Genomic DNA, 110,811 nt, shown 5'->3' with positions numbered 1-110,811 from the left:
AACGACATTCGCGTCGCCCTTCGGTCGCCCGCGTCATTACACCCGGTGGTCGCAGCGCTCGGCGTCGCCCTCGCGAGCGGATCGGTGAGACCGATCCTCCGCCCTCTCGGTGATCTGAACGCTCGCGTTCAGCAAAACACGGTCCCGCGAAATATTCCCCGTTCGATCGCCGAGTCGTCACCGACGACGAGACTGGTCGTGACGCTCGCACCCGTGATCCGAGGGATGACAGGGTCTTCCACCGCCGATCAGAGGAGCCGGCCGAGGAGGTACGGGAGGAAAGCGACGAGCCCCGCGACCGCTCCCGCGAGGATCTCGTTGCGGCCGGTGTCGCGGTTGGGGTATCCCGCGATCATGTCGCCACCGAGTGAGACTGCAGACGGACACGACCGACTCGCCCGGCGGTGCGGAATCGGCCCTACCGATCGCTCGCTCGTGACGGTCTCCGACCAGGGGTTGGAAACCCCGTCCGATTCAGTATACCGCTCGATGCCGGGACGAACCGACACCGATTTAGCTACGTTCTATACGAACTCGCAATCTTCTGAATTTCTCACGGAGCCAAGTATATTTAGCTATCTACCGACACGGTACGGATATGATTACACCTCGATCGACGGACGATCGGAATCGCTTGGAGGGGCATCACGGATGGGACTAGATGGCCGAGACGTTCGCATTCTCCGCTCGATCGCGGAGAACGACTCCACCAGCCCCGAACGCATACAGGAGGAGACGGACATCCCCAAATCGACCGTCCACTACCGGATCAAGAACATGAAGGACCGGGGAGTGATCAAAAACGACCTGTTCGAGATCGATTTCGAAAAGGCCGGACTCGGTCTCACGGTCATCTCCGAAGTCCTCGCCGAGTTCGGAGAGGGGTATCAGGAGGAGGTCGGAAAGGAGTTGGCCGCCATCGAGGGGGTAAACGAGGTGTACTTTATGATGGGCGATACGGACTTCATCGTTATCTCACGGCTTCCGTCTCGCGACATGATCGAGACGCTCGTCGAGGAGTTCGAGGCCATCGACGGTATCCAACGGACGAGTTCGAAGTTCGTGATCAGTTCGATCAAAGCCGACGAGAGCGTGGGGATGTTACGCGACTACAGCGAGGAGACCATACTGAACTCGCACGGGCTCGACGAGACCGGCGACGACATAGAGTGACCGACGCTGCGGAAGCTCGTCAGTCGCGGTCCGCGAGGACGTCACGGATCGATTCGGTGATGATGTCCAGTCCGATCTCCGCTTGGCGTTGCGTCAACACGAGCGGCGGAAGCAGCCGAAGGACGCTCTTGTGGCGGCCGGCGTACCACACGAGAACGCCCCTGTGGTAACACTCGCGTTGGATCGATTCGACGAGCGACTTCGAGGGGTCACCATCCACTGCAAATTCGACGCCGGTGAACTGGCCTTTTCCGCGGATGTCGACGATTTCGGGGACGTCCTCGGCGAGCTCACGGAATCGCGACCGGATGTAGGCCCCGACCTCGGTCGCGTGATCGAGGAGGTCGTGCGATTCGATGTACTCTATCGCGCGCGTTCCGCCGACGAACGCGGGGACGTTCCCGCGGAAGGTGCCGACGTGACCGCCCGGGCCCCACGTGTCGTACTCCTCGTGATACATCATCGCGCCGATGGGGAGCCCGGAGCCGCCGATCCCCTTCGCCATCGTCATCGCGTCCGGCGTCACGTCCCAGTGGTCGGCCGCGAACCACTCGCCGGTGCGTCCGAACCCGGTCTGGATCTCGTCGAACACGAGTAGCGCGTCGTTGTCGTCCGCGATGTCGCGGAGTCCTTTCAGGAACCCCTCCGGCGGGACGACCACGCCGCCCTCGCCCTGGATCGGCTCGACCCAGATCCCGGCGGGCGACTCGTGGCCCCCGTACGGGCCCTCGAACTTCCGTTGGACCGCGTCCAGCGCACGGGCACAGGTACCCGCCTGACAACAGTTCTCCGCGGGACAGAACGACTCGACGTCACCGGTCGGGCCCGGTTCGCTCGGGTCGGGGAACGGGACGTGGACGGCGTCGGCCAACAGCGGGCCGTACCCCTGCTTGTACGCCTTGCCGGCGGTGAGGCTGAGCGCACCGGCCGTCGTCCCGTGGTACGACCCCTCGAAGGCGAGCGTGCCGTGGCGGCCGGTGTTGTGTTTGGCGAGCTTGATCGACCCCTCGATCGCGTCGCTGCCGCTCGGTCCGCCGAAGATGACCTTACTGTTCCCGCCGAGACCGTCAGGGGCGATGTCGTTGAGCCGTTCGATGAACTCGATCCGCGCCTCGGTGGGGAAGTCCACCGTGTGAGCGACCTTATCGAGCTGCTCGTGGACGCCCTCGAGCACGTACGGGTTGGAGTGACCGACGTTCAACACGCCGATTCCGGCGAAGAAGTCGAGGAAGGTGTTCCCGTCGACGTCCCTGATGGTCGCGCCTTTGGCCTCCTCGATCGCGATCGGTATGCGTCGCGGATAGGCGACGGCGTTGCTATCGATCTCTCGTTGCTGTTCGATCAACTGCCCTGTTCGTGGTCCGGGAACCGTCTCCACATCCGGCTCCATCGAGAAGTGGATCTCGTCGATCGACGGGCTTGGTACCATGCCACATGAATTCGGTGATGGGAATAAATAATTAATGGCTGTTCAGGTTCAACCACGAGAGACCATCCAAATACTACCTATCCGGTTTAATTTGGACCCTGTTCAACGCAATCAAATATCTCGAACCCAACACTTATTACAGGAAGTTTGAGTATAGCTTGTGTAGCTATGACACGCAAACACAAGGATCGGCGGACGTTTCTGAAAAGCGTCGGCGGTACGGCGACCGCAGTCGGCCTCGCAGGCTGTGCCGGGCTTGGAGGCGGTTCAGGCCGTGACTACTTCAAACTCGGCGCGGTGACCTCGCTCTCAGGGGATCTCCGGTTCGGTGGCGAAGTCACTCAGCGCGGATACGACCTCTGGGCGGACACGATAAACGAGGAACAAGGCGGCATCGAGATCGGTGGAGAGACGTACGAGGTGCAGATAGAGTACGCCGACGCGCAGTCGAACCCTTCGACGGGGGCGGACGCGGCGTCTGAGATGATCAACGACGGCGCCGACGCGATCCTCGGCCCGTACTCGAGCAACGTCACTCTCGCCGTCTGTCCGATCATGGACCAGAACTCGATGCCCCACATCACCGGGAGCGCCGAGTCACCACAGATCTGGCAGGAGGGGTACGAGTACAGCTTCGGGACGATCCCGACGGTGAGCATCATCGGGAACGAAGCGGCCTCCGCACTGCTCAACCTCGAGCCGCAGCCCGACTCCGTCTACATCACGGCCGTCAACGAACCCTTCTCGGTCGCGACCGGCGATTCGATGCAGGCCGCCGCCGAGGAGGCCGGAATCACGGTCGAGAACTACGAGCAGTTCCCGCGCGACACCGACTACACCAACGTCGTGAGCGCGGCCCAGAACGCCGACCCGGACCTCCACCTCCACGGGGGACACATCGGGAGCCACGTCAACCTCGTCAACGCGGCCGAACAGCTCGGCTACAACCCCGACGGGTTCCTGATGCATTACGGCGTCAACACCGGCTCGTACAAGGACGGCGCGGGCGCCCAGGCGCCGTACACCTTCGGCGCGACCGTCTGGATCCCGGGCGTCGACCGGGAAGGGGGCGTCCTCTTCGACTCCCCGCAGGCGTACGCGGACGCCTCCCAGTCCGCGTACGACACCGCACCGGACTACACGCAGGCCGGATCGACGGCCGCAGGGATCGTCTTCCAAGAGGCGTTCAAGGAGCTCGGCGCGGCGCCGCCGCTCTCCCAGGACGACAAGGACGAGCTGATCGGGATCCTCGAGGAGATCGAGGTGAACACCTTCTACGGTGACGTCGCCTTCGAGACGGGAGGCGAATACCACCACAACAACATCAACACTCAGCCCCTCCTCATCCAGCTCGGCGAGGACGGCTCGCCGACGATCGTCGGCCCCGAGGAATCCGCGACCGGCGAGGCCAACTATCCCGTCCCCGCGTGGGACGAGCGGTAACCACCGAGTAAATGGTCGATATCGGCCTGTTCACACAGATCGTCATCAACGGCCTCCTGCTCGGGGGGATTTACGTCACGATCGGCGTCGGATTCTCGTTAGCGTTCGGCGTCCTCGAAGTCGTCGACTTCGCGGTCGGCGAGTACGTGATGGTCGGCGCGTTCATGGGGGCGGTGCTCGCCCCCCTGTTCGGCGCCGAGGGGATATTCGCCATCCCGATCGTGCTCGTCGTCTTCTTCGCGCTCGGCGCGCTGATCCAGCCGCTGATCCACCACGTGACGACGGGCGACAGACCCCACCCGCTGTTGATGGGGCTCGTGTTCACCTTCGGGCTCGCGACGTTCCTCCGCGGGTCGGTGCTCACGATCTTCGGCCCGAACAATCGGGACGTCCCGTCTTCGCTGTTAACCGGCGGGGTGGCGGTTCCCGGAGTCGGCACGTTCCCGGTCGTCCGTACGGTGACGGCGGTGTTCGGCGTCACTGCCTTGGTCGTGTTCATGTACTACCTGTATCGAACGCGGGGGGGAATGGCGATCCGCGCGATCGCCGAGGACCGGACGAACGCGCGGCTGATGGGGATCAACATCAACCGCTACCAGTCGATCGCCTACGGCGCGTACGCCGCGCTGACCGGCAGCGCGGGCGTGTTCATCGGCATGACGTTCACGGCGAACCCCGGAATGGGGTTACAGTACACCGCGTTCGCGTTCTTCATGGTTGTGCTCGCCGGCATGGGTTACCTCCCGGGAGTCATCCTCGCCGGAATCGTCCTCGGGCTCACCCAGTCGTTCACGGCGGTGTACATCAGCGGGAACCTGGTGTTGCTCGTGCTGTTCGCGATCATCTACCTCGTCCTGCTGGTCTCGCCGGCGGGGATCCTCGGTAAGGGAGAGTGGGCCACATGACCGACGACGTTCCCTTCCTCGACCGGATCCCCGGAGCTCGCCGCCACTGGTACGTCGCGCTCGGCGTCCTGCTGATCGTGTGGCCGATCGCGTTCGGGAACTTTTGGGCCCGGATCGGAGTGGGTGCGCTGATGTGGATCGGCCTCGCGCAGTCGTGGAACATGATCGGCGGCTACGCCGGCTACCTGGACTTCGGCCACGGGGCCTACTTCGGGATCGGCGCCTTCGCGGCCGGGATCGCGATGGTGCAGTTCGGCTTCCCGTTCCTCGTCGGCTTCGCGCTCGCGCTCGTCGCCTCGGCGGCGATCTCGTACCTCGTCGCCGTGCCGACGCTCCGGCTCACCGGAGCGTACTTCGCGATCGCGACGTGGGCGTTCGCCGAGTCGATGAAGCAGGCGGCGCTCGTGACCGGGATCACCGGCGGGACATTCGGGTTGAGCCTGCCTCGCTCGCCGGACACGCTCATTGGGATCGCGGTCCCGTTCGAGATCGGCGAGACGTTCTTCTACTACGCGATGCTCCTGTTGTGTCTGGCCACGATGGCGCTCACCTACTACCTGTTCGAACGTCACGAGTTCGGCTACCGGGTGAAGGCGCTGCGGGACGACCAGGACGCCGCCGAGTCGCTCGGCATCGACACCACCCGGGTGAAACGGCAGGTGTACGTGCTCTCGTGTGTCGTCGCGGCCGTCTTCGGATCGGTTCACGCGTGGTACATCGTCTACATCCACCCGAACGACGTCCTCGCGCCGATCATCACCGATCGGATGGTGATCATGGCGCTTCTGGGCGGACTGGGCACGCTCACCGGGCCGGTCGCCGGCGGCCTGCTCGTGTTCCTGTTGGAGCGGCTCTCGTCGGTGTTCCTCGGATCGACCACGTTCTACCTACCGCTCATCGGCACGCTGATCATGGTCACCGTCCTGTTCGCGCCGAGCGGCATCATCGGGATCCTCCGCGGGGAGGTCGACCGCGACGACGTGCGCAAGAACGTGAGAGAACTCGGGGAGAAGTTCGACCTACTATGACCGACGACATACTCCGAACGACCGACCTGACGAAGCGATTCGGTGCGCTGACCGCCAACGATAAGATCTCGGTCTCGGTCGAGCGCGGCGAGATCCGCGGCATCATCGGCCCGAACGGCTCCGGAAAAACGACGTTCTTCAACACAGTCACGGGCTTTTACAAGCCCGACGGCGGGAGAGTCCACTTCGACGGCGAGGAGGTCACCGGCTGGGAACCCCATCGGCTCGCCCGCCGGGGACTCGGACGTACCTTCCAGATAGTCTCTCCGTTCAAGAACATGACCGTGCGACAGAACATGCTCGCGGTCCAGACCGACGACGGCCGCTCGCGCGAGGAGAAACGCGACCGCGCCGGGGAGATCATGGAGTTCCTCGAGATCGATCACATCGCCGACAACGAGGCCCGCGGCATGTCCGGCGGGCAACAGAAACTGCTGGAACTCGGACGGGTGCTGATGCTCGACCCGGAGCTCGTGATGCTGGACGAGCCAGCTGCGGGCGTCAACCCGGCGCTCGAGTCACGCATCATGGATCACATCCACGAGCTGAACGACGACGGGACGACGTTCGTCGTCATCGAACACGACATGCACGTGATGAAGACGCTCGCGGACACGGTGTCCGTGTTCGACTCCGGGAGCCACATCGCACAGGGCGACTTCGAGGAGGTCTCTCAGGACGACGCCGTCCGAGAGGCGTACCTCGGTGGAACGACCGCGGAGGACGACGAGGTGCCGATATGAGCGACCGGGCCGACGTGCCGACGCTCTCGGCCACTGGCGTCGAAGCGGGCTACGATCGGCATCAGGTGCTCCACGGGATCACCTTCGAGAGCCGCGACGGCGTGACGTGTATCTTCGGGCCGAACGGCTCCGGCAAATCGACGTTCCTGAAGACGCTGAACGGCATCGTTCCGGTGTGGGACGGCACGATCACCTACGGCGATGTCGACCTCACCGAGACGAAACCCGAGGACATCGTCACGCACGGAATCGCGACGCTCCCGCAGGGCGGCGGGATCTTCGGCAGCCTCTCAGTGAAAGAGAACCTGCTGGTCGGAGCGTTCACGGTCGACGACGACGCGGTGATCGAGGAGCGAATGGACGAGGTGATCGAGGTGTTCCCGGCGTTAGAAGACAAACTCGGTCAGAAGGCGCGAGACCTCTCAGGCGGCCAACAGATGATGGTGAGTCTGGGTCGCGCGATGATGACCGGGGCCGACACCTTCCTGCTCGACGAGCCGTCGGCCGGGCTCGCACCGCGGCTCGTCGACGACGCGTTCGGGCTCATCGAGCGGCTCGTCGACCGGGGTGCACAGGTCGTGTTGATCGAACAGAACGTGCGGGCCGCGCTCCGGTTGGCCGACTACGTGTACATCCTTGCGGAGGGGGAAGTGCAGTTCGACGGCCCGCCCGAGGACCTCTCCGAGGAAGACGAGCTGATGGAGCTGTACCTCGGATTGTAGGCTCCTCACCTCTTTCTTCGAAAAGGGTATCGGCCGGATTACGGAGATCGATCGCCCGCGGAACTCATCCAGATGCCCCGCCCGTCTGCGACTCGCACTCTTGTGGACCGACAGCGGCCACCCTCACATCGATCATCTGCACGGACGAGTCGGATACTCTCCCCGACCTGCATCTCCGGCTGGGTTGCGGTCTGTGACGTCTGGCGCGGTGACGATCGCGCTCGATGGCAGGGCAATCGGTTGGGTGGTGAAGTATTGAGAGCGTATCGCACACGCGAGGAGAGGCTCACAGCTTCAGCCGTGGCAGGACGTCACTCCCAGACTTGTTCGTACTTCCCAGAGAGCAGACGCCGGTTAGCAACGGCCAACTCGCTGACCCCCACCCACGTCGGTGGTGTGTTTCCGGCCTCCCTCGCCGGGAAGTTCACTATCCTTGGTGACTGAGACCACTCCCATGTCCACTTCACTCAATCGGGTCCGAGCGGGTCTCGTGGTGAGTCTCCGATGACACGACGGGCGGTCCGACGGGAGAGGATTCGCAACCGTCGCAGTCGGTGCAGCTGGAACCGGGGACACTCACAGAGGCGGGACGAACGACGTCGTCCCGCCGATTCACCTCTCGACTACGTTCGAGTGGGCCAGTGGGGAGGACGCCAATGAACACGACTATTCGCGCGAGAGCGATCCGACGCGGGCGACCCTCGAAGCGTAGTTAGCTCGCCCCGAAGGCGGCGAGCACGGGTTGGCGTTCGCTTCCGGAATGGCGGCGACATCGACGACGATGCTGTCGCTGGTCCCTCCGGGAGGCCACGTCATCTCCTCGGACACCGTCTATAACGGAACCGAAACGCTGCTCACGGACCACCTGGCCGGACATCTCGGCGTCGACACCGATTTCGTTGACGCCCGTGACCCCGGGAACGTCGCCGATGCCGTCACCGCGGACACCGACCTGATCTGGGCGGAATCACCGTCGAATCCCTTGATTCGGTTGTGCGATATCGGAACGATAGCCGATGTCGCCGATGACCACGATACCCCGTTCGGCGTGGACAGCACCTTTGCGAGTCCCTACTATCAATCCCCGCTCGAACTGGGTGCCGACGTCGTCGTTCACAGCACCACGAAGAACCTCAACGGACACTCCGACTCTATCGGCGGTGCCGTTATCACCGACGACAAGAACGTGTTTGAGCGATTAGCGTTCGCACAGCGGGTCGGACTCGGGAACATGCTTTCGCCGTTCGACTACCACCTCGTTGCGCGGGGCATCAAGACGCTACCCGCACGGATGGAACACCACGAGAAGGACGCGATGGCAGTCGCGCGGTTCCTCGAACGCCACGAGCGAGTCGCTCGCGTTCGCTATCCGGGTCTCGAAAGCCACCCGCAACACGATCTCGCGAGCGAGCAGATGCCGGGGTACAGCGGAATGTTATCCTTCGAGTTCGACGGGACGCTCATCGAACTCGAGGCGTTCGTCGAGGGACTGGAGGTGTTCACGCCCGGGGCCAGTCTCGGTGGCACCGAAAGCGTCGTTGAGGTTCCGTCGCTGATGCTCCCCGACGAGTTCTGTCGCAGCGAGGCTTCAGCGGAGATCACCGAGACGTTGGTCCGGATGTCCGTCGGCCTCGAAGACGCCGACGACCTCCGCGAGGACCTTCGGACGGCCCTCCGGTAAGATCACACTCCTCGGCAGCACGGGTGCGTTTGTTTTTCGAGTCCGAGTCGACGCGATCGGCGACGGGGAAACCGGTCAGTCGACGATCGGCTCGGCCAGGTCTAGCGCCGCGTTCGCAAGCACGTTCGACGATCGGTAGCAGTCCGGCCAGCTAGTGAACTCGTCTTCCGTGTGGCTCTTGCCGCCCTCACTGACCGAGAAAACCATCGCGGCGCCGCAGACGGCGGCGGCGTGGGTAGCGTCGTGACCGGCACCGCTGACCATCCGGCGGCCATCGTAGCCGAGGTGGTCGACGGCGTCCGCAACGGCCTCGACCGGCCGGTCGGGGAAGTCGACCGTGGGCGAGGCCATCGTGTGCTCGATCTCGTACTCGATGCCCTCGCGGTCGGCCGCCGCGGCCACCTCCGCCTCCATCCGCGCGACGCCCTCGTCGAGGACGGCCTCGTCCGGGTCGCGGATGTCGGTCGTGAGCGTCACCGTCTCGGGGACGGTATTGACCGAGTTAGGCTGGACGGTCAGCGACCCGACCGTCGCGACGGTTCGGTCGCCGAGCGTCCCCGGCAGGCGCCGGATCGCAGTGACGATGTCGGAGGCCGCAACGAGTGCGTCCTCCCGGTAGTTCATCGGCGTCGTCCCGGTGTGATTGGCCTGCCCGTGGAGCGTGATGTCCGCCCACCGGAGGCCGACGATGCCGGTGACGATCCCCACGTCGGCCCCGGTTTCCTCCAGAAACGGTCCCTGTTCGGGATGGAGTTCGAGATACGCGTGGTACGGCTCGCGCGGCTCGGCCGGCTCGTCTCCGTGGTAACCGATGCGTTCGAGTTCGTCGAGCAGACGAGTACCGTCGGCGTCGGTCTTCTCGTACTCGGCCTCGATGTCGTGAGCGCCTGCCCAGACGCCGCTGCCCTGCATCGCGGGCGGGAACCGGGACCCCTCCTCGTTGGTCCAGTTGACCACCTCGACCGGTCGGCGAGTCTCGATCGCCCGGTCGTTCAGCGTGCGGACGAACTCCAGGGCCGCCACGACGCCGAGTGCACCGTCGTAGATACCGCCGTACGGCTGGGAGTCGAGGTGCGAACCCACGAGCAGCGGTTCGGCGTCGGGATCGGCACCTTCCCGACGGGCGAAGGTGTTGCCGAAGGCGTCGACGCGGACGTCCAGCCCGGCGTCCGCAGCACGGTCGACGAACCAGTCACGCACCTCGCGGTCGGTGTCGGAGAGCGCGAGGCGGTGGAGCCCGCCGCCCTCCGTTCCGCCGATCTCCGCCTGGTCTTCCATCGTCTCGACGAGTCGATCGCGGTCGATGTCGATACGCATGGCCGACCCACGCGCGGCGAGCAACTAAACGTCCCGGTGGACGGCAGTCACTCTGCCGACGGGACCGTCCGATCGCGGAGCGTCTCTATTTCGCTTTCGAGCCCCTCGGCCGACGGCGTCCCGACAAACCGCGAATCGACGCGCCCGTCGAGAGTGAACAGCATCGTCGGCGCTGCATTCGCGTCGAACTCCCGGTCTAGGAGTCGAGGGCAGTCCGGACCGTACACCGCGAGCAAGAGCAGGTCGCCCGGTGGGTCGGCGCCGAACAGGTCGTCGAAGTCTGCCTTGATCGTCTCGCAGGGCGGGCAGTCCTCGCGCCAGGCGTAGACGACACAGCGGTCGTGAAGCCGGACGAGCCGCACGAGGTCCTCGCCGTCGACGGGGAGGAAGGCCGCCGGTGCGCCGTCCGAGCGAGGCATACCGGTTTCGAGCTGTCCGATCACGACCGTGAGCGTGAGCGCCTGCGCCGCCGAGAGGTCGGCGGCCCGATTTCGGAGCGCGACGTACCGCGCGAGGAAGTCGAGATCCGAGACGTCCGCCGCCGCGAACGTATCCGCGACATCGGGGTCGTCGGTCAGCTCCGCGACGGCCGCGGACCGCTCGTCGGCGTCGCGGTCGGTCAGCGTCCGCCGGTGGCGGTCGACCGCCGCCCGGAACGATTCGGTCGGGCGTAACTCGTCATCACCGGCCGCCTCGAATACGTCGCGCTCGATGAGTCGGTCGACGGCGTCGATCGCAGACATACCGTTATCTGCCATCTCGAATATATAAAGGATCCCCCGTCAGGCCGGAAGCACCGACGTGACGGCGGCCGCCGTCGCGAGGAGGTCGGCGTCGTGGAACGCCGGACCAACCAATTGGAGGCCGACCGGCAGCCCCGAGGCGGTACCGTTCGGCACCGTTACCGCGGGGAGCCGGGTGACGTTCGCCGCCCGCGTGTTGCGCGCGTAATCGTATGCCCAGTCGTCGGCGCCGTCGACCGGCGGCGCCACGTCCGGCATCGTCGGCAGGAGGAGGGCGTCGACGTCGTCGAGTGCCGCCTCGAACGCCTCGCGGAGCCGCTCTCTGGCGGTCTGGGCGCGGACGTACGGCCGGCCGTCGTGGGCCTCGACGACCCGCGCGCCGGCGAGCAGCTTGCTCGTGTAGAAATCGCTCAGCTCGCCGCTGGCCGCGGCGCGGGCGCGGGCGAAGCCGGTCTGGAGCGTCTCGTCGACGCCGCCGCGGCGGTACGGAGCGGCGCCGTCTCGCCAGTGGGTGGCGAGCTCGACGAAACTCAGAGCGTTCTTGATCGGACGGGCGTCGTGGAAGGTGTCGACTGAGACCGACCGGACCGTCACGCCCGCGTCGTCGAGGACGTCGACGGCGGCCTCGGTGCGCCTCTCGACGCGGTCCGCGACGCCCTCGCCCGTCCCCTCGTCGAGAACGCCGATCCGGAGATCCGAGGGATCGGATGACGAGGCGACCGCGTCGCGGTAGCCCCCGACGCGGTACCCCGACCGCCCGGCCGCAGCCAGGCTCGCCGGGTCGGTGTCGTCGGCGCCCGCCATCGCCCCGAGAAGTGCCGCCGCGTCGGCGACGGTATCGGTGAGCGTCCCGACGTGGTCTTGGGTGTAGGTGTTCTCGATGACACCGGTCAGCGGCACGAGCCCGTAGGTCGGCTTGTAGCCGACGACGCCACAGAACGACGCGGGGATGCGCACGGAGCCACCGGTGTCGGTACCGAGCGCGGCGTCGACGCTACCGGCCGCGACCGCCGCCGCGCTCCCCCCGGAGGAGCCGCCGGCCGTCCGTTCGTCGTCGTGGGGGTTGGTGATCGGCGCCCCGTGGCCGGTCGTTCCGCGGGCGCTCCCCGCGAACTCGTCGCAGGCGGTCTTGGCGGTGATCGACGCGCCGGCCGCGCGAAGCCGGTCGACGACGGTCGCGTCGCGGGAGGGGACGAACCCCCGCATAGTCGCCGAGCCACAGCGCATCGGGACGCCGGCGACGGCGATCACGTCTTTCACTCCGACGCGAGTGCCGTCGAGAGACCCCTTCGATGACGGGGGTACCGAGCAGCCGACCGCGACCGCACCGTGGGGATTCTCGGCCGGGTCCGTCCAGGTTCGCGCGCCGGGATCGGCGCCCGTTGGCGCCGGCGCGTCGCCGCCGACGGGTATCTCCTCGAGCGCGTCGAGATCCGCGAGCATCGCGTTGACCGTCTCGGTGATGCTGGCCGCGCGATCATCGTCAACGTCGATCTCGAAGCGGTCACCGAGCGCCACCAGTTCGTCCACGGTGAGTCTTCGCATAGCTACGCCTCAAGGGGTCGCTGTAAGTTAGTACCGGTGTGCCGTCGTTCCGCCCGTCGCACGCTAGGGGACGGTACGGCAGTCCCCGATAATGGCGGACCAGCGTCACGTCAAAAAACCGGAGGAGTCCTACGGATCGAGACCCAGTTCTTCGATGCAGGGGAAGTCCTCGGCCGAAGGCACCTCGCCTTGTGGCCACAGCGGGTCGAGGTCGGCGTCCGGCGGGTAGTGGAGGTTGTCGTTACCGTCCCAGCCCCAGCCGGCGTCTTCGAGCATCTGCCGGGCCACGTCCGGGCTGCCCTGTGGCGACTCGGCCCACCCGGACAGCATGTCCTCGGGCGGGTACATCGGGTGGTTCTTCGAGATGTACGTCGGGTACATCTCGGGTTCGACCTCGCCGGCCAGCGCCACGCCGATCATCTGCTGGCGGTTCATCGAGGCGTCGACCGCCTTGCGGAACTCGGGGAACTTACACGGCGCGGTGTGACAGACGTACTGGAGGTTGTAAGACGTGTGCGTGGCCGCGAACTCCGCTTGGGCGTTGTCGATCTCGTTGTTGACGCGCTCCGCGTTCGGCGGCGATATCTCCGGTGTGATCATACACTCGCCGGCCTCGAGGGCGGTGATCATCGTCTCCTCGTTACGGTAGGCCTCGAAGATGATCGGCTGGCTTGCCTCGTAGGTCGGGTGGCCGTCGTGCGGTTCTGTGACTACCCGCGTCCCGCGCTGGAGTTCGGTCACCTCGAGCGGTCCCGAAGAGACGATAGGCATCTCGAACTGGGCGCCACCCGGGTTCTCGACCGCACCCGCCTCCTCGAAGGACTGCTTGTGGAGGATACCCCACCGCATCAGCGTCGTGCGAGCGAAGGGGATGTATGGCTCCGTGAAGGTGAAACGGACCGTCTGCTCGTCGGGCGTTTCGATAGCGTCGTAGGGAACCGGTGCCGCCCCCGGGTACGCACCGGCCTCGCCGCCGCGCTGGATCTGCTCGAAGGTGAACTTCACGTCCTCGGATGTGACCGGGTCGCCGTTGGTGAACGTCGCGTCGTCGAACAGTTCGACGACGATCTCCTGAGAGTTGACGACGTCGACCGAGCCGAGCAGCTCCGTGAGCTCGAAGTTCTCGTTGTACTTGTGGATCGGAGAGTGGATCATGTGCTGCCACATCGCCTCCGGCATCGAGGCGGAGTGGGTCAGCCAGTTCGACGTCTCGGTGGCGATCGGGTTGATCGCCACCACCATGTCATCGCCGTCCGTGGTCTGGGACTTGAACGCCCACTCGGCGTTCGAGCGGGCGATACCGCCGTTGCCGACGCCACCCATGTCGACCATGTCCGTGCGGTAGGCGCCGATGTTGGCGACCGGAGCGAGGTTGCCGATGGCACAGTCCTCTGACAGGCGGGCGATGGCCTCGTGCATCCCCTCTTGTCGTTCCTCCGGTGTCTCGGCGGTCGTCTGTTCGAGGAGCAGCTCGGTGAACTCGCAGTCGGCGTAGTTGGAGTAGTTGCTCTGTCCGTTGGCGCCGGCCCAGTCCAAGCGCATGTTGTTCAGGAGCTCCTGCGGGTCGAGACGATCGGCTGCGGGCACCCACCACGTAAAAGAGATGTTGTTGTCACGGTTCTCGTCGTTGGCCATCTGGGAGAGCTGTGTCGTGATGCTCACCGGGACGACCTCCATCCCGACGCCGAGTTCCTCGACGCTGCTCGAGATGATCGGCGCCATCTGCTCCTGTGTGGTCGTGAATCCGCCGTAGTCCGACCAGTACTCCATCTGCAGCGTCGAGACTCGTTCGCCGAGGTCGCCACCGGAGCCGCCACCGCTGCCCGACTGATCTCCACAGCCGGCGAGTCCGGTCGCGCCTGCAACCCCGATCGCCTTCAATACCGAGCGGCGGTCCACGCCGCTGCCACTCGATTCATTCTCGCATGACATACACTCACAAGCAAACGCGACCGGTATAACTCTATCGCCGATGCGAGTGGGGTTGTTAATATGAGATATATATTATACTTATTCTGCGGCCAAAAAATAGCGTGGGCGGGTGCGTCACCCCTCGACGCGGATGCGCGGATCGATCACGCCGTACAGCAGGTCGATCAGGAAGTTCGAGGTGATGACGAAGGCCGCGACGAGGAAGAACACGAACTGGACTGTCGGGTAGTCGCGGCCGAGCACCGCTTCGACGAGCGTGAATCCGATCCCCGGCCAGTTGAAGACGGTCTCGATCAGCACGAGACCGCCGAGCGCCCTGGCCAGCGAGACCGGGTAGATGGTGATCACCGGGAGGCTGGCGTGCTTGGCGACGTGGCCGAGCCGCTTCCGGAGCGGCAGGCCGGTCAGGCGGTGGTACTCGGTGTAGTCCTGCTCCATCACCTCGACGACGCTCGTCCGCATGATCAGCGAGGGGATGAACAGATACCGGCAGACGACGGCCACGAATGGCAGGACGTAGTGGATACCGAAGTCGGGTGTGACGTACGGCCCCCACCACGTCCCCGCGTCGCTACCGCCCGCCGACAGCATCCCCGACGTCGGGAAGATGTTGAGCCAGCTCGCAAAGACGACGATCAGGACGATGGAGATGAAGAAGGCCGGGAACGATCCCGCACCGATGACCGGGATGAGACCGAGTTTCTCGAGGCGGCTGCCCCGCTTGCTCCCGGCGATGGTCCCGATCAGCGCCCCGAGGATGTAGGTGAACGTCATCGCGGGCGCGACGAGAATGAACGTGTTGAAGATCCGCATCTTGACGAACTCCCAGACGGGGATGCGGTAGACCGGCGATTCGCCGAGGTCGCCCTGCGCGAGGTTGGTAATGTACCGCCAGTACTGGACGTGGAGGGGTTGGTCGAGTCCCCACTTGGCACGCAGCGCCGCGAGCGCCTGCTCGTTGGCGCCCGCCACCGCCATCTGGGCGGTGAAGTCGCCGGGCATCGACCGGAACATCACGAACAGGGCGGTGAGCACCAGCCACAGCGTGAAGACGGTCTGGATGCTGCGGACGGCGACGTAGCGTTTCATCGACGACACGGGACGCTCACCTCCGGACGCGAACCGGCGTCGTCGTGGGTCGTTCGGCCGGGTCGTGCGCTCCGTGATCGGTGGTCGTCGAGTACGACCGCCCGGTGTCGGGGTCGGGAGTCAGTCTGTCGTGATTGCATGATCTTCCGTGTGCCGTTGGTCGTGGTCGTAGTACTGGTGGCAGGCGACGTGCCAGCCGGACTCGTCCTCGATGGAGTCGGGAGTGAGCTCACAGACGCTCTCGAAGCGCTCGCGTAAGCGGTCGATGGCGGCGTCCGGCTTGCCGGCCGCGATGTCGTCGAGCGCCGCGTCGACCGTCGCCGCGTTCTCGTCAGACAGCTCGGCCGAGAAGTGCTCGTCGTCGATAGCGGCGGTTAACGCGTCCGTATCGCCCGGGTCGTCGAGGCTCTCCCGGATGCGGTCGAGGGGGAGTTCGTCTCGTTCGAGCGCCTCGCGAAACGCCATCACCTCCCGGTACGCCGACTGATCGATGTCGAGCCCGTCGGGAGGGATCACTTCCGGACATCGGTCGCGGAACCGGCAACCCTCCCCCAGATCGATCGGGTCGCGCGGCGCGCCGGACATCTCCGTCCGCGGCCGGCCGTAGTGGGGATCTGGCACCGGAATCGCGGAGACGAGCGCCTTCGTGTATGGGTGTTTGGGATCGCCGAGGAGTCTGTCGGTGGCCGCCGACTCGACGATCCGCCCCAGATACATCACGTTCACCACCTCCGAGATGTACGACACCGTCGAGAGGTCGTGTGAGATGTAGATCATCGACGCGTCGTAGTCGTCGATGAGCCCCTTCAGCATCCGCAGGACTGACGCCTGTGTCGACACGTCGAGCATCGACACCGGTTCGTCCGCGAGGATGATGTCGGGTTCGAGCACCAGCGCACGGCCGATGGCGACGCGCTGTTTCTCGCCGCCGCTCAGGTTCATCGGCTTGCGGCGCAGGTACTTCTCCGGCGGTCGGAGTTCGACGTCCTCGAGCACCTCTCGGACCCGCTCGTCCCGGTTACCGATTCCGTGAATCTCCAGCGGCTCCTTCAGCGACTCTTCGACGGTCATCTTCGGGTCCAGCGAGTTGAACGGATCCTGGAAGATCACCTGAACGTTGCTCCGGTACTCCTTCCAGTCGCTCTTGTCGAACGACGACATCGGCGTTCCCTTGTACACCACGTCGCCGCCGGTGATGTCGTGGAGACCGATAAGCGTCAACAGCAGCGTCGTCTTGCCACAGCCGCTCTCGCCGATGACGGCGATGGAGTCGTTCCGTTCAAGCGTGAACGAGACGCCGTCGACGGCCTGAATCTTCGACGGCTCCTGTCGCATGAGGACGTCGAAGATGTTCGTGTTCTCCTCGAAGTGCTTCTCCAGTCGGTTGATTTCCAGCAGTGGTGGTTCGGTCGTCATCTCAGTCGTCCCCCTGTTCCGGCGCCGCCGGATCGGCCGTGCCGTGTTCCTCGTACAGTTCGTACGCCTCGTCGGAGCGGAAACACGACGCGGCGTGGGTGGCGTCGTCGTCGCCGACGGATTCGAGCGGCGGAGCGCTCTTCCGACACTCCTCGACTGCCCACGGACAGCGATCGGCGAAGCTACACGCCGATACCTCGCCGATCAGTTCGGGCGGGTAGCCCTCGATCACCTCCAGTTCCCGGTCCGGCTCGCGGATGTCCGGGAACGCCTCCTTGAACATGAAGGCGTAGGGGTGTCGGGGGTTGTCGTGGACCGACTCCGCCGACCCCCGCTCGGCGATCTGACTCGCGTGCATGATCGCCACGCTGTCGCACGACTCGAAGATGACGCTGATGTCGTGGGTGATGAGCAGGAGGCTCGTCGAGGCGTCGTCTTTCATCCGATCGAGATATTTGAAGATCTGGTCCTGCATGATCACGTCTAGCGCCGTCGTCGGCTCGTCGGCGATGACGAGGCTGGGCTCCAGAAACAGCGCGAGCGCGATGATCGCACGCTGTTGCATCCCGCCGGAGAACTGGTGGGGATAATCGTCGATCCGGCTCTGCTGGAGTCCGACCACGTCGAACATCTCCTTGAGCTTCTCGCGGATCTCCTCGTTGGAGAGGTCGGTGTGGACTTGGCCGATCTCCAAGGCCTGTTCGCTCACCCGCTGAAGCGGATCGAGGCTGTTCATCGAGCTCTGAGGGATCCAAGAGATCTCCTTCCACCGGAGCTTCTCGTTGAGCTGTGCGTCGCTGAAGTCCTGGATCTCCTCGCCGCGATACCGGACCGTCCCGCCGTCGACGAAGCCGTTGTCGTCGAGCCCGCCGATGATCGCCTTGGCGGTCGTGCTCTTACCGGAGCCGGACTCGCCGGCGAGGCCGAAGAACTCGCCCTCGTCGATGCTGAAGGACGCATCGGACACCGCGGTGATGTCGCCGCCGTCCGTCTCGTACCGGATCGTGAGGTTCTCGACCTCGAGTAGTGTGTCGGACATGATTACGCGGCTACCGTGTCGGCCTCGATCGACTCTCCGTCGGCCGTGATGAGATCCTCGTATCCCCGTCCGAACATGAACGTCGAGAGCACCGTGATACCGATCAGGAGCCCCGGTGTCAGCGACCACCACCACGCCTCGGACATGTACCCGGAGTTGAACGCGTTCCGGATCATGACCCCCCACGACGGGGTGAACGGCGACGCGACGCCGAGGAAGGTGAGGCTGGCCTGGAGCATGATGGCGTAGCCGACGCCAAGCGCCAGGAAGAAGATGGCCATCGGTGCCACGTTCGGGAGGATGTGTTTGATGATGATCCGACGCCTGCTCGCGCCCGTCGCCTTGGCGACCTTGATGAACGGGTACTGCTTGATCTGTAGGGTCTGGGCGCGGATCACCCGAGCCCCGCCCCGCCACAGGATCAAGCCGATGACGAGAATCGAGGACAGGAATCCGACCCCGAGAAATGTGATCATCACGATGCCAAAGGGGATGAGCGGCACGCCGTACGCGAAGTCGGTGAAACGCATCAGGATCGTTTCGGTACGCCCGCCGACGTAGCCGGCGGTGATTCCGATTGTGGTCCCGATGGTGAGGATCAGCCCGCCACCGAGAACTCCCGTGATCACGGTCGGACGGGCGCCGACCAGAAGCCGCGAGAGCACGTCGTAGCCCGCAAATGTCGTCCCGAGGGGGTGCGCCAGCGAGGGCGGCTCGGCGCTCAGCACCTCGCCGCTCTGGCTGTAGTGTGTCACCTCGATACCGTAGGGGGCGATCATCGGCCCGACGACGCCGAGGATCGTGATCCCGACGAGTATCCAGAAGTACGCGGCGGTCGTCCGATCGCTGAGCATCAGCCGCAATCCATCGACGAAGTTGCGGACGATGTGGTTGTCCGTTAGTGCGTCCACCAGTCCGGAGCTGGTAGACGAGAGCAAGTCACGCATTGACATACCAGCCCTAATTCGAAGGGTGGTCAAAAGTGTTGTCCTTAGTTCGGTCCCATCAATTAGGATGGTTTTCAGTCACTCGATGGCGGTGGGATGTCCGGCCCTCAGTTCAGATATATGATGGGTCTGTAAGTGGCGATGCGGGCGTCGGAACCGACCCTCGACACGGACCGGAACGTTTTGTTCGCGGCCGCCGTGGCGGTCTCCATGGTGTACGATACTATCGGTGCGTCGCCGGTCGCGTGGGCGGGGAAGCCGTATCCGGCGGTCCGTGACGCGGCCGAGCGAGACGGCTCGGTGGCGGTCGTTCCAGTCGGGAGCCTCGAACAGCACGGCCACCACCTACCGACGGCAACGGATACCATCCTTGCGGACGCGGTTGCCACGACAGCCGCCGAACGCGCCGCCGACGCGATGCCGGTGCTCGTCACGCCGCCGATATGGACCGGCCACTCCCCACACCACACGCCATTCGGCGGCACGGTGAGCCTCGACGGTGGGGACCTGCTCGACCTGCTGGAGCGCGTGGCGGAGACGGTGCTCGCCGAGGGCTTCGACGGACTCCTGCTCCTCAACGGGCACGGCGGCAACGGCGCACTCGTTTCGAGCGCGACGAGTGCGATCGGCGCCTCTCACCGGACGGCGGAGGTACTGGGGGTCACGTACTTCGATCTGGGCGCCGACCGAATCGGCGAGATACGGGACAGCGACCGCGGCGGCGCCGGCCACGCGGGCGAGGTTGAGACGTCGATGCTCGCTCACCTCCGTCCGGACCTCGTCGACTTGGACGCTGCCGAGGGGACGCCGTGGGAGTCGCCCTACGACCGGACCCGAGACGACCTCTCGCATCCGGGGCCGCTCTCGGCCTACGCCGACTTCGACGCGTACAGCGAGACGGGTGCGGTCGGCACGCCGGAGCTGGCGACCGCCGAAAAGGGTGAACGGTTCTTCGAGGTGTTCGTCGACGAGGTCGGCGACGTGCTCGAACGGCTCCACGAGCGGGCGGGGTGAGGGCGACGACGGCCGTTCGCGAAACCGCGTTGCCGACCGGTGCCAACCGGCCGGTACGGAAGCGAGCGACAGGCACGCCGACCGCGACTGACGGCTGATCCGGGAGGAGGCGTGGTCGGGGTCGACTCATGTCACCACGAGAACGGTCAGAGACCCGACGAAGCACGTTCTCTGTCTTCCTCCGGCGTCATAGCGGTCCCGAGACGCCGCTTCGCCGGCGCCACAACATATTAATTGAATGAAGGAGAACACCGCTGAATAGTGATTCACGACGCACCGCTGGCCACGACGATAGACGACCTGCGTCGAGACCGGGTCAGCGTCGACGAGTATCTCGATACCGTCGAGTCCCGAGTCGACGCGGTCGAACCCAATATCGAATCGCTCGTCCCTGAGGAGGATCGGTGGAGTCGACTCCGGGCGGCTGCAGCAGACCTCCAATCCCGGTTCCCGGAGCCCTCGACCCGACCGCCACTGTACGGTGTTCCCATCGGTGTGAAGGATATCTTCCACGTCGACGGACTGCCGACTCGGGCGGGGTCGGACGTCCCGCCCGAGGCGTTGGCCGGCGAGGAGTCGACGGCAGTGCGGACCCTCCGCGAGGCGGGAGCGCTGATTCTCGGCAAGACGGTCACGGCCGAGTTCGCTTACTTCGAACCCGGTCCCACCCGAAACCCGCACGATCCGGCCCATACTCCCGGCGGGTCGTCGAGCGGATCGGCGGCGGCCGTCGCAGCCGGGCTCTGTCCGTTCGCGTTCGGCACGCAGACTATCGGATCGGTGACCCGCCCGGCGGCGTTCTGTGGTATCGTCGGGGTGAAGCCGAGTTTCGGGCGGATTTCCACCGATGGCGTGATTCCCTGTACGCCCTCGGTTGACCATATCGGGTTCTTCACGCAGGACACCGCGGGCGCTGCGGTCGGCGCGGCACTGCTCTGTGACGAGTGGCGACCGCTGCCAGCACCGCGTGACCGCCCGACGCTCGGCGTCCCCGAGGGACCCTACCTTCGGCAGGCGAGCGATCTCGGACTGAAATCTTTCGAGGAACACGTTTCGCGGCTCGAACGCGCGGGATACGACGTTGAGCGGATCGACGCATTCGAGGACATCGACGGCATTAATTCCCGGCACAATCGCCTCGTTGCCGCAGAATTCGCACTCACTCACGAGGAGTGGTACGGGGAGTATCCGGGGGGGTACGCTGACACCTCGGTCGAACTCCTCCGAGAGGGACGTGAGGTGTCGACCGCCGATGTCGCCGCCGCCCGTCGGAGTCGCCGCCGACTCCGTGCGGCGCTACACGACCGGATGCACGATGCAGGGATCGACCTCTGGATCTCGCCGTCGGCTCCCGGCCCGGCCCCTGAGGGAATCGATGCCACAGGCGACCCCGTCATGAACCTTCCGTGGACGCACGCCGGACTGCCGACCGTCGGCCTGCCGGCTGGGACGACCGACGACGGTTTACCGCTCGGCCTCCAGTGTGCCGCGCCGTTCGGCGACGACGAGAGCCTGCTCGCGTGGGCACACGATATCGCCGACAGCCTATAGACGATCTCCACTAGAACGGCGGTACACCCCGACAGCCGGGGTCGGCGTGGCCGCCAAAACGGCCGCGGGACGAGCGATTTACTGAGGGAGGTAGAGACCACACTGCTCGGACCCTTCGATACTTATCACGCGGGGTCTGATCCCGAAGAACTTCGCCCCTTTCGGCCCGGGTTCGTTCAACCGGTCGAACACGCTCCGATGCCCGGCCGGAACTCCTCGGCGAGCCACACCGTGGGCCCGGCGCTCTTCCCGGATGAGTATGGCCGAGGAGTCACTAGATCAGACAACGCTGGGGTGAGCGATCACTCATTGGGATCCGTTGATGATCTCGTGGTTTTCACTGTGACGCAGGGGAATCGCTGTGAGATGGCTCTGTGCCACGTGCGAGAACGTCCCGGACACTACTCCGGGGCGGCTCAATCAGAAACTGAGGTCTACCTAACTTCAAATCATGGGGGCGTGCTAACCGGGCTCAAACCACAGGTAGAATCGGCTTTGGGTTACTTCAGGTCGTCTAGTCTCGGAGCTACTCGACCCCATTGATGTTCAGTGCCATTTCGAACCCATGCTCTTCTCGAAGTGCCACTCGACTCCAATCACTAACGTGAATGCCGGTTCGGTTCTTCGCAAATCGACAGACGGCGGCGACCGCCGTCACGGAGCGTGACGAAATCACCCCTCGAAATGAACCCAAATACTGCCGATCGCTACGCTGTCTGGTGGTTTGCTATGTATCCACGGGAAGAGGTTGTGTGACGGGCGCGACGGGATTTGAACCCGCGGCATCTTGGTCCGGAACCAAGTGCTCTGTCCGCTGAGCTACGCGCCCTCACGACCGGATATCCGCGGCGCGCGTTTAACGCTTCTGACTCGGGGTGTCGGTATCGCTCGACTGCGGCAGCCTGTCTTCCTCGAGTCCGCACCGACACCGTCTCCGCCCCGTGGTCTCCGGATGCCACTGTCGATTATCTCGGTTGATATTCACAGCGTGGAGATTTATACCCGTCCGTCCGTAGCGTGGACAGAACCATCGTGACCCTCCGTCCCAGCGATCGACCGTCCGCCCCGCGGAGCGGCTCCGCTCGTGACGGCGAGCGACGGCTCCCGGCGGAGCGCCGGTCGACCACCGACGGGGGGTCGAAATCCGATTCGACGGCCGACGTCGCTCCCGAGGCGGCGGATCGCGCGGCCGCGGTCGACCGCGGCTCGGACCGCTTCGTCGCGGCGGTCGCCGTCGACGGCGAGGTGCTGTTCGCGGGCCCGTCGGTGCCCGCGGTGCTCGGCGTCGAGCGCGGGGCCCTCCTCGGCGACGACCTGCTGGAGCACGTCCACCCGAACGACCGCGATCCCGTCTCCGACGCGCTCTCCGCGGTCGCGACCCACCGGACCGTCACCCACCGGCTCCGTCACGCGAGCGGCGGCTTCGTCTGGGTCGAGTCCGTCGTGGACGAGGAGCTCGCGCCGGAGTTCGGAGGCCGCGTCGTCACCGCGCGCCGCGTCGACGTCGATCGCGCCTTCCCGGAGCGGTTCCGTCAGTTCCTGGAGTACGGCACCGACCTCGTCACCGTCGTCGACGCGGACGGGCGGGTCCGATACGAGAGCCCGTCCGTCGAGGAGGTGCTCGGCTACGAGCAGGGGTCGACGGTCGGCCGGTCGCCGCTCGGGTACGTCCACCCGGACGACCGCGAGCGCGTGACGGAGCGGTTCTACCGCGCCCTCGACGACCCGGAGGCGGCGCCGACCCTGGAGTACCGGTACCGCACCGCCGACGGCGACTGGGTCTGGCTGGAGTCGCGGACGCGCTCGCTGCCCGACGACGCCGCGGTCGGGACGCTCCTCATCAACTCCCGGGACGTGAGCGAGCGCAAGGCGCGCGAGCGCCGGCTCACCGACCGCAACGAGCGGCTCGACCGGTTCGCCGGCATCGTCTCGCACGACCTCCGGAACCCCCTGTCCGTGATCCGCGGGTCGATGGAGATGGCGCGGCTGAAGGGGGACACCGCCCCGCTGGAGCGGGGCGAGCGCGCGGTCGACCGGATCGACCAGCTCGTCTCCGAGCTGCTGACGCTCGCCCGGCAGGGGTCGGGGATCGACGAGCCGACGGAGTTCGACCTCGCGGGGGTCGTCCGCGAGGCGTGGGCGACCGCCGGGAGCGACGACGCGACCCTCGTCGTCGGCGGCGACGCCCGGGTCCGAGGCGACCGCGGACGCCTGCGGCAGGCGTTCGAGAACCTCTTCCGCAACGCGGTCGAACACGCCTGCGAGGCCGAGGCCGACCTCGCGGTCGTCGTGAGCACGACCGACGAGGGGGTCGTCGTCGCCGACGACGGTCCCGGAATCGACCCCGACCACCGCGCGGACGTCTTCGACCCCGGATTCACGACCAGCGCCGACGGGACGGGGTACGGCCTCGACATCGTCCGCGAGGTCGTCGAGTCCCACGGCTGGTCGATCGGGCTCCGCCCGGACGCGAGCGCGCTCGATCTCCCGCCTCGCGTGTCGCGGCCGAACGGCGCCTGCTTCGTCGTCGAGGCGCCCGATCCCGACGCCGTCGCGGCGGCGGAGCCGTGGATCGACGGCTGACCGCCTCCGGAGCGTTCGGGGCGCACCCGCGCCGCACCGCCGCCCCGTCGCGTTTATTCCTCCCGCCTCCTAACCCCGCCCGTGACCCCCGTCGACGCCGCGATCCGCCGGGTCGAGCGCGCGGACCTGCTCGGAGTGGTGCGGATCGAGCGGGCGTGCTTCTCGGACCCGTGGCCGTACGACGCCTTCGAGCGGCTGCTCGACGAGCCCGCGTTCCTCGTCGCCGAGCGCACCGGCGGGGTCGTCGGCTACGTCGTCGCGGACGCCACGCCGAACCACGGCCGCGACATCGGCCACGTCAAGGACCTCGCGGTCCACCCGGACGCGCGGGGGGAGGGGATCGGCCGCGGGCTGCTCCGGTCGGCGCTCGCCCGGCTCCGTGGCGTCGGCGTCGCGGTCGTGCGCCTGGAGGTCCGCGAGAGCAACGCGGTCGCCCGGTCGCTGTACGCGGACGAGGGGTTCGAGCCGGTCCGTCGCGTCACCAACTACTACCGGGACGGGGAGGACGCGATCGTGCTCGTCGTCGACCTCGCCGAGTGGGCGTCGGCGGACTGAGCGCCCGGCGGCGGACTGACCGCTCGGTGACGGTCGCTCCGCCGCGAGGGGCCGCTTTTGACTGCCGCTCCGGTTTTGATCGGGGTTCCGCTTTTGACAACTCTTAGTGCTCGGGGCGCAAACCGTACGGTATGAGTTCGGTTCCCGAGCGAGCGGAGATCGACGAGGCGTACAAGTGGGACCTCCAGGGCGTCTACGAGGACGACGAGACGTGGGAGGCGGCCTACGAGACGGTCGCCGACCGGATCGACGAGCTGCGCGACTACGAGGGGCGCGTCGCCGAGGACGCCGCGACCCTGCTGGAGCTGCTCGAGCTCCGCGAGGAGATCTTCCGGGAGATCCAGCAGGTGACGACGTACGCCCGGCTCCGCAGCGCCGAGGACACGCGGAACCAGGAGTACCAGGCGATGTCGGCGCGGGCGTCCTCGCTCAGCTCCGAGGCGTCGAGCGCGGTCTCGTATCTCGAGCCCGAGCTGCAGTCGCTCAGCCAGTCGGCGGTCGCGGAGTTCCTCGAGCGCGAGCCCGCGCTGGAGACGTACGAGCACTACCTCGACGACGTGTTGCGGATGAAAGAACACACGCGCTCGGCGGAGGTCGAGGAAGTGCTCGCCGACCTCTCGGAGGTCACCGACGCCCCGGCCGAGATATACTCGATGCTGACGAACGCCGACATGACCTACGGCGTCGTCGAGGACCCCGACGGCGAGGAGGTGGAGATCACGCAGTCGAACTTCACGAAGCTCCAGACGAACCCGGACCGCGACTTCCGCCGGCGCGTCCACGAGACGTTCTACGAGCAGTGGGCGGACGTCCGCAACACGGTCGGCACCTCGCTCGAGAAGGCGGTCCGCGAGCACGCGACGAGCGCCGAGATCCGCGGCTACGACAGCGCCCGCGCGGCCGCGCTCGACGGCTCGAACGTCCCCGTCGAGGTGTACGACACCCTCGTCGACACCGTCGACGATAACCTCGACGTGCTCCACCTCCATGCCGAGCTGAAGCAGCGGGCCCTCGGCGTCGACCAACTCGAGAGCCACGACCTCTACATGTCGCTGACGGGCGACCAGGGTCCCGACGTCGAGTACGACCAGGCCCGCGAGTGGGTGATCGAGGCGGTCGCGCCGCTCGGCGAGGCGTACCAGGAGCGGATGGCCGAGGGGCTCGACTCGCGCTGGGTCGACGTGTACGAGAACCGCGGGAAGCGCTCCGGCGCGTTCTCCTCCGGGACCTACGACACCCAGCCGTACATCATGATGAACTACCAGGACGACATCGCCTCGATGTTCACGCTGGCCCACGAGCTCGGTCACTCGATGCACTCCGAGCTCGCGGGCGACGCCCAGCCGTGGCACGACGCGAGCTACGAGATCTTCGTCGCGGAGATCGCCTCCACGGTCAACGAGACGCTGCTCACCCATCACCTGCTCGACACCGTCGAGGACGACGAGCTGCGGACGCACGTGCTCGACGAGTACCTCGAGCGCTTCCGCTCCACCCTCTTCCGGCAGACCATGTTCGCGACGTTCGAGCAGCGGATCCACGAGCGCGTGGAGGCCGGCGACGCGCTCACCCCCGACGCCTTCGACGAGATCTACGCCGACCTGAAGGGCGACTACTACGCGCCCGCCGAACTCACGGGCGGCGTCGAGCGCGAGTGGGAGCGCATCCCCCACTTCTACTACAACTTCTACGTCTACCAGTACGCGACCGGCATCTCCGCGGCCGCCGCGATCGTCGAGCGCGTCCTCGACGAGGGCGAGCCCGCCGCCGCCGACTACCGCGAGATGCTGGAGGCCGGCGGCTCCGACTACCCCTTGAACGTCGTCGAACTCGCCGGCATCGACATGGCGTCGCCGGCCCCGATCGAGGCCGCCGTCGGGATCTACGACGACTACCTCGACGAGATCGCGACGCTGCTCGACCTGGAGTAACTCCCCGCGCGGTCGACACGGCGGAACGCGGCGAGCGGGGTCGACGCTACAGGGACTTCGTCATACAGGCGGCCGAGGCGGGGCAAAGCTCGTCGAACTCCGTCGTTCGCCGGATCGCCTCCGGTGCGGCGTCCCGGTCGATCTCCGCGTACTCCCGGTCGGCGAAGAAGTCGGCCGCGGTCGTGGTCAGCAGATACAGCGCGTCGACGCCGCCGGACGCGGCCCTCGCTTCCACCGCCGCGCAGAGCGCCGTTCCGTACCCTCGGCCGCGTTCGTCCTCCTCGACGACGACCGACCGGAGGAGGCCGTCGCTCCCGTAGCGCTCGACGCCCGCGACGCCGACGCGCTCGTCCCCGTCGTAGCCGACGTAGAAGCAGTCGGGCTTCGACCGCACGTCCCGCGACGGCAACCCGTTCGCCTCGAGTCGCTCCTCGACGTACGAGAGGTCGGCCGCGTCCGCTCGGCGGAGGCGTACCGATGCTCCGTCCATAGCTCGGATCACGGGCCGAACCCCCTAATAGTCTCACCAGGACGCGGCTCGGACGAGAGCGATCGGGGGTGAAAGCGACCGCAGCCGCTCGCCGCGCTGGGCTCCGATGACCGCTTCCCGGCACCGATTTACCGCTCCCCCGCGACGTACCGAGTAATCATGGACGAACGCGTACGCGAGCACGCCGCGGTGCTCGTCGACTGGAGCGCGCGGGTCGAGGCCGGGGACGACGTCGTCGTCAGCGTCGCCGAGGACGCCCACGAACTGGGCGTCGCCGTCGCCGAGGCGCTCGGCGAGCGCGGGGCGACCGTCACGACGCTGTACGGTTCCGATGAATTCTCACGGGCCTATTTAAAAGGCGCCGAGGCGGGAGCCGACGGCTCCGACGCGGTCCCCGACTTCGACGACGACCCGGCGGTCGACCGCGCGATCTTCGAGGCCGCCGACGCCTACCTCCGGATCGGGGGCGGCCGCAACACCACCGCGACCGCCGACGTGGCGAGGGAGACGCGACAGGCGTACGCGAAGGCGCGGAAGGGCGTCCGGGAGGCCCGGATGGACACCGACTGGGTCTCGACGGTCCACCCCACCCGGAGCCTCGCCCAGCAGGCGGGCATGGCGTACGAGGAGTACCAAGACTTCGTCTACGACGCCGTGCTCCGCGACTGGGAGGCGCTCGCCGCCGAGATGTCGGAGATGAAGGCCGTCCTCGACGCGGGCGAGGAGGTCCGGATCGTCACCGAGCGCGACGACGCGCCCGACACCGACGTGACGATGTCGATCGCGGGCCGCACCGCGGTCAACTCCGCCGCCTCCGTGGCGTACGACTCGCACAACCTCCCGAGCGGCGAGGTGTTCACCGCCCCGTACGACACCGAGGGGGAGGCGTTCTTCGACGTGCCGATGACGATCGACGCGACCCGCGTCCGGGACGTGCACCTCGTCTTCGAGGAGGGCGAGGTCGTCGACTTCTCGGCCGGGGCCGGCGAGGACGCGCTCGCCGGCGTGCTCGACACCGACCCGGGCGCCCGGCGACTCGGCGAGCTCGGGATCGGGATGAACCGCGGGATCGACCGGTTCACCGACTCGATCCTCTTCGACGAGAAGATGGGCGACACGGTCCACATGGCGGTCGGCCGCGCCTACGACGCCTGCCTCCCCGAGGGCGAGTCGGGCAACGACAGCGCGGTCCACGTCGACATGATAAGCGACGTGAGCGAGCGCTCTCGGATGGAGGTCGACGGCGAGGTCGTCCAGCGGGACGGGACATTCCGGTGGGAGGAGGGGTTCGAGGACTGAGCGATCGAACCCGCCGGCGGCGATCCGGTATTTAAACAAACGCGGCAGTGCGGCGGCGCGCGCCTGCGAGCGGCCGCCCCCGGCGGTCGCGAGTCAGCGCGTGCGAGGGAGTCGCGAACGAAGTGAGCGACAGCGAGGCGCTTCGCGCCTCTGGCAGCCGGCGGCAAAGCCGCCGGCGACGAGGCTGGGGAGGCGTGAGGTGTGGTTGCGGTGCTGTGGGGGGATACAAAGGGGCAGCCGCGAGGACGAAGCACGGCGCAGTAAGCACCGCAGCGAGCAACGCGAGCGAGGAGCGCAACAAGCCGCGCGAGTCGTCGCGGCTGGGGCTTTGGAGGTCTTCACTGTCGATCCAGCGTCACTCATTTATAAACGAGCGGCTGGGGCTTTGGAGGTGTTCTCCGCTACAGCGACTGCAACGACGTATAAACGCCCGACGGAAGCCCCGAGATCGAGTCCTTATTTCCGTAAAGCGTCGAGATCGAACTCGAAGGCGGCCACCGGGACCTCCAGGTCGTGTTCGACGAGGACCGCGGGGTGCACCTCGCCGATCACGCCGACCCGCTCGCCGTCGATCTCGACCGCGGCGGTCCGGCCGTCGATGAACGACGGGTGCTCGGTGCGGGGCGTCGCCAGCTCCGCGCCGAAGTCGTCGCACACCGCCTGCAGGCGGCCCTTCGCGGCCTCGTAGGAGGCGTCGCGCCGGGCGACCGCGCCGGCGACGCGGCGGCGCTCGGCGACGTTCGTGTTCTCGGCGTCGTCGCGCTCGGCGACGAAGCCGACCTCCGCGACGTCCTGCGGGTACGCGTTGTGGGTGTTCCGCTCTAACAGCATGACGAGCGAGGGGAGCGCCCAGGTGCGGAGCTGGGTGTACTCCTCGCTGTACGGCTCCGTGATCTCGACGGGGTCGCCGCCGCCGAGGACGGCGGTCCCCGGCTCCACGTTCATCCGGTCGTAGTTCTCGGTGCCGCTCGTCATGTGGAAGTTGAGCAGGTCCTCGAAGCCGAGCCCGACGAGGCTCGTCCGGACCGCGTCCTCCAGCCGGGAGCGCTCGTGGCGCCCGCCGACGGTCCCCACGTCGGGGTAGCGCGGCTCCAGCTCGTCGAAGCCGTACGCCCGGCCCACGTCGTCGACCAGGTCGAGGGGATGGAGCACGTCGACGCGGTACGGCGGGATCTCCACCTCGTAGGTGACGTCGCCGTCGAGCGTGTAGGAGGCGTCGAGGCCGGCGCGCTCGAAGCAGTCGACGACCTCCTCCGGCTCGAACTCGACGCCGAGCAGCGTCTCGATCCGATCGTGGGTGACGGACTTCTCGTCGGTGTCGAAGTTCGGCCGAACGAGCTCGGCGCCGTACTCGTCGGGGGCGGCCGCGCCGTCGGCGTAGTTCACTTCGACCTCCTCGACCGTCGCGCCGCGGGCGGAGAGGGCGTAACAGACGATGTTGCACATCCGGTCGATCGTCCACTGGTCGGTGCCGGTGAGCTCGACGAGCAGCTCGCGCGAGCCCGCCGTCACCTCGGTCCGCTTCCCGTTGATGACGGGCGGGAACGAGAAGAGGCCGAGCTCGTCGTAGATGGCGGGGTAGCGGTCGAGACCTTCGACGAGGTCCGCGTACTTCTGCCCCGTGTCGTGCTCCTCGAGCACCGCGGCGGGGGTCAGCTCGTCGTTCGCGTCCAGCGGGACAAACGTGTCGCCCTCGGGCTCGACACCGCGGTAGGTGATCGACGGCTCCGCGCCCTCCTGCAGGGGCGCGCCCTTCACCATCGCGAGGTCGTGGATCCCGATCGCGCCCTTCGCGCGACCGCGCCCCATCGTCGCGTGGAGCTTCTCCTGGAGCTGGATCAGCGAGTCGAGTGCGCTCTCGTCGAGGTCGACGCCCCGGATCACGGCCCCCGTCACGTAGGGGCGCTCGTCCGGCACGGACTCGTCGACCTCGATCGTCCACTCGGGGTCGTTCGTCTCGGGGACGTAGACGCCGCGGTCGTCGCCGTAGTGGTAGCGCAGCGAGCGCGCGACCCCCTCGACGGAGAGGCGGTCGAGCCGGTCGGGCGCGAACTCGAACTGGAGGAGGCCGTCGTCGGTCTCCCCTTCGAACTCTAAGCCGAGCCCGAACAGGTCCTCCTTGAACTCCGCGTCTGTCGTGTCGGTACGGCCGGTGAGTCCCCGCAGCTCGTCGGTGTCGATGTCGACGACGGGCATCAGTAGCTCACCTCCGCGTCCCGCAGGAACTCGATGTCGGCCAGCGTGCCGTGGAGGTCGCGGATGTCCTCCGCGCCCGTCGTCAACATCGCGAGCCGTTCGAGGGCGAGCCCCCACGCCATCACGTCGCAGTCGACGCCGAGCGGGCCGGTGACCTCCTCGCGGAAGACGCCGGAGTTCCCGATCTCGATCTCCTCGCCGGTTTCGGGATGTTCGCCGAACAGCTCGAAGGAGGGTTCCGTATACGGGTTATAGTGGGGTTTGAACCGGATGTCAGTGATTCCGAACTGCCGGTAGAACTCCTCGAAGGTGCCCATCAGGTCGCGCACCGAGAGGTCCTCGGCCATCACCCACCCCTCGATCTGGAAGAACTCGAGGAGGTGCGTCGGGTCGAGCGTGTCGTTGCGGTACACCTTCTCCACGGAGAAGTAGCGCTGCGGGGGCTCGAGCTCCGCGCCGGCGATCCCCGAGAGGTACCGCATCGACAGCGAGGTGGTGTGGCCCCGGAGGGCGACCTCGTGGGCGAACTCCTCGGACCACGGCGAGTGGTAGCCGTCGCCGTCCTCGCCCCACCCCTCCCGGTGGGCCGACTCGACCCGCCGGATCAGCTCCTCCGGAATCTCGTCCATCGGGTCGACGTCCAGCGCGAACCGGTCCCAGTGGGTCCGCGCGGGGTGGTCCTGGGGCATGAACAGGCAGTCGTTGATCCAGAAGTCGCTGTCGGCGTGGGGGCCCTCCATCTCCTGGAACCCCATGCCGACGAGGACGTCCTTCACGCGGTCGGCGGTCCGGCGGAGCACGTGTTTCCGCCCGCCTCGCGTCGTCGGGGCGTCAGCCTCCACGTTGTACTCGGAGAACTCCACGTCGCGCCACTCGCCGCTGGCGAGCAGCTCCGGCGTGAGCTCCGAGACGGTCTCGGTCGCCTCCACGCCCGTCATCAGCGCGTCGACGCCCTCCTCGGTGAGCGTCACGGACCGAGTCACCGACTCGCCGCGCTCGACGAGCCCGCGGGAGTCCAGCTGGTCGAGCACCGCCTCGTCGACCGCGGGGTCGTCGCCGCCGGCGAGAGCCGCGAGCGCGGCCGCTTCCGGGTCGGCGTCGGGGTCGGCGTCGGGGTCGACCCGGAGTTCCCCCGAGTCGATCGAGCCGAACCCCTTCCGCGCGAAGTTCGAGAGCGCGATGTCGACCTCGGGGCCGTCGAGGTCGGCCTCGCCGATGACCCGTCCCATCGAGACCGGCGCCTCGTCGGCGTCGAGCGCGAGCCCGGCCCCGTAGAGCCGCGTCTCGGGAAGCTCGTCCTCGACGTAGTGCCGTCCCTCGTCGGTGAGATCCAAGGTCTCGGCGGCGCGTTCGGCAACCGAGAGCAGCCCCTCGTCGCGGAGGTCGAAGGCGGCGCCGACGACCGTCTCGGACTTCAGTCCCGCCTCCGCCGCGATCTCGTCTATCGTCCGTTCGTCCGTCGCGCTCGCGGCCTCGAGGACCGCGAGCTGTCGTTCCGGGAGTCGCATTCGAGTTGTATCCATACGCGTGTGGCTGGTTGGTAACGGTTCCGGCACGTCGCCGGCAGCGGTTCCGGCACGTCGCACTCGCGGGACGGCACGGGGCGGCTTCGTCTCCCGCGTGACCGTCCCGACCGCCGAACCGTGCGCGGTTTCGCCGCCCGATCGCGGGGCAGGTCCGCCGCGCGCCGGTCAGTTAAAAAAGAACCCGAACGCGTCGCCGTCGGCTCTCCGGGCGATACCCGCCGTGGCGCGTTCGAGTGCCATGCGATCCCCTGACGCACGCGAGACGTTAACCGTTTCGCTCCGGTCGGCCGATCCGTCGATCCGTTTGAATTATCGTTTCTGATTAACGACGGCGAGAGTTTATATACTCGTTCGGCGACGAGAGGGTATGAGCAGTGTTCCGACAAGCGCTTCCGACGCCGCCTCGCTTCCCGGACCGGTCCGGGTCGCCCACGGCTGCGACGACCGACCGGCGAGCCGCGCTGTCGTCGAGGCGGTCGCCGACCTCGCCGGGGTCGCCCCCGACGGGCTCGCCGACGAGGCCGACATCGTCCTGTACGACCACGTCGACCTCGACGCGCTCGACGCGCTCGTCGAGCACCGCGCGGACGGCGGGGTCTCCCTCTCGTTTTCCGTCGCCGAGTACGACGTCCGGGTCGACGACGACGAGGCCGTCGCGCGAGTTACCGAGTAGGAACCGTTGAGCGTTTCGCCCACTCAGCTCTCCTCTTCCGCCCGTTCTCGGAGCGCCGCGATCCGATCGCCGAGCGGCGGCTGCACCTCGAACCACGTCGACCAGTCGCCCGTCTCGGGCTCGACCCCCCGAATCGCGGCGACGCGCTCGAAGGCGTCGGCGACGCGCCCCGCGCCGACGGCGTCCGCGGCGCGGTCGTCGGCCGCGTACTGCACCCGCCGGCCGACCCAGAACGCGGCGACCCCCACGGCGACGAGCGACGCGAAGCCGGCCTGAAACGGCACCGCCGCCGTCACGATCGCCGCCAGCACCGCGAGCACCGCCGCGATCGCGACCGCGCGGAACTCGCCGTAGTACGTCTCGACGCGCCCCGCCTCGGCCGCGAGCAGGCCGAGCGCGACGTCCTCGTCGAGGTCGTCGAGCACGCTCTCCGTGACGAACAGGACCCGCCTACCGGGCGGGCCGCGGACGCCGACTTCGACCCGGCCGATCCCCGGCTCGTCCGCGTCGGTCGCCGCCTCGTCGGCTGTCTCCTCGGCGCCGGTCTCGATCGCGACCCGTTCCACGTCGAGGCCGGCGGTCTCGCGCAGCGAGGCGAGCCGCCCCCGCTCCTCTGCCGTCGGCTCCCGCAGGTCGCGGAAGCGGTCGGCCGCGTACAAGGGTCCGACTTCGACCGCGAGGAAGGCGACGACGGCGACGCCGACGAGGAACGCGACCGTGAGCATGGCTCCCCGTCCGCCCCCGATCGGGTAAAACGACCCGATGTTCGGTGAACCCCGGCCTCGTCAGCGAGGGACTCGCCCCGCGAGCTCCTCTATCGCCCGCGCGGCGTCGCTGTCGGGCGCGACGTCGACGACCGGCCGCTCCGCGGTGACGGAGCGTCCGACTCGCGGATCCGCGGGGACGACCGCCGCGGGCGCGCCCAGCGCGTCGGCGATCGCTTCGGTCGGAGGCTCCTCGGTTACCCGGTTGACGGCGCAGCCGACGAGCCCGGCGTCGAGTTCGCGGGCGAGCTCTCGCGTCCGGATCGCGTCGGCCAGCGCGAACGCCCGCGGCGAGACGACCAGCAGACACGCGTCCGCGACAGCGAGCGGGACGCCGGCGTCCGCCCGTCGCCCGGCCGGACAGTCGAGGACGACGACGCCGCGCTCGCGCTCGATCGCGGCCACCGCGTCTCCCAGTTCCGACAAGTCGCAGGCGCGGGCGCCGGCGAGCGTCCGCCCGCAGGGGACGACGTCGACCCGGCCGGACCGCACCGTCTCCGTCGGGTCGGCGCGCCCGGCGAGCACGTCGTGGAGGTCCGGACCGCGGCCGCCCGGGAGGTCGGCCATGCCGAGATCCGCGTCGACGACGACCGCGTCGAGCGCGGCGGCGACGTTGTACGCGAGGGTGGTCTTTCCGACGCCGCCCTTCCCCCCGGCGACGGCGAGGATCACGCGAGCCGCTCCAGCGCGTCGATCGGGACGTCCGTCGCGTCCGCGCGCTCCGCCAGCGACGCCGCGCGCTCGCTCACCGCTCGGAGGCGCTCCGCGTCGGCGTCGAGCCGGTCGGCGAGGTCGGAGAGCGCGTCGACGCCGCCCGCGTCCGCGACTATCCCGGTCGCCGTGTCCACGTCGGCGTCGGTCAGTCGCTCAGCCCGCTCGAGTCGGGCTTCGACCGCGGCGAACCGGTCGTCGACCGAGCCGGGGACCGATCGCTCCGATTCGCCGGCGCCGCTCCCGGTGTCGTCGCTCCCGATGCCGTCGCTCCCGGCGTCGTCGCGTTCGCCGTCGGAACCGCGAGCGTCTCCGACCGGGGCGGTGTCCTCGGGGCGACCGTCGGCCTCGCGATCCCCGTCGACGGCTGCCCGCGGCGGCCGGTGATCGGCGAGCTCGCGGAGCGCGTCGGCCGGCGTCGGGTGGACGCCTCCGCCGGCGCCGGCGCCGGCGAGACCGGCGGTTCCCCGGGCGGACCCGTTCGGCTCGACCGACTCGACGTCGACGATCTCGACCGGGGGATCGACGGGTGGCGCCGGAACCGCGAAGCCGAATCCGCGTCGCTCGCTCGGGCCGACCCGCAGCGTCACCCCGGTCGCGTCCCACCCGTCCGCCGGGACGCCGCCGCGTCGCGGCGGTAGCACCGGCGCCTCGAACCGACTCTCGACCCGCACGCGTCGCGGGACGGCCTCGTCGTTGCGCACCCGACAGCGCACCAGCGACGCGTCGCCCGCCCGGTCGACGGTCCACGAGAGATCCATACGCCGGCTGCCGCGGTATCGCTGATAAACCTCCGTCCGACGCCGACCCCGATCACGGGTCGGGCGCGGCGTCCGGACGGACGACGGCCGCGTCGAGTACCTCTTCCGGCGACCTCTCCCCGCGCTCGTCGAGCCAGCGAGCGGCCTCGACGCCGAGCGCGACCGACGCGTCCAGATCGGCGATCCGAACCGCCGCGAGCGACGCGGCGAGTCGCGGTCCCTCGTACGCCGACGGCGCCGACCCTGCCTGCGTCGGAGCGCCGCCCGGGATCGAGCCCAGAGCGTCGCGAAACGCCGGATACGCCTCGGTCGCGAGCTCGCGGCGCGCCTCCCGTCGGCGGTTCCGGAGCCGGTCTTCGAGTTCGAGCCGTCGCTCCCGCTCGTCGCGGGCGCGGGCGGCCCGCTCGCGGGCCCGCTCGAGCGCCTGTTCGGCCGCGATCCGTTCCGTCTGCGCGCTCGAGAGCGCCGCCGCGGCGGACTCGAGGTCGCCGAGCGCCTCGTCGGTCTCCGCCTCGACGGCCCGCCGCGCCCGAACGTCGCCGCGGAGCGCCGCGACGCGCTCTTTCAGGCGCTCCTCCTCGCCGCTCGCTTCCGCGACCCGGCGACGGGCCGCGGCGAGGTCGACCGATTCGAACTCGATCGCCGCGATCTCGTCGCGGAGCCGACCGAGCTCGTCACGCACCGACGACTCGCGTCCGCGCGACCGGGCCGCCGCCGCGATCTCCCGCCGGAGGCTGGTCCCGGTCGGCACCCGGCCGAGGACCTCCTCGGGCGCGGGGACCGGTCGCGCTTTCACGTCCGGCACTCCCGTCTCCGACGCCCCGGTCACAGCTCCTCGCCCTTCAGTCGCTCCGGGTCGGGATGGTCCGTCCCGGCGGCGAACGCGGCGTACGGCGTCGCCGTCGCGTCCCGGTCCGCGTACGCGCTCGCGGCCTCACGGACCGACTCGTCGAGCGCGGCGAACTCGTTGAACGGCTCCGTCCGCTCGATCTGGACGTCGCCGCCGTGCGACTCCCGGAGCCGCACGGCGAGGAACGCGGCGTACTCCGTCGCCTCGAGCAGCGCCGCCCGCCCGAACCGCCGGACGACCGACTCCTCGTGGCGCCGACACAGGTTCCGGAGGCCGGTGCGGGCCGCCTCCGAATACGTCACGATCAGCAGCACGGACGCGGCTGATCGAGGGTCGAACTTATCGGTTCCGAACTACTCCGGATCGACTACTCGTTCGACCTCGAAGTCGGGGACTGCGTCGTTTTCGAGGTCTGTCAGATCGTCGAACTCGTTCGCGTCGATTCCGGAAAGCGCGAGCACGCGTTCGCGGGCGGCCGGCGCCGAGGGCGCCACGACGATCCGCCCGTCGACAGGGTCGTCGCCGACCGCGCGGAACACGTCGTCGTCGCCGTCGAACTCCGTGGCGTACGTCCGGAGCACCGCCGCCACCCGCCGCTCCGTGTCGGCGAGGTCGGCGTCGCCGTTCTCGAACGCGCGCAGGGCGTCCTCGACGTTCCGTATCGCGGAGATGCGGTCCATCTACGTCGTCCGCAGGTGTCCCTGCTTCGGCTCGTACACCTCGCCCTTCGTGCGGAGCTTCTCGATCTCCTGTTCGGCCTTCCCGGGGTCCATCCCGATCTCGCCGGCGCGGTCGAGCACCTCCTCGACGGGCGCGCCCTCCTGATACTCCTCCTCGATGTCCGCGATGAGTCCCTTGATGTTCTTGATGCGGTCGCGCTGGCTCTTGGAGGTGCCCGTCTCGACGACGTCGGCGTCGAACTGCCCCGTCTCGGGGTCGACGCCGATGTCCTTCAGACAGGACTCGACGATGTCGGTGGCGCGATCGGCGTCCTCCCGCTCGACGGTGTCCGAGAGCCGGAGCCGCGCGCTCGCCTCCGCGAGCCGCACCATCGCCTCCAGCTTCCGCGCGGTGACGGGGACCGGCGCGTCCTCGTCGGCGCCCTTCGAGCGCAGGTCGACGTAGAACTCCTCGATCAGCTCCTTCGCCTCCTCCGTCATCGTCGGGTAACAGGAGCGCTTCGCGTGGGCGATGTACTTTCGGAGCAGCTCGGCGTCGATCTCCGGTGCGACCTCCTGGGTCACCTCCGCCACCTGGTCCGAGGTGAACTCCGAGCTCGCAAGCTCGGTCCGCTGGGTGTTGAGCTCGCCGGCGTAGTTCGTCTTGATGATGTGTTTCGCCAGCCGGGAGTCGTGTTCCGGGTCCGGGCTGTCCGTCACCGTGAAGATCAGGTCGAACCGCGAGATGAGCGCGGGTTCGAGGTCGATCTGCTCGCCGATCGGCTCGTACTGATCGAATCGCCCGTACTTCGGGTTCGCCGCGCCGAGGAGGGAACACCGCGCCTTCAACGTCGCGTTGATCCCCGCCTTCGAGACGGAGATCTTCTGCTGTTCGAGCCCTTCGTGCATCGCGGAGCGGTCGCTCGAATCCATTTTATCCAGCTCGTCGACAGCGGCGATCCCCTTGTCCGCAAGGACGAGCGCACCGGCTTCGAGCGACCACTGCTGGCCGTCGCCGAAATCGTCCCTCACAGCCGCGGCCGTGTTGTGTGTCACGATCCCGTTTCCGAGGAAATTGTGGGTGTCCGGAACTGTGAGGTCGAATACCTCCTTTTCGCCGGTGTTCTCGGCGTCGACGACTTCGTCCCAGACGAGATCGGCGTCGACAACCTCCTCGACATCACCACCGATCGCACCGAGCTCGAGACTGTTCACGATGGCTTTCGCCCGGGAACGGCTTGGATCCTGTCCCTTTACGAAATTCTGGCGATACGCTGCGGATCCCCCGTCTGCCCGTGCAAGTGCGTTTCCCACCGGAAGCCGTTCACCACGCCGAGGCACGTCGCGAACGATCCTGCTGAGAGCCTGTGATTTCGTGATCGACCGAAACCCGACCTGGTCGGCGAACGCGTCGAGTTCCTTCCCGTAAATAGCGAGGTGCGTTTGGATCGAGGTCGATTCGATTTCGTGTCCGTCTGCTCGTGTGTAGGTCCCGCGGCGGTCTCGCTCACGGGTCCGTGAACGGACGCCGTACGTCTCCAACATCAGTTGGACCTGCTCTGAGAGTTCGCCGCAGACGGTCGAGAACTGGACACTCGATCCACCGTCGTCACGTCCACAAACTGCTCCGTCGGCATCGAACAGGCCCCGGAGGAATGCGTTAGCGTGTTCTGCCGTTGTGAGCCTCGAATCGAGCCGAATGTCGTCTTTCGGCGATTCGACACCGACGTTGGCGAAGAAGCGGGCGACGGTCGCGCTGTGAAGACGAATGCAGGGGACGCGCTCATCCTGGTACTCGATCTGGACGGACTTTCCGAATTTGGCTTCAATGATATTGGCGGCCTGTTTCAGTAGGTCCTCGTCGGAGTTCGAGATCCGGACGTGACCGCGATTGCCCCCACGACGTGACACCATCACGTCGCCGTCACCGAAGACGAGTCCGATCAGATACATGAGATCCGCGTCGAACTCCTCGGGAATCGTCACGCCGCTTCCGTGCCGAAGCATCGCCCGTTCGATACTGATGTCGTCGATATCCACGTCGAGCGCATCGAGAACCGTGTCGAGTTTTTCGCGCGGAATGTGACGATTTGAGAGCGTGTCGTAGATGAAGTCCTCAGAAAGATCGAGTTCGGCCGCCGCATCACGGAGCGTTCCGAACTCCTCGCAGAGACGAGTGCGAAGGTGTTCGACCGACTCGTCGGTCGGTTTTAGCTTTTCGCCCGTGAACTCAACGTACTCACGAACTGGCGGCGATGACCGGTCGATCTCGGTGTATCGTGGAACTGCAACGTGGTCGCCAACGCCGACCTCCGTGATCTCGCGCCACTCGATGCCGTGTTCGTCACAGACGAGAACCGGTGTGTTGACCGAGGCTTCGAGATCCTTTCCGTGTGCCGTCTCGATCCACCGACAGGGTTTCTCGGGCATTCGCCACACGTGAGAACTCTCCGCGAGGTCGATCGAGCCGTCGGCACGGTCGAACGTGTACAGCTCGTGCGCCGACTCTGCGGCCGTTTCACTTTCGACTGGATCGGGATGCTGTTCCGTCGCGATCTCCCGAATCGAGACGAATCCGTCGTTCGTGTGAATCTTCGTGTCACCGGCCACGCAGAGACCTGCAGCGGATGATCCTTTTCCTGAGGTATAAACTGATCTTGGAGCAATATTCTCGACATAACTGATCATCTGACTCTTCCCTGTACCCGGGTCGCCAATAAGTAGCATATGCAGGTCTCCCCGGATCCGCGACCCGTCGGGGAGGTGTTTGGTGACGCCGGAGAACAGCTGGAGGATCATCGCGAGCTTCTCCTCCTCGTAGCCGTAGATAGCGGGCGCGATGGAGCCGACCATCGCCTCGTAGATGTCGTCGCGGTTGGAGAGCTCGATGATCTCGCGTTTGTCCTCTTCGGTGATGTCCATGTCCTCGAACTCCTCGTCCTCGATGGAGATGGAGACGCCGTCCATGTAGAGGTCGAAGATGGCGGACTTCTCGTTGCCCTGCTCGACCTGCTCGATGTGGAGGACGCCGACGCAGGTGACGTGGTCGCCGGGGCTCACCTTGCCGGTGATGTCGTCGACGATGTCGACGTCGAGCGACTGGGGTGTCTCGCCGCCGCGGAGCCCCTCGGGCGACTCCTGGATCCGGAGCTTCTGGGAGTCGATGAACTCCGACTGGTCGAAGTTGACGCGGAACGGGCCCTGTCGCTCGCAGCCCTGGCACTCGTGGGGCTCCTGGAAGCCACCGTCGCTCTGCGGGATGTACGTCATCGTGCCGCAGCGCTGGCACTCGAAGGCCGCCTCGATCACCTTCGGGCGGACGTCGGTCGCCTTGCGGACGATCCCCTTGACGGAGACGAGCTTGCCGATGTGGTCGTCGTGGACGCGGATGCCGCGGATGTCGATGCTCTCGGGGAGGTTCTCGATCCGGACGTGCGCGCGGCCGAGGCTGACGTCGGCGGGGAGGTCGTAGAGCCGCAGCGCCTCCTCGGCGTACTCGCGCATCTGGTCCGGCTTCGTGCGGAAGTCCTCGGCGAGGTCGCGGTCGAACTGAAACAGATCGTCGTAGTCGACGTACAGGGAGCGCTGTTCGTTGGGGTATCGCTGCGCGAGGGTGCCGATCTCCTCGCGGTAGTAGTTGCGGTAGAACTGAATGAACCGCTCCGTGAGGTCCTGATTCCCGGCCTGAGCCATTACGAAACCCCTTCGTCGCCATCACGTATGAACCTCATGTTCGGAGTGGAGGTGGATCGCGACGGGGCTCGTTCGGTCCCGGGATCCGTTCTCGCTACGCCTTCGTCACGAACGTCGCGTCGGCCGAGGTGCGCCCCTCGTTGAACGAGAGCACCTTCGCGCGGATCACGTCGCCCTCGGAGAGGCCGCTCGGGATGTCCTCGGCGAAGACGACGAACCCCTCGACCTTGCCGACGGCGACCTCCCCGCCCGAGTGGTGATCGGTGAGCTCGGTGACGCCGAACTCGTACGTCTCGCCGATCTCGACCGGCGGCTCGCGCTCCTGCGCGGCCTCGTGAGCGCGCTTCGACTCCCGCGCCTCGCCCGAGGGCCCCCGCAGGCGACGGAACAGGCCCAACAGGACGAGCAGGGCGATCACGGCCGCGGCTCCGACGACGATCGGGTCCGACGGTATCATACCGGCCGGTCGACCCGCGGTCACGTAAACGCTCGGGGTCCGGGTCCGGTGACCGCGCTCGGTTCGACGTTCCCGCCCGCCAGCGCTCGACGACGGCGTCCGTCCGACCGTCGCGCGCTCGCCGCCCACATGAGAAACGCCTTTGCGCTGGAGCCCCCCGACTCGACGTGATGCGAACACCGCTCGATCGCCGTCGACTCGTCCGCGAGCGTGGTGCGGCGTGAAGGTCGCGGACGCGGTGCCGGAGTTCGCCGACGCGTTCGGCTTCGAGGAGTTCAATCGGATGCAACGCGAGGCGCTCCCGGGTATCTGGGAGACGGACCACAACGTCGTCGCCTCCGCGCCGACGGCATCCGGGAAGACCGCACTCGCCGAGCTCGCGATCTGTAAGACGCTCTCTGAGGGCGGCACCGCCCTCTTTATCGCCCCCCTCCGCGCGCTCACCAACGAGAAGGAGAGCGAGTGGGAGCGCTTCGAGGAGCTCGGCTACTCCGTCTACGTCGTCTCCGGCGAGCGCGACCTCAACCCCCGCCGCGCCGAGCGCGCGGACGTGCTCGTGACGACCCCCGAGAAGGCCGACAGCGCGACCCGCAAACACGACTCCGCGCGCTACTCGTTCGTCACCGACGTCGACTGCGTCGTCATCGACGAGGTCCACCTGCTCGACAGCGAGAAGCGCGGCGCGGTGCTCGAAGTGACCGTCTCGCGGCTCCGCCGCCTGCAGGACCCCCGCGTCGTCGCGCTCTCGGCGACCATGCCGAACGTCGGGGACGTCGCCGAGTGGCTCGACGCGCCCGCGGACACGACCTACGAGTTCGGCGACGAGTACCGCCCCGTCGACCTCGAGACGGGCGTGAAGACGTACTCGCACGGCTCGAACGCCTTCGCCGACAAGTACCGGCGGCTCTACCGCGCGCTCGACCTGGCCGAGCCGCACGTCCGCGAGGACGGGCAGGCGCTCGTGTTCGTCTCCTCGCGGCAGGACACGGTGCAGGCCGCCAAGAAGGCGCGCGACGAGATCACCGACCGCGACATCCCGATCGACTCCCGGGGCGACTACGACTTCCACAACGAGGCCAAGGAGCTCACTAACGACACGCTCCGGCAATCGGTCACCGACGGCGTCGGCTTCCACCACGCCGGGCTCGGGAAGGCCGATCGCGACCGGGTCGAGGAGTGGTTCAAGCAGGGGAAGATCAAGCTGCTCTTCTCGACGTCGACGCTCGCGTGGGGGGTGAATCTCCCCGCGCGCTGCGTCGTCATCCGCGACACGAAGTACCACGACCCGCTGGAGGGCGAGACGGACATCTCGCCGCTCGACGTGCTCCAGATGCTCGGTCGCGCCGGGCGCCCCGGCTACGACGACGTGGGGTACGGCTGGGTGGTCTGCGACCGCGCGGACGCCGACAAGTACCGCGAGCTGTTGCGCGAAGGCAAGGAGATCGAGTCGCGGCTCGCCGCCGAACTCGAGTCGCACCTCAACGCGGAGATCGCGATGGGGACGATCCGCGGGCTCGAGGACGTGATGGCGTGGTTGGAGACCACCTTCTACTACGTCCGCGCGGCGTCGAAGCCCGACGAGTACGACTTCGGCACCCTCCGCGACCGCGTGCGCGACACCCTCGACTCGCTCGTCGACGACGGCTTCGTCGCGGCCGACGACGACCTCGCGATCGAGCCCACCGGGCTCGGCCGGCTCGCCTCCAAGTACTACCTCCGTCTGGACACGGCCCGTCGCTTCCAGCGGCTCGCGGACCGCGAGACGCTGACCGTCGACCGGATCTTAGAGACCGTCGCGTCGGCCGGCGAGTTCGACTCCGTCTCCGCGCGGTCGGCCGAGGCGGACGCGATAGACCGGATCCTCGACGGCCGCGACACCGACCTCGAGGACGGACACCGGAAGGTGTTCGCCATTCTGCTCGCCGGGATGGCCGATTCGATCCCCTCGGACCTGCGCTCGGACGCGTGGGTGATCCGGCAGAACGCGCTCCGCCTGTTGGCCGCGCTCTCCGAGTTCCTCGACCGGTTCGCCGGCCCGCGCGCCGCGAACCTCGCGTGCCGCGTCGAGGCGCGCGTCGAGCACGGCGTCTCCCGCGAGGCGGTCGCGCTCACCGCGATCGACGGGGTCGGCTCCGGCCGCGCGGAGCGGCTCGCGGACGCCGGACTCACCTCACCCGCGGCGGTCGTCGACGCCGGCGCGGGCGCGCTGGAGAACGCCGGCATGAGCGGCTCCGTCGCCGAGCGGATCGTCGACGCCGCGCGCGACTGCCCCCGGATCGACGTCGACTGGGGAGACTTCCCCGAGGCCGTCGCCGTCGGCGAAAACGAGATGTGCGAGGTCGCGGTCTCGACCGTCTCCGGGCGCGCCCGCACGGGGATCCGGGTCACCGTCAACGACGTGGAGATGACGGCGACGACGACGTACCTCGACGGCGAGACGACGGTCCCGGTCGGCGTCTTCGGCCCCCCCGACGCCGACGAGCTGGAGTTCGTGGTCGAGGTCGTCTTCCCCGACCTGCCGCTGATGCCGGTCCGAGCGGCGCGGACGGTTCGGGTGACGTAGGTCACTCCTCGCGCTCCCGCTTCGTGACGTCCACGTGGCATCCGTCGAGGACGTCTCGACCGAGGAGCACGGGGTAGGTCATGTGGTTCCGGTTCTCGATACTCGCCGTCACGGTCTGCCAGCGGTTCCCGATCTTCAGGTCGATCTCGACGAGCGGCCGCTTCTGCCGCCCGGCTCGCGACCCGGATTTCACGTGGACCGTGCCGACGATCGGACCCGCGCCGATCTCCGCGGCGACGTCGAAGTCGATGCTCGTTCGCCCGGCGCCGGTGTCAGATTTGGCGACCACGTCGACCGCTCGCTGGCCCGCACTCACCGTCACGCGTTCGGTGTAGCCGATCGTCGTCCGCGCCTCCGGCTCCGGATCGAGCGACGGCTTACACTCCGGGACCGAGTCGTCCAGGACCGCCGCGAGGGACGTGACGCGGTCGGAGTCGACGCCGCCGCCCCCTCGCTCGATCGCGAGGGCGGCGATGTACGGTGCGGGGCTGATCCCAGTCGCCTCGAACAGACCTTTGAACCCCGCCGTCACGTTCACTTCGAGGACGTACCACGCGCCGTCGCGACACAGCAGGTCCACGCCGGCGTAGTCGAGGTCGAGCACGTCCGCCGCCTCCCGTGAGAGCCGCGCCGCTTCCTCGGGGAGGTCGGCGGTGAAATCCTCGACTTCGCCGCCGACGGCGACGTTCGTGCGCCACTCGTCCGACGGCGCGTACCGTTTCATCGCGGCGACGACGCGGTCGCCGACGACGTATGCGCGGACGTCGAACGGTCGCTCCGTGCCGGTGTCGATGAACTCCTGGAGGAACGCCCGCCGGCGAGCGATGTGCGGCGCGACGACGTCGTCCGCGCCGACGACCGCCATCCGGTCCCCGTTCGTCCCGATCGCGGACTTGTGGACCGCTTTCTCGCTCGTGAGAGGGTTGCCCTCGTTGATCGTCCGGTGGCTGAACGCGATGTACGCGTCCGGAACACGGATGCCGGCGGCGGTGAGCGTCGCCGCGACGCCGTACTTATGCAGGGCTCGGACGACGACGGCCGGCGGGTTCAACACGGGACGCGAAGCGGTGTAGCCCGTCGCGATCCCGATGTCGTCGAGTGGCTGGACGGCCTTCGTCATCAGCAGTCGGTTCGCGACGACGTCCACGTCGGGGTCGAACCGGAGGTCTCCGGCCTCGATCCACGACCTGGTGTTCTCCTCGCGGAGCCAGACCGGGTCGTGTCCCAACGCCTGAACGGCGTTGCAGATCGCCTTCGTCTCTTTGCTGTTGTGGAAGCTCAACACTCCGACCCGGACGGGAGGCGCTGACTCCGCTGTTTCCGACGGGCCCGCACCAGAGGCCTCGCTCATGTGTGAGATTACGGAAACGATCTTGTTAAGTTAATCACACAATTCCCCCGTCCGAGGAACGCGGACCGGTCGCTCGCGGCCCGCCCTCGTCGCCCGCCGCTTAAATCGGAAAACGAGGCAACCCCGCGGCATGCCCGAACGACTCCGCGTGTTCGCCGGCGACTGTCGAGTGACCGAACGCGGCGACCGCTCCCGGACCCACCGGGGGCGCGTCGTCGTCCTGATCAAGCCGGACGACACCACGCTCGTCCACGACGCCGACGGCTACCAGCCGGTCGCGTGGCTCACCCGTCCCGACTCGGTCGTCGTCGAGGGCGACGGCGACGGATTCTCCGTCACCGCCCGCGAGGGGACTCGACGGCTCCGGATCGTCGCCGAGGAGGCGACCGCGGGCCGCGCCCTCCCGGTCACGGAGGCCGGAATCCCGGTCGGCACCTGCCCCGAGGACGGCGGGCCGCTCGTGCGCTCGCGCGGCGACGTGGTCTGTCTCGACTGCGAGGAGCGGTGGGGGCTCCCGGCGGGCGCGAGCGTCACCGACGGGGTCTGTGACGACTGCGGGGTGCCGAAGATCCGGGTCGAGCGCGGCGAGCCGTTCCACCTCTGTCTCGATCCCTCGTGCGACCCGATGGAGGCGGCCGTCAGCGACCGGTTCGACCGCGTCTGGGACTGTCCCGACTGCGACGGCGAACTCACCGTCAACTCCGCGCCCGGCCGCGTCTACCTCGGCTGCGAGCGCTACCCCGACTGCGAAACGACGTTCTCGATCCCCTCGGGCGTCGTCGTCGACGAGTGCGACTGCGGGCTTCCGGTGTTCGAGACGGCCACGGGGCGCGACTGCCTCGACGGGGGCTGCGAGCACCGGGGGCACGCGGCGGGCGGGGCGACGGGCGAGTCGACTCCGGAGAAAGAGTGAGGCCGCCTACTCCGCGAGCTGCTCGCGTCCCGGCGCGATGAGCCGGTCGAGGTACTCGGCGAGCGCGCCCTTCGCGTCGGCGGGGTGGAGCTCGCCGGACTCCAGGTCGGCCTCCAGCGCGTCGTAGTCGTCGTACGCCAAATCGCCGCCGTACTCCTCAGGTCGCTCGACGCGGACCGTCTCGAACCGAGGGAACACGTGGTACTCGAACACTTGCAGGACGGGGTTCTCCCGCGACTCGCCGTCGTCGGTCGGCTCCGGGTCGACGGTCGGGGGACAGTACGCGTCGTTCACCTTCGACTCGATGTCCTCGCGGGAGTCCTCCATCGAGATAGTGACGCCCGTACTGGAGGACATCTTCCCGCGGCCGGTGCCCAGATCGGCGATGAGCGGGGTGTGGAGGCTCGTCGGCGGCTCGCGGTCGATGCTCGGCAGCACGTCGCGCGCGAGCATGTGGACCTTGCGCTGCTCCATCCCGCCGACCGCGAGGTCGACGCCGAGGTACGGGATGTCGAGCGCCTGCATCAGCGGGTACACCGCCTGCGACACCTTCACGGAGTCGCCGGAGGTGATCTCGGCCATCGCGCGCTCGGCCCGCGCGAGCGTCGTCTCCAGTTCGAGGGCGTGCAGGTCGAGCGTGTAGTCGTCGTCGAGCTGGAAGTCGGAGCCGAGCACGAACTGCGTGTTCGACTCGTCGAGCCCGTACGCGATGAACTGGTCGCGCATGCGCTCGGCGGTGTGGCGGATCTCCTCGAACGACCCCTTGTCGTTGAGGTAGGCGTGCACGTCGGCGAGCAGCACCGTCACCTCGAACCCGGCCTCCTGGAGGTCGATGAGCTTGTTCGCGGTGAGCATGTGCCCGATGTGGAGGACCCCCGAGGGCTCGTAGCCGACGTACGCCCGCTTCCCGTCGGGGTCGTCGGCCAGCGCCTCGATCTCCTCCTCGGTGACCACCTCGGCCGCGTTCCGGGTGATCCGCTCGTAGGCGTCCATACTCCCGACTGTGCGGTTGTCGGACATATGACTTCTGGAAGCGTGCGGGCGCGTGGCGAACGGGAATCTGGCGGTTCTCGGCGGAAGGCCCTCCGTCCCGCCGGCTCTACTCCTCGGTCTCGGGCAGCGTCCGCCCCGCCCGGTGCTCCGAGATGATCCGGTCGAGGTGCTCCTGTTTCTCGGCCTTTCGCCGCCGCTCCGCCCGCTTCTCCCAGTCGTCGATCGCGGCCTCCAGCTTCTCCTCGTCCGCGACCGCCAGCTCGTCGACCTCGCGGACGGGCACCGCGTCGGCCGGGACGACCGGCACGTCGTGGTCGAACAGGACCTGGTCGGCGACGTCCGAGAGGTTCCCGTCGCGGATCACCGCGCGCGGCTCGGTCTCGGCCAGCCGCTCGGCTGTCCGGCGCCCCGCGCCGGAGGCGTCTCGGAGGTAGACGACGTCGCCGGCGACGAGCCCGTACGCCTCGTCGGCGGCCTCCAGCGCGTCGAGCGTGAACTGCTCGACCGCCTTCACGCTGACGAACCCCCGGTCCGCGGCGACGTCGTCGAAGTTGGAGTGGTCGAGCCGCCACAGCTCCTTCAGCGTCTCCACCTTCCCCTCCAGCTCCGCGACGGTCTCTCGCGCCTCGTCGCGCTCGCGCTCCAGCCGGTCGGTCTCGCGTTCGAGTCGGGAGACGGCCCGTCGGCTGCGCGCCTCGATCCGCTCCTCGCGTCTCGCCTTCTCCAGCTCCCCCTCCAGCTCCGCGATCCGCTCGTCGCGCTCGGCGAGGTCGCCCTCCAGCGAGTCGGCGTGCGACTCCAGCCGCTCGACGCGCTCGCGGAGCCGGCGGATCGTCTCCTCCTCCTCGGTGCGTTCGGGCTCGGTGGGGTCCGACTCGTCGGCGTCAGCGTCGCCGTCCCCACCGCCGCTCCCGTCGTCCTCGCTCAGGTCCGCGATGACCGACTCCACCGAGGCGTCGCCGGCGACGACGCCCGCGATCACCGCCTCGCGGTCGAGCCGCGGCGGGGTCTTCGCCGCGATCCGGTCGAACTGGTCCTCGTGGTCGTCGTAGGCGTACAGCGCGGCCGCCAGCGCGTCGCGCTCGTGGTCGTTGTCGTACCCCGCCTCGCGGGTCCGGTGGAGCTTCTCGTCGACGGGGAGGTCCGTGGTCGGTCGCCACCCGGCGGCGTCGAACGAGCGCCGGAACTTCTCGACGGTCTCCGGCATCGGCTCCACGTCGGCGGCGACGATGATCGGGCGGCCCTGCTCGACGATCCACTCGGTCACGTCCGCGGTGTCGGCGGTCCGCGAGGAGTACAGCGCGTGGACGGTGCCGTCGAGCCCGACGACGGCCGCCGCGGTCGTCGTCCCCGGGTCGATGCCGACGATCACCCGATCGCGCCGCTTCACGAGCGGCTCGTACTCGATCCCGTCGCGGCGCTCGCGCTCGACCTCGACGCGCACGTCGCCGGCCCGCGAGTTCGACACCGGGATCTCCTCGGGGCGACCCTCCACGGTGAACGTCGCGTTCGCGTAGCCGCCGTACTTCTCGGTCACGTCGCGCTCGAAGTCGAGGTTCGCGTCCTCGAGCTTCGACTGGACCTGCCGCGTCCGCTTCCGGACGTTGCCGTGGATCCGGCGCGTGTAGCGGTCCTGGCTCCAGCCGCCCTTCCCGGTCGAGCGCCCGCGGGACACCTTCACTCGCGTCTCGTCGGTGAAGGCGGTCACCTCGTGGCCGACGTTGGCGGCGGCCAGCCGGGCCGACGCCTCCGCCTCCTTCATCGGCTCCTTCCCGTACGGAATCCCGTGACGGGAGGCGACCCGCGAGAGCGGTTCCGGTCGCTCCGCGCCGGTCACCTGCACGAGCCGGGTGCCGTCGGGCAGCGACCGCAGGAACCCCACCAGTTCGCCTTTGTCCGCCGCCAGCTCGTAGGCGTTGTCGGTGGCGACGTACAGCGGCTCGCGGTCGTCGATCAGCCGGCAGAGCTTCCGGAACGACACCACGTCTCGGGTCACCCGCGCCATCGGGCCGTCGGCGTCGGGCGCGTCCGGGTCGTCCTCGTCGACGGGGTCCAAGATTACGAGGGCGTAGGAGGGGTCGTCGCCGCGGACGTCGCCGCTGTGCACGTCGACGCCGAACACCGGCCGGTCGCGGGCGCGGATGGTCCGGGTTGTCACGCCTCAGAATAGGCCGTTCGCGCGTATATACCCCACGCCGGGTGCGGGGGTTTCGTCGCGCGATCCGGCCCAGTCGCTCCGTCGGTGTCATCTTTTCCGACGTACCTCGTCCAGAACACACGGGCACCGAACGCGCACGCCGATCCCCGAGGACCCCGCCGGTTCGCTCGGGTGTTACGATAGCCCTGCGAGACAGGGGGGCTCGCGTCGATCGACACGAGACGACGGCATTCGGAGGAGTCAGCGTGTTTCCATCGCGATATACAGCAGAAGTACGGCGATCAGATACAGCGTCATCCCGCCGACGACGCCAACCGTCAGGACGTTCGACGGGTCGAAGGTAGCCCAGACACGAATCACGCCGATCAGCACCAACGCGAAGCCGAGTATCTGACTTTGGACCAGTATTCGTGCGCTACTCCAGCGCGGATCGAGTACGACCGCGCCGTTGACGACCCCGAAAAGCGCGAACCACCCCGCCAAGATTCGCGCCGTGAAAGGGGAGACGGTCCACGGCCACGCCCCGATCATGGGTTCCGGGGCGACGAACAGGCTGACGGCACTGACGGTGAGAAGGGCTCCGAGCCCGCCGCCGAGCACTCTCACCGCTTGCGGGAGCTGAGGCTCACCACCCGTCAGTTCCCCGGAATCGGTCCGCCGATTAAGCGCCCAAATCGCTGGAATGAGGACAGGAGTGACCGCGTAGAGGCCGACCCAGAGGTCGAACGTGAAGTGGCCGTGGTTGAAGTTCTCCCAGTGGAGGACGGTAGCGATGGCCATCAACCAGGTGAACGTCCCGATCCCCAGGAAGACCGGCGCGACCGTGTGCCACTCGTCGGCGGTGGACACTCGATAAAAGAAATACACGCCCGCTCCGTAGCCCGCGCCCATGGTGATCGGAGTCATTTCGGGCCTGATGGTCCACGCGAAGTACGTCGCGGTCTGATCGGGAACTCCGTAGAGGACCAGAAACGCCGCGGCTAAAAACGGGATGATGAAGCGCGCGACCCATCGGGTAATCGGAAGGATCCGCCCGTCGCGGGTAGCGGTACCCGTCCATCTTCGAAGAATCGGATTCAATTCGGTCACCGTTTCCACTTCTACTGCTTCCCTATGCAGCGTGCGAGCGTATCTCGGCGTTACCGGCGCCGTTTTCGCTGACTCTCGTCTCGATCGGCACCGCTCCCTCTGCGGCTCCTCACCCGTGTCCGATCGCGCCTCCCTCGGTCCCGCTGGCGGTCGTCCGTTCGGTGATCTCGCGTTCGGTGATCTCGCCGTCGCGGTGGTGTTTCGTCCCGGCGGTCCCTTCGATCGCCCCGGCGGTCCCTCCGATCGTCCCGGCGGTCCCTTCGATCGCCCCGGCGGTCCCTCCGATCGTCCCGTCGATCCCGGCCCCTTCGATCCTCCCGGCGGTCCCGGTCCCGCTGATCGTCTCGTCGATCCCGGTTACCAAACACCAAGGAACCGACGCCTTTTCCGATTTTTTTGACTGTCCGGAACGGATTGGGTATTATCATTGATGTAACCTGTCTCGTTCGACGTCTCAGCTGATTTCTACGACGGCACTTCCTCGAAGCGAATTGGATGGCAAAATACTTAATCATTATTAATGATGTATCTTATATCGTTTCTGCTACTTCAGAGACACCGTGACGATCACTGTGCACGCGAACGATTGATTCACCACTCCTTCCGCGACTGAAGCGCGCTCCTCGCTGGACGAGCGGTCCGTATTCGGTGAGACGATTTTTCGACGTGCTTCAGTCGATCAATAACCGTTCCCCCGCTGACCGCACCCGAGACGGACCGTTTCGCTTCCCAGGCGTTTCAGCGGGGCTCTCGCTCAGTACAGGTCGTCGAGGTCCCCCTCGACGTGCCAGTGCTCCTCGGCCGGGAACTCGCCGCTCTCGACGGCCTCTCGGTACGCCGCGACCGCGTCGAGCATCTCGCCGCGCACGTCGCCGAACTGCCGGGAGAAGGGGGGCGACCAGTCGCCGAGTCCGACCGCGTCGTTGATCACGAGCACCTGTCCGTCGCAGTCGGGCCCCGCGCCGATACCGATGGTGGGGACGTCCAGCGCCTCCGTGACGGCCCCCGCGAGGTTCGCGGGGACGTGTTCCAACACGAGCGCGAACGCGCCGGCCTCGGCGTGGGCGCCCGCGAGCTCGACGATCTCCTCGGCCGCGTCCTGGTCGGTCCCCTGCCGCGTGTACCCGCCGAGTCGGTTGACGTGCTGGGGGGTCAAGCCGAGGTGCACCATGACGGGGATCCCGACGTCGGTCATGCGCCGCGTCATCTCGACGGTGTGGGGGCCGCTCTCGATCTTCACCGCGTCGGCGTCGGCCTCCTTCAGCAGTCGGCCGGCGTTGCGCACGGACTCGGCCTCGTCGACGCCGAACGAGAGGAACGGCATGTCGGCGACGACGAGGGCGTCCTCCGTCGCGCGGGCGACCGCCGCGGTCCGGCTCGCGACCTCGTCGAGCGTGACGGGGAGCGTGGAGTCGTAGCCGAGGACGGCGTTGCCCATGCTGTCGCCGACGAGGATCACGTCGATCCCGGCCTCGTCGACGACCGCCGCGGTGGGGGCGTCGTACGCGGTCAGCATCGTGATCGGCGCCTCGCGGTCCCGGAGTCCCCGCGTCGTGGTCATACCCGAACTCACCCGTGCGACCGCTTAAAATCGCCGGGATCCGGAACTCCGAGGCGGGGCGCCGGCGGGAACGTCGCCCGCGACGGCACCGCGCCCTGACCGCCCCGCCCCGCGACCGCCACCGATTTGCCCCTCGGCGTCCGAGACGCAGGCGTGCAACCTGTCGAGCGGGCCGAGTTCGAGGGGATCGACTACGGCTGGGTGATGCAGACGACGTTCGTGCTCACGATCCTCGTCGGCGCCCCGGTCGTCGCGGTCCTCTCCGCGTTCGTCACGCTCGACTCGTGGGGGGCCCGCGCCGCCTTCGCGGTCCGCGTCGGCGCGCCGATCTGGTTTACCACCGCCGTCGTCGTCGCGCTCTACGCGCGCCGCACCGACGCCGGCGACGGCGGGGTAGAGAAAGACGGCGAGGCGGAGAACGACGGGAGCGGCGAGGGCGACGACGCCGGCGACGACAACGATGACGACGCCAACCCGGTCGACGACGCCGACCCGGTCGACGACGCCGAACCGGACGAGAGCGACCGCGCGGGCGACGCCGAGAGCTAGATCAGGTCCGCCGCCCACGCGTACGCGACGCCGGCGCGCTCCGCCGCCTCCGCGTCGCGCGCCGAGTCCCCGACGAACAGCGCGTCCTCGGGCGTCGCGCCGAGGCGCTCGACCGCCGCGAGCAGCGACTCCGGCTCCGGCTTGTGCGTCTCGACGGTGTCGCGGCCGACGATCGCGTCCGCGTCGAGCGCGTCGCCGAGCCCGTGGGTCGCCACGGCGATCCGACACGCCTCCTCGCAGTTGAGCGAGCAGACGCCGGCCGGCGGCGTGCTCGGTCGGTCCCCGGCCCCCTCGATCAGCCGTCTCCCGAGGGGGAGCAGCGTCGAGTCGCGCGCGCCGGCCCGCTCGTGGAGCGCGATCGCTTCCTCGACCGGGTCGCCGATCCCGTACCCCTCGGCCGCCTCCAGCAGGCCCCAGAGCTCTTCGGTCGGCGGTTTGACCGCGTGTTCCGCGTACACGTCGAGCACCGACTCCGCGGCCGCGCCCCAGTCGACCGCGAGCTCGACGAGGGTGCCGTCGAGGTCGTAGACGACGGCGTCGTAGCCCGCGAGACCGGTCGGTCCGCCGTCTGTCGTCACGCGTTCGCCGGTCGCCCGCCGGTCGCCCGCCGCTCGCCGCTCACCCGTCACTCTCCCAACACCCCCCGCGCGATGATCGTCTTCTGGATCTCTGTGGTCCCTTCGTATATCTCCGTGATCTTCGCGTCGCGGTAGAGGCGCTCCACGTCGAAGTCGGTCGTGTAGCCGTAGCCGCCGTGGATCTGGACCGCCTCGTTGGTCACCGACATCGCCGCCTCGCTGGCGCGGTACTTCGCCTTGGAGGCCGCGACGCGGTTGTCCTCGCCCGCCTCGGCCTGCCGGCACGCCTCGCGCACGAGCAGGCGGGCCGCGGAGACGTCCGTCGCCATCTCCGCGAGCTTGTGGCGGATCGTCTGGATCTCGGCGATCGGCTCGCCGAACTGCTCGCGCTCCGTCGCGTACGATTTCGCCTCGTCGAGCGCGGCCCGCGCGACCCCGACCGCCTGCGCCGCGATCCCGATCCGGCCGCCGGTCAGCGTCCGGAACGCGGCCGAGAGCCCCTTCCCCTCCTCGGTGAGCCGGTTCTCCGCCGGGATCCGGCAGTCGTCGAAGCTGATTCCGGTCGTGTCGGAGGCACGGAGACCGAGCTTCTCCTCCCTCTTCCCGACCTCGAACCCCTCGGCGTCGGCCGGGACGAGGAACTGCGTGATCGACCCGCGGTCGGCGTCTCCCGTCGCCGCCCCCGGCTCTCCGGCGCCCTCGTCGTCGTCGACCTTCGCGAAGACGATGGCCACGCCGCCCCGCTCCCCGTTCGTGATCCACTGCTTCTCGCCGTTGAGGACGTACTCGTCGGTCTCGGTGTCGTACTCGGCCGTCGTCGACATCTCCGCCGGATTCGACCCCGCGTGCGGCTCGGAGAGGCAGAACATCCCGACGGGGCGACCCTCGGCCGCCATCTCCGGGAGCCAGCGCTCCCGCTGGGCCTCGCTGCCGAACTCGGCGATACAGGAGGTGGCGAGGCAGTGGACGGACAGCGCGGTCGCGACCGCGAGGTGGCCGTACGCCAGCTCCTCGTTGACGACCGCGTACGTCGTCTCGTCGGCGTCGAAGCCGCCGTACGCCTCGGGGACCGTCAGCCCGGTCAGCCCGAGCTCCGCGAGCCCGTCCCAGGCCTCTTCCGGGAACGTCTCGGTCTCGTCGGCCTCGCCGGCCCCGGGTCGGAGCTCCTCGACCGCGAACTCCCGGACGAGATCCCGGATCGCCTCCTGTTCGTCGGTGAGCGACGAGCCGACGCGTGCGCCAGTCATGACGCTCGGTTCGGTCTCACGCGGAAAAAAGGTGAGCGATCGGGGTGGGAGAGGCGGGATCGCGGTGAACCCCCGCGCGGGCCGCAATCCGCCCCCTACTCCCCCCTACTCCCAGAGCGGGTACAGCTCGTCGCGCGGCGGCTCCTCGATCCGGTCGCCGTCGAGGAGGACGGTTCCCGCCTCACCGTCGCGGTCGCGGTCGCCCGCCGCCCGCACCTCGCCGATCTCGCCGACGGCGATCCCGGCGGCGTCCAGCGCGTCGGCCGCCTCGGCGACGCGCTCGGGAGGCACCGCCGCCAGCAGCGCGCCGGAGCCGAACGTCGCCAGCGGGTCGACGCCGACCGCCGCGCAGCAGGCCTCCGTTTCGGGTCGAACCGGGACCCGGTCGCGCTCGACCGCGAGGACCGTCTCGCTCGCGCTCGCGGCCTCGACGAGGGCGGTGAGCAGGCCGCCCTCGGTCGGGTCGTGCATGGCGGTCGCGGCGTCGCGCGCGGCGGCCGCGTCCGGGACGACGCTCACGTCGCCGAGGAACGCGGCGGCGGAGTCGAGCGTCGCGGTCGACACGCCGGCCTCGGCGCACCGCTCGCGGAAGTCCGTCGCGAGGATCGCGGTCGCCTCGATCCCGGCCCCCTTCGTGAGGAGGAGCCGGTCGCCCGGCGCGGCGCCGCCGCTCGACACGAAGCGGTCTGTGGTCCCGAGCGCGGTCATCGAGCAGAGCGGGCGCTCCAGCGACGGCAACACCTCCGTGTGGCCGCCGACGACCGCGACCCCGAGGTCGCGGGCGGTCGCGTCAACCTGCTCCGCGACGGTCCGGAGCCGGTCCGGGTCGTCGTCGGGCAGGAAGAGCGTGTGCGTGAGCCACCGCGGGTCCGCGCCGCTCGCGGCCACGTCGTTGCAGGCGACGTGGACCGCCAGCTCGCCCACGGCGTCCGCCGCCAGCGACAGCGGGTCGGCGGCGACGACGAGCGTCGACTCCGCGCCGGACAGGTCGATCGCGGCCGCGTCCTCCCCGTAGGCGGGCCCCGTCTCGACCGCGACGTCGTCGGCCCCGGTCGCCGCGAGGACCGCCGCGAGCGCCTCGGGTCCGAGCTTCCCCGTCATCTGCTGCGTAGCCACCTGACGACGTCGTCGGGGTCAGCGTCGAGCCCGCCGCCCTGCGCGAACGTCGGGCCGCCGCCCCCGCCGCCGCCGAACTCGTCGGTGACCGCGTCCACGACCGCGCCGGCGTCGAGGCCCGCGCCGTCCGAGCCCTCACCGGCGGCCCCGTCCCCGACCGCGACGACCACGAACGGCGCGCTCCCCGCGCCGACCGCCGCGACCGCGTCGGGGGCGTCGTCGCCCGCGTCGCCGTCGGCGAGGAGGGCCTCCGCCGGCCCCCGCAGGTCGTTCGGGTCGGCGCCGTCGACCGCGCCGACCGCCCACGTCGCCCCGTCGACCTCGGTCGTCGGGAACTCGCCGAGTCGGGCGGTCAGCAGGTCGGCGCGGGCGTCCCGGAGCTCCCCCTCCAGCCGGTCGACCTCGTCGCGGAGGCGGTCGACGGCGTCGGGGAGGTCGCCGACCCGCGCGTCGAGGCGCGTCGCGGCGTTGAGCGCGGACGCGTGGACCGCGGCGTCGTGGTCGATCGCGGTCGGCCCGACCGCGAATTCGACGCGGGTCACCCCCTCGCCGGGGTTCGACCGGTCGAGCACCGATATCGGCCCGATCTCGCTCGTGTTCCGGACGTGGGTGCCGCCGCAGGCCGCGACGTCCCACGCGGAGGCGGCGTCGGACTCCCGGTCCCCTTCGCCCCCTCCGTCCGCGCCGTTCCCGCCGACGGTCACGACGCGGACCGCCTCGCCGCCGCTCATCGCGCCTTCCTCGGTCTTGGTGTTGAAGGCGATCCCCGGTACCGCTCGGGCCTCCTCGTCCGGGAGCGCCTCCCACGAGACGGGTAGCGAGTCCCACACGGCGCGGTTGGCGAGCCGCTCCAGCTCGACGAGGTCCGCGTCGTCGATCGGGTCGGCCGTCGTCAGGTCGACGCGGACCTTCTCCGCGGAGATGTCGAAGCCGGCGTAGCCCAGCTCCTCGCAGGTCCGGCGCGCGGCGCCGTAGAGCACGTGTGAGGCGGTGTGCGCCCGGGCGCAGTACGTCCGGAACGCGTCGTCGACGATCGCCGAGACCGTCTCGCCGACCGCGAGCGACTCCGGGGGCTCCTCGCCCAGGACGTGGACGACCCGGCCGTCGCGCTCGGTCACGTCGTCGACGAGGACCCCGTCGATCGTCCCCCTGTCGGCCGGCTGGCCGCCGGACTCGGCGTAGAAGAACGTCTCGCTCAGGACGACCTCGCGGCCGTCGACCGACTCCACCGTCGCCTCGAACTCCCTGACCTCGGGCTCCGCCGGCGCGCGTGACGCGGTCATGGACGAGCCGTGGTCGCGGTCGGATAAATAGATGTTCGCCTCGGCGTTCGTGTATAAACCAGACGTGGTGGCGCGCGCCTCCGAGCGGCCGCCTCCGGCGGCCGCGAGGTGCTCGTGCGAGGTCGCCGGCGCTACGCGCCGGCTGCCAGAGAATCTTCGATTCTCGCTGGAGGCGGCGGGCCGGCGCGGCGTCGCCCGCGCCGGGCCGTCCGCCGAGGCTGGGGAGGCGTGAGGCTGCGGTGCTGTGTGGGGTGGGATTCAAAGGGGCAGCCACGAAGACGAAGCCTGACGACGCAAGGACCGCAAGGAACGAGCAGCGCGAGCGACTGAGGACCGCAGCGAGTCACGCGAGTCTTCGTGGCTGGGGCTTTGGAGGAGTTCACCGTCGACTTCTGTGTAGATTTTTATAAGCGCTCGACCCGATCTTCGGAGACGTTCTCCGCGACAGCGACGAGACGCGAGCGGACGGACAACACTTTCGAGCCACTTTTCCAGACGGCAAAAGAACCGTCGCGGTTCCCCCACGACCGATTCGCGCGATCTCAGTCCGACAGCTCGAACGCGACCTCGACCTCGGCCTGGTACTCCCGCGTCGGCGCGTTCTTGATCTCCACGCCGAACTCCTCTACCTCCGCCCAGTAGACGTTCTCCAGCGTGTCTTCGGCGCGGTCGATCGCCTGGTCGGCGGCGTCGTCGAAGCTCTTCTCGCTCGTCCCGATCAGCGTGATCTTTTTAAACACCATGTCACGTGCTACTTGCACGCACGGTTATATAAAAACAGGTGGAGTTCGGGGACGCCGTCAGGGGCTGCCGGGCGCGCCTTCCATCACGGCGAAGTCCTCGCCGTCGGCCTCGATGCCGATGACCGCCCAGTCGTACGGGGGCTTCTTCGAGACGAGGCGGTCGCGCAGGTCGCCGGCCCGGTTGCGCCACGTGACGAAACACCGGAGCCGCGGCGTCTCGCCGCCGTCCGTCAGATACGGGTCCAGGTCGTCGTCGTCCATGCAAAGCACCGTCACGAGCACGCGTCGCCATTTCCGCTCCGCGATGAACTCCTGTCCGCCCTCGGAGACGGTGTATCCGAGTTCGCGAAAGACGTCTCTGGCCTCCGTCGTCGGTGGGATGCTCGCAGTGGCCATCTACCTCGTCGTTCGCCAGCATCTGTGATAAAGTTTCTCACGATTCCGCGGATCCGGTTACGTGTCGTTCAACGCGGCCGCTCACGGCGTTTTTCGTCGAATCCGTCCGACCGCTTGCGCCCGGTTACTGCCGTCCGGCCGCTCGCGCTCGCTCACTCGTGGGCGGCGTCCCACTCGTCGGGCTTCCGGATGTTGCCGCACTCCGTACACTGGATCCGGCCCATCGTGTCCATCGCGGTGTCGAACGACTCGCAGTTCCCGCAGCGGAACCCCCATCGGGACGACCCGGCGGCGTCGGCGAAGACGACGTAGAAGGGTCCCTCGGCGCCCTTCTCGATCATCGTCCGGTCGGTGTACACCCGCTCGCCGTCGGCCGTCGTCGACGCGTCGAGACTCATACCCGTCCGTATCCGACGGAGCCGCTTAAAAGCGCGAGTCGACGGCGGGCGGTCCTCCCGGGAGCGGCGCTACGTCCGGAACGACTCGCCGCAGCCGCACTCGGAGACGACGTTCGGGTTCTCGACCTCGAAGCCGGCCGCCTGCAGGCCGTGCTCGTAGTCGAGCTTGCTCCCGCCGATGTAGTTCCGGCTCGCGGGGTCGACGAACACGCGCAGCCCGTGGTGTTCGACGACGAGGTCGTCCTCCTCCGGTTCCGTGTCGAACCGCATCCCGTACGAGAGGCCCGCGCAGCCGCCCTGCTGGACGAACAGCCGGAGTCCGGCCTCCTCCGTGTCGAGGTCCTCTCCCTCCAGCAGGGAGAGCGCCTCCTCCGCGGCGTCGGGGGTCACCTCGATCGCCGGGTCGCTCCCAGCCTCGACCGTTTCGGTGCTCATGCGAACCCCTTCCGCTCGCACGGTGAAAACCCTGCCGGCGGATCCCCGCTCGGCGTTGCCGCCGACGGTTACGTTCCCGGAGCGTCTCGCCGCCGCCGCCGGGACGACACGGTTTTGACTCGGTAGCGAGTGAACACGGGTATGACGGATTCGTCGCTCCGCGTCGGGCTGTTAGTCGACGGGGAACCCACGACCGAGCAGCGCGCCGCCGCAGAGTGGATCGGCGCCCGCGACGGCGCGGCCGTCGAGGTCGTCCCGTTCGACGCGCTCGACGCGGGCGAGGCGGTCGCCCCGCCGGCGACGCCGGACCCGGGGGACCCGGGGAACGCGGACGGTTCGCGATCGCTCGGCGAGTCGTACCCGGGTGCCGGCGTCGGCGACGGCGCCGGACGGTTCGACGTCCTCTGGTGGCACCGCGACCGCCCGCTCGGCGGCGCGAACCCCCTCGCCGACGCGGCGCCCGCGATCGAGGCGTTCCTCGCCGCCGGCGGCGGCCTCTGTCTGAGCCTCTACGCGTTCGCGGCGGTCACCGCGCTCTCGGTCGAGTCGGTGCCCCCGGACCGCGTCGGCGACGACGCCCTCGGGGAGCCGACGGGCGTGCTCTGGCGCTCGCTGCACGCCGACCACCCCGCGCTCGACGCGCTCGACGGGCTTCGCCATCCGCTTCGACGACGCGGAACGGTACCCGGGGTCCGCTACGAGCGCGTGCTCCCCGCCGACGGCGAGCCGCTCGCCTCGGCGGTCCGCGGCGGCACCGAGGTCCCGGAGGAGGTGACGGTCGTCTCGTGGCCCGCCGGCGACGGCGCCGTCCTCGGGGTCGGCGCGCCCGTGCTGTTCGCCGACCCGCCGACGGACGAGCGGGACGAGTATGGCCGGGAGCTCGACGCGACGCGAGACCGCCTGCTCGCGGGCTGTCTCCGGAGCCTCGCGTCGTCCGAGCCGGCCCCGAGTCGCCCGGAGAGCGCCGCCGACATGCGCCGGCTCCGCGAGCGCGTTGACGAGCTGGGCGAGGACGGCCCCGGCGGCCGCCCCGCGTACCACCTCACGGCGCCCGCGAACTGGCTGAACGACCCGAACGGGCTCATCCGGTGGAACGGGCGATACCACGTCTTCTACCAGTACAACCCCGGCGGCCCGTACCACAACACCATCCACTGGGGCCACGCCGTCAGCGACGATCTCGTCACGTGGCGCGACGAGCCGGTCGCGCTCGCCCCCTCGCCCGACGGCCCCGACCGCGACGGCTGCTGGTCGGGCTGCGCGGTCGACGACGACGGCACGGCGACGATCCTCTACACCGGCGGGCGGGGGCGCGACCAGCTTCCCTGCCTCGCGACGACCGACGACCCCGGGCTCCGCTCGTGGGAGAAGTACGACGGCAACCCCGTGATCGAGGCGCCGCCGGCCGACCTCGACGTCTTGGAGACCGACGACTGGCGCGCGGAGTTCCGCGACCACAACGTCTGGCGCGAGGACGACACGTGGTACCACCTCGTCGGCACGGGGCTCTCCGACGGCGGGGGTGCCGCGCTGCTGTACACCGCCGACGACCTCCGCGAGTGGACCTACGAGGGGCCCCTGCTCGCGGGCGGTCCCGACGCCGGCGCCGTCTGGGAGTGCCCGGAGCTGCTCGACTTCGGCGACCGGCGGCTCCTCCACGTCTCCGACTACGAGAACGTCGTCTACTACGTCGGGACCCTCGAGGACGGCGAGCTCGACGTCGAGTCCGAGGGGCTGCTCGACCACGGCGACTTCTACGCGCCGCAGTCGCTCGACGACGGTGACCGGACCCTCACCTGGGGGTGGCTCCCCGAGGCCCGCGACGTGGCCGACCAGTGGGACGCCGGCTGGTCCGGCGCGCTGTCGCTCCCGCGCGTGATCGAGCCGGGCGACGACGGCGACCTCCGGCAGCGGCCGGCCGCCGAGGTGGCCGACCTCCGCGCGGAGCGGATCGCCGACCACCGCGACGTGCGCCTCGTCGACGGCGACCGGCGGCGGCTCGACGCCGCCGGCGCGACGGTCGAGATCGACGCGGAGATCGCCTTGGGAGACGCCGACGCGGTCGAGCTGTCGGTGTTTGAGACGCCGGACCGCGCGGAGCACACGCCGATCCGCTACGAGCGCGACGGCACGCTGACCGTCGACCGGGCGCCGTCGAGCGGCGACGCCGAGGCGTTCACCGACCCGCAGTCGATGTCGGTCCCCCCGTACGACGAGCCGCTGTCGCTGCGCGTCTTCCTCGACCGCTCGGTCGTCGAGATATACGCCAACGACCGGCACTGCCTCACCAGCCGCGTCTACCCGTCCCGCGAGGACGCGCTCGACGTCTCCGCGGTCGCCGAGGGCGGGCGCGCGTCGATCTCACGACTGACGGCGTGGCGTCTCGACGACGCGATGGAGCCGCCGGAAGACGAGGCGTCGACCGGCGAAACCGCGGTCGACCCCGCCGTCTGCGAGCGCCGGCCGTAGCCGCCTCGGTACTCCCCGAAGGCGACCCGCCTCAGTACTCGCCGAGGTACTCAGCTCCGAGTTCGGCCTCCGCCTCGGGGACGCCGCCGCCGACGTCGTCCGGGAGTTCCGAGCCGTCGACCGCCGGGAGCGGCTCGTCCGGGGTCGGCACGCGCCACGCGTCGAGCGTCCCGAGCAGCCGGGTGCGGTCGCCGTCGACGGTCAACCGGAGCGTCGGCGCGAGCGTCCCGCCGAACCGGTCCCGCTGTTCGACCTCGGGCAGCCCGGCGATCGCGTCGAGCGAGTCGCCCCCGAAGTCGTGGTAGTTGAGGAAGCTCTGGACCAGCACCTCCTCCGCGTGGGCGAACGCCATCCACGAGTACGCCTGGAACGGCGCCTCCGGGGGGTTCGTCGCGACGAGCCCGCTCCCGTTGAGCGGGCGGTACGGCCCCGCGAACGCGTCGGCGACGAAGCCGTACAGCCCGTCCGGCCCCGTCACGCCCGGCGCGAACGTGTGGACGTGGCTACAGACGAACAGGTAGTAGCGACCGTCCGCGACGACGACGTGGGGGCGTTCGAGTTCTTGGTTCACCTCGACGGCGTCGAGGAGCGGCGGCCGGAGCTCCCACGAGAGCGGGTCGCCCGACGGGGAGGCGGCGACCCCGACGCAGCCGTTGAACGCCCGCCGCTCGCTCGTCTCGGCGTCGTCGCCCTCGCGCTCCGGCGTCGGGACGTTCGCCTCGAAGAGGAGGTGCGTCTCGCCGGTCGCGGGGTCCTCGAAGAACCACGGGTCGCGGAACGTGTACGTCATCCCGCGCGACTGCGCCTCCGTCTCGTACCACTCGCCGTCCGGCTCCAGCAGCGTCTCGTGGGTCCACGGGCCGTCGAGCGTGACCCCGTCGTCCGTCGCGGCGACCGCGCCGCCGTGCGCGACAGCGATCCGCTGGGTGTAGGTCAGCTCCTCGGCGTCGTCGCGGCCGGCGGCCGTGTAGTAGAGATACAGGTCCCCGTCGTCGTACAGCGCTGATCCGGCCCACTGGCGCTGTCCGAGCGCGCCGTCGTCGAAGACCGGGCCGGCGTCGCGCCAGCGCTCGCCGTCGGGGGAGTAGAAGCACCGGATCTCGGCGACGTCGTGGCGGGTGCCCGGGAGCAGATCGGCCGGGGCGGTCAGCGAGAAGGCGAGCCGGTACCCGTCGACGTCGGCGATCTCGCCGTGTCGGTCCCGCAGCAGCCACGTGTCCCATATGTGGAGCTCCGGAAACGGATCGATTTCCGGTGGTCCGGCGGCCGGCGCGACGTTTCCGTGTCGTCGCTCGATGGACGCGGCTTGCGGTCTCGTCCATCGGGAACGAGGGGAGCGACCGTCGCTCCCCGACGTCTCGTGCATACGCCTCCTCCGCGACGAACCGAATAAAACCTTTTCAGTCGGGACGACGCCGTCGGCGTCGGTCGCGGGTCGGTTCAGTGTCGCTCGCGCCGCACCCTTCCCCTCGGCACGGAAATAAAACGTTTTATCACAGCCGTGGTAGCTCAAGACATGGTAGCACGACGTACCGGACGAAAGCGAGCGATCCGCGCCCGCCTCGGTCGCCCGCGCCCGGTCGCCCCCGAGATCGGCCGTACGGCGCCCTCCGCCACGGCACGGCGATCGATCGGGGAAGGGGGATGAGAGTGGACCGCGCAGAACTCACCGAGACGCTGGAGGACGCCGGCCTCTCACCGTATCAGGCCGACGCCTACGTCACGGTGCTGGAGCTCGGCGCCGCCCCGGTCACGCGGATCGCCGACGCGAGCGGAGTGCCCGACCCGCGGATCTACGACGTGTTGCGCGACTTAGAGAGCGCCGGCTACATCGAGACGTACGAGCAGGAGTCGCTGTACGCCCGCGCGAACAGCCTCGACGAGATCACCGAGGACCTCCGGACGCGCGCGAGTCGGTTCACCGCGGCGACCGAGGAGATCGAGCGCCGCTGGAACGAGCCGAGCGTCGAGCAGTCGACGGTGAGCATCGTCACCCGGTTCGAGACGGTGGTAAAGAACGCCGACGAGTTCATTCGGGAGGCCGAGATGCAGGTGAACGTCTCGCTCGGCGTCGAGCACTTCGAGCGGCTGCGCCCGGCGCTTCAGGCGGCCACCGAGCGCGGCGTCCGCGTCAATCTCTCGATCCACACCCCGGACGGGGAGGCCGAGGCGCTCCCGGACTCCGAGGAGCTCGCCGAGGTCTGCTCCGAGGCCCGTCACCGCCGGCTCCCCTCCCCGTTCGTGGTGATCGTCGACCGGACGAAGACCTGTTTTGCACCCCACGCGGGCTCGACCAACGAGTACGGCGTGCTCGTCGACGACCGCACTCACACGTACGTGTTCCACTGGTACTTCCTGACGACCCAGTGGGACACGTGGAAGCCGATCTACACGGCCCGGAACGACGAGCCGCCGATCGACTACATCGACATCCGGTACTGCATCCGCGACGTCGCGCCGCTCCTCCGCGACGGGGCGACCGTCCGCATTCGAATCGAGGGGACCGACACCGACAGCGGCACCGACCGCGTCGTCGAGGGCGTCCTCTCGGACGTCGTGGTCACCGGCGACGACGACGCGGTCGGCGCTGACACCGTCGCCAGCTACGGCGGCCGGGTCGGACTCATCGTCGAGACCGACGACGGCCCCGTCGAGGTCGGCGGCTGGGGCGCGATGGTCGAAGCCGTCGAGGCCCACCGGATCACGGTCGTCAGCGTCGACTGACCGCGAGGAGGCCCCGCTTGGGTCTCGTCGCCCGCGGAGGCTTTCTCGCCGGCCTCGTCGCCCGCGCAGACGGCGCTCGTCTCTGTCGGGTCGAAGAAGGGATCCGCAACGGGGTCGGCCGCGCCGCCCGCTCTCGCGAGCGAGCGCCCGGGTCCTCACTCCAGCGAGTGGGTGATCGCGTCGCCGCTCGCTCGGTCGAACAGGTGGACGTTCTCGCGGTCCATCACGATCTGGATGTCGTCGCCCTCCTCGATGTCCGTATCGGGCGCGAGATTGATGAGGAGCTGTCCCTCGCCGCGCCCCTCGGCGCTCGCCTCGACGTCGCGGTCGAACAGGAGGTAGGCGTTCATCTCTTTCCCCATCGGTTCGAGGACGTCGACCACGGCGTCGAACGCCTTCGTCGGCGAGGCCGCCTTCCGGGAGTCCTCCGCCAAGAACACGTCCTCGGGACGAATCCCGACCGTGATCTCCTGTCCCGGCGTGACCCCGTGAGTCTCGGGATCGAAGTCGATCTGCGTGTACTGGGACTCGAAGCCGCCGTCGATGACCTCGCCCTCGAGGAAGTTCATCGCGGGCGACCCGATGAAGCCGGCGACGAACAGGTTCGCCGGCTCGTTGTAACACTCCAGCGGCGGTGCCACCTGCTGGAGCACGCCGCCGTCGATGACGGCGATGCGGTCGGACATCGTCATCGCCTGCGCCTGGTCGTGCGTGACGTAGATGATCGTCGTGTCCAGTTCGCGGTGGAGCCGCTGGAGCTGGGTTCGCATGTGGACCCGGAGCTCCGCGTCGAGGTTCGCCAGCGGCTCGTCCATCAGGAACGCGCCGGGGTTCCGGACGATTGCGCGGGCGATGGCGACGCGCTGTCGCTGTCCCCCGGACATCTCCTTTGGCATCCGGTCCATCATCCCCTCGAGCTGGACGATGTCGGCCGCCTCCTGAACGCGCCGGTCGATCTCCTCCTGGTCGTACTTCCGGAGTCGGAGCCCGAAGGAGACGTTGTCGTACACGTCCATGTGCGGGAACAGCGCGATGTTCTGGAACACCATGGAGATCCCCCGATCCTTCGGCGGGAGATTCGTCACGTCGCGCCCGCCGATCTCGATGGTCCCCTCCGTGGGGAGCGTGAGTCCGGCGATCGTCTCCATCGTGGTCGACTTCCCGCAGCCGGAGGGGCCGACGAAGGTGACGAACTCACCGTCCTCGATCTCCAGGCTCATGTTGTCGACCGCCGTTACGTCCTCGTACCGTTTCGTGATTCCCTCTAGTTTGACTGATGCCATGGTTACTCCTTGACCGCCCCCGTGGTGAGTCCGCTCACGATCTTCTCCTGTGCGACGACGACGAGGATGGCGACCGGGAGCACCGCGATGATGCTGGCGGCCGCCATGAGGTTATACAGCACCTCGAACTCGCCCTGGAACCGCAGTATCCCTTCGAGCATCGGCGCCCAGTTGCCCGGCCGCCCGTCGGTCATCAGCGAGCTGAAGAAGTACTCGTTGTACACCGAGATGAACGTCAGCACCCCCGCGGTCGCGACGCCCGGAGCCGACAGCGGGACGATAACGCGGAACAGCGCGCCGATCCGCGTCGTCCCCTCGACGCGGGCCGCGTCCTCCAGCCCGTCGGGGATCTGCGAGTAGAACGTCATCAGGATGAATATCGACAGCGGCAGGAAGATCGCCGACAGCGGTATGAAGATCGCGTACGGGGTGTTGTACAGCGATCCGGCGGATATCAGCGGCCGCAACACGTCGATGTTGGTGTTGAACAGCCGGTTCAGCGGAATGAAGAACGCCGCCGGCGGGAAGAACGACGTGACGAGCACTAGGAGTAGCATCACGTTGCGCCCGCGGAACCGGAGGCGACCGAACACGTAGCCGGCGAGGCTCCCCACGAGCAGCACCGCCACGGTCGCGATCGTCGCGATCAGGAAGCTGTTGAACACGTACCGGTGGAACGGCAGCGTGTTGAACACCTCGATGAACGCCGCCGGGTTGAAGCCGGCCGGCAGGAACACGCCGACCTCCGAGAGGTTCCCGCGCGGCGTCACCGCGACGACGAACAGCCAGTAGAACGGGAACAGCGTCGTGACGAGGAAGAAGATGGTCGCGACGTAGAACGTCGCCCGGTACGCGCGATCCGGGTTGGTGATCATCTTCGCGGCCCACGCCTCGATGACGCCGCGGTCGAGATCCGGCTCGTCGGCGGTCGGATTGATGACCGGCTGATCGGCCGTCTCGGCGTCGGCCACGCCGCCGTCGGGAGCGACGGGGCCACCGGTCTCCGCGGTGGCTTCCGCGTCGGTCGAGCGGTCGGTCATGCGACACCCCCCTCGCTGTCGCGCAGCGCGAGCAGGTACAACAAGACGAACCCGCTGATGACGACGGCGGTCAGGAACGCGACCGCGGAGGCCGTCGCCCAGCGCCGGCTGTTCTGGAGCGCGATGATCACGAGACAGGTCAGCGACGGCACGGTCTCACAGCCCGCCGTGGCGTCGATGAGCCCGTAGATCCGCATCGCGTCCATCGTCCGGAACAGCATCGCGACGAGCAGCGCCGGCGCCACGAGCGGCAGGGTGATGTACCGGAACCGCTGCCAGGGCGAGGCGCCCGACACCTCCGCGACGTCGTAGAGCCCGCGGTCGATGCTCTGAAGCCCCGCCAGGATGAGCAGCGCCATAAACGCCGTCGTCTTCCAGATGTCGGCGACGAGCACGATGATGAACGAGTCCGTGCTGCTCGACAGCGGGTTGTCGCCGAACACGCCGAGCCACTGCATGAACTCGGTCCCGAACCCGATGGTCGGGTTGAAAAGCAGGAAGAAGATCATCCCCTGAATGACGATTGGGATGGCCCACGGGATGATGATCGACACTCGGACCCAGCGGCGACCGTAGAAGTCTTGGTCGAGCACCAGGGCCTGCCCGAACCCGATCGTCGTCTCGAACAGGACGCTCAAGATTGCGAACGCCAGCGTGACGAACAGCGCCTGCTGCAGGAACGGCGCCCCGAACGTGACGAACGGGAACGAGTCCGTGGTCGATATCGAGATGAACTGCTGCGTGAAGTTCGTGTCACCGGTCAGTAGGTCGACGTAGTTATCGAGGCCGATGAACTCGCCGAACGGGTCGGCGGACGCGACGGCGTCCGCGAGCAGCGAGAAGCGGAACGTCTCGATCAGCGGGTAGAAAGCGACGAGCGCGAGCAGCGCGAACGCAGGGATCAGCAGGACGTAGGCGTACACCTCCTCGCTCTGCGTCTCCAGCCAGTTGAGCGGGCGGGCGAGCAGCGATCCCCCCTCATCCGCTCGCGTGTCGGTTGACATTCTCGGTTCCTCTTATTCTGCCAGGTCGGATTCGACGGATTCGAGCGAGCTCTGCAGGTCTGACATCGCTTGCTCGGGCGACTTCTCGCCCTGATAGGCCGCCGACACCTCGGAGGCGACCTGCGGGCTCTGGTCGGGCCAGGCCACCGTGACGGGGCGCGGGACCGTGTTCTGCCCGGCCACCGCGAGCGTGTCGAGGAAGTTACCGAGCGCGCCGACCTCCTCGGGGTCCACCGACTCGGTGACCGACGGGTCCGGCGGGAGGTACCCTCCCTCGGCGAAGTTGCTCTGCATGACCTCCTCGTTGGCGAACGCCTCCAGCACCTGGACACACTCGTCGAGCCGCTGGGTGTTCGGGTTGATCGTGAGGTGCCACCCGCCGAGCGCCCCGGCGGGACCGCCGGTTCCCTCGTAGGCGCCCTCGCCGTCCTCGACGCCGTACGGGAGCGGCATCACGTCGTAGTCGGCCTGCTCGAAGTTGTCCGAGTCGAGGTTGATCGGGATCGCGTACGGCCAGTTGCGGTGGAAGATCGCGTTCCCGCCCGTGAACGGCTCCCGGGCCGGCTCCTCGGTGAACGACAGCAGGTCCGTCGTCGAGATCTGCGGGAAGTCGGGGTGGGCGTACTCCGCGTCCGGCCCCTCCATGAACGACCGCATCATGCGGATCGTGTCGTGGACGGGCTCTTCGTTGACGGTGATCGGCCGGTCGCCGATCGGCCCGAAGAGGTTCTCGTGGTCGCCGAAGTACGCGCCGCCGAACGAGGTCATCGTCTCGTTGAACGTACAGCAGGACAGTCCGACGTAGTTGTCGGCCTGCGTGGTGAATCCGTAGTCGAAGTCGCCGCCGGGGCCGCCGTTCTGCTCCCAGACGTCGGCGGCCATCTCGGCGAACTCCTGCCAGCTCATCGGCTCGGTCGCCCAGTTCTCTCCGTCGGGGTCGTAGCCGGCGTCCTCGACGAGGTCCTTTCGGTAGTGCATCACCGGGTAGTCCGGGAACAGCGGCAGGCCGAACAGGTCCCCGCTCTCCGGGTCGCTCGCGGTGCTCACGGCGCTCCCCAGGTAGTCGCTTTGGACGTAATCGAGCGTCTCAGAGGAGAGCTCCTCGCTCAGGTTCACGAGCTGCCCCCGGGCGATGAACGGGATCGTCCAGCCGGAGTCCATCATGAAGATGTCCGGGCTCGCTCGCCCGGCGTCCAGCGCCGACGTGAACTCGGACCGCCGCGCGCCCGACTCGAAGTCCCCCGGCAGGATCTCGACCTCGATCGATTCGTCGAGCCCGGCGTCGTACAGGCTCTGAGTGACGGTGTCGGAGATCCCCTGCCACTCGCCGTCCATCGTGATCTGAATCGGCCCGTCGCCGCCCCCCCCGCCACCGCCGCCGGAACAACCGGCGAGACCGATCGCCGCCCCCGCGGCACCGGTTGTTTCGATGAACCGCCGTCGTGATACCCCCACGCGACCGCCGTCGTGATCGGACTCTCTGTCGACCATTACACCTGTTGTTATAAAATACACCCGTATATAATTATTGATGCCAATAGTCGATTTTACCCTCCGCGAGCCGGAGCGACGGTCGCCAGTCAGTTACCGTTTCGCTTGTTACTGGTAATTGAAATAATGTTTGGCCGCCGCAAACCGTCGGCTTCGTCGGAACGGCTATGGGCCCCGAGCGACGAGTGGCGTCCACGCATGGGTACCACCGGCGCGGTCGCGAGGCGGGTACGTGACGGGACGGTCCAGTGGCTCGAACGCGTGTTCTTCGGCGGGGCCGAGCTCTCGGTGCTGTCGACGCCCGCGTTCGCCGCGGTACTCGTCCTCCAGACGCGCTACCCGGACGCGATCCCGATCGCCGGTCTGCTCGCGATCGGGACCGGCAGCGTCGCCATCGCGCTGTTCCGGGCCGGGACGGTCGACGTCGGGGCGTGGCCGCGCCGCGGCGAGCTCGCCACCGTCCCGCTCCGCGTCGGCTACTTCAGCGCCCTCTTCGCGCTCGCGAGCGCCGGCGTCGGGGCGGGCGCGGTGGCGGCCGGCTCGCTGTGGTTCGCGCTGCTCGGCGGCGTCGTCCAGCCCGTCGGCCTCGCGGCGTTCCCGAGCGTCTACCGCGCCGTCCACGGCGAACCGCTCCAGCACGCGGCGGCCGAGCTATGAGCGGCGACGCCGAACCGGGAGACGGGCCGCTCCGCGCCGGCGTCCGGGCCGCGATCGACTCGATCACCGACCCGGATCACACGGGCGAGAATCGCTGTCTCCCGTGTACCCTCGTCAACGCCGTCGGCGTCGCGGTCGCCGCCGCGCTCCTCTCCCGTCGCCGCCGGTCGCTCGGACTCCTCGTCGCCGCCGTCGGCGCGGCGGCGGTCTGGTTCCGCGGCTACGTCGTTCCCGGGACGCCCCGCTTCGCCCCGCGGCTCGTCGAGCCGCTTCCGATCGACGTCGGCCCCGACCACCCGGACGACCTCGACTCGGGGTCGCTCGCCGCCGACGGACCTAACTCGCTCGACGACGAGCGACCGGACGTGACCGACGCTCACGGAGATGTTGCCGACGCTCACGGAGACGCCACCGCGGAAGACGCCGCCGACGCGGAAGGCGCCGACGGGGCACCTCCCGACGACCCCGCCGACGTCGACTCGGAAGGCGTCGGCGACGGCGACGCGGTCGATCCCGAGACCGTGATGACCGCCCTCGTCGACGCCGACGCCCTCGTCGACGACGGGGAGACCCTCGTCCTCGACGAGGCGTTCCGCGATGCGCTGTACGACCGGATGGCCGTGCTCCGCGGGGGCTCGGACGAGGCGCTCGCGGAGCGCGCGGCGGCGATCGCGGGCCCCGACGTCGACGGGCAGGTCCACGACGGCCGGATCCTGCTCGCGGGGAGCCGAGACGCGTGGCTGAGCCGTCCGATCGCGGTCGCCGAGACGGCCGCCGGCGAGACGCTCCGCGAGCGCGGCGTCGGCGACGCGGTCTCCCGCGCGGCGGCGCGCCCGCTCCGCGCGTTCCTCGACGCGTGTCCGGTCTGCGACGGCCCCGTCCGCGAAACGACGCTGCGGAACTGCTGCGGCGGCCCCGGCGGGATCAGCGGGAACCCGGAGCGACCGGTCCGCGCCTGCGCCGATTGCGACGCGATCGTCTTCGCCGACCGATCCTGAGCCCCCGAGAGCCGCTCGCCGTCGACAGACACAATCCGTTCCGGTCCGATCACCGTGTATGAGTGCCGTTGGCACGGGGGAGCTACTCTTCCGACTGGCGGTCGCCGCGCTCGCGGTCGTCGGCCCGACGGTCCTGTATCTCGGCCTCTGGCGCTTTCTCGAGTGGCTCCGCGACGACGATCTCGTCGACCGCCTCGCGGCCCGCGGCGCGGTCGAGGAGCCCCGTCCGGCGGCGGCCGACGTCCTCGCGTCCGCGACGTCGGGGGTCGACGGGCGGCGCTGCCCGGCGTGCGGAACCCCCGTCATCGCCGGCGCGACGCGGTGTCGGAGCTGCCGTCGCGATCCCGCGGACGGCGCCGGTCAGGCGGACGGCGGGACCGAGCCGACTCGCGGTTCGGGGCCGTCCACCGGACACCGGCGCTGAGGCCGGCGCTCGGTCGCGATCGGCCCCGCCACCGTCGCGATCGGCCCCGCCACCGTCGCGATCGACTGCGCGCCCCGTTCCGGCCGACTGAATCCGCTCAGGCCGCGCGATCGGTGCCGGGCCCCGCCGCGGCCTCCTCGTCGGCGTCGGGGCGAGTCGTCGCCCCCTCGCTCGGGATCCCTCCGTCCGCGCCGCTGGCGGTGGTGACCGTCACGTCGCGTTTCGGATACGGGATCTCGATGTCGGCGTCGCCCAGCGCTTTGTACAGCGCGCGGTTGAGCTCGTGTTGCGCGCGGCGGCGACGCGTCGGCCCGTTGACCCAACAGAGGATCTCGTACTGGAGCGCCGAGTCGCCGAACGACCGGAGGCGAGCGCGCGGCTTCGGGGAGTCGAGGACGAGCGACTCGGCCTGGACGACCTCGATCGCGAGCGCCTCGAACTCGTCGACGTCGGTCCCGTAGGCGACGCCGATCGGGACCCGGACGCGGCGCCGTCGCTGCGGCGCGGACTCGTTCGTCACCTTCGCGGCGTTGAGCGCCGCGTTCGGCACCGTCACGAGCACCTCGTCGCGGGTGAGCAGCGTCGTCGAGCGCACGCCCACCTTGATCACCGTCCCGGCGGTGCCGTCGTCGAGGACGATGTAGTCGCCGATCTTGTAGGTGTCGTCGAAGTAGAGCGCGATCCCGCCGAAGAAGTTCGCGACCGTGTCCTTCGCGGCGAAGCCGACCGCGATGCCGGCGACCCCCGCGGCGCCGAGCAGGGGCGTGATCTCGATGCCCCACAGCCACAGCAGCGAGCCGACGCTCCCGACGAGCACCGCGAGCGTCCACACGTTCGAGAACACGGGCGCGAAGTCGAACCGGCCGCCCTCGGCGTTGACCGCGGCGACGACCCGGTTCACGACGGTGTTGGCCCCGTACGCCCACACGAGGACGATGACCGACAGCGACGGCCGACCGAAGACCGCGTCGAGCAGCCCGGGGCTCACGACCACAGACGACCGGACCGCGGGCACCTGCGTGAGCACGTACACCCCGGTGAGCGCCGCGGTGACCACCAGAGGAGGCCGGAGCGAGGAGACGACGATGTCGTCGTACCCGGAGTCGGTGGTCGCGACGTACCGGCGGGCGACACGCAGGACGGCGAACTCCATCCCCACGGCGGCGACGACGGAGACCAGGAGGACCGCGATCGTCGCCTCGACGGCGGTGAGGCCCTCGAACAGCGTCAGCGGGGAGGGGAACATACCGTTCGGAGGCGAGGCCGCGAGATAACCGTTTCTGCGGGGTCGGTCTCCTACTCGAACCGCTTCCGGACGCTCTCGGCGTGCGCCTCCAACCCCTCCGCCTCCGCGAGCGTCGTGACCGTCTCCGAGAGGTCGGCGAGCGCGTCGCGGTCGAGCCGCTGGACCGTCGACGACCGCAGGAACGTGTCGACGGAGAGCCCGCCGTAGCGCTTCGCGCCGCCGTTCGTCGGCAGCACGTGGTTCGTCCCGGTCGCGTAGTCGCCGGCGGCCACGGGGGAGTACGGCCCGAGGAAGACGGAGCCGGCGTTCGTGATTCGATCCAAGAGGGCCTCGTCGTCGTCGGCGACGATCGAGAGGTGCTCGGCCGCGTACTCCTCGGCGAACAGCACCGCCTCGGGCATCGACCGGGCGCACAGGACGCCGGAGGCGTCGTTGTCGAGAGCGGCCCGGATCGTCTCCTCGCGCTCGCGGCCCGCGGCCTGGTCGTCGACCGCGTCGGCGACCGCGGCGGCGAGGTCGGCGTCGGCGGTGACGGCGACCACGGAGGCGTTCGGGTCGTGCTCGGCCTGCGCGACGAGGTCGGCCGCGACGAGGTCGGGGTCGGCGGTCCCGTCGGCGAGCACGAGCACCTCGCTCGGCCCCGCGAGGAAGTCGATCTCGACGTCGCCCTGGACGACCGCCTTCGCGGCGGTCACCCACTTGTTGCCGGGCCCCACCACCTTCTGCGCGCTCGTCACGGTCTCCGTCCCGTACGCGAGCGCGGCGATCGCCTGCGCGCCGCCGACCTGGTACACCGCGTCGGCGCCCGCCTCGTGGACCGCCGCGAGGGTGACCCGGTTCAGCTCCTCGGCCGGCGGGGTCGCGACGGCGACGTGGTCGACGCCGGCGACCGTCGCCGGGATGACCCCCATCAGCGCGCTGGAGGGGTAGGCGGCCGCGCCGCCGGGCACGTACACCCCCGCGCGGTCGATCGGTCGAAACCGGCGACCCAGCTCCCGGCCGCCGAACTCGTCGCGCCAGTCCTCGGGGCGCTGCCGCTCGTGGAACTCGCGCACGTTGGCGGCGGCCTCGCGGACCGCGTCGAGCACCGGGTCGCCCGCGTCGTCGAGCTCGGCGTGCGCGCGCTCCGCGTCGTCGGTGACGTCGATGTTGCCGACGGTGACGCCGTCGAACTCCTCGGCGAACTCCCGGAGCGCCACGTCGCCCTCCGCGCGCACCCTGTCGACGATCTCCGTCACGTCGTCGCGGACCGCGTCGACGCCGGCGTCGCGCTCGAAGAAGGCGCGCCGCTCGGCCGGCGAGAGGTCGGCGACGGTTCGTACGTCCATACGCTCCCTCCGAGCCGCGGTCAAAAGGGCGTTCCGACTCACTCCAACTCGCGGATCCCGGTCACGTCGAGCGCCGCGAGGACGACGAGGACCGCCAGCAGCCCGGCGGCGGCGAAGAGGATCGGCGCCGACAGCGCCACGGCCAGCTCGTAGGGCGCGAGGAGGCGGGTCGTTCCGCGGACGACGAACGACAGGAAGACGAGACCGAAGGCGAGCAGCGCGAGGCCGACGAAGCGGGATCGGTTCATCGCGGCGTCCGACGCCTCGGATCCAGCACGCTCAGTCCGACTGCGCGACGCCGGAGCCGTGCGGTCCGTGCTCGCGGCGGTCGCGCGCGCCGTCGAAGCCGCGGCACATCTCGTGGAACACCGCTTCGGGGTCCTTGTTCCACTGCCACTTCCAGCGCGTCCGGACGAGCAGCGAGATCTTGCGGGCGAAGGAGAGCTCCGGCGTCGTCGACACCGTGTCGTACCCCAGGTTCCGGACGAGCCGGTGGTGGTCCGCGTACAGTACCGCCGCGAGCAACACCGCCAGCTGGCAGTCCTCGGGGAGGTACTTGATCCCCGCGACCCCTTCCTCGTAGAGCCGCTCCGTCCGGGAGAGCTCCTCGCGGACCGCGCTCGCGACGTTCGCGTCGAATTCCAGATCGAGGAGCTGCTCCTCGCTCACCCCGTGTCGCCGGAGGGTCTCCAGCGGGAGGTACACCCGGTCGCGCTCGACGACGTCCTCGCGGACGTCGCGGATGAAGTTCGTCATCTGGAACGCCTCGCCGAGCTTGGTCGCGTGCGGCAGCGCCGCGGCCTCGGTCTCCGCGTCCAGGTTCATGATCGCCGTCATCATCCGCCCGACCGCGGCGGCGGAGCCGTCCATGTACGCCTCCAGCTCCTCGTACGTCTCGTAGCGGTCGGTGTCGATGTCGCTCTCCATCGCGTCGACGAACGAGTGGACGTCCTCGTCGGCGATCCCGTGTTCCGCCTTCACCTCGGCGAACGCCTCCAACACGGGGTCGTCCGTCGGCTCCTCGCCGAGGGCGGCCCGCCGGAGGCGATCGAGCTCGGCGCGCTGTTCGGCCGGCGGCGCGGTGTCCTCGGCGTCGACGACCTCGTCGGCGATGCGGAAGAAGCCGTACAGCACGTACGTGGCGTGGCGGATCCGCTTCGGGAGCAGCCGGGTGGCGACGTGGAAGGTCTTGCCCGTACGGCGCTGGATCCGCTTGCTCCGGGCAACCTGTCCGTGCTCTACCATACTGACCCCTGAAGGTCGGCGAGGAGGGTCGAGAGCGGGTCGCCGGTCATAAGGGAAAAGTCGGCCTCCAAGAACATAACAGTTCGCACATCCATTGTTGTTTTCATGCCGTCGGTCCGTTGATTCCGTTCCGATCCCGGAGACTGGAAGTGGACGCGTCTCCGGGAGAATCCGGGGGAGACGGCGTCTCGCGGTCAGTAGAAGGTGTCGCTGCAGTCGTAGACGACCCCGTGGGCCGGGCAGACGTACTTGCAGTGTCTGTGGTACATCGGGGTCTCACAGAGCGGGCACGGTCGACCGCCGGAACCGGCGGTCGTCTCCCCTTCCGTTCCCCGACCGTCGTCGCCCTTGGTCATACGGTTCGCTACGGTCGCCGGGGGGATAACCGATCCCCTCCGCGTCGCGAGACCGCCTCTCGCGGCCGCTCCGGATCCGCCGTAAAATCGGCGCACCTGACCAGTCAGGTCGCAGCCAGCGAGTCGTACACCGACCGCGCGACGCGCTCCTCGCCGAACGGGAGCGTCAGCACGCCGCCCCACCCGTCGTCGGTGAGCGCTCTCACCGTCGGCTCGTCCAGTTCGACCCGCCGGACCTCGGTCCCGTCGAGCGTCATCGACACGACGAACCGCTCCGGCTCGTCGACCGCACCGGACGCGGCCAGTCGCTCCTGGAAGGCGTCGACCCCGTCGTCGCCGAGCGCGACGTACACGAGGTACTCGCCGTCGTCGTCGAAGACGCCCTCCACCTCGTCGAGATCGCTCGCGCCGAACAGTCTCCGGTCGTCCTCGCCGTCGCGGCGGAGTCGCGCCTCGAACGGGGCGTCCGGGTCGGCGTCGACCGCGCCGGCCGGACCGCCGCTCTCGTCGTCGCCGGCCGAACCGCCGCCGACCGGGTCGTCCTCGATCGATCCGGTGCCGCCCGAGCCGTCGTCGCCCTCGCCGTCCGTCACCGCGGTCGCGCCGGCGAAGCCGACGGCGCCGACCGCGCACGCGGCCCCCACGCCGGCGAGCATCCCGCGTCGAGAGAGTTCCATACGCGACGCTGCCCGCCGGGGGTAAAAAGGGTTACACGCCGATTCACGCGCTTGATAACGGTTCGTGGAACGCTCCCGCGGTCGGCGAGGAGCGCTCCCGTAACACCCGCGAGACGCCCGGCGGCTCACGCCTCCGCGAACGCGACCGCCTCTCGCGTCGTCGTCTCGCCGAACAGCCAGTCCGCGTGGTCGACGGCGTACTCGCGGTGGTCCTCGGTGATGTACCCCAGCGCGTCCTCGACGACGACCGGCCGGTAGTCGCGGAGCCCCGCGCTGCCGGCCGTGTGGAGCACGCAGACGTTCGCGAGCGTCCCGCAGATCAGCAGATCGCGTATCCCGTGGGCGTCGAGGTACCCCTCTAAGTCGGTCCGATAGAAGGCGTCGTAGGTGTGCTTCTCGACGACGTGGTCCGTCTCGCGCGCGTCGAGCCCCCCGACGAGCTCGGCGTCCCAGGACCCTTCGACGACGTGTTCGCCCCAGCGGTCGAACTCGTCGTAGTAGTGCGTCTCCTCGAACTGCTCCGGCGGGTGGACGTCGCGGGTGTAGACGACGCTCGCGCCGGCCTCACGCGCCCGCTCGACGAGCGCCGTCACCGGCCCGATCGCCGCCTCGCTCGGCTCGGCGTAGAGGCTCCCGTCCGGGTGGCAGAACCCGTTCTGCATGTCGACGACGATCACCGCCGTCTCGGTCGGATCGTACGGCATGTGCGGTAATTGGTGCCCCGGACCAAAAAATCCGAAGCCGGCGGTGACGCGACCGCCGCCGGCGACCCGGGGACCGACAAACTACTTATCCGGTCGGTCGTAATCGCCCCTATGCGACGGGTTCTCACCCTCTCGGTCGTCGTCGCCGCGATCGCCCTCCTCTCGCTCGGGGTCGGCGGGGTCGCCGCCGGACCGGTCGCCGAAAGCGTCGCCAGCGACTCCGCGACGGTCGCCGCCGGCCCCGCTGACGTCGCCGCCGGCGGCGCCCCGGCCAGCGCGACGGCCGCCGAGTGCGACGCGGGCGACGGCACCGAGGTCGTCGGCTGCTGGAACGGGACCCACTACGAGGAGGAGCTGTCCTTCAACCAGAGCGACGGGCTCAACGAGTCGGAGCTGGAGGCCCTGACGCACCTGACGATGGCGCGCGTCGAGCACATCCGCGAGCGGCCGTTCCGGGAGGACGTGCCCGTCGAGACGGTCACCCGAGAGGAGTTCATGAACGACTCGACCGGCGGAAACAACTCCAGCGAGGCGTTCCGCCGCTGGAACGACCAGGTGTGGGAGGCGCTGTTCGTCGTCGGCGAGAACGAGAACGCGAACGACGAGATCGACGCCGTGTTCGGCGGCGCCGTCTCCGGCTTCTACTCGCCGGCCCAGGACCGGATCGTCCTCGTCGTCGCCGAGGGCGAGGAGACACGGATCGACCCCTCGACGCTGGCGCACGAGCTGGTCCACGGGATGCAAGACCAGTACCACGACCTCACGCGGCCCCGCTACGCCGGCGCCACGCAGGACGGCGACCTCGCTGTCGACGGGGTCGTCGAAGGGGAGGCCGTCCACATCGAGGAGCGCTACGCCGCCCGCTGCGCGGCCAACTGGACCTGCCTCGACGCGCCGTCGGCGGGCGGCGGGGGCGGCGGGTCGGCGGCCGAGTTCAACTTCGGCATCCTCCAGACCGTGCTCCAGCCCTACTCCGACGGCGCGCTCTACGTCGAGGCGCTCGTCGAGGAGGGCGGCTGGGAGGCCGTCAACGAGACGATGAACGAGCCGCCCGGGAGCACCGCCGAGGTGATCCACCGGAACCCCGGCTACGAGACTCGCAACGTCTCCTTCGAGGACACGGCGACCGGCGACTGGGAGACGTACCCCGACCAGGGGGTCGACGGCGCCGAGACGACCGGCGAGGCGTCGATGTTCGTCATGTTCTGGTACCAGAGCCTCGAGTACGGCTACCCGATCCTCGAGCCCGACGCGAGCGCGGGGGCGAACGTCCGGATCCACACGCGGCCGGACGAGGAGCTCCGGACCCGCGCGAACTACAACTACGCCCACGAGTCGACCGACGGCTGGGCGGGCGACGAGCTCTACCCGTACAGCGCCGGCGACGGCGACGACGCCCGCGACGGGTACGTCTGGGTGACGGAGTGGCAGACCGCCGCCGACGCCGCGGACTTCCGCGAGACGTACGTCGAGATGATAACCGCCCACGGCGACGACGAGTACGAGGCGGGACGGGTGTACGAGACCGACGACGGCGACTTCCCCGGCGCCTACGGGGTCGTCCGAGACGGGACTCGCGTGACGATCGTCCACGCGCCGGCGCCCGCCGGCGTGCTCGAACTGCGTCCCGACGCGGACCTCGCGCCGCCCGCCACCGACGAGGGAGACGGCGCTGACGTCGACGGCGACGGGACCGGTTCCGACACCGACGACGGAACCGACGCCGGGTCGGACGGCGACGACGCCGACGGCTCGTCCGGTCCGGACGCGTCGACCGGCGACGAGGCACCCGGGTTCGGCGTCGTCGCCGGCCTCCTCGGGCTGCTGGCGGCGGTGTCGCTGCTCGCGCGTCGCTCGCGAGAGTGAGGGGGTCGTCGCGCCGACGACCGCCATCGACTGCCGGCGCGGGACCCGGACCGCTTTTGCTCCCGCGCGGGCGTATCCCGTAGTATGACCGAGTTCGACATCGTCGACGCGGCCGCGATCCGCGACGGGCGGGCGACGGACGCGTACTTCGAGCGGACCGAGGCCGCGCTGGAGCACGCCGGCCGGAACCCCCGGGTCGTCGCCGAGGTGACCGCCGACCAGTTCCCCGACGGCGACTTCGAGCTGTTCGCCGGCCTGAAGGACGCGCTCGCGCTGTTGGAGGGGCGAGACGTCGACGTCGACGCGATCCCGGAGGGGCGCCTGTTCGACGGCGGGCCGGTGATGCGGATCGAGGGGCCGTACCGGGCGTTCGCGCGGCTGGAGACGTCGCTCCTGGGGTTCCTCTCGCACGCCTCCGGGATGGCGACCGCCGCGCTCGACTGCCGGGTCGCGGCGCCGGACTCCTCGGTGCTCTCGTTCGGGGCGCGCCACGTTCACCCCGCGATGACGGCGGCGGTGGAGCGCTCCGCGCTGGTGGGCGGATTCGACGGCTTCTCGCACGTCGCCGCCGGCGACCTGCTCGGTCGGGAGGCGTCGGGGACGATGCCGCACGCGCTCTCGATCTGCTTCGGCCGCGGGGAGCAGGAGACCGCGTGGCGCGCCTTCGACGAGGCCGCCGACGAGTCGGTGCCGCGGATCGCCCTCTGTGACACCTACTCCGACGAGGTCGACGAGACGCTCCGGGCGGTCGCGGCCCTCGGCGACCGTCTGGACGGCGTCCGGCTCGACACCACCGGCTCGCGCCGCGGCGACTTCCGTCACATCGTTCGGGAGGTGCAGTGGGAGCTCGACGCGCGCGGCCACGCCGACGTTGACGTGTACGTCTCCGGCGGGCTCGGTCCCGCCGCCCTCCGCGAGCTGCGGGACGTCGTCGACGGGTTCGGCGTGGGCGGCTACGTCTCCAACGCCGACCCGGTCGACTTCGCGCTCGACCTCGTCGCCGTCGACGGCGAACCGGCGGCCAAGCGCGGGAAGCTCTCTGGCGCGAAGGCGGTCTACCGCACCGCCGACGGCGCGCACGCGGTCGGACTGGCGGACCGCTCCGGTCCCGAGGGCGCCGAGTCGCTCATGGAGCCGGTGATCCGCGACGGCGAGGTCGTCGCCGACGACGCGGTCGACCTCGCGACCGCGACGGAGCGGGCGCTCGCGGACGCGGAGGCCGTGGGCTACGGGGCGAACGAAACTGCGGAGTAAGACGCGTCTCGGAGTCGGTTACAGCTCTTCGACCGCGCCGCCGTCGGCGCGCTCTCGGAACACCTGCCCCTCGATGAGCGTCACCATCGTGTCGTCGTCCTCCCACGCTGTCGGGGAGAGCTTCGCCTTCCGGCAGGCGCGCGAGAGGAACTCGGCGCCGGACCAGCCGTTCTCGACGGGGACCGTCGGGTAGAGCCAGCCGTGCGCGTTGCCGCCGTCGACGGCGACGCCGTGCGTGCCGATCTTCAGGTCGGCGAGGGGGTCGTTGGTGAGCACCGTGTTCGAGACGACGAACACGGAGACGGTGATGTTGTCGAGCTCCTTCGGCTCCACCTCCGAGCCGCACGAGTCGTCGGAGGCGGCCTTGATCGCGGCCTCGACGATCGCGTGGCCGAGCTGGTCGGAGGTCTCCCACGCGCCGGCGCAGCCGCGGAGCCGGCCGCGACCTCTCGTGGACTCCAGTCGAACGAACGCCCCGGTGCGGGCGTAGAACGCCTCGCGCATACTGCCGGGTTGTTCGCGTTGTCCGTGTCGGACGAACGACTCGACCGCCTCCCGCGCGAGTTCGACCGCTCGTGCACCGTCGTCGTACGACAGTTGAACGGTCTGGGCCTCGGACATACAACTCTATTACGTTGCTGACGACTTGAACGCTTCCCTTGCGAATCGGTCGCATACCGCCCCGTCGAAGCGTCTTCGACTCGCTCGGCGTTTGGGGCGGATCGGTCGCGATCGCGGGGCCGGAATCGCCGGGACGAGACTGCCGGGGGATCGATCCCGGCCGCGCCGACCGGATCCCCCTCACCGACCGGATCGCTTATTCGCGGCCGCGGACAACGTCGGCCCGGACAGAGGGAGCCCGACTCCCGTGCCTCTGGCATGAGGAAAGTCCCCCCACCGGCCGGACGGGCGACCGGGCACACGCCCGGAGTCGGAGACGGCTGGCTCTGGAACAGCAACGACACCCCCCGCCCCGACCCGTGAGTCGAGCGAACCGACCCGCGAGGGAAGGGAGTTAACCCGACGAGGTTCGACGGGCGGGAACGGATGGAACGGCGAATCCTCGCCGGTGCAAGTCCGCGCCACAAGGTAGTCCGGCCACGGCGCGGACGCTCAGCCGAATGTCGGGACGAACCGAAGGGGGCTTACTCCCCTCAGTCCGCTTCCACTCGGTAGTCGCGAGTGTTTCGGTCGTTTGCGTTTTATGAGTTGTATCGGTGGTCGCAGCGCGGTGACAGCCTCCAAAGCCCCAGCCGCGAGGGCGGCGTACGCTCGCTGCGCTCCTCACTCGGTCGCTCACTTCGTTCGCTCCCTCTTTGCGGTGCTTTCGTCGTCATCAGAACGCGCAGCGTTCTGATTGGCTCACGAGAGCTCTGCTCTCGTGAACGCCTACGCCGCCCTCGTGGCTGCCCCTTTGAGCCCCAACCCACCGCACAGCAACCGCAGCCTCACGCCTCCCCAGCCTCGCCGCGACGGCGCTTATATGCGCCGTCGCGGGCTCCCTCGCGCGTGCGATTCGCGGCCCGAAGGGCCGCTCACCGGCACGCGCCACCGCATCGTTTGTTTATAAATAACCGCGTGGCCGCCGGCAGTACGACTGACTCACGGCACTCAGTTGCTTAAAAGGGAATCAGCGCCGCGCTGCCGCCGGCCGCTTCCTGAATCTCGTCGCCGTAAGCGATCGTGATGTACAGGATCGTGAAGATGACGGCGTTGTGGAGGCCGTGGAGCAGCGCCGGCACGACGAGGTTCTCGGTGTACTCGTACACCGCGCCGAAGACGATGCTCGGGAGGAAGAGGATGGCGATGGTCGTGAGCCGCGCGGAGGCGCCGCCGGTCAGCGCCATAACGTGGACGGCCGCGAATATCGCGGAGGCGATGAGGATCGCGGGGATCGGCGACAGCGTCTCCCGGAGCCGCCCCTGCACGACGCCGCGGTACAGGATCTCCTCCGAGGGGCCGATCACGAGGAACGACGCCGCGATGAGGAGCGGGATGATCGCGGGGTTCTGCATGGCGAGCTCCGCGCTCTGGTTCGAGGCGGCCTCCGTCCCGAGCCGCTGGATCACGATCGAGACGGCCATGATCGTGACGAGGATGAGCGCCCAGCTCCCCACGATCAGGCCGATCTCCTTCAGGCTCGGGCGGCGCACGCCGAGGTATTCGACGATCCCGGCCCGGTCGAACCCCCGCCACGTGAGGTAGAGGACCGCCAGCCCGCCGAACGCGACGTACTGGCCCAACACCAGCGTGAGCACGAGGCTCGCGGCGAGCGGGAGCCCGCCCGTCACGGCGTTGAGACCGAGCACCACGCCCCCGCTGGCGAGGGCGATCGCGGGGCCGAGGACCCCCAAGAGCAGGGCCGTGGCGATCGCGACCGCGACGGTGCGGCCCCCCGAACCGCCGGACGCCGTCGACGAGGCGGTGCGGTCGGTGGTCGACGGCCCGTCGCCGGGTGCGGTCGAGCCGTCCGCCGGCTCGCCGCCGTCGGGAGCGCTCGGCTCGCCGCCGTCGGAAGCCTCCGGCTCCCGTCGATTCCCGTCGTCGCTGGAGGGGTCAGCCATTACCCGGTGTACGGACCGACCCATAATAGGGCTGTTCGTGTCCCCCGCTTCGATCGCCCGAGAGCTCCCCGTCAGCGATACAGCAGCTCGTACCAGAGCACGGCGGTCACGGCCCGCCCGTCACGGAGCCCCTCGTCGACGACGGCCGATAGCAGGTCGTCGTACGGGACCGTCTCGACCGCGATCGACTCGTTGTGGTCGAGGTCGCGCTCGGCCGTGGGTTCACAGCCCGTCGCGAGGAAGTGGTGGTGGACCGAGTCCGCCATCCCGTTCGTCGGCTCCACCGTCGTCAGGCGCTCGAAGGCGTCGGCCTCGTACCCCGTCTCCTCGGCGAGCTCGCGCGCCGCGGCGCGTTCGAGGTCGTCGGCGTCCTCCGGCTCGACCGTCCCGGCGGGGAGCCCGCGGTTGACGCGGTCGACCGCCTGTCGCCACTCGTCGATGACGACGACGTCGCCGTCGGCGGTCAGCGGGAGCACCACGACCGCCGGGGGCTCGTCGACGTAGTGGAACCCGTCCGTCTCGCCGTCCGGAAAGCGCACCTCGTCGCGGCGCACGTCGAAGCCGGGGCAGCGGTAGTCGATGTCGGTGTCGAGCGTCTCCCAGGCGAGGTCGTCCATGCGTCGGGGTCGGCGCTCGGGCACCTAAATCCCCTCACTCGGTCGGGGCTCCGCGCCGAGCTCGAACCTCCTCGACCGCCCGGCGCGCGGTCACGCCGACCGCCCACGCGAGCGTCCCCAGCGCGAGGGCCTCGACGCCGACGAAGACGAGCCCGTCGAGCTCGACGAGCGCGGCGACGCGCTCGCCGAGGGACCGCCCCGAGAGGCCCAGCAGGTAGTGGTCCGCGCTGTACCCGAGGAGCGCGCCGTAGACGGTCGCCCACGCCAGCGCCAGCCCGGCCCGTCGGTACGCGAGGACCGCGGCCGCGAGGACGCCGACGAGGGCGGCGTCGCCCGCGAGGAACACGACCCCGCCGGAGATCTCGAAGGCCCCCAGCGCGTAGGCCGCGAAGACGGCGAGGAAGAGCAGCGGCGGGGCGAGGAGCCGATACCGACGCGGCGGGCCGTTCCGATTCGAGCCGAGGAGGACGCGGCGAGCGAGGGACATACCCCCGAATCGTCGCGGTCGCCTGATAAATCCACGCGCCGGTCGCGACGCCGCGGGGCGGCCCTTGCCCCCGCAGCGGAGGAGGATCTCACTCCCAGTCGCCGAGCGACGCCTGCCCGTCGCCGCGGTCGCTCGCCCGTCGGTCCCGGGACTCGTCCGTCTCGTCCTCCTCCCCGGCGCTCGGCTCGTCCCCGACCCAGTCGGTGAGCTTCCCGCCGCCGCCGTCGGCGTCAGTCGAGCGCGTCCGGGTCTCGTGGCGGCGGTCGCTCGCGGTTCCGCCTCCCCCGCCCTCGCCGTCGCCCGGCTCGAACCCCCCGAGGGTCGCCTGGTCGCTCTCGGCGAAATCGAGGTTGGAGACGCGCACGCCGAGCTTGCGGACGCGGTCGTCCGCGAACTCCGCGAGGAGGTCGAACGCGACCGACTCCACGAGGTCGGGGTCGTCGACCGGGCCGGGGAGGCTCCGCGCCCGGGTGTTGACGTCGTAGGGCGGCTCGACCGCCTTGATCCCGATGGTGCGGTAGAGGCACCCGCGCTCGCGGGCCCGCCGGGCCACGTCGGCCGCGAGCGCCGCCACCGTCTCCCGCTTCGTCTCCTCGTCAGCCGTCGGCGACAGCGACGACTCCCGCGAGAGGCTCTTGGGGAGGCCGGTCGGGGTGACCTCCCGGTCGTCGTCGCCGCGGGCGCGCCGGCAGAGCTCCGGGCCGCGCTCGCCCAGCGCGTCGGCCAGCCGGTCGGGATCGGCGGCGGCGAGGTCGGCGGCGGTCTCGACCCCCATCTCGGCGAGGGTTCGCTCCGTCACCGGGCCGACGCCGTGGATCTCGGCGGTCGGCAGCGGCGCGAGGAACGACGCGACCGAGCCGGGCGGGACGACCACGAGCCCGTCCGGCTTGTCGGCGTCGCTGGCGACCTTCGCGGTCGACATGTTCGGCGCGACGCCGACGCTCGCGGGCACCCCGGCCTCGCGCTCGATGCGCTGCTTGACGTGCCGGGCGTACCCCTCCGCGAGGGTCCGCGCCTCGACGGGGCCGGCCGCGGCGCTCGCTCCCGCCGCGGCGTCCCACGCGGTCCGGTCGGTGACGTCGAGGTACGCCTCGTCGACGCTCACCTCGCGGAGCGTGTCGGCGCAGTCGCGGAGGACGGCCTTCACGTCGCTCGCGACCTCCTTGTAGAAGTCGAGGTCGACGGGGAGGTACCGTCCGGTCTCCTCGGGGTCGGGCGCGTCCGGGTCGTCGGGGTCGGCGTCGACGCGGCGCGGAAGCAGGTCGAGCGCCTCCGAGATCGGCATCGCGCTCTCGACGCCGAACGCGCGGGCCTCGTAGCTCGCGGTCGCGACCGCGCCGATCGTCTCGCCCGCCTCGTACCCCATGCCGACGACCACGGGCTCGCCCGCGAGTTCGGGGCGGCGGAGCCGCTCGCAGGAGGCGTAAAAGCAGTCCATGTCCACGTGGAACACGACGCGGTCGCTCCCGTCCGCCTCGTCGGTCGCGGTCCCGGGGAGCGTGCCGCCGGCCATCGCCCGAGGCTCCGCGCCGCGCCGACTTAAGAATCAGCCACGCGCGGCGGCAGTGAAACCGGTCGCTCGCGCGGGCGACCCTCGCCCCCCGGCCCCGACGGTCGCCCCCTGCTCCGTCCTCAGAACTGATACCCGGGTCGGTATTCGTTTATGAGGCGGGCACGTATGGACCGCTATGCCCGAACGGATCGACGTGTTGCACGTCGACGACGACCCCTCCGTGCTGGATCTCGCGGAGGCGTATCTCGAACGCGAACTGGACGCCGTCGCGGTGACGGGCGTCACGTCGGCGTCGGACGCGCTCGACGCGCTCGACGGCGAGCGGTTCGACTGCATCGTCAGCGACTACGACATGCCCGGCACGGACGGGCTGGAGTTCTTCGAGCGGCTCCGCGAGACCGACCGCTCGATCCCGTTCGTGTTGTACACCGGGAAGGGGAGCGAGGAGATCGCGAGTCAGGCGCTCAACGCGGGCGTCACCGGCTACTTCCAGAAGGGCGGCCCAGAGCAGCTCCGCCGGCTCGCGAACCGCGTCCGGCAGGCGGTCGACGAGCACCGGACCCGGGAGATCGCGGACCGCTACTCGACGGTCATCGACGCGCTCGGCTACCCCGTGTACGTCGTCGACGAGACCGGCGTCTTCCGGTTCGTCAACGAGCCGTTCGCGGAGCTGACCGGCTACGACCGCGAGGAGATCGTCGGGAGCGAACCGAGCCTCATCAAGGACGACGAGGCCGTCGCGGAGGCGGAGAATCGGCTCGGGACGATCCTCTCCGGCTCCGGGCCGGACGTCCAGCGGTTCCGGGTGGACATCGCTCCGAAGGAGGGCGAGCCGATCCCCTGTCGGGACCACATGGCGGCGCTCCCGTACGAGGGCGACTGCTTCGAGGGGAGCGTCGGCATCCTGCGAGACGTCTCCGACGAGGTGGAGCGGCGCGAGGAGCTGGAGACGAAGACGCGCGCGCTCGACGAGGCGCCCGTCGGCATCACCATCACCGACCCCGACCGGCCGGACAACCCGATGGTGTACGTCAACGACCGGTTCGTCGGGATGACCGGCTACGACCGCGACGAGGCGGTCGGCGTCAACTGCCGGTTCCTGCAGGGCGCCGACACCGACGAGGCGTCGGTCGCGCGGCTCCGCGAGGCGATCGACGCGGAGGAGCCGACCAGCGTCGAGCTGCTGAACTACCGGAAGGACGGCACCGAGTTCTGGAACCGGGTCAGCATCGCCCCCATCCGCGACGCGGGCGGTCGCGTCTCCGAGTGGGTCGGCTTCCAGGAGGACATCACGGCGTTCAAGGAGCGCGAGGCGGCGCTCGAGCGACAGAACGAGCGGCTCGACTCCTTCGCGAGCATCGTGAGCCACGACCTCCGGAACCCGCTCAACGTCGCGCAGGGCCGCGTCGACCTGGCGCGGACGACGGCGGACGAGGGCGCCGAGCACCTCGACGCCGCGGCCGACGCGCTCGACCGCATCGGGTCCATCGTCGAGCACACGCTCACGCTCGCCCGCGAGGGGGAGACCGTCGGCGACCCCGAGCCGGTGTCCGTCGCGGACGTCGCCGCGGACAGCTGGGAGACGGTCGACACCGGCGCCGCCGAGCTGACGATCGAAACCGACCGGGAGGTGCTGGCCGACGCCGACCGGCTCCGGAACCTCTTCGAGAACCTCGTCCGGAACGCCGTGGAACACGGCGGCCCGGACGTGGCGATCCGCGTCGGCGACCTCGACGACGGCTTCTACGTCGCCGACGACGGGCCGGGAATCCCGGAGGGGGTCGCGGACGAGCTCTTCGACCCCGGACAGAGCGGCGTCGAGGGCAACACCGGCTTCGGGCTGGCGATCGTCCAGGAGATCGCCAACGCGCACGGCTGGACCGTCGCGGCGACCGAGTCGGCCGAGGGCGGCGCGCGCTTCGAGATCCGCGGGATCGAGCGCCGTCAGCCGCCGGCGGTCGAGTCGTAGACGCCGACCCGGAACCGGATCGACTCCCGCCGTTCGCAAACGCCTTTGTGGTCCCGACCGAAGCGGAGGGAAATGGGGACGCTCTCCGGCATCGCCGACACCGACCGGCGGGTCATCGTGCTCGCGCTCGCTCGGATGGTCGGGGCCGCCGGCAACTCCTTTCTCATCGTCGTGCTGCCGCTGTACATCGCGAGCGACCTGATCGACGTCAGCGCGCTCCTCGGGACCGAGGTCGGCGTGGGCGCGGCGTCGGTCACGGTGACCGAGCCGCTGCTCATCGGGGTCGTCCTCTCGCTTTTCGGCTTCCTCAACAGCCTCTCGCAGCCGGTGACCGGGCGGCTCTCGGACCGGATCGGGGTCCGACGCCCCTTCGTGCTGACCGGCATCCTCCTCCTGGGGACCGCCAGCGGGCTGTACACGGTCGCGGACGTCTACTGGCAGCTCGTCGTCCTGCGGGCGATTCAGGGGTTCGGCGCGGCGCTTATCATCCCCGCGACGGTCGCGCTGGTCAACGAGTACGCGTCGGCCGACGCCGACCGCGGCGGCAACTTCGGCGTGTACAACACCTTCCGGCTGATCGGCTTCGGCTTCGGCCCGGTGCTGGCCGGCGCCGTCGTCGAGGCCGGCCCGTACGACCTCTCGCCGGTCGGGCTTCCCGTGATCGACGGCTTCGACGCCGCCTTCGCGGCCGCCTGCGGCGGGGCGTACCTCAGCTTCGCCCTCGTCTTCCTGCTCGTCCGCGACGCCGCCGAGTCCAGCGAGGCGAGCGACGACCTCTCGATCCGGGTTCGCGGCGAGGACCGCCTGCTCGATCCGGTGTTCGCGCTCGGGCTGGCGACGGTGGCGATGGGGATGTGCATCGCGCTGTACGCGACGCTCCAGAACCAGGTGAACGTCCGGCTCGACCAGGCGCCGGTGTGGTTCGGGCTCCAGTTCGCCGCCGTCACCATCGCGAACGTGCTCTTACAGGTGCCCGTGGGACAGGCCAGCGACCGGATCGGGCGCCGCCCGTTCCTGCTCGCCGGCTTCGTCCTCCTCGCCCCGACGACGCTGCTGCAGGGGATCGTCACCGACCCGATCCTGATGACGCTCGTCCGGCTGGCGCAGGGGGTCGCCGTCGCGTTCGTCTTCGCGCCGTCGCTCGCGCTCGCTGGCGACCTCGCGCGGGAGGGCGAGTCCGGGACGACGCTGTCGGTGCTCACGATGGGGTTCGGCTTCGGCGTCGCGCTCGGCCCCCTCGCGTCCGGCTGGCTCGTCGGCTTCGGCTTCGTCGTCCCCTTCGCGGTGGGCGCCGGGCTCGCGGTCGTCGCGCTCGCCGCGGTCGTGACGCAGGTCGAGGAGACGCTCGGCGCGAGCGACGACGCCGGGGCGGTCGCGGCGGACTGAAGCGTATAACCGACCTCGGCTCGAACGGAGGCCCGTGTCGAACGACCGCGTCCGCTGCGTCGACTGCCGCGAGCCGATCGCGAGCGACGCCCGGGTCTGCCCGCACTGCGAGGCGGTCCAGCCGTCGCCGCTCGTCGACGTCGGGGTGGCCGTCGCCGGCGTCTTCGCGTTCGCCTTCGGCCTGCTCCTCGCGATGCTGACGATCGGGACGAGCCGGCTGTTCGGCTTCCTGCTGCTCGTCGTCGGCTTCGGCCTCGCCGTCGGCGGCTACACCCGCCACGTCGACCGGCGGGCGGGACGGCGGGCGCGGTGAGACCGACGGGCCCGGACCGCTCTCTCCGGCGTCGACGTCGCGGCCGCACGGTCCGGCGACTTTTATCCGTCGCCGGCGAGAAGACGCCAATATGCTCACCCCAGTCAACGCCGGACTCGTCCTCGCCGGACTCCTCCTCGCGTTCGTCGGCGCCGCGGTTTCCGTCTACGCCGTCACGCTGACCGGGCTGCTCGTCGGGGGCGGCGCGGGCTACCTCGCCGCGCCGAGTCTCGTCGGGCTGATCGCGGTCGACGGGCCGGTCCTGACGGGGGTCGCGGTCGCGATCGGCGCCGCGGTCGGCGGCTTCCTCGCGTACGCCGGGCTCTCCTTCGCCGTCGTCGCCATCGGCGGACTGGTCGGCGGCTTCGCCGGCCGGTTCGCGGTCGGGCCGCTGTACGCGGCCGACGCGGCCGGGTTCGAGGGGACGCTGCTGCTCGTCGGCGCGACGCTCGCGGGCGTCGCGGTCGGCGCGCTGTTCGGATTCGTCCTGAGCCGGACGACGCTCGTCGTCTCGACGGCGTTCATCGGCGCGGCGTTCGCGTCGCGGTCGATCACCCCGGCGACGCTGGACGCGGCCGCCGCCGGGCCGTCGGTCGAGCCGCTCCTGTTCGACGTCGCCGCGCCGGTCTTCGTGGCCGTCTTCGCCCTCGGCGCGCTCTCGCAGCTCGGGCTATTCCGGTTCGGCTACGTGACGAAGCTGGTCGGGCTCCTCCCCGGTGCGCGGCGGTGGACCGCGGACGACGACCGGAAGGCGAAGGGCGCCTGAGTCGGACTCAGTTACTCGTCTTCGTACTCGTAGAACCCGCGGCCCGTCTTCTTCCCGAGGTCGCCGGCCTCCACCTTGCGCTTGACGAGGTACGCCGGCTTGTAGCGGTCGCCGAGCTCGGCGTGGAGCGTCTCGCTGGCGTCTAACACCACGTCGAGCCCGATGTGGTCGGCGAGCTCTAAGGGGCCCATCGGGACGTTCGTCCCGAGCTTCATCCCTCGGTCGATGTCGGCCTTCTCGGCGACGCCCTCGTCGTAGGCCCGGACGCCCTCGTTGATCCACGGCATCAGGATGCGGTTCGTGACGAAGCCGGGCTTGTCGTCGGACTCCCACGTCTCCTTGCCGAGGGCCGCGGCGAAGGCGTGCGCGAACTCGACGACCGCGTCCGCGGTGCGCTCCCCGACGACGACCTCCACGCCGTCCATGATCGGCACCGGGTTCATGAAGTGGAGGCCGATCACGTCGCCCGCGCGGTCCGTGGCGCTCGCGATGGTCGTGATCGACAGCGTCGAGGTGTTCGTCGCGAGGACGACGTCGTCGTCGGTCACCTCGTCGAGGTCGGCGAACACGTCGCGTTTCACGTCCATGTCCTCGACCGCCGCCTCGACGACGACGTCCGCGGACGCGAGGTCGGCGAGGGCGGTGGTGCCCGCGATCCGGTCGCGGATCGCCGCCGGCTCCTCGTCGAGGGCGTCCTTCGCCGCCAGCCGATCGAGGCTGTCGTCGATGCTGTCGAGGCCGCGATCGACGTACTCCTGCTCGATGTCGCGCATCACGACCTCGTAGCCGGCGGTCGCGGCGACCTGCGCGATCCCGTTGCCCATCGTACCGGCCCCCACCACGCCGACGACGTCGATGTCGGATAGCTCCCGCATGGAGGTCGCTGTCGCGCCGCGGCTGGTAAGTATTGCGGCTCCGCGACCGCGGCGAGTCGGGTCCGTAACCGCGGCGTGTCGACTCCGCGACCGGAGCGTGTCGGCTCTGAGACGGATACCGTCGCGCCCGGGAGCCGTTCGTTGCGAACGATTGATAATTAACTATTTGAGTAGTAATTCCATCTGTCTCGAATCCGTTCCGGAGCGGAGCGAAACGCGCGGAGCCCGTCGAATCCGTTTCTTTACGTCCGCCGAAACGACCATAGCGTTTTTTATCGATGTAACGGGAGTACGAACTGATGCTTCCTCACGCCGCCGACAACATCTCGCGGGACGGTAAGTCGCTGATCCTCGCGTACGACCACGGTCTCGAGCACGGGCCGGTCGACTTCGAACCGAACCCCGACACGGCGGACCCCGAGCGGATCTTCGAGCTCGCCACCCACGAGGCGGTCACCGCGCTGGCCGTCCAGAAGGGGGTCGCCGAGGCGTACTACCCCGACTACGAGGACGAGGTGAACCTTCTGTTGAAGCTCAACGGAACCTCGAACCTCTGGATGGGCGAGCCGAACAGCGCGGTCAACTGCACGGCCGAATACGCCGCCGGACTCGGCGCCGACGCGATCGGGTTCACGGTGTACGGCGGGTCGAACCACGAGATCGAGATGGCCGAGGAGTTCCGGGAGGCGCAGGAGGGCGCCCGCGAGCACGACATGGGGGTCGTCATGTGGTCGTACCCCCGCGGGCAGGGGCTCCGCAACGACGGGAGCCCGGACGTCATCTCGTACGGCGCGCGGCTCGGCTTAGAGCTCGGCGCCGACGTGGTGAAAGTGAAGTACCCCGGCTCACCCGAGGCGATGGGCGACGCCGTCGAGATGGCCGGCCCCGCCAACGTCGTGATGTCCGGCGGGACGATGCGCGACGACAAGGCGTTCCTCCGGAACGTCTCGAACGCCATCGACGCGGGCGCGACCGGGATCGCCGTCGGCCGGAACGTCTTCCAGCGCGACGACCCCGAGCGCATCCTCGACGCGCTGGAGGCCGTGGTCTTCCAGGAGGCCGACCCGGCCGAGGCGCTGGCCGTCGCCGAGAGCGACGACTGATGACTGACCCTGTCTCGGACCGCGATCCGGACCCGACCGTCGAGGCCGTCTTCGACGCGGTCGCCGAGACGGCCCCCGAGATCCGCGCCGCGCTGCCCGGTCGCCGCGTCGAGAGCGGGACCGACAACCCCTCGGGCGAGAGCGTCCTGGCCGGCGACCTGTACGCCGACGAGCTGCTCGGCGAGGCGCTCACCGCGATCGACGGCGTCGGCTCGTTCGTCAGCGAGGAGCGCGAGGCCGCCGTCGACGCCGGCGGCGCGGTCGGGAGCGACGCGGACGGCGGCCCCTACGCGGTCGCGATCGACCCCCTCGACGGCTCCTCGAACCTCCGGTCGAACAACGCGATGGGCACCGTCGTCGGGATCTACGACGCGCCCCTCCCCGCGACCGGGAGAGACCTCGTCGCCGCCGGCTACGTCCTCTACGGCCCGATCACGACGATGGTCGTCGCCGACGACGCCGGCGTTCGCGAGGAGGTGGTCGAGGCGGACTCCGAGGGGTCGGTCACCCGCTCGGTCGTCGAGGACGACCTGCGGCTCCCCGGCGACCCCCTCGTCTACGGGTTCGGCGGGCGCGTCCCGGACTGGCCGGACGACTTCACCGCCTTCGCGCGCGAGGTCGAAGACGAGCTGAAGCTCCGGTACGGCGGCGCCATGGTCGGCGACGTGAACCAGGTGCTCACCTACGGCGGCATCTTCGCGTACCCCGCCCTCGTCGACGCGCCGGACGGGAAGCTCCGGCTCTCCTTCGAGGCGAACCCGATCGCCTACATCGTCGAGCGGGCGGGCGGGGCCGCCACGGACGGCGACATCGACATCCTCGACGTCGAGCCCGAGGGCGTTCACGACCGCGTGCCGCTGTACGTCGGCAACGAGGAGTTGGTCGAGCGGTTGAAAACGGCGCTCGACTGACTCACGCCGTCGAATCGGGTCCGGTCCGGCCGGACCCGCATGGAAAACTGTTTAGGATCTACCGCAAATCTTGCGCCCATGAAAGTCCACGTCGGCGCGGCGGCGACGCCGGAGGAGGCCGAGGCGATCGCGAAGTCGCTCGCCGAGCACCTCGGCGTCGACGTCGACGTCCACGTCGGCGACGCGGCGGAGCCCGCCGCGAGCGCCGAGCCCCCCGAGACGGCGTACCCCCTCGACGACGACCTCGGCCCCACCGACCGCGAGCGCGCCCTGCAAGCGGAGATCGACGACATCCTGGAGGGCGGTCCGGAGAAGTACCGGGAGCGGATCCCCGAGCAGGGGAAGCTGTTCGTCCGCGACCGGCTCGACCTCTGGTTCGGCGGCGAGGGCGGGACGCGCGGCGCGGGCGACGCGACCGACGGCGACTCGGCGGGCCTCCACTTCGAGGACGGGAAGTTCGCCGCGTTCGACGACTGGCACCCGAACGCGCCGAACCGCGACGCCGACGACGAGAGGGACGGGTCCGACTCCGGCGACCGGCTCCCCGCCGACGGCCTGCTCACCGGCGCGGCCGAGTTCGAGGGGCGAGACGTCCACTTCATGGCCAACGACTTCACCGTGAAGGCGGGGTCGATGGCGGCGAAGGGCGTCGAGAAGTTCCTCCGAATGCAACAGCGGGCCCTGAAGACGGGCAAGCCCGTCCTCTACCTGATGGACTCCTCCGGCGGGCGGATCGACCAGCAGACCGGCTTCTTCGCCAACCGCGAGGGGATCGGGAAGTACTACTACAACCACTCGATGCTCTCCGGCGCCGTGCCGCAGATCTGCGTCCTCTACGGCCCCTGCATCGCCGGCGCCGCCTACACGCCCGTCTTCGCCGACTTCACGGTGATGGTCGAGGGGATGTCCGCGATGGCGATCGCCTCGCCGCGGATGGTGAAGATGGTCACCGGCGAGGAGATCGAGATGGCGGAGCTGGGCGGGCCCCGCGTCCACGCCGAGGAGTCCGGCTCCGCGGACCTCGTCGCCCGCGACGAGGAGCACGCCCGCGAGCTGGTCGCCGACCTGATCGGCTACCTCCCGGATCGGGCCGGCGAGAAGCCTCCGCAACGGGAGACGAAGCCGCCGAAGCTCCCGCCCGAGGGGATCGACGAGCTGATCCCCGAGTCGCCAAACCGCGCGTACGACGCCCGCGACCTGCTCGACCGGATCGCCGACGCGGAGTCCGTCTTCGAGCTGAAGGAGGGGTACGGCCCGGAAATCGTCACGGCGTTCTGCCGGATCGACGGGCGGCCGGTCGGCGTCGTCGCCAACCAGCCGACGGCGCGCTCGGGCGCGATCTTCCCCGACGCCGCCGAGAAGGCCGCCGAGTTCATCTGGACCTGCGACGCCTACGAGATCCCCCTGTTGTACCTCTGTGACACGCCGGGGTTCATGGCCGGCTCGGGGGTCGAGAAGGACGCGATCTTAGAGAAGGGGAAGAAGATGATCTACGCCACCTCCTCGGCGACGGTGCCGAAACAGACCGTCGTCGTCCGGAAGGCGTACGGCGCGGGGATCTACGCGATGGGCGGGCCGGCCTACGACCCCGAGAGCGTGATCGGGCTTCCCTCCGGCGAGATCGCGATCATGGGTCCGGAGGCCGCGATCAACGCCGTCTACGCGCGGAAGCTCGCCGAGATCGACGACCCCGAGGAGCGTGCCGAGACCGAGGCGCGCCTGCGCGAGGAGTACCGCGAGGACATCGACGTCCACCGGATGGCCAGCGAGGTCGTCATCGACGAGATCGTGCCGCCGTCGACGCTCCGCGAGGAGCTCGCGGCCCGGTTCGCGTTCTACGAGGACGTCGAGAAGGACCTGCCGGACAAGAAACACGGGACCGTTCTCTGAGAGGGCGGCAGGACGACACGGCGGACGTTCGGGCGATCCGACGGTCCGGCGACGCGGCCGACCGCTACAGCGCCGCGGCCAACTCGGGACCGAGGAGGTCGGCCGCGCCCCCGATACCCAGCGCCACGGCGACACCGACCGCGAGCAGCGCGCCGACGTACGCGGCGGACCCGACCAGCGACGCGGCGGCGAACCGCGGTGCGGAGACGGACGAGGCGTTCGCGGTCGGGACCGCGAGCCACCCGCGCGTGCCGGGGACCGCGTTGGAGGCGGCGACCGCGGGGAGCCCCCACCGGTCGAACCACCGCGTCGCCCCGTCGAGGCCCCCCTCGCCGATCGGAACGAGGGGAAGCGACGCGGGGTCGACGTCGAACCTCCGGACGGCGACGAAGACGACCGACTGGCCGACGGTCGCGCCGATCACCGCCGCGGCGAACACCGGCAGGACCGCGATCGCCTCGACGCCGACGGCGACCACGGCGGTCACGAACAGCGTCCGCGCGGGGAGCACCTTCCCGACGAGCGCGCCCTCGAGCGCGAACACGGCGAACACCGCGACGGCGCCGTAGCCCTCGACGAGGGCGAGCGCGGTCGCGACGTCGAGGTCGAACACGACCTCCCTCGGCCGGCCACGCGTAAAGCTCTTACACCGTGAGCGCTGCTCGCAGGGCCCATAGTAGCATCTCATCCGATCTCTCTGCTCTCAGTGCGTCGGATCGAGGCCGAACGACCGGGGGTGGGTATTTACCGACAGCACGCGCAGGTGTCGTCCATGATAGACGTCGGTCGCAAGGCGCCGGACTTCATCGCCCCCGCGGTAACCGGCGGGACGGCCGCGGAGCTGGAGCTGTTCCGGCTGGTCGACGGCCGCGAGGCGGTCGCGCTCTGTTTCGCCCCCGCGAACTTCGTCCCGACCTGCACGGCAGAGCTCGCCGCGGTGCGGGACGCGGGGTGGCACGGCCGCGACGACCTCGCCGTCGTCGCGCTCACCGGGGACTCGCTATACTCGGGGTTCGCGTACGCCGACCGGTTCGACCTCCCCTTCCCGATCGTTTCGGACTTTCACGGCGGCGTCGCCGACTCGTACGACCTGCTCGCCGAGTCGTGGGAGGGCCACTCACAGATTCCGCGCCGCGCGACGGTCGTGATCGGGGGGGACTGGACCGTCCGGTTCGCCGAGGCGACGACGGACGCGCTCGACCGCCCGGCCCCGTCGCCCGTCCAGAACGCGACCGCGGCGCTCCGCGACCTCGGCGTCGACGTCGACCGGCCGCGGGTGAACTACGACGGGCCGTGGTGAGGGGGTCGGCGAGGAGGGGTGACGGACCCCGCCCGGTCGCCGGGATTATTTGACGCGCGCGCCGACGTTCACTTCATGGAAGGCGACTTCGCGGAGTACCTCGACGAGTTCTCGCGCCGCGACTGGGAGACGCTCGATCCGGTGGCCGTCACGGACGTCGACGCCGACGCGGTCGAGGCGGTCGCCGCTGAGCGCGACGTGACCGGCGTCACCCCCGAGGAGCTCCGGTCCGGCGAGGTCGCGGACGCGTACGACGCGGTGTACGTCGCGAACGAGTCGGCCGAGACGGGGCGGCCGGTGACGCTCGGCGACGACGCCGCCTAAGGCCGAGCGATCGCTACTGCTCGATCCCGTACACGTCGCTCGTCCAGTTGCGCGCCGGCGTGTCGTACACCGGCTCGTCGCGGTCGCGCTCGTCGAGCCGCCGCCGGTCGGCCGCGTCGAGTTCCCAGTCCAGGTCGGCGTTCGCCCGGACGTGGTCCGGCGTCGACGACCGCGGGAGCGGGACCACGCCGCGGTCGACCGCCCACCGCAACACGACCTGCGCGGGGCTCCTGTCGTACGTCTCGGCGAGCTCGGCGACGACCTCGTCGCCGAACACATCGGTCCGCGCGAGCGGCGCCGCGGCTTCGACCACGGTGTCGCTCTCGCGGCAGTAGTCGACGAGGTCGGGCCGCTGGAAGTACGGGTGGAACTCGATCTGGTTCACCGCGATCGGGACGTCCGAGACGTGGTGCGCGCAGCTCAGCTGGTAGGCGCTGAAGTTCGAGACGCCGACGTCGCGGACGAGCCCCCGATCGCGGAGCTCCGCCATCGCCCGGAGCGTCTCGCGCAGCGAGATCGCGGGGTTCGGCCAGTGGATGAGGTATAAGTCGAGGTAGTCGGTGCCGAGCCGGTCGAGCGACGCCTCGCACGACTCGATCACCGACTCGTAGTTGAGGTTCTTCGCGAGCACCTTCGAGGTGAGGAACACGTCGTCGCGGTCGTACTCCGCGAGGGCGTCGCCGATCGCGTCCTCGTTGTGATACCCCTCGGCGGTGTCGATGTGCGCGTAGCCGGCGTCGAGCGCCGCGCGGACGCTGTCGGCCGTATGGTCGCCGAGGTCGTACGTGCCCAGTCCGAGCGCCGGTAACTCGGCGCCGCTCGGGAGCGTCTTCGTTGGAACGGTCACACGGCACGGGTTCGGCGGATCGTCGATTGAAACTACCGGTCGGGGAACCCGGGCACCGTTGGATCCGCAGCAGGAACCGCGCCTAGACACGATCGCGACTAAGACAGACGCAGCAGGATACGTAAACAGAGGTACGGTGGCGCGCGCCTGTGAGCGCCCAGCGGGCGCGAACAGCGCGTGCGAGGGAGTCGGTCGCCCGGAGCGACGCGGAGGGCAACCGACGAGGCTGGGGAGGTATGAGGTGCTATGCGGTGCCGCGAGAGAAACTCGACCAATCCGCTGCAGGTCGCAACTGACACGAATCCCTCGGATTCGACTCGTGTAGTTAGGAAACGCACCGGCCGAGACTCCCGCGAGCGCAGCGAGCGGGAGTCAGGCCGGTGGATCTTCGAGCGCAGCGAGAAGATGCACCGGCCGAGATTTGAACTCGGGTTGCAACCATGGCAAGGTTGCGTGATACCACTACACTACCGGTGCGTGCTTCGCATCAGGACATAGCCCGAGTCGGAGATATAAGGGTTCCGAACGACGGCCGGCCCGGTGAGATATCCGCCCGAATCCGCTCGCCGGAAGCGTCATCGGGCTCCCGTCCAAGACGGATACGAGACGACCCATATGACGCGCCGATCCACTCCCACCGCCGACCGACGCAACGTCCTCCGAGCGACCGGCGGGCTCGCCGCCCTCTCGGTCGCCGGCTGTCTCGGTGAGGGCGGCACCGGAGGCGACGGCGGAACCGGGAACGACGACGGAAACGGAACCGACGGTGACGACGCCCCGTCCGACGACGGCGACGACGTCGAGTACGCGGTCGAGCGCGTCGCGGAGGAGTTCGAGCACCCGTGGGGGCTCGCCTTCCTCCCCGGCGACGGGCGGCTACTGGTCACCGAGCGACCGGGGCGGCTCTCGCTCGTCGACCCCGAATCGGGGGCCGCCGAGTCGGTCGCGGGCGCGCCCGACGTGTTCGCCGAGGGGCAGGGCGGGCTGCTCGACGTCGCGGTCCACCCCGACTACCCGGACGACCGGCGCGTGTACCTCACGTATTCGGCGGCCGCGGGGGACTCGCCCGCGGACGGGAGCGGCGCGACGACCCACGTCGGCGTCGGTCGCCTCGAGCTGGACGCCCCGACGCTCTCGGGGTTCGAGGCGATCCGCGTCGCCGAGCCGTTCCGCGACACGGACCTCCACTTCGGCTCGCGCGCGACGTTCGGCCCCGACGGCGCGCTGTTCGTCACGGTCGGGGACCGGCGCGACACCGAGTTCGGCCCGGACCACGTCTCGCAGGACCCGTCGAACGAGCTCGGGGCGACGCTCCGGCTGACGCCCGACGGCGACGCGCACCCGGACAACCCGTTCGTCGGCGACCCCGACGCGTCGGACGCCGTGTACAGCTACGGCCACCGGAATCCGCAGGCGATGGCGGTCCGGCCCGAGACGGGGGCGATCTGGCAGGCCGAGCACGGCGAGGAGGACGGCGACGAGATCAACGTGATCGAGCGCGGCGGCAACTACGGCTGGCCGATAGCGAGCGAGGCGTGTCGGTACGGGACCGACGACCCCCTCGCACCGGGCCACGACGAGCGGGGCGATGTGATCGCGCCGGTCCACTACTGGCCGTGCGGCTCCGGCGGGTTCCCGCCGAGCGGCGCTGTCTTCTACGACGGCGAGGCGTTCCCGGCGTGGCGGGGTGACCTGTTCGCCGGCACGCTCGCGGCGCGGTACCTCGGCCGGTTCACCGTCGACGGCGCCGGCGTCGAGGGCGCGACCGTCACCGAGCGGGAGCCGCTGCTCGACGACCGGGAGTGGCGCATGCGCGCGATTGCGGTCGAGCCGGCCACGGGCCACCTCTACGTCGCGGTCGACGACGCGGACGCGCCGATCGCGCGGATCGTTCCGGCGTGAGGTGAGGGCGGCTCGCTCCAGTTTACGCAAACGAATTTACGTAGGCCGCGTTACAAAAATATCGTTCAGATTACAGTTATACCCGCGTAGCGCGTACCGCTGATCGCATGAGATCGAACGGAGTACGGCTGTCAGGCGACGCATCGACTCCCCCGCGCGGACCACCGCCGACGGTGCGCGGAACGGTGCTGCTGCTCGCGGTCATGGCCGGGGTCCTCGTCATCGCCTCGTACCCGGTACCGAGCGTCGGCCTCGCGGCGGTGGCTCTCTCCGCGCGCTACGGGGGGCGACCGCTCCTGCGGCGGCTCCGAGAGCGAGCGGCCGACTGGGAGCCGGGACCTGTGTGCGTGCCCGGGACGGACGTCTGCCTCGGCGCGTGACCGGCGAATTCCCACGACAGGCTCTTTATACGAGGCGGACCCACGAGCCACCACCATGACCGAGGGGGACCCGGACGGTCGGCTGCCGCCGGACGAGGCGTTCGCCGCGCTCGGCGACGAGGTCCGGGTGGGAATCCTGCGCGTCCTCGGCGACGCGGCGGAGCCGCTCGCCTTCTCCGAGCTGTACGACCGGCTTCCGGTCGAGGACACGTCGCGGTTCAACTACCACCTCGGCGAGCTCCGCGGTCACTTCGTCCGGAAGGACGAGGCCGGCTACGCGCTCGATCACCCGGGTCGACGGGTCGTCGAGGCGATCCGCTCCGGGGCGGTCACCGGCGACCCCGACTTCGAACGCACGTCCATCGACGACCGCTGTCCCGCGTGCGACGAACGGCTGGAGATCCGGTGGCGCGACGGGAGCATCGAGGTGTTCTGTCCGAACTGCCGGAGCCGGTGGGAGCGCTCGTCGAACCGCGTCGACGCCGCCGAGGGGCCGGAGTCGGGGTACCTCGGGCGGCTCCCGTTTCCTCCGGGCGGGATCCGGAACCGGGAGGCCGAGGAGGCGTTCCGTGCGGCCCACGCGTGGACGGTCGTCGAGCTCCTCGCGGTCGGAACCGACATCTGTCCGCGGTGTGCGGCGACCGTCGAGACCGAACTGGACGCCTGCCCGGACCACGAGGACGACGGGACCTGCTCGAACTGCCGGTCCAGCTTCGCGGTGGTGTTCCGGGCCTCGTGCGCCAACTGCCCCTACCACGCCGGGAGCGCCGCGGCGCTCGGGCTGCTGTCCTCCCCGGCGTTGTTGGGATTCATGCTCGATCACGATCTCGACCCGCTCTCGCCGCGGTCGGTCCGCCGTTTCGACCGCTTTTTCAGCGAATACGACGAGGAGATCAGGTCGCGGGACCCCCTCCGAGCGGTGCTTACGTTCTCCCTCGACGGGGACGAACTCGCGCTTCACGTCGACGGGAACGGCGATATCGTCGACGTGTCGTCGTAGCCCGTCATCGCGGCTCGTCGCCGACGACGACGCGCCGGTCGTGCGGAACCGTCCGGCCCGACTCGACCGACCGCCACCGGCGGCCGCATCATCGGCGGGCGCGTTCCCGGGGCGGTCGCGCCCCGTTCCGTGTCAGAGTCTCTCTCGATTTCCGACCCGAATCCCCCGCCAGACCCCGTGTGAACGCGCCACAGCCCGGAAACGGGACCGCTATCCTTTTACGGTGCCGTCCGAAATCGAGGGGTACAGTCTCGCCACGATGCGTACCGAAGACGGACTCACGATCTGCGTTCCGTCTTCGGTCGTCCGGGAGGCCGAGGACGACCGCGAGGCGACTCGCAAACTCGGCTACGTCGCCCGTGCGGCGGCGGTGTTCCGGGCGGATCGACTGGTCGTCTTCCCAGACGCGGAAGGCGAGCGGCGACGGGGCGGCGAGTACGTTCGGACCGTGCTGGGGTACGCCGCGACCCCTCCGGGGCTCCGCAAGGACCTCTGGGGGGAGCGCGACGAGCTCCGGTACGCCGGCGTGCTCCCGCCGCTCCGCGTGCCGTGGCGGACCGGCTCGACCCCTAGCGGGGAAGAGTCGAAAACACAGGGACTCGTGACCGAGGTCGGACCTGAAGGCCGCGTCCGGGTCAATTCCCCGCTGCGGGAACACCCGATCTCCCTGCTCGTCCCCTCCGGAATGGAGGTCGAGCGGGGGGAGCGCGTCACCATCAGGGTCTCTTCGAGAGAACCGGTCCGCGCCCGCATCACCGGGAAGCCCGAGGAGGGTTTCCAGGTCGTGGACGCGGACCTGTCGGAAGCGCTCGCCGGCGACGGACTGGCCGTCGCGACGTCGCGACACGGGGAGGAACTCTCCGTCTCGCGGCTCGGCGGCATCGTTTCGGACGCGCGGAAGGCCGGCGGCTACACCGTCGCCTTCGGCGCGCCCGAGCGGGGGCTTCCGGAGATGCTCGGGCTTTCGCCCGACGACATTCGGGCGGCCGTCGCCGACGGCCGTCCGGTCGAACCCGATCCGGGGTTCGACCTCTGGCTGAATACGATCCCGGCACAGGCGAGCGAGGTCGTCCGAACGGAGGAGGCTCTGTTCGTGACTCTCGGCTCGCTCACACTCACGGAGTAAACACATGCCACAACCAAGCCGACCACGAAAAGGCTCGCTGGGCTACGGCCCGCGTACCCGCGCAGACCGAGAGGTCCCGCGCATTCGATCGTGGCCAGACGACGACGGAGCCCCCGCACTGCAGGGGTTCGCCGGTTACAAGGCCGGAATGACGCACGTCGTGATGGTCAACGACGAGGCCAACTCGCCGCGTGAGGGGATGGAAGAGTCCGTCCCCGTCACGGTCGTCGAGACGCCGCCGATGTACGCGGTGGCCCTGCGCGCCTACGAACAGACAGCGTACGGAAAGAAGCCGGTCGAAGAGGTCTGGGCGACCGAGTTCCACGAGGAGCTCGACCGCGCGCTCGACCTCCCGGCGGAGGACACCTTCGAGGAGGACGCGGAGGAGCTGCGCGCGTTGCTCGACGACGACGTCGTCGACGACGTCCGCGTCATCACTCACACCGCCCCCTCGGAGCTCGCGAACGTGCCCAAGAAGAAGCCCGACGTCATGGAGACCCGAGTCGGCGGCGGCTCCCTCGAGGAGCGCGTCGACTTCGGGCTCGACCTCGTCGCGGAGGGCGGCGCCCACGAGTTCGGCGACGTCTTCCGCGCCGGTCAGTACACCGACGTCTCGGGCATCACGAAGGGGAAGGGGACGCAGGGTCCCGTCAAGCGATGGGGCGTCCAGAAGCGGAAGGGCAAACACGCCCGCCAGGGATGGCGGCGCCGGATCGGCAACCTCGGTCCGTGGAACCCCTCCCGCGTGCGCTCCACCGTTCCCCAGCAGGGGCAGACCGGCTACCATCAGCGCACCGAGCTCAACAAGCGCCTCATCGACTTCGGCGAGGGCGACGACGCCTCCGTCGACGGCGGCTTCGTCAACTACGGCGAGGTCGACGGCGAGTACGCGCTCATCAAGGGCTCGCTGCCCGGTCCGGACCAGCGCCTGCTTCGGTTCCGCCCGGCCATCCGGCCGAACGACCAGCCGCGCCTCGACCCCGAGGTCCGGTACGTATCCACCGCATCCAACCAGGGATAATACATGAACGCAACAGTACACGACCTGGACGGCGGGGACGCGGGCAGCGTCGAGCTGCCGGCGATCTTCGAGACCGCGTTCCGACCGGACCTCATCGGTCGGGCGGTCTCCGCCGCACAGGCTAACCGGAAACAGGCTTACGGCGCCGACGAGTTCGCCGGGCTGCGGACCCCCGCGGAGTCGTTCGGCTCCGGGCGCGGGCTCGCGCACATCCCGCGCTCCGAGAACGTCGCCCGCCGCGTCCCGAGCGCCGTCTCGGGCCGCGCCGCGCACCCGCCGAAGGCCGAGAAGGACCAGACGAAGAAACTGAACGACAAGGAGCGACAGCTCGCGATCCGGTCGGCCGTCGCGGCCACCGCGGACGCCGAGCTCGTCGGCGAGCGCGGTCACGCGTTCGACGACGACCTGACGCTCCCGCTCGTCGTCTCCGACGAGTTCGAGGACTTACAGAAGACTCAGGAGGCCCTGGGCGTGCTGGAGTCCGTCGGCGCCGACGCCGACATCACGCGCGCCGAGGAGGGCCGCTCCGTGCGGTCCGGCCGCGGGAAGACCCGCGGTCGCAAGTACAGCCAGCCCAAGTCCGTCCTCGTCGTCACCAGCGAGGAGCCGTCCCGCGCCGCCCGGAACCTCTCGGGCGTCGATGTCGCGACCGCGGGCGAGGTCAACGCGGAAGACCTCGCGCCGGGCGGACACCCGGGGCGACTCACGCTGTGGACCGAGAGCGCGATCGAGGAGGTGGCCGACCGATGAACTCCATCATCGAGCACCCGCTCGTCACCGAGCAGGCGATGAACGAGATGGACTTCAAGAACAAGCTGCTGTTCCTCGTCGACATCGACGCGACGAAGCCCGAGGTCCGCGAGGAGGTCCAGGACCGCTACGACGTCACCGTCACCGACGTGAACACGCAGGTGACCTCGAAGGGGAAGAAGAAGGCGACGGTCACGCTCTCCGAGGACGACGACGCGACCGAGATCGCCTCGCGCATCGGGGTGTTCTGATATGGGACGACGAATCCAAGGACAGCGGCGTGGACGCGGCGGCCCGACGTTCCGGGCCCCCTCCCACCGCTACAAGGCGGAACTGTCGCACAAGAAGCTCGAGGACGTGGACACGGTCACCGGCGAGATCGTCGGGATCGAACACGACCCCGCCCGCTCGGCTCCGCTCGCGGAAGTCGAGTTCGAGGACGACGACCGTCGGCTCGTGCTCGCGCCGGAGGGCGTGCGCGTGGGCGAGACGATCCAGGTCGGCGTGAGCGCGGAGATCAAGCCCGGGAACACGCTCCCGCTGGCCGAGATCCCCGAGGGCGTGCCGGTGTGTAACGTCGAGAGCAACCGCGGGGACGGCGGAAAGTTCGCGCGCGCCTCCGGCGTGTCGGCGACGCTCCTCACCCACGACCGCGACGTCGCGGTCGTCCAGCTCCCCAGCGGGGAAGTGAAGCGGCTCGACCCGCAGTGCCGCGCCACGATCGGCGTGGTCGCGGGCGGCGGCCGGACGGAGAAGCCCTTCGTCAAGGCCGGTAACAAGTACCACAAGATGAAGGCGCGCGGGACCAAATACCCGCGCGTCCGCGGCGTCGCGATGAACGCCGTCGACCACCCCTTCGGCGGGGGCGGTCGCCAACACCCCGGCCAGCCGAAGTCCGTCTCGCGGGACGCCCCGCCCGGACGGAAGGTCGGTGACATCGCATCCAAGCGCACCGGACGAGGTGGCAACAAATGAGTTCCAACTACCGAACCGGCCGCGAGGGCAAGGAGTTCGCCTACCGCGGTCACTCGCTCGACGAGCTGCAGGAGATGGACGTCGAAGACGTCGCGGAACTGCTCCCCGCACGCCAGCGGCGAAGCATCGTTCGCGGCCTCGGCACCGAACAGCAGAAGCTGCTGGAGACGGTGCGGAGCCGCGACAAGGAGACGACGGCGGACGACCCGATCCGGACGCACCTGCGCGACATGCCGGTCCTGCCGGAGTTCGTCGGCGTCACCTTCTCCGTGTACAACGGACACAGCTTCGAGCGCGTGCAGGTCGAACCCCAGATGATCGGACACTACCTGGGCGAGTTCCACCTCACGCGAAGCACCGTCGAACACGGTCAGGCCGGCATCGGCGCGACCCGGTCCTCGAAGTTCGTGCCCCTCAAGTAACAATGGGAATCAACTACAGCGTCGAGGCCGACCCGGAGACCACCGCCAAGGGGATGCTCCGCGACCGGCCCATCAGCGTGAAGGACAGCAAGGAGATCTCCCGGGAGATCAAAGGCGAGACCGTCGCCGACGCCGAGGAGTTCCTGCAGGAAGTCATCGACGAGGAGACCTCGGTGCCGATGCGCCAGCACAACGCCGGCGCGGGCCACCGCTCCGACATCGACGGCTGGGACGCGGGCCGCTACCCCGAGAAGGCCGCCAAGGACTTCCTCAAGCTCCTGGAGAACGTCAAGAACAACGCGACCGAACAGGGGTTCGACGGCGACGATATGGTCATCAAACACGTCGCCCCCCACAAGGTCGGTGAGCGACCCGGGCGGAACCCGCGAGCCGCGGGCGCCACCCAGTGGAACACCACCCTCGCCGACGTCGAACTCATCATCGAGGACCCGGAGGCCGACGAATAATGGCTGACGAACACCAATTCATCGAGGACGGCCTGCGCCGTTCACAGATCAACGAGTTCTTCGCGGACGAGCTCGGCCGAGCCGGCTACGGCGGCATGGACGTCGCCAAGACGCCGATGGGCACGCAGATCGTCCTGAAGGCCGAAAAGCCCGGCATGGTGATCGGGAAGGGCGGGAAGAACATCCGCAAGATCACCACCGAGCTCGAGGACCGCTTCGACATGGACGACCCGCAGATCGACGTTCAGGAGGTCGACGAGCCCGACCTGAACGCCCAGATCGTCGCGGACCGTCTCGCGAACGCCCTCGAACGCGGCTGGTACTTCCGGAAGGCCGGTCACACGACGATCGACCGGATCATGGACGCGGGCGCGCTGGGCGCCGAGATCGTCCTGTCCGGGAAGGTCACCGGCGCGCGCTCGCGCGTCGAGAAGTTCAACCGCGGCTACATCAAGCACAACGGCGAGCCCGCGGAGGAGGTCGTCGACCACGGCCAGGGCGTCGCGGTGATGAAGCTCGGGACGATCGGCGTCAACGTGAAGATCATCCCGCCGGGCGCGCAGCTCCCCGACGACTTCGACGTCCGCGAGGACGCCGAGGTCCCGGAGGTCGAGCAGGCCGCCGCGGGCGACGACGAGGGCGTCGAGGCGCTCCTCGAAGAGGAGCCCGAGGAGGTGCCGGACGTCGGCGCCGACGACGACGACGTCGAGGTGCCCGACGAGGACCCCGCCGACGTCATCGACGAGGAGGTCGTCGAGGAGGTCGTCGAGGAGACACAAGAGACGGCCGCGGAGGCGACCGACGTCGCCGCCGAGGAGCCGGTCGGCGACGCCGAGGCGGACGACGTCGACGAGCTCGACGAGGAGATCGAGTCGGAGGCGGCCGACCTCGTCGCTGAGATGGAAGCCGCGGACGACGAGGAGGAGGACGAATAATGGCGATCCTCTACACCGACGAGATCCGCGACATGACGGCGGCCGAGCGCCAGGTCGAGCTCGAGGAGCTCGAGACCGAGCTGCTCAACTCGAAGGCGCAGCGCGCCGCCGGCGGCATGCCGGAGAGTCCGGGCCGCGTGAACGAGCTGAAGAAGACGATCGCGCGGATCAAGACGATCCAGGCGGAAGAAGGCGACTTCGACGACGAATAACGATGATTTCCCCCGACACACTCGTACGGCACGAACTCGTCGGCCTCCCGGTTCGGGTGGCCGACGCCGCCAGCGACGCCCACGCGGGCATCGCCGGCCGCGTGCTGTCCGAGACGTTCGGCACTATCGTGGTCCGAACCCCGTCGGGGGACAAGCGCGTGCCCAAGTCGGGCGCGACGTTCGAGTTCGCGGTCGTCGACGTCCCGACCGTCCGCACAGATGAAGCCGCCGACGACGTCCAGTCGTCGGGGTCCGCGTCCCAACTCGGGTCGGATACTACGGGGGTCCGCCCCCGTCAGTCTGGCCCGTCCGGGTCCGCAAGCGTCGTCACCGGTGACGGCGCGGGTCCGGCGAGCCATCGCGGCGAGTGCAAAGACGCGGTCTACGTAACGGTGGATGGCGATCGGTTGCGGCATCGACCCGCCGAACGCACCGAACGAGGTGTCACACAATGGCGATAGGAATCGACGTACCCACGCCTCCGGAGCCAGACAACCCGGAGGATTACGACTACGAGAAGTGCCCGTTTTACGGGCAGCTCTCCGTCCGCGGCCAGACCCGTGAGGGAACGGTCGTGTCGACGGATATGGAAAAGACCGTCATCGTCGAGCGAGAGTACGACGTGTTCGTACCGAAATACGATCGGTACATGAAGCGTCGCTCGCGCATCCCGGCCCACGTGCCGGGCGTGCTCGACTCGCTCGAAGTCGGTGACGAAGTGACTATCGCGGAGACGCAACCGCTCTCGAAGACGAAGTCCCACGTCGTCGTCGAGAACCTGTCGGGTGATCAGTGATGGAGGCGCTCAAGGCCGACGTCACGCAGGGGCTCTCGAAGGGCTCGCTCATCACGTGCGCCGACAACACCGGCGCACGCGAGCTGAAGGTGATCTCCGTCGCCGGCTACTCCGGCACGAAGAATCGCCACCCGAAGGCAGGTATCGGCGACAAGGTGACCGTCTCGGTCACCAAAGGGACCCCGGAGATGCGGCGGCAGGTGCTGGAGGCGGTCGTCGTCCGCCAGCGCAAGCCGATCCGCCGTCCGAGCGGGACCCGCGTGAAGTTCGAGGACAACGCGGCCGTCATCATCGACGACCTCGACGAGCCGCGGGGCACGGAGATCAAAGGCCCCGTCGCCCGCGAGGTCGCCGAACGATTCGGGAGCATCGCCTCGACCGCGACGATGATCGTCTAACCATGACGAAACAGCCACGCAAACAGCGAAAACGGTCGGAGACCGCGCCGCTCCACGAGCGGCAGAACCAGGTCCGAGCCACCCTCACGGAGGACCTCCGCGAGGAGTACGGACAGCGCAACGTCCGCGTCAACGCCGGCGACACCGTCGAGGTGCTTCGCGGCGACGCGGCCGGGACGGAGGCGGAAGTCGTCGCCGTCGACCTGTCCGCGGAACGGATCACCGTCGAGGACGTCACCGTCGAGAAGGCGGACGGGGAGGAGGTTCCCCGCCCGATTCCGGCGAGCAACGTCCGGGTGACCGAACTGGACCTGGACGACGAGCGCCGGGAGGCGCGGCTCCAGGAGGATAACGAATGACGCGACATCAGAAGCGACTGGCAGTACCGAACTCCTGGCCGGTCGAGCGAAAGACGAACACGTTCACCGTCAAGGCCGGCGCCGGCCCGCACGGTGAGGCGGGCGTTCCGCTCGTCGTCCTGCTGCGGGACGTGCTCGGCTACGTCGACTCGACGAAGGAGGCGCGCTACGCGCTGAACAACGACTCGGTCCTCGTCAACGGGGACGCGGTCTCGGACGAGCAGCGTCCGATCGGGATGTTCGACATCCTGGCGTTCCCCGAGCGCGGGGAGTTCTTCCGCGTCTTCCCCGACGAGGGCGGTCGGCTCGCGCTGACCCCCGTCGACGAGGAGGCCGCGGGCAGCCGGCTCGGGAAGATCACGAACAAGTCGATCGTCCCCGGCGGCGCCGTCCAGCTGACGCTCCACGACGGAACGAACGTGCGCGTCGACACGGACACGCCGTACGACACCAAGGACTCGATCGTCGTCGACAACGAGACCAAGGAGGTCGTCGCCCACTTCGAGTACGAAGAGGGCGCGCTCGTCACCGCCGTCGCCGGCCAGCACGCCGGCCGGATCGGCGAGGTCGACGACATCGACGTGACGCTCGGCTCGGGCTCGAACACGGTCTTCGTCGGAGACGACGAGGACGGGTACGAGACGGTCGAGGAGTACCTCGTCGTCATCGACGAGAACTTCACCGGCGACGACGCCGACGAGGCGGGTGATTCGGATGAGTGAAGCCGAGAGCGCGTCCCACGAGATGCGCGAGCCGTACCTCGAGAAGGTCGTCGTCCACATGGGCGTCGGGCAGGGCGGTGAGCCGCTCGCCGACGCCGAGGAGATCATCGAAGAGATCACGGACCAGCAGTCGGTCCGGACCACCTCGAAGCGCACCATCGCCGAGTTCGGGATCCGCAAGGGCGACCCGATCGGCGTCAAGGTGACGCTGCGGGGCGAGGACGCGCACGAGTTCCTCGCGACCGCGCTCGACGTCACCGAGATCTCTCGGAGCCAGTTCGACGACACTGGCAACCTGAGCTTCGGGGTCGAGGACCACACCGACTTCCCGAGCCAGGAGTACAACCCCAACATCGGCATCTACGGGCTCGACGTGACGACGACGATCGTCCGGCCCGGCTACCGCGTGTCGAAGCGGGACAAGGCGACGGCGTCGATCCCCGCGAAACACCGGATGACAGTCGAGGACGCGGCCGCGTTCCTCGAGACCAACTTCGACGTAGAGGTAACGGAATGAGCGAAGCGAACAACGACACGGGCGAACACGCGGCGAAGCGCACCGACTCCCGGCACACCTGCCGGCGGTGCGACCGCGAGCAGGGGCTTGTCGGCAAGTACGACATCAACCTCTGCCGGCAGTGTTTCCGCGAGGTCGCCCGAGACATGGGATTCGAGAAGTACAGCTGATCATGACAGGAAACGATCCATTCACCAACGCGCTCGCCGGCATGGACAACGCCGAGAGCGTTGGCCACCTGTCGTACACGGTTGAGCCCGCCTCCAACATCATCGGCTCCGTCCTCGAGGTCCTCTACGACCGCGGGTACGTCGACGGCTTCGAGTACGTCGACGACGGGAAAGCCGGGAAGTTCGAGGTCGAACTGAAAGGCGCGATCAACGAGTGTGGCGCCGTCAAGCCCCGCTACTCCGCGGGTGCGGACGAGTTCGAGAAGTGGGAGAAGCGGTACCTCCCCGCCCGTGACTACGGGACGCTCATCGTCACGACGAGCCACGGCGTCATGAGCCACTACGAGGCCCGCGATCAGGGCATCGGCGGCCAAGTGATCGCATACGTCTACTAACAATGAACAGAGTCGAAATCGAGATTCCGGACGACGTCTCCGCCGAGACCGACCACCTCGAACTCACCGTCGAGGGTCCCAACGGGAGCGTTACGCGACGCCTCTGGTACCCCGACGTCGAGGTCACGGTCGAGGACGGTGCCGTCGCGATCGCCTCCGAGAACGAGGACGCGAAGACGAACGCCACGGTCGGCACCTTCGAGAGCCACGTCGCCAACATGATCCACGGCGTCACCGACGGATGGGAGTACACGATGGAAGTGTACTACGCCCACTTCCCGATGCAGGTGACCGTGGAGGGCGACGAGGTCGTCATCGAGAACTTCCTCGGCGAGCGAGCACAGCGACGCACCCCGATCCGCGGGGACACGGACGTACAGGTCGACGGCGAGACGGTCACGCTCTCGGGCTCCGACAAGGAGGCCGTCGGGCAGACCGCCGCCGACATCGAACAGCTGACGAAGGTGACCGACAAGGACACGCGCGTCTTCCAGGACGGCGTGTACATCGTCGAGAAGCCCACCGGAGGTGCCTAACCAATGGCCGAAGAACTGGAAGACATCAGCGGTGTCGGTCCCTCGAAGGCGGACGCCCTTCGCGAGGCCGGCTACGAGACGGTCGAGGACGTGAAGGCCGCCTCCCAGTCGGAGCTCTCCGAGGTCGACGGCGTCGGCAACGCGCTCGCAGCGCGCATCAAGGCCGACGTCGGCGGGCTGGAGGTCGACGAGGAGGCGGACGCGGAGATCGAAGACGAGACGGAAGAGGAGGAGGCCGACGAGGCCGACGCCGACGAGACCGTCGAGACGGAGCTTCGCCCCCGCGGTCACGCCGACAAGACGCCGGCGCTGGACGACGAGACCGCTCGCGCGCTCGCACAGAAGCACCGCGAGGGGAAACCGCAGTTCAACCGGCAGGACTACCACAAGAAAAAGCGGATCCCGACGTCGTGGCGCAAGCCGCGCGGCGGGCTCTCCAAGCAGCGCCGCCGCATGAAGGCGAAGGGTCCCGTCGTCGAGGCGGGGTTCCGCTCGCCGAAGGCGTCGCGCGACCTGCACCCGAGCGGCTTCGAGGAGGTCCGCGTGCACAACACGGACGACCTCGAGGGCGTCGACGGCGACACGCAGGCGGTGCGGATCGCCTCGAAGGTCGGCGGTCGCAAGCGCGAACTGATCGAAGACGAGGCGGAGGAGCGCGAGATCCGCGTGCTGAACCCGACCTACGTCGAAGTGGAGGTCGACGACGATGAGTGACCTGAAAGCACAGAAGCGGCTCGCCGCGGACGAGTTAGACGTCGGCAAGGGCCGCGTCTGGCTCGACCCCGAGGCACAGGAGGAGATCGAGGACGCCATCACGCGAGAGGACGTCCGCGAGCTCATCGAACAGGGCACGATCCGCGCGAAGGACGCGAAGACGAACTCCCGCGGACAGGCCCGCGAGCGCGCCGCGAAGCGCTCGTACGGACACAAGTCCGGCGCCGGGACCCGGAAGGGGAAGGCCGGCGCGCGACAGAACACGAAAGACGACTGGAAGGCGCGGATCCGCGCGCAGCGCGCCCGCCTGAAGGAGCTCCGCGACGACGAGGACGTCCTCGACGCCACGGAGTACCGCACGCTCTACAACAAGGCGAGCGGTGGCGAGTTCGAGGACGTCGCGCGGCTGGAGGCGTACATCCAGACGCAGTACGGTTACGAGGTGACAGAGTAATGGCGACAGGACCACGATACAAGGTGCCGATGCGGCGCCGCCGCGAGGTCCGGACGGATTACCATCAGAGGTTGCGCCTGCTGAAATCGGGCAAGCCTCGCCTGGTCGCCCGGGTGAGCAACGCTCACGTCAGGGCGCAGCTGGTGACTCCCGGACCCGACGGCGACGAGACCCACGCGGCCGCCTCCAGCGAGGACCTCGCTGAGTACGGCTGGGACGCCCCCACGGGCAACCTCCCCAGCGCGTACCTCACCGGGTACCTCGCGGGCGCCCGCGCCGTCGACGCCGGCCTCGACGAGGCCGTGCTCGACATCGGGCTCAACACGGCGACGCCCGGCAACAAGACGTTCGCAGTACAGGAAGGAGCGATCGACGCCGGCCTCGAGATCCCGCACAACGACGGCGTGCTGGCCGACTGGTCGCGTACGCGAGGCGAGCACATCGCCGCGTACGACGAGCAGCTCGACGAGCCGCTGTACGGCGGCGAGTTCGACGCGGCCGACGTACCCGAGCACTTCGACGACGCGCTCGCGACAATCCAGGAGGACCATGAGTAGACACAACGACGGCTGGGAACCGCGGACGCGACTCGGCCGCAAGGTGCAGAACGGCGACATCTCGTCGATGGAACAGGCGCTCGACTCCGGCCTCCCGCTGAAGGAGGCGGAGATCGTCGACCAGCTCCTCCCGG

The 110,811-nt window shown here is 69.2% G+C and carries 112 protein-coding genes, 2 tRNA genes, 1 other RNA gene and 1 pseudogene (2 of these 116 running past the window's edge); 59 read left to right on the top strand and 57 right to left on the bottom strand.

From position 1 onward, the window contains the following. A protein-coding gene (locus FGM06_RS06255; protein ID WP_144798252.1) for a haloacid dehalogenase type II crosses the window boundary here: on the bottom strand, positions 1–8 show its beginning. It extends 676 nt beyond the left edge of the window; only the first 8 of its 684 coding nucleotides appear in the window; the start codon lies at positions 6–8; its stop codon lies beyond the left edge, outside the window. Between the two features lie 643 nt (positions 9–651). Here FGM06_RS06255 and FGM06_RS06250 point away from each other — a divergent pair. Further along, positions 652–1,173, top strand: coding sequence for an Lrp/AsnC family transcriptional regulator (locus FGM06_RS06250; protein ID WP_144798251.1), 522 nt, complete (start codon positions 652–654; stop codon positions 1,171–1,173). 19 nt (positions 1,174–1,192) lie between these two features. Here the strand turns inward: FGM06_RS06250 and FGM06_RS06245 are convergent, their stop codons facing one another. Beyond that, positions 1,193–2,602: an aspartate aminotransferase family protein gene (locus FGM06_RS06245; protein WP_144798250.1), complete on the bottom strand. Its 1,410-nt coding sequence runs from the start codon at positions 2,600–2,602 to the stop codon at positions 1,193–1,195. A gap of 168 nt (positions 2,603–2,770) precedes the next feature. Here FGM06_RS06245 and FGM06_RS06240 point away from each other — a divergent pair, with 168 nt between their 5' ends. The 6 genes and pseudogenes from FGM06_RS06240 (at position 2,771) to FGM06_RS06220 (ending at position 9,124) form a co-directional block, all read left to right on the top strand. Beyond that, on the top strand, positions 2,771–4,045 hold the full coding sequence (locus tag FGM06_RS06240) for an amino acid ABC transporter substrate-binding protein (protein ID WP_144798249.1): 1,275 nt from the start codon (positions 2,771–2,773) through the stop codon (positions 4,043–4,045). 11 nt (positions 4,046–4,056) lie between these two features. After that, entirely contained in the window at positions 4,057–4,950 is an 894-nt protein-coding gene (locus FGM06_RS06235; protein WP_144798248.1) for a branched-chain amino acid ABC transporter permease, read from the top strand. Next, on the top strand, positions 4,947–5,978 hold the full coding sequence (locus FGM06_RS06230) for a branched-chain amino acid ABC transporter permease (RefSeq protein WP_144798247.1): 1,032 nt from the start codon (positions 4,947–4,949) through the stop codon (positions 5,976–5,978). Before FGM06_RS06235 ends, FGM06_RS06230 begins: the two co-directional genes overlap by 4 nt. Beyond that, entirely contained in the window at positions 5,975–6,721 is a 747-nt protein-coding gene (locus FGM06_RS16245) for an ABC transporter ATP-binding protein (protein WP_241662533.1), read from the top strand. The genes FGM06_RS06230 and FGM06_RS16245 overlap by 4 nt, the downstream gene beginning before the upstream one ends. Beyond that, entirely contained in the window at positions 6,718–7,443 is a 726-nt protein-coding gene (locus FGM06_RS16240) for an ABC transporter ATP-binding protein (protein WP_241662532.1), read from the top strand. The genes FGM06_RS16245 and FGM06_RS16240 overlap by 4 nt, the downstream gene beginning before the upstream one ends. 610 nt (positions 7,444–8,053) lie before the next feature. After that, positions 8,054–9,124, top strand: a pseudogene (locus tag FGM06_RS06220) (trans-sulfuration enzyme family protein). 75 nt (positions 9,125–9,199) lie between these two features. Here FGM06_RS06220 and FGM06_RS06215 read toward each other — a convergent pair. From FGM06_RS06215 to FGM06_RS06180, 8 genes are all read right to left on the bottom strand, one after another. Continuing rightward, positions 9,200–10,441 carry a Zn-dependent hydrolase gene (locus FGM06_RS06215; RefSeq protein WP_144798246.1) on the bottom strand — a complete coding sequence of 414 codons (1,242 nt, stop codon included), beginning with the start codon at positions 10,439–10,441 and terminating at the stop codon, positions 9,200–9,202. 47 nt (positions 10,442–10,488) lie between these two features. After that, entirely contained in the window at positions 10,489–11,184 is a 696-nt protein-coding gene (locus tag FGM06_RS06210) for a thioredoxin family protein (protein ID WP_144798245.1), read from the bottom strand. A gap of 39 nt (positions 11,185–11,223) precedes the next feature. Then, complete coding sequence (locus FGM06_RS06205; protein ID WP_144798244.1) at positions 11,224–12,729, bottom strand: amidase family protein; 1,506 nt, start codon at positions 12,727–12,729, stop codon at positions 11,224–11,226. A gap of 129 nt (positions 12,730–12,858) precedes the next feature. Next, positions 12,859–14,661, bottom strand: a complete 1,803-nt coding sequence (locus FGM06_RS06200; protein ID WP_144798243.1) for an ABC transporter substrate-binding protein — start codon at positions 14,659–14,661, stop codon at positions 12,859–12,861. A gap of 114 nt (positions 14,662–14,775) precedes the next feature. Beyond that, positions 14,776–15,750 (bottom strand): ABC transporter permease, encoded by a 975-nt coding sequence (locus tag FGM06_RS06195; protein ID WP_144798242.1) that lies wholly within the window; start codon positions 15,748–15,750, stop codon positions 14,776–14,778. Positions 15,751–15,870: 120 nt separating this feature from the next. After that, complete coding sequence (locus tag FGM06_RS06190; RefSeq protein ID WP_144798241.1) at positions 15,871–17,166, bottom strand: oligopeptide/dipeptide ABC transporter ATP-binding protein; 1,296 nt, start codon at positions 17,164–17,166, stop codon at positions 15,871–15,873. A 1-nt stretch (position 17,167) separates the two neighbouring features. Then, positions 17,168–18,205: an ABC transporter ATP-binding protein gene (locus FGM06_RS06185; RefSeq protein ID WP_144798240.1), complete on the bottom strand. Its 1,038-nt coding sequence runs from the start codon at positions 18,203–18,205 to the stop codon at positions 17,168–17,170. 2 nt (positions 18,206–18,207) lie between these two features. Further along, positions 18,208–19,158, bottom strand: a complete 951-nt coding sequence (locus FGM06_RS06180) for an ABC transporter permease (protein ID WP_144798239.1) — start codon at positions 19,156–19,158, stop codon at positions 18,208–18,210. Between the two features lie 204 nt (positions 19,159–19,362). Between FGM06_RS06180 and FGM06_RS06175 the strand changes: the two genes are divergently transcribed. Together FGM06_RS06175 and FGM06_RS06170 are read left to right on the top strand one after the other, a co-directional pair. Further along, positions 19,363–20,166 carry a creatininase family protein gene (locus FGM06_RS06175; RefSeq protein WP_144798238.1) on the top strand — a complete coding sequence of 268 codons (804 nt, stop codon included), beginning with the start codon at positions 19,363–19,365 and terminating at the stop codon, positions 20,164–20,166. Between the two features lie 261 nt (positions 20,167–20,427). Further along, positions 20,428–21,717 (top strand): amidase, encoded by a 1,290-nt coding sequence (locus FGM06_RS06170; RefSeq protein WP_206668670.1) that lies wholly within the window; start codon positions 20,428–20,430, stop codon positions 21,715–21,717. 756 nt (positions 21,718–22,473) lie between these two features. Here FGM06_RS06170 and FGM06_RS06160 read toward each other — a convergent pair. Then, positions 22,474–22,546, bottom strand: a tRNA-Arg gene (locus FGM06_RS06160). 203 nt (positions 22,547–22,749) lie between these two features. On the opposite strand from FGM06_RS06160, the gene FGM06_RS06150 reads away from it, so the two are divergent. The 3 genes from FGM06_RS06150 to pepF all read left to right on the top strand — a co-directional run bounded on the left by FGM06_RS06150 (position 22,750) and on the right by pepF (position 26,786). Next, positions 22,750–24,300: a PAS domain-containing protein gene (locus FGM06_RS06150; RefSeq protein ID WP_144798538.1), complete on the top strand. Its 1,551-nt coding sequence runs from the start codon at positions 22,750–22,752 to the stop codon at positions 24,298–24,300. A gap of 81 nt (positions 24,301–24,381) precedes the next feature. Continuing rightward, the gene (gene rimI / locus FGM06_RS06145; RefSeq protein WP_144798237.1) at positions 24,382–24,855 is read left to right on the top strand and encodes a ribosomal protein S18-alanine N-acetyltransferase; all 474 of its coding nucleotides are present in this window, start codon (positions 24,382–24,384) and stop codon (positions 24,853–24,855) included. A 131-nt stretch (positions 24,856–24,986) separates the two neighbouring features. Further along, positions 24,987–26,786 carry an oligoendopeptidase F gene (pepF, locus tag FGM06_RS06140; RefSeq protein WP_144798236.1) on the top strand — a complete coding sequence of 600 codons (1,800 nt, stop codon included), beginning with the start codon at positions 24,987–24,989 and terminating at the stop codon, positions 26,784–26,786. Positions 26,787–26,832: 46 nt separating this feature from the next. On the opposite strand, the gene arsN2 is transcribed toward pepF, so the two are convergent. After that, a complete protein-coding gene (arsN2, locus tag FGM06_RS06135) occupies positions 26,833–27,276 on the bottom strand; it encodes an arsenic resistance N-acetyltransferase ArsN2 (RefSeq protein ID WP_144798235.1) in 444 nt (147 codons plus the stop codon). Positions 27,277–27,435: 159 nt separating this feature from the next. Between arsN2 and FGM06_RS06130 the strand changes: the two genes are divergently transcribed. Further along, a complete protein-coding gene (locus FGM06_RS06130; RefSeq protein WP_144798234.1) occupies positions 27,436–28,575 on the top strand; it encodes an aminopeptidase in 1,140 nt (379 codons plus the stop codon). Positions 28,576–29,031: 456 nt separating this feature from the next. On the opposite strand, the gene pheT is transcribed toward FGM06_RS06130, so the two are convergent. Together pheT and pheS are read right to left on the bottom strand one after the other, a co-directional pair. Beyond that, a complete protein-coding gene (gene pheT, locus FGM06_RS06125; RefSeq protein WP_144798233.1) occupies positions 29,032–30,771 on the bottom strand; it encodes a phenylalanine--tRNA ligase subunit beta in 1,740 nt (579 codons plus the stop codon). Beyond that, the gene (gene pheS, locus FGM06_RS06120) at positions 30,771–32,279 is read right to left on the bottom strand and encodes a phenylalanine--tRNA ligase subunit alpha (protein WP_144798537.1); all 1,509 of its coding nucleotides are present in this window, start codon (positions 32,277–32,279) and stop codon (positions 30,771–30,773) included. The genes pheT and pheS overlap by 1 nt, the downstream gene beginning before the upstream one ends. A gap of 385 nt (positions 32,280–32,664) precedes the next feature. On the opposite strand from pheS, the gene FGM06_RS06115 reads away from it, so the two are divergent. Beyond that, positions 32,665–32,970: a HalOD1 output domain-containing protein gene (locus FGM06_RS06115; RefSeq protein WP_144798232.1), complete on the top strand. Its 306-nt coding sequence runs from the start codon at positions 32,665–32,667 to the stop codon at positions 32,968–32,970. Between the two features lie 23 nt (positions 32,971–32,993). Here FGM06_RS06115 and FGM06_RS06110 read toward each other — a convergent pair whose 3' ends face one another. From FGM06_RS06110 to FGM06_RS06075, 8 genes are all read right to left on the bottom strand, one after another. Then, positions 32,994–33,695 (bottom strand): peptidase, encoded by a 702-nt coding sequence (locus FGM06_RS06110; protein ID WP_144798231.1) that lies wholly within the window; start codon positions 33,693–33,695, stop codon positions 32,994–32,996. 60 nt (positions 33,696–33,755) lie between these two features. Next, entirely contained in the window at positions 33,756–34,406 is a 651-nt protein-coding gene (locus tag FGM06_RS06105; protein WP_144798230.1) for a nucleotide-binding protein, read from the bottom strand. Further along, the gene (locus tag FGM06_RS06100; protein WP_144798229.1) at positions 34,403–35,206 is read right to left on the bottom strand and encodes a DUF7857 domain-containing protein; all 804 of its coding nucleotides are present in this window, start codon (positions 35,204–35,206) and stop codon (positions 34,403–34,405) included. Before FGM06_RS06100 ends, FGM06_RS06105 begins: the two co-directional genes overlap by 4 nt. A 52-nt stretch (positions 35,207–35,258) precedes the next feature. After that, complete coding sequence (locus tag FGM06_RS06095; RefSeq protein WP_241662531.1) at positions 35,259–36,002, bottom strand: DUF7856 family protein; 744 nt, start codon at positions 36,000–36,002, stop codon at positions 35,259–35,261. A 29-nt stretch (positions 36,003–36,031) separates the two neighbouring features. Continuing rightward, positions 36,032–36,370, bottom strand: a complete 339-nt coding sequence (locus tag FGM06_RS06090; RefSeq protein ID WP_144798228.1) for a DUF7855 family protein — start codon at positions 36,368–36,370, stop codon at positions 36,032–36,034. A 39-nt stretch (positions 36,371–36,409) separates the two neighbouring features. Further along, complete coding sequence (locus tag FGM06_RS06085) at positions 36,410–36,736, bottom strand: DUF7854 family protein (RefSeq protein ID WP_144798227.1); 327 nt, start codon at positions 36,734–36,736, stop codon at positions 36,410–36,412. Next, the gene (locus FGM06_RS06080) at positions 36,737–40,408 is read right to left on the bottom strand and encodes an LAGLIDADG family homing endonuclease (RefSeq protein ID WP_144798226.1); all 3,672 of its coding nucleotides are present in this window, start codon (positions 40,406–40,408) and stop codon (positions 36,737–36,739) included. Between the two features lie 94 nt (positions 40,409–40,502). Next, positions 40,503–40,865, bottom strand: coding sequence for a TRAM domain-containing protein (locus FGM06_RS06075; RefSeq protein ID WP_144798225.1), 363 nt, complete (start codon positions 40,863–40,865; stop codon positions 40,503–40,505). 220 nt (positions 40,866–41,085) lie between these two features. Between FGM06_RS06075 and FGM06_RS06070 the strand changes: the two genes are divergently transcribed. Further along, positions 41,086–43,428, top strand: coding sequence for a DEAD/DEAH box helicase (locus FGM06_RS06070; protein ID WP_144798224.1), 2,343 nt, complete (start codon positions 41,086–41,088; stop codon positions 43,426–43,428). A 1-nt stretch (position 43,429) separates the two neighbouring features. Here FGM06_RS06070 and FGM06_RS06065 read toward each other — a convergent pair whose 3' ends face one another. After that, complete coding sequence (locus tag FGM06_RS06065; protein WP_186310978.1) at positions 43,430–44,779, bottom strand: putative ATP-dependent zinc protease; 1,350 nt, start codon at positions 44,777–44,779, stop codon at positions 43,430–43,432. Positions 44,780–44,909: 130 nt separating this feature from the next. Between FGM06_RS06065 and FGM06_RS06060 the strand changes: the two genes are divergently transcribed. Then, positions 44,910–45,692, top strand: coding sequence for a topoisomerase DNA-binding C4 zinc finger domain-containing protein (locus FGM06_RS06060; RefSeq protein WP_186310977.1), 783 nt, complete (start codon positions 44,910–44,912; stop codon positions 45,690–45,692). 6 nt (positions 45,693–45,698) lie between these two features. On the opposite strand, the gene FGM06_RS06055 is transcribed toward FGM06_RS06060, so the two are convergent. The 5 genes from FGM06_RS06055 to panB all read right to left on the bottom strand — a co-directional run bounded on the left by FGM06_RS06055 (position 45,699) and on the right by panB (position 51,493). Beyond that, positions 45,699–46,685, bottom strand: coding sequence for a tyrosine--tRNA ligase (locus FGM06_RS06055; RefSeq protein WP_144798223.1), 987 nt, complete (start codon positions 46,683–46,685; stop codon positions 45,699–45,701). A gap of 106 nt (positions 46,686–46,791) precedes the next feature. After that, positions 46,792–48,843, bottom strand: coding sequence for a DUF460 domain-containing protein (locus tag FGM06_RS06050; protein ID WP_144798222.1), 2,052 nt, complete (start codon positions 48,841–48,843; stop codon positions 46,792–46,794). Positions 48,844–49,083: 240 nt separating this feature from the next. Continuing rightward, entirely contained in the window at positions 49,084–49,941 is an 858-nt protein-coding gene (locus tag FGM06_RS06045; protein WP_144798221.1) for a hypothetical protein, read from the bottom strand. Positions 49,942–50,041: 100 nt separating this feature from the next. Continuing rightward, positions 50,042–50,296, bottom strand: coding sequence for a hypothetical protein (locus FGM06_RS06040; RefSeq protein ID WP_186310976.1), 255 nt, complete (start codon positions 50,294–50,296; stop codon positions 50,042–50,044). Between the two features lie 390 nt (positions 50,297–50,686). Further along, positions 50,687–51,493: a 3-methyl-2-oxobutanoate hydroxymethyltransferase gene (panB, locus tag FGM06_RS06035; RefSeq protein ID WP_144798220.1), complete on the bottom strand. Its 807-nt coding sequence runs from the start codon at positions 51,491–51,493 to the stop codon at positions 50,687–50,689. 153 nt (positions 51,494–51,646) lie between these two features. Here panB and FGM06_RS06030 point away from each other — a divergent pair, with 153 nt between their 5' ends. After that, complete coding sequence (locus tag FGM06_RS06030; RefSeq protein ID WP_144798219.1) at positions 51,647–52,042, top strand: DUF5822 domain-containing protein; 396 nt, start codon at positions 51,647–51,649, stop codon at positions 52,040–52,042. On the opposite strand, the gene FGM06_RS06025 is transcribed toward FGM06_RS06030, so the two are convergent. The 8 genes from FGM06_RS06025 to FGM06_RS05990 all read right to left on the bottom strand — a co-directional run bounded on the left by FGM06_RS06025 (position 52,039) and on the right by FGM06_RS05990 (position 58,238). Continuing rightward, on the bottom strand, positions 52,039–52,620 hold the full coding sequence (locus FGM06_RS06025) for an HAD family hydrolase (protein ID WP_241662545.1): 582 nt from the start codon (positions 52,618–52,620) through the stop codon (positions 52,039–52,041). The two genes, FGM06_RS06030 and FGM06_RS06025, sit on opposite strands and share 4 nt — an antisense overlap. Positions 52,621–52,667: 47 nt before the next feature. Then, positions 52,668–53,867: an acyl-CoA dehydrogenase family protein gene (locus FGM06_RS06020; RefSeq protein WP_144798217.1), complete on the bottom strand. Its 1,200-nt coding sequence runs from the start codon at positions 53,865–53,867 to the stop codon at positions 52,668–52,670. A 105-nt stretch (positions 53,868–53,972) separates the two neighbouring features. Beyond that, on the bottom strand, positions 53,973–54,968 hold the full coding sequence (locus FGM06_RS06015; RefSeq protein ID WP_144798534.1) for an AIR synthase-related protein: 996 nt from the start codon (positions 54,966–54,968) through the stop codon (positions 53,973–53,975). Then, positions 54,965–56,266 carry an alanyl-tRNA editing protein gene (locus tag FGM06_RS06010; protein ID WP_144798216.1) on the bottom strand — a complete coding sequence of 434 codons (1,302 nt, stop codon included), beginning with the start codon at positions 56,264–56,266 and terminating at the stop codon, positions 54,965–54,967. Before FGM06_RS06010 ends, FGM06_RS06015 begins: the two co-directional genes overlap by 4 nt. 542 nt (positions 56,267–56,808) lie before the next feature. After that, complete coding sequence (locus FGM06_RS06005; protein WP_144798215.1) at positions 56,809–57,009, bottom strand: dodecin; 201 nt, start codon at positions 57,007–57,009, stop codon at positions 56,809–56,811. Between the two features lie 57 nt (positions 57,010–57,066). After that, on the bottom strand, positions 57,067–57,405 hold the full coding sequence (locus tag FGM06_RS06000; protein ID WP_094525212.1) for a DUF7116 family protein: 339 nt from the start codon (positions 57,403–57,405) through the stop codon (positions 57,067–57,069). Positions 57,406–57,557: 152 nt separating this feature from the next. Then, positions 57,558–57,803 carry a DUF5816 domain-containing protein gene (locus tag FGM06_RS05995; protein ID WP_144798214.1) on the bottom strand — a complete coding sequence of 82 codons (246 nt, stop codon included), beginning with the start codon at positions 57,801–57,803 and terminating at the stop codon, positions 57,558–57,560. A 69-nt stretch (positions 57,804–57,872) separates the two neighbouring features. Beyond that, on the bottom strand, positions 57,873–58,238 hold the full coding sequence (locus tag FGM06_RS05990) for a HesB/IscA family protein (protein WP_144798213.1): 366 nt from the start codon (positions 58,236–58,238) through the stop codon (positions 57,873–57,875). Positions 58,239–58,379: 141 nt separating this feature from the next. Here FGM06_RS05990 and FGM06_RS05985 point away from each other — a divergent pair, with 141 nt between their 5' ends. Next, on the top strand, positions 58,380–60,707 hold the full coding sequence (locus FGM06_RS05985) for a glycoside hydrolase family 32 protein (RefSeq protein WP_144798212.1): 2,328 nt from the start codon (positions 58,380–58,382) through the stop codon (positions 60,705–60,707). A gap of 31 nt (positions 60,708–60,738) precedes the next feature. Here FGM06_RS05985 and FGM06_RS05980 read toward each other — a convergent pair whose 3' ends face one another. Then, on the bottom strand, positions 60,739–62,073 hold the full coding sequence (locus FGM06_RS05980) for a glycoside hydrolase family 68 protein (protein WP_144798211.1): 1,335 nt from the start codon (positions 62,071–62,073) through the stop codon (positions 60,739–60,741). A gap of 278 nt (positions 62,074–62,351) precedes the next feature. On the opposite strand from FGM06_RS05980, the gene FGM06_RS05975 reads away from it, so the two are divergent. Further along, entirely contained in the window at positions 62,352–63,431 is a 1,080-nt protein-coding gene (locus FGM06_RS05975; RefSeq protein ID WP_144798210.1) for a TrmB family transcriptional regulator, read from the top strand. Positions 63,432–63,586: 155 nt separating this feature from the next. Here FGM06_RS05975 and FGM06_RS05970 read toward each other — a convergent pair whose 3' ends face one another. The 4 genes from FGM06_RS05970 to FGM06_RS05955 are packed head-to-tail and all read right to left on the bottom strand — an operon-like array spanning position 63,587 to position 68,249. Further along, positions 63,587–64,714 carry an ABC transporter ATP-binding protein gene (locus FGM06_RS05970; protein ID WP_186310975.1) on the bottom strand — a complete coding sequence of 376 codons (1,128 nt, stop codon included), beginning with the start codon at positions 64,712–64,714 and terminating at the stop codon, positions 63,587–63,589. Positions 64,715–64,716: 2 nt separating this feature from the next. After that, positions 64,717–65,754: a carbohydrate ABC transporter permease gene (locus tag FGM06_RS05965; protein WP_241662530.1), complete on the bottom strand. Its 1,038-nt coding sequence runs from the start codon at positions 65,752–65,754 to the stop codon at positions 64,717–64,719. Further along, complete coding sequence (locus FGM06_RS05960) at positions 65,751–66,758, bottom strand: carbohydrate ABC transporter permease (RefSeq protein ID WP_144798209.1); 1,008 nt, start codon at positions 66,756–66,758, stop codon at positions 65,751–65,753. Before FGM06_RS05960 ends, FGM06_RS05965 begins: the two co-directional genes overlap by 4 nt. A gap of 12 nt (positions 66,759–66,770) precedes the next feature. Next, positions 66,771–68,249, bottom strand: coding sequence for an extracellular solute-binding protein (locus tag FGM06_RS05955; protein ID WP_186310974.1), 1,479 nt, complete (start codon positions 68,247–68,249; stop codon positions 66,771–66,773). Positions 68,250–68,447: 198 nt separating this feature from the next. Between FGM06_RS05955 and FGM06_RS05950 the strand changes: the two genes are divergently transcribed. Genes FGM06_RS05950 through FGM06_RS05940 form a run of 3 tightly spaced genes read left to right on the top strand, consistent with a single transcriptional unit; the run spans position 68,448 to position 70,328 of the window. After that, on the top strand, positions 68,448–68,906 hold the full coding sequence (locus tag FGM06_RS05950; protein ID WP_144798208.1) for a hypothetical protein: 459 nt from the start codon (positions 68,448–68,450) through the stop codon (positions 68,904–68,906). Next, positions 68,903–69,904 (top strand): hypothetical protein, encoded by a 1,002-nt coding sequence (locus FGM06_RS05945; RefSeq protein ID WP_144798207.1) that lies wholly within the window; start codon positions 68,903–68,905, stop codon positions 69,902–69,904. Before FGM06_RS05950 ends, FGM06_RS05945 begins: the two co-directional genes overlap by 4 nt. 58 nt (positions 69,905–69,962) lie before the next feature. Continuing rightward, a complete protein-coding gene (locus FGM06_RS05940; protein ID WP_144798206.1) occupies positions 69,963–70,328 on the top strand; it encodes a hypothetical protein in 366 nt (121 codons plus the stop codon). Positions 70,329–70,425: 97 nt separating this feature from the next. Here the strand turns inward: FGM06_RS05940 and FGM06_RS05935 are convergent, their stop codons facing one another. The 7 genes from FGM06_RS05935 to FGM06_RS05910 form a co-directional block, all read right to left on the bottom strand. Beyond that, positions 70,426–71,574, bottom strand: a complete 1,149-nt coding sequence (locus FGM06_RS05935; RefSeq protein WP_144798205.1) for a mechanosensitive ion channel family protein — start codon at positions 71,572–71,574, stop codon at positions 70,426–70,428. A 50-nt stretch (positions 71,575–71,624) separates the two neighbouring features. Then, positions 71,625–72,902 carry a histidinol dehydrogenase gene (gene hisD, locus FGM06_RS05930; RefSeq protein ID WP_144798204.1) on the bottom strand — a complete coding sequence of 426 codons (1,278 nt, stop codon included), beginning with the start codon at positions 72,900–72,902 and terminating at the stop codon, positions 71,625–71,627. Positions 72,903–72,940: 38 nt separating this feature from the next. After that, positions 72,941–73,150, bottom strand: a complete 210-nt coding sequence (locus tag FGM06_RS05925) for a hypothetical protein (RefSeq protein WP_144798203.1) — start codon at positions 73,148–73,150, stop codon at positions 72,941–72,943. Between the two features lie 31 nt (positions 73,151–73,181). After that, the gene (locus tag FGM06_RS05920; protein ID WP_144798202.1) at positions 73,182–74,147 is read right to left on the bottom strand and encodes a phytoene/squalene synthase family protein; all 966 of its coding nucleotides are present in this window, start codon (positions 74,145–74,147) and stop codon (positions 73,182–73,184) included. Positions 74,148–74,341: 194 nt separating this feature from the next. After that, positions 74,342–74,503: an HVO_2523 family zinc finger protein gene (locus FGM06_RS16000; protein ID WP_186310973.1), complete on the bottom strand. Its 162-nt coding sequence runs from the start codon at positions 74,501–74,503 to the stop codon at positions 74,342–74,344. Positions 74,504–74,607: 104 nt separating this feature from the next. Next, entirely contained in the window at positions 74,608–75,180 is a 573-nt protein-coding gene (locus FGM06_RS05915; protein WP_144798201.1) for a hypothetical protein, read from the bottom strand. A 125-nt stretch (positions 75,181–75,305) separates the two neighbouring features. Beyond that, positions 75,306–75,884 (bottom strand): cysteine hydrolase family protein, encoded by a 579-nt coding sequence (locus FGM06_RS05910; protein ID WP_144798200.1) that lies wholly within the window; start codon positions 75,882–75,884, stop codon positions 75,306–75,308. A gap of 111 nt (positions 75,885–75,995) precedes the next feature. Between FGM06_RS05910 and FGM06_RS05905 the strand changes: the two genes are divergently transcribed. Further along, positions 75,996–77,750 (top strand): Hvo_1808 family surface protein, encoded by a 1,755-nt coding sequence (locus tag FGM06_RS05905; RefSeq protein ID WP_144798199.1) that lies wholly within the window; start codon positions 75,996–75,998, stop codon positions 77,748–77,750. Between the two features lie 84 nt (positions 77,751–77,834). Then, positions 77,835–79,004: a nicotinate phosphoribosyltransferase gene (locus FGM06_RS05900; protein ID WP_144798198.1), complete on the top strand. Its 1,170-nt coding sequence runs from the start codon at positions 77,835–77,837 to the stop codon at positions 79,002–79,004. A gap of 18 nt (positions 79,005–79,022) precedes the next feature. On the opposite strand, the gene FGM06_RS05895 is transcribed toward FGM06_RS05900, so the two are convergent. Further along, the gene (locus FGM06_RS05895; protein ID WP_144798197.1) at positions 79,023–79,625 is read right to left on the bottom strand and encodes a TIGR00296 family protein; all 603 of its coding nucleotides are present in this window, start codon (positions 79,623–79,625) and stop codon (positions 79,023–79,025) included. A 226-nt stretch (positions 79,626–79,851) separates the two neighbouring features. On the opposite strand from FGM06_RS05895, the gene rnpB reads away from it, so the two are divergent. Continuing rightward, positions 79,852–80,164, top strand: an RNA gene (gene rnpB / locus FGM06_RS05890) — RNase P RNA component. A gap of 459 nt (positions 80,165–80,623) precedes the next feature. Here rnpB and FGM06_RS05885 read toward each other — a convergent pair. The 4 genes from FGM06_RS05885 to FGM06_RS05870 all read right to left on the bottom strand — a co-directional run bounded on the left by FGM06_RS05885 (position 80,624) and on the right by FGM06_RS05870 (position 84,185). Next, complete coding sequence (locus tag FGM06_RS05885; protein WP_144798196.1) at positions 80,624–81,568, bottom strand: CPBP family intramembrane glutamic endopeptidase; 945 nt, start codon at positions 81,566–81,568, stop codon at positions 80,624–80,626. A 71-nt stretch (positions 81,569–81,639) separates the two neighbouring features. Then, entirely contained in the window at positions 81,640–82,185 is a 546-nt protein-coding gene (locus FGM06_RS05880) for an NUDIX hydrolase (RefSeq protein ID WP_144798195.1), read from the bottom strand. A 34-nt stretch (positions 82,186–82,219) separates the two neighbouring features. Next, positions 82,220–82,672 carry a hypothetical protein gene (locus FGM06_RS05875; protein ID WP_144798194.1) on the bottom strand — a complete coding sequence of 151 codons (453 nt, stop codon included), beginning with the start codon at positions 82,670–82,672 and terminating at the stop codon, positions 82,220–82,222. An 88-nt stretch (positions 82,673–82,760) separates the two neighbouring features. After that, the gene (locus FGM06_RS05870) at positions 82,761–84,185 is read right to left on the bottom strand and encodes a Y-family DNA polymerase (RefSeq protein WP_144798193.1); all 1,425 of its coding nucleotides are present in this window, start codon (positions 84,183–84,185) and stop codon (positions 82,761–82,763) included. A 175-nt stretch (positions 84,186–84,360) separates the two neighbouring features. On the opposite strand from FGM06_RS05870, the gene FGM06_RS05865 reads away from it, so the two are divergent. The 4 genes from FGM06_RS05865 to FGM06_RS05850 all read left to right on the top strand — a co-directional run bounded on the left by FGM06_RS05865 (position 84,361) and on the right by FGM06_RS05850 (position 88,619). Continuing rightward, a complete protein-coding gene (locus FGM06_RS05865) occupies positions 84,361–86,154 on the top strand; it encodes a hybrid sensor histidine kinase/response regulator (RefSeq protein ID WP_144798192.1) in 1,794 nt (597 codons plus the stop codon). A gap of 72 nt (positions 86,155–86,226) precedes the next feature. Next, on the top strand, positions 86,227–87,540 hold the full coding sequence (locus FGM06_RS05860) for an MFS transporter (protein ID WP_144798191.1): 1,314 nt from the start codon (positions 86,227–86,229) through the stop codon (positions 87,538–87,540). Between the two features lie 34 nt (positions 87,541–87,574). Beyond that, positions 87,575–87,853 (top strand): zinc ribbon domain-containing protein, encoded by a 279-nt coding sequence (locus tag FGM06_RS05855; RefSeq protein WP_144798190.1) that lies wholly within the window; start codon positions 87,575–87,577, stop codon positions 87,851–87,853. A 91-nt stretch (positions 87,854–87,944) separates the two neighbouring features. Continuing rightward, positions 87,945–88,619 (top strand): phosphate ABC transporter permease, encoded by a 675-nt coding sequence (locus tag FGM06_RS05850; RefSeq protein WP_144798189.1) that lies wholly within the window; start codon positions 87,945–87,947, stop codon positions 88,617–88,619. Between the two features lie 11 nt (positions 88,620–88,630). Here FGM06_RS05850 and FGM06_RS05845 read toward each other — a convergent pair whose 3' ends face one another. Then, positions 88,631–89,494 carry a 3-hydroxyacyl-CoA dehydrogenase family protein gene (locus FGM06_RS05845; RefSeq protein ID WP_144798188.1) on the bottom strand — a complete coding sequence of 288 codons (864 nt, stop codon included), beginning with the start codon at positions 89,492–89,494 and terminating at the stop codon, positions 88,631–88,633. A gap of 299 nt (positions 89,495–89,793) precedes the next feature. Here FGM06_RS05845 and FGM06_RS05840 point away from each other — a divergent pair, with 299 nt between their 5' ends. From FGM06_RS05840 to FGM06_RS05830, 3 genes are all read left to right on the top strand, one after another. After that, a complete protein-coding gene (locus FGM06_RS05840; RefSeq protein WP_144798187.1) occupies positions 89,794–90,597 on the top strand; it encodes a class I fructose-bisphosphate aldolase in 804 nt (267 codons plus the stop codon). Next, complete coding sequence (locus tag FGM06_RS05835) at positions 90,597–91,508, top strand: class 1 fructose-bisphosphatase (RefSeq protein WP_144798186.1); 912 nt, start codon at positions 90,597–90,599, stop codon at positions 91,506–91,508. Before FGM06_RS05840 ends, FGM06_RS05835 begins: the two co-directional genes overlap by 1 nt. A 78-nt stretch (positions 91,509–91,586) precedes the next feature. Further along, the gene (locus FGM06_RS05830; RefSeq protein ID WP_144798185.1) at positions 91,587–93,398 is read left to right on the top strand and encodes an acyl-CoA carboxylase subunit beta; all 1,812 of its coding nucleotides are present in this window, start codon (positions 91,587–91,589) and stop codon (positions 93,396–93,398) included. A 64-nt stretch (positions 93,399–93,462) separates the two neighbouring features. Here FGM06_RS05830 and FGM06_RS05825 read toward each other — a convergent pair whose 3' ends face one another. After that, entirely contained in the window at positions 93,463–94,011 is a 549-nt protein-coding gene (locus tag FGM06_RS05825) for a DedA family protein (protein ID WP_144798184.1), read from the bottom strand. 159 nt (positions 94,012–94,170) lie between these two features. Between FGM06_RS05825 and FGM06_RS05820 the strand changes: the two genes are divergently transcribed. Together FGM06_RS05820 and FGM06_RS05815 are read left to right on the top strand one after the other, a co-directional pair. After that, a complete protein-coding gene (locus tag FGM06_RS05820; protein WP_144798183.1) occupies positions 94,171–94,698 on the top strand; it encodes a redoxin domain-containing protein in 528 nt (175 codons plus the stop codon). A 75-nt stretch (positions 94,699–94,773) separates the two neighbouring features. Next, positions 94,774–95,022, top strand: a complete 249-nt coding sequence (locus tag FGM06_RS05815; protein WP_394348611.1) for a hypothetical protein — start codon at positions 94,774–94,776, stop codon at positions 95,020–95,022. Between the two features lie 13 nt (positions 95,023–95,035). Here FGM06_RS05815 and FGM06_RS05810 read toward each other — a convergent pair whose 3' ends face one another. Both FGM06_RS05810 and FGM06_RS05805 read right to left on the bottom strand, forming a co-directional pair. After that, positions 95,036–95,869: an aldo/keto reductase gene (locus FGM06_RS05810; RefSeq protein ID WP_144798182.1), complete on the bottom strand. Its 834-nt coding sequence runs from the start codon at positions 95,867–95,869 to the stop codon at positions 95,036–95,038. Positions 95,870–96,275: 406 nt separating this feature from the next. Continuing rightward, positions 96,276–96,346: transfer RNA gene (locus FGM06_RS05805), tRNA-Gly, on the bottom strand. Positions 96,347–96,484: 138 nt separating this feature from the next. On the opposite strand from FGM06_RS05805, the gene FGM06_RS05800 reads away from it, so the two are divergent. The 25 genes from FGM06_RS05800 to FGM06_RS05680 form a co-directional block, all read left to right on the top strand. Beyond that, on the top strand, positions 96,485–97,771 hold the full coding sequence (locus FGM06_RS05800) for a PQQ-dependent sugar dehydrogenase (protein WP_144798181.1): 1,287 nt from the start codon (positions 96,485–96,487) through the stop codon (positions 97,769–97,771). A gap of 107 nt (positions 97,772–97,878) precedes the next feature. Further along, positions 97,879–98,151 (top strand): hypothetical protein, encoded by a 273-nt coding sequence (locus FGM06_RS05795; protein WP_144798180.1) that lies wholly within the window; start codon positions 97,879–97,881, stop codon positions 98,149–98,151. A gap of 55 nt (positions 98,152–98,206) precedes the next feature. Further along, positions 98,207–99,151: an ArsR/SmtB family transcription factor gene (locus FGM06_RS05790; RefSeq protein ID WP_144798179.1), complete on the top strand. Its 945-nt coding sequence runs from the start codon at positions 98,207–98,209 to the stop codon at positions 99,149–99,151. Between the two features lie 259 nt (positions 99,152–99,410). Continuing rightward, on the top strand, positions 99,411–100,277 hold the full coding sequence (locus tag FGM06_RS05785; protein WP_144798178.1) for a putative RNA uridine N3 methyltransferase: 867 nt from the start codon (positions 99,411–99,413) through the stop codon (positions 100,275–100,277). Between the two features lie 4 nt (positions 100,278–100,281). After that, positions 100,282–101,298 (top strand): 50S ribosomal protein L3, encoded by a 1,017-nt coding sequence (locus FGM06_RS05780; RefSeq protein ID WP_144798177.1) that lies wholly within the window; start codon positions 100,282–100,284, stop codon positions 101,296–101,298. 3 nt (positions 101,299–101,301) lie between these two features. Continuing rightward, a complete protein-coding gene (gene rpl4p, locus FGM06_RS05775) occupies positions 101,302–102,048 on the top strand; it encodes a 50S ribosomal protein L4 (RefSeq protein WP_144798176.1) in 747 nt (248 codons plus the stop codon). Continuing rightward, complete coding sequence (locus FGM06_RS05770) at positions 102,045–102,299, top strand: 50S ribosomal protein L23 (RefSeq protein WP_094521924.1); 255 nt, start codon at positions 102,045–102,047, stop codon at positions 102,297–102,299. Before rpl4p ends, FGM06_RS05770 begins: the two co-directional genes overlap by 4 nt. A 1-nt stretch (position 102,300) precedes the next feature. After that, a complete protein-coding gene (locus tag FGM06_RS05765; RefSeq protein ID WP_144798175.1) occupies positions 102,301–103,023 on the top strand; it encodes a 50S ribosomal protein L2 in 723 nt (240 codons plus the stop codon). Then, complete coding sequence (locus tag FGM06_RS05760) at positions 103,020–103,445, top strand: 30S ribosomal protein S19 (RefSeq protein ID WP_144798174.1); 426 nt, start codon at positions 103,020–103,022, stop codon at positions 103,443–103,445. Before FGM06_RS05765 ends, FGM06_RS05760 begins: the two co-directional genes overlap by 4 nt. Before the next feature lie 2 nt (positions 103,446–103,447). Further along, the gene (locus FGM06_RS05755) at positions 103,448–103,912 is read left to right on the top strand and encodes a 50S ribosomal protein L22 (RefSeq protein ID WP_144798173.1); all 465 of its coding nucleotides are present in this window, start codon (positions 103,448–103,450) and stop codon (positions 103,910–103,912) included. Further along, positions 103,912–104,847: a 30S ribosomal protein S3 gene (locus tag FGM06_RS05750; RefSeq protein WP_144798172.1), complete on the top strand. Its 936-nt coding sequence runs from the start codon at positions 103,912–103,914 to the stop codon at positions 104,845–104,847. The genes FGM06_RS05755 and FGM06_RS05750 overlap by 1 nt, the downstream gene beginning before the upstream one ends. After that, complete coding sequence (gene rpmC, locus FGM06_RS05745; protein ID WP_123620224.1) at positions 104,847–105,059, top strand: 50S ribosomal protein L29; 213 nt, start codon at positions 104,847–104,849, stop codon at positions 105,057–105,059. The genes FGM06_RS05750 and rpmC overlap by 1 nt, the downstream gene beginning before the upstream one ends. A 2-nt stretch (positions 105,060–105,061) precedes the next feature. Then, the gene (locus FGM06_RS05740) at positions 105,062–105,520 is read left to right on the top strand and encodes a ribonuclease P protein component 1 (RefSeq protein ID WP_144798171.1); all 459 of its coding nucleotides are present in this window, start codon (positions 105,062–105,064) and stop codon (positions 105,518–105,520) included. Continuing rightward, positions 105,511–105,855 (top strand): 30S ribosomal protein S17, encoded by a 345-nt coding sequence (locus FGM06_RS05735; RefSeq protein WP_144798170.1) that lies wholly within the window; start codon positions 105,511–105,513, stop codon positions 105,853–105,855. Before FGM06_RS05740 ends, FGM06_RS05735 begins: the two co-directional genes overlap by 10 nt. Beyond that, positions 105,855–106,253 carry a 50S ribosomal protein L14 gene (locus tag FGM06_RS05730; protein ID WP_144798169.1) on the top strand — a complete coding sequence of 133 codons (399 nt, stop codon included), beginning with the start codon at positions 105,855–105,857 and terminating at the stop codon, positions 106,251–106,253. The genes FGM06_RS05735 and FGM06_RS05730 overlap by 1 nt, the downstream gene beginning before the upstream one ends. A gap of 2 nt (positions 106,254–106,255) precedes the next feature. Further along, positions 106,256–106,612 (top strand): 50S ribosomal protein L24, encoded by a 357-nt coding sequence (gene rplX / locus FGM06_RS05725; protein ID WP_144798168.1) that lies wholly within the window; start codon positions 106,256–106,258, stop codon positions 106,610–106,612. Beyond that, on the top strand, positions 106,609–107,334 hold the full coding sequence (locus FGM06_RS05720) for a 30S ribosomal protein S4e (RefSeq protein ID WP_144798167.1): 726 nt from the start codon (positions 106,609–106,611) through the stop codon (positions 107,332–107,334). The genes rplX and FGM06_RS05720 overlap by 4 nt, the downstream gene beginning before the upstream one ends. Then, positions 107,327–107,851: a 50S ribosomal protein L5 gene (locus FGM06_RS05715; RefSeq protein WP_144798166.1), complete on the top strand. Its 525-nt coding sequence runs from the start codon at positions 107,327–107,329 to the stop codon at positions 107,849–107,851. The genes FGM06_RS05720 and FGM06_RS05715 overlap by 8 nt, the downstream gene beginning before the upstream one ends. Then, complete coding sequence (locus FGM06_RS05710) at positions 107,848–108,021, top strand: 30S ribosomal protein S14 (RefSeq protein WP_004597423.1); 174 nt, start codon at positions 107,848–107,850, stop codon at positions 108,019–108,021. Before FGM06_RS05715 ends, FGM06_RS05710 begins: the two co-directional genes overlap by 4 nt. A gap of 2 nt (positions 108,022–108,023) precedes the next feature. Next, complete coding sequence (locus tag FGM06_RS05705) at positions 108,024–108,416, top strand: 30S ribosomal protein S8 (protein WP_144798165.1); 393 nt, start codon at positions 108,024–108,026, stop codon at positions 108,414–108,416. Between the two features lie 2 nt (positions 108,417–108,418). Further along, positions 108,419–108,952, top strand: coding sequence for a 50S ribosomal protein L6 (locus FGM06_RS05700; protein WP_144798164.1), 534 nt, complete (start codon positions 108,419–108,421; stop codon positions 108,950–108,952). A 3-nt stretch (positions 108,953–108,955) separates the two neighbouring features. Beyond that, entirely contained in the window at positions 108,956–109,666 is a 711-nt protein-coding gene (locus FGM06_RS05695) for a 50S ribosomal protein L32e (protein WP_144798163.1), read from the top strand. Further along, positions 109,659–110,120, top strand: a complete 462-nt coding sequence (locus FGM06_RS05690) for a 50S ribosomal protein L19e (protein WP_144798162.1) — start codon at positions 109,659–109,661, stop codon at positions 110,118–110,120. The genes FGM06_RS05695 and FGM06_RS05690 overlap by 8 nt, the downstream gene beginning before the upstream one ends. After that, complete coding sequence (locus FGM06_RS05685; protein ID WP_144798161.1) at positions 110,120–110,677, top strand: 50S ribosomal protein L18; 558 nt, start codon at positions 110,120–110,122, stop codon at positions 110,675–110,677. Before FGM06_RS05690 ends, FGM06_RS05685 begins: the two co-directional genes overlap by 1 nt. Next, positions 110,670–110,811, top strand: partial view of a 30S ribosomal protein S5 gene (locus FGM06_RS05680; RefSeq protein WP_144798160.1) — the 5' portion only. 506 nt of this gene lie beyond the right edge of the window; 142 of the gene's 648 nt are visible here — the first part of the coding sequence; it begins with the start codon at positions 110,670–110,672; the stop codon falls past the right edge of the window. The genes FGM06_RS05685 and FGM06_RS05680 overlap by 8 nt, the downstream gene beginning before the upstream one ends.

Origin of the sequence: Halorubrum depositum (genome assembly GCF_007671725.1) — an archaeon.
In the GTDB taxonomy this organism is placed as follows: Archaea; Halobacteriota; Halobacteria; order Halobacteriales; family Haloferacaceae; genus Halorubrum; species Halorubrum depositum.
Note: the sequence above shows the minus strand (reverse complement) of the source record. Positions and strands in the feature narration are given on the sequence as shown.

What these genes read in the sequence shown, in the direction of transcription:
- FGM06_RS06250 (WP_144798251.1), top strand. Translation starts at nt 652, where the DNA reads ATGGGACTAGATGGCCGAGACGTTCGCATTCTCCGCTCGATCGCGGAG.
- FGM06_RS06245 (WP_144798250.1), bottom strand. Translation starts at nt 2,602, where the DNA reads ATGGTACCAAGCCCGTCGATCGACGAGATCCACTTCTCGATGGAGCCG.
- FGM06_RS06240 (WP_144798249.1), top strand. Translation starts at nt 2,771, where the DNA reads ATGACACGCAAACACAAGGATCGGCGGACGTTTCTGAAAAGCGTCGGC.
- FGM06_RS06235 (WP_144798248.1), top strand. Translation starts at nt 4,057, where the DNA reads ATGGTCGATATCGGCCTGTTCACACAGATCGTCATCAACGGCCTCCTG.
- FGM06_RS06230 (WP_144798247.1), top strand. Translation starts at nt 4,947, where the DNA reads ATGACCGACGACGTTCCCTTCCTCGACCGGATCCCCGGAGCTCGCCGC.
- FGM06_RS16245 (WP_241662533.1), top strand. Translation starts at nt 5,975, where the DNA reads ATGACCGACGACATACTCCGAACGACCGACCTGACGAAGCGATTCGGT.
- FGM06_RS16240 (WP_241662532.1), top strand. Translation starts at nt 6,718, where the DNA reads ATGAGCGACCGGGCCGACGTGCCGACGCTCTCGGCCACTGGCGTCGAA.
- FGM06_RS06215 (WP_144798246.1), bottom strand. Translation starts at nt 10,441, where the DNA reads ATGCGTATCGACATCGACCGCGATCGACTCGTCGAGACGATGGAAGAC.
- FGM06_RS06210 (WP_144798245.1), bottom strand. Translation starts at nt 11,184, where the DNA reads ATGTCTGCGATCGACGCCGTCGACCGACTCATCGAGCGCGACGTATTC.
- FGM06_RS06205 (WP_144798244.1), bottom strand. Translation starts at nt 12,729, where the DNA reads ATGCGAAGACTCACCGTGGACGAACTGGTGGCGCTCGGTGACCGCTTC.
- FGM06_RS06200 (WP_144798243.1), bottom strand. Translation starts at nt 14,661, where the DNA reads ATGTCATGCGAGAATGAATCGAGTGGCAGCGGCGTGGACCGCCGCTCG.
- FGM06_RS06195 (WP_144798242.1), bottom strand. Translation starts at nt 15,750, where the DNA reads ATGAAACGCTACGTCGCCGTCCGCAGCATCCAGACCGTCTTCACGCTG.
- FGM06_RS06190 (WP_144798241.1), bottom strand. Translation starts at nt 17,166, where the DNA reads ATGACGACCGAACCACCACTGCTGGAAATCAACCGACTGGAGAAGCAC.
- FGM06_RS06185 (WP_144798240.1), bottom strand. Translation starts at nt 18,205, where the DNA reads ATGTCCGACACACTACTCGAGGTCGAGAACCTCACGATCCGGTACGAG.
- FGM06_RS06180 (WP_144798239.1), bottom strand. Translation starts at nt 19,158, where the DNA reads ATGTCAATGCGTGACTTGCTCTCGTCTACCAGCTCCGGACTGGTGGAC.
- FGM06_RS06175 (WP_144798238.1), top strand. Translation starts at nt 19,363, where the DNA reads ATGGTGTACGATACTATCGGTGCGTCGCCGGTCGCGTGGGCGGGGAAG.
- pepF (WP_144798236.1), top strand. Translation starts at nt 24,987, where the DNA reads ATGAGTTCGGTTCCCGAGCGAGCGGAGATCGACGAGGCGTACAAGTGG.
- arsN2 (WP_144798235.1), bottom strand. Translation starts at nt 27,276, where the DNA reads ATGGACGGAGCATCGGTACGCCTCCGCCGAGCGGACGCGGCCGACCTC.
- FGM06_RS06130 (WP_144798234.1), top strand. Translation starts at nt 27,436, where the DNA reads ATGGACGAACGCGTACGCGAGCACGCCGCGGTGCTCGTCGACTGGAGC.
- pheT (WP_144798233.1), bottom strand. Translation starts at nt 30,771, where the DNA reads ATGCCCGTCGTCGACATCGACACCGACGAGCTGCGGGGACTCACCGGC.
- pheS (WP_144798537.1), bottom strand. Translation starts at nt 32,279, where the DNA reads ATGCGACTCCCGGAACGACAGCTCGCGGTCCTCGAGGCCGCGAGCGCG.
- FGM06_RS06115 (WP_144798232.1), top strand. Translation starts at nt 32,665, where the DNA reads ATGAGCAGTGTTCCGACAAGCGCTTCCGACGCCGCCTCGCTTCCCGGA.
- FGM06_RS06110 (WP_144798231.1), bottom strand. Translation starts at nt 33,695, where the DNA reads ATGCTCACGGTCGCGTTCCTCGTCGGCGTCGCCGTCGTCGCCTTCCTC.
- FGM06_RS06100 (WP_144798229.1), bottom strand. Translation starts at nt 35,206, where the DNA reads ATGGATCTCTCGTGGACCGTCGACCGGGCGGGCGACGCGTCGCTGGTG.
- FGM06_RS06085 (WP_144798227.1), bottom strand. Translation starts at nt 36,736, where the DNA reads ATGGACCGCATCTCCGCGATACGGAACGTCGAGGACGCCCTGCGCGCG.
- FGM06_RS06080 (WP_144798226.1), bottom strand. Translation starts at nt 40,408, where the DNA reads ATGGCTCAGGCCGGGAATCAGGACCTCACGGAGCGGTTCATTCAGTTC.
- FGM06_RS06075 (WP_144798225.1), bottom strand. Translation starts at nt 40,865, where the DNA reads ATGATACCGTCGGACCCGATCGTCGTCGGAGCCGCGGCCGTGATCGCC.
- FGM06_RS06065 (WP_186310978.1), bottom strand. Translation starts at nt 44,779, where the DNA reads ATGAGCGAGGCCTCTGGTGCGGGCCCGTCGGAAACAGCGGAGTCAGCG.
- FGM06_RS06060 (WP_186310977.1), top strand. Translation starts at nt 44,910, where the DNA reads ATGCCCGAACGACTCCGCGTGTTCGCCGGCGACTGTCGAGTGACCGAA.
- FGM06_RS06055 (WP_144798223.1), bottom strand. Translation starts at nt 46,685, where the DNA reads ATGGACGCCTACGAGCGGATCACCCGGAACGCGGCCGAGGTGGTCACC.
- panB (WP_144798220.1), bottom strand. Translation starts at nt 51,493, where the DNA reads ATGACCACGACGCGGGGACTCCGGGACCGCGAGGCGCCGATCACGATG.
- FGM06_RS06020 (WP_144798217.1), bottom strand. Translation starts at nt 53,867, where the DNA reads ATGACTGGCGCACGCGTCGGCTCGTCGCTCACCGACGAACAGGAGGCG.
- FGM06_RS06015 (WP_144798534.1), bottom strand. Translation starts at nt 54,968, where the DNA reads ATGACGGGGAAGCTCGGACCCGAGGCGCTCGCGGCGGTCCTCGCGGCG.
- FGM06_RS06010 (WP_144798216.1), bottom strand. Translation starts at nt 56,266, where the DNA reads ATGACCGCGTCACGCGCGCCGGCGGAGCCCGAGGTCAGGGAGTTCGAG.
- FGM06_RS06005 (WP_144798215.1), bottom strand. Translation starts at nt 57,009, where the DNA reads ATGGTGTTTAAAAAGATCACGCTGATCGGGACGAGCGAGAAGAGCTTC.
- FGM06_RS06000 (WP_094525212.1), bottom strand. Translation starts at nt 57,405, where the DNA reads ATGGCCACTGCGAGCATCCCACCGACGACGGAGGCCAGAGACGTCTTT.
- FGM06_RS05995 (WP_144798214.1), bottom strand. Translation starts at nt 57,803, where the DNA reads ATGAGTCTCGACGCGTCGACGACGGCCGACGGCGAGCGGGTGTACACC.
- FGM06_RS05990 (WP_144798213.1), bottom strand. Translation starts at nt 58,238, where the DNA reads ATGAGCACCGAAACGGTCGAGGCTGGGAGCGACCCGGCGATCGAGGTG.
- FGM06_RS05985 (WP_144798212.1), top strand. Translation starts at nt 58,380, where the DNA reads ATGACGGATTCGTCGCTCCGCGTCGGGCTGTTAGTCGACGGGGAACCC.
- FGM06_RS05980 (WP_144798211.1), bottom strand. Translation starts at nt 62,073, where the DNA reads ATGCACGAGACGTCGGGGAGCGACGGTCGCTCCCCTCGTTCCCGATGG.
- FGM06_RS05975 (WP_144798210.1), top strand. Translation starts at nt 62,352, where the DNA reads ATGAGAGTGGACCGCGCAGAACTCACCGAGACGCTGGAGGACGCCGGC.
- FGM06_RS05970 (WP_186310975.1), bottom strand. Translation starts at nt 64,714, where the DNA reads ATGGCATCAGTCAAACTAGAGGGAATCACGAAACGGTACGAGGACGTA.
- FGM06_RS05965 (WP_241662530.1), bottom strand. Translation starts at nt 65,754, where the DNA reads ATGACCGACCGCTCGACCGACGCGGAAGCCACCGCGGAGACCGGTGGC.
- FGM06_RS05960 (WP_144798209.1), bottom strand. Translation starts at nt 66,758, where the DNA reads ATGTCAACCGACACGCGAGCGGATGAGGGGGGATCGCTGCTCGCCCGC.
- FGM06_RS05955 (WP_186310974.1), bottom strand. Translation starts at nt 68,249, where the DNA reads ATGGTCGACAGAGAGTCCGATCACGACGGCGGTCGCGTGGGGGTATCA.
- FGM06_RS05950 (WP_144798208.1), top strand. Translation starts at nt 68,448, where the DNA reads ATGGGTACCACCGGCGCGGTCGCGAGGCGGGTACGTGACGGGACGGTC.
- FGM06_RS05945 (WP_144798207.1), top strand. Translation starts at nt 68,903, where the DNA reads ATGAGCGGCGACGCCGAACCGGGAGACGGGCCGCTCCGCGCCGGCGTC.
- FGM06_RS05940 (WP_144798206.1), top strand. Translation starts at nt 69,963, where the DNA reads ATGAGTGCCGTTGGCACGGGGGAGCTACTCTTCCGACTGGCGGTCGCC.
- FGM06_RS05935 (WP_144798205.1), bottom strand. Translation starts at nt 71,574, where the DNA reads ATGTTCCCCTCCCCGCTGACGCTGTTCGAGGGCCTCACCGCCGTCGAG.
- hisD (WP_144798204.1), bottom strand. Translation starts at nt 72,902, where the DNA reads ATGGACGTACGAACCGTCGCCGACCTCTCGCCGGCCGAGCGGCGCGCC.
- FGM06_RS05925 (WP_144798203.1), bottom strand. Translation starts at nt 73,150, where the DNA reads ATGAACCGATCCCGCTTCGTCGGCCTCGCGCTGCTCGCCTTCGGTCTC.
- FGM06_RS05920 (WP_144798202.1), bottom strand. Translation starts at nt 74,147, where the DNA reads ATGGTAGAGCACGGACAGGTTGCCCGGAGCAAGCGGATCCAGCGCCGT.
- FGM06_RS16000 (WP_186310973.1), bottom strand. Translation starts at nt 74,503, where the DNA reads ATGACCAAGGGCGACGACGGTCGGGGAACGGAAGGGGAGACGACCGCC.
- FGM06_RS05915 (WP_144798201.1), bottom strand. Translation starts at nt 75,180, where the DNA reads ATGGAACTCTCTCGACGCGGGATGCTCGCCGGCGTGGGGGCCGCGTGC.
- FGM06_RS05910 (WP_144798200.1), bottom strand. Translation starts at nt 75,884, where the DNA reads ATGCCGTACGATCCGACCGAGACGGCGGTGATCGTCGTCGACATGCAG.
- FGM06_RS05905 (WP_144798199.1), top strand. Translation starts at nt 75,996, where the DNA reads ATGCGACGGGTTCTCACCCTCTCGGTCGTCGTCGCCGCGATCGCCCTC.
- FGM06_RS05900 (WP_144798198.1), top strand. Translation starts at nt 77,835, where the DNA reads ATGACCGAGTTCGACATCGTCGACGCGGCCGCGATCCGCGACGGGCGG.
- FGM06_RS05895 (WP_144798197.1), bottom strand. Translation starts at nt 79,625, where the DNA reads ATGTCCGAGGCCCAGACCGTTCAACTGTCGTACGACGACGGTGCACGA.
- FGM06_RS05885 (WP_144798196.1), bottom strand. Translation starts at nt 81,568, where the DNA reads ATGGCTGACCCCTCCAGCGACGACGGGAATCGACGGGAGCCGGAGGCT.
- FGM06_RS05880 (WP_144798195.1), bottom strand. Translation starts at nt 82,185, where the DNA reads ATGGACGACCTCGCCTGGGAGACGCTCGACACCGACATCGACTACCGC.
- FGM06_RS05875 (WP_144798194.1), bottom strand. Translation starts at nt 82,672, where the DNA reads ATGTCCCTCGCTCGCCGCGTCCTCCTCGGCTCGAATCGGAACGGCCCG.
- FGM06_RS05870 (WP_144798193.1), bottom strand. Translation starts at nt 84,185, where the DNA reads ATGGCCGGCGGCACGCTCCCCGGGACCGCGACCGACGAGGCGGACGGG.
- FGM06_RS05865 (WP_144798192.1), top strand. Translation starts at nt 84,361, where the DNA reads ATGCCCGAACGGATCGACGTGTTGCACGTCGACGACGACCCCTCCGTG.
- FGM06_RS05860 (WP_144798191.1), top strand. Translation starts at nt 86,227, where the DNA reads ATGGGGACGCTCTCCGGCATCGCCGACACCGACCGGCGGGTCATCGTG.
- FGM06_RS05850 (WP_144798189.1), top strand. Translation starts at nt 87,945, where the DNA reads ATGCTCACCCCAGTCAACGCCGGACTCGTCCTCGCCGGACTCCTCCTC.
- FGM06_RS05845 (WP_144798188.1), bottom strand. Translation starts at nt 89,494, where the DNA reads ATGCGGGAGCTATCCGACATCGACGTCGTCGGCGTGGTGGGGGCCGGT.
- FGM06_RS05840 (WP_144798187.1), top strand. Translation starts at nt 89,794, where the DNA reads ATGCTTCCTCACGCCGCCGACAACATCTCGCGGGACGGTAAGTCGCTG.
- FGM06_RS05835 (WP_144798186.1), top strand. Translation starts at nt 90,597, where the DNA reads ATGACTGACCCTGTCTCGGACCGCGATCCGGACCCGACCGTCGAGGCC.
- FGM06_RS05830 (WP_144798185.1), top strand. Translation starts at nt 91,587, where the DNA reads ATGAAAGTCCACGTCGGCGCGGCGGCGACGCCGGAGGAGGCCGAGGCG.
- FGM06_RS05820 (WP_144798183.1), top strand. Translation starts at nt 94,171, where the DNA reads ATGATAGACGTCGGTCGCAAGGCGCCGGACTTCATCGCCCCCGCGGTA.
- FGM06_RS05815 (WP_394348611.1), top strand. Translation starts at nt 94,774, where the DNA reads ATGGAAGGCGACTTCGCGGAGTACCTCGACGAGTTCTCGCGCCGCGAC.
- FGM06_RS05800 (WP_144798181.1), top strand. Translation starts at nt 96,485, where the DNA reads ATGACGCGCCGATCCACTCCCACCGCCGACCGACGCAACGTCCTCCGA.
- FGM06_RS05795 (WP_144798180.1), top strand. Translation starts at nt 97,879, where the DNA reads ATGAGATCGAACGGAGTACGGCTGTCAGGCGACGCATCGACTCCCCCG.
- FGM06_RS05790 (WP_144798179.1), top strand. Translation starts at nt 98,207, where the DNA reads ATGACCGAGGGGGACCCGGACGGTCGGCTGCCGCCGGACGAGGCGTTC.
- FGM06_RS05785 (WP_144798178.1), top strand. Translation starts at nt 99,411, where the DNA reads ATGCGTACCGAAGACGGACTCACGATCTGCGTTCCGTCTTCGGTCGTC.
- FGM06_RS05780 (WP_144798177.1), top strand. Translation starts at nt 100,282, where the DNA reads ATGCCACAACCAAGCCGACCACGAAAAGGCTCGCTGGGCTACGGCCCG.
- rpl4p (WP_144798176.1), top strand. Translation starts at nt 101,302, where the DNA reads ATGAACGCAACAGTACACGACCTGGACGGCGGGGACGCGGGCAGCGTC.
- FGM06_RS05770 (WP_094521924.1), top strand. Translation starts at nt 102,045, where the DNA reads ATGAACTCCATCATCGAGCACCCGCTCGTCACCGAGCAGGCGATGAAC.
- FGM06_RS05765 (WP_144798175.1), top strand. Translation starts at nt 102,301, where the DNA reads ATGGGACGACGAATCCAAGGACAGCGGCGTGGACGCGGCGGCCCGACG.
- FGM06_RS05760 (WP_144798174.1), top strand. Translation starts at nt 103,020, where the DNA reads ATGAGTTCCAACTACCGAACCGGCCGCGAGGGCAAGGAGTTCGCCTAC.
- FGM06_RS05755 (WP_144798173.1), top strand. Translation starts at nt 103,448, where the DNA reads ATGGGAATCAACTACAGCGTCGAGGCCGACCCGGAGACCACCGCCAAG.
- FGM06_RS05750 (WP_144798172.1), top strand. Translation starts at nt 103,912, where the DNA reads ATGGCTGACGAACACCAATTCATCGAGGACGGCCTGCGCCGTTCACAG.
- rpmC (WP_123620224.1), top strand. Translation starts at nt 104,847, where the DNA reads ATGGCGATCCTCTACACCGACGAGATCCGCGACATGACGGCGGCCGAG.
- FGM06_RS05740 (WP_144798171.1), top strand. Translation starts at nt 105,062, where the DNA reads ATGATTTCCCCCGACACACTCGTACGGCACGAACTCGTCGGCCTCCCG.
- FGM06_RS05735 (WP_144798170.1), top strand. Translation starts at nt 105,511, where the DNA reads ATGGCGATAGGAATCGACGTACCCACGCCTCCGGAGCCAGACAACCCG.
- FGM06_RS05730 (WP_144798169.1), top strand. Translation starts at nt 105,855, where the DNA reads ATGGAGGCGCTCAAGGCCGACGTCACGCAGGGGCTCTCGAAGGGCTCG.
- rplX (WP_144798168.1), top strand. Translation starts at nt 106,256, where the DNA reads ATGACGAAACAGCCACGCAAACAGCGAAAACGGTCGGAGACCGCGCCG.
- FGM06_RS05720 (WP_144798167.1), top strand. Translation starts at nt 106,609, where the DNA reads ATGACGCGACATCAGAAGCGACTGGCAGTACCGAACTCCTGGCCGGTC.
- FGM06_RS05715 (WP_144798166.1), top strand. Translation starts at nt 107,327, where the DNA reads ATGAGTGAAGCCGAGAGCGCGTCCCACGAGATGCGCGAGCCGTACCTC.
- FGM06_RS05710 (WP_004597423.1), top strand. Translation starts at nt 107,848, where the DNA reads ATGAGCGAAGCGAACAACGACACGGGCGAACACGCGGCGAAGCGCACC.
- FGM06_RS05705 (WP_144798165.1), top strand. Translation starts at nt 108,024, where the DNA reads ATGACAGGAAACGATCCATTCACCAACGCGCTCGCCGGCATGGACAAC.
- FGM06_RS05700 (WP_144798164.1), top strand. Translation starts at nt 108,419, where the DNA reads ATGAACAGAGTCGAAATCGAGATTCCGGACGACGTCTCCGCCGAGACC.
- FGM06_RS05695 (WP_144798163.1), top strand. Translation starts at nt 108,956, where the DNA reads ATGGCCGAAGAACTGGAAGACATCAGCGGTGTCGGTCCCTCGAAGGCG.
- FGM06_RS05690 (WP_144798162.1), top strand. Translation starts at nt 109,659, where the DNA reads ATGAGTGACCTGAAAGCACAGAAGCGGCTCGCCGCGGACGAGTTAGAC.
- FGM06_RS05685 (WP_144798161.1), top strand. Translation starts at nt 110,120, where the DNA reads ATGGCGACAGGACCACGATACAAGGTGCCGATGCGGCGCCGCCGCGAG.